Annotated in this window: 110 protein-coding genes, 1 tRNA gene and 1 pseudogene (1 of these 112 only partly in view); 65 read left to right on the top strand and 47 right to left on the bottom strand. The window is 66.6% G+C overall.

The genetic code is table 11. The annotated features are described in order from the left end of the window. The 5 genes in view from AC5P53_RS18050 to mmsB are tightly spaced (at most 14 nt apart) and all read left to right on the top strand, a layout consistent with a single transcriptional unit that may run on beyond the window. A protein-coding gene (locus tag AC5P53_RS18050) for a CoA-acylating methylmalonate-semialdehyde dehydrogenase (RefSeq protein WP_014645591.1) crosses the window boundary here: on the top strand, nt 1–1,266 show its 3' portion. Its footprint begins 240 nt before the window's first position; the window shows 1,266 of its 1,506 coding nt (coding positions 241–1,506); its start codon lies beyond the left edge, outside the window; it ends in the stop codon at nt 1,264–1,266. A 14-nt stretch (nt 1,267–1,280) separates the two neighbouring features. Next, nucleotides 1,281–2,447 (top strand): acyl-CoA dehydrogenase family protein, encoded by a 1,167-nt coding sequence (locus tag AC5P53_RS18045; protein ID WP_014645592.1) that lies wholly within the window; start codon nt 1,281–1,283, stop codon nt 2,445–2,447. After that, nucleotides 2,444–3,241, top strand: a complete 798-nt coding sequence (locus tag AC5P53_RS18040) for an enoyl-CoA hydratase (RefSeq protein WP_005407685.1) — start codon at nt 2,444–2,446, stop codon at nt 3,239–3,241. Before AC5P53_RS18045 ends, AC5P53_RS18040 begins: the two co-directional genes overlap by 4 nt. Beyond that, nucleotides 3,238–4,413, top strand: coding sequence for an enoyl-CoA hydratase/isomerase family protein (locus AC5P53_RS18035; protein ID WP_197605541.1), 1,176 nt, complete (start codon nt 3,238–3,240; stop codon nt 4,411–4,413). The genes AC5P53_RS18040 and AC5P53_RS18035 overlap by 4 nt, the downstream gene beginning before the upstream one ends. Then, nucleotides 4,410–5,300: a 3-hydroxyisobutyrate dehydrogenase gene (gene mmsB / locus AC5P53_RS18030; protein WP_032962101.1), complete on the top strand. Its 891-nt coding sequence runs from the start codon at nt 4,410–4,412 to the stop codon at nt 5,298–5,300. Before AC5P53_RS18035 ends, mmsB begins: the two co-directional genes overlap by 4 nt. Before the next feature lie 231 nt (nt 5,301–5,531). On the opposite strand, the gene AC5P53_RS18025 is transcribed toward mmsB, so the two are convergent. Together AC5P53_RS18025 and AC5P53_RS18020 are read right to left on the bottom strand one after the other, a co-directional pair. Continuing rightward, on the bottom strand, nt 5,532–5,957 hold the full coding sequence (locus tag AC5P53_RS18025; RefSeq protein WP_004153735.1) for an organic hydroperoxide resistance protein: 426 nt from the start codon (nt 5,955–5,957) through the stop codon (nt 5,532–5,534). A 111-nt stretch (nt 5,958–6,068) separates the two neighbouring features. Beyond that, complete coding sequence (locus AC5P53_RS18020) at nt 6,069–7,025, bottom strand: cation diffusion facilitator family transporter (RefSeq protein WP_032956286.1); 957 nt, start codon at nt 7,023–7,025, stop codon at nt 6,069–6,071. A gap of 378 nt (nt 7,026–7,403) precedes the next feature. On the opposite strand from AC5P53_RS18020, the gene AC5P53_RS18015 reads away from it, so the two are divergent. The 26 genes from AC5P53_RS18015 (at nt 7,404) to AC5P53_RS17890 (ending at nt 31,927) form a co-directional block, all read left to right on the top strand. Beyond that, nucleotides 7,404–7,916 carry a head-tail connector protein gene (locus tag AC5P53_RS18015; RefSeq protein WP_014645595.1) on the top strand — a complete coding sequence of 171 codons (513 nt, stop codon included), beginning with the start codon at nt 7,404–7,406 and terminating at the stop codon, nt 7,914–7,916. Continuing rightward, nucleotides 7,913–8,263 carry a head-tail adaptor protein gene (locus AC5P53_RS18010; protein ID WP_049441813.1) on the top strand — a complete coding sequence of 117 codons (351 nt, stop codon included), beginning with the start codon at nt 7,913–7,915 and terminating at the stop codon, nt 8,261–8,263. Before AC5P53_RS18015 ends, AC5P53_RS18010 begins: the two co-directional genes overlap by 4 nt. 23 nt (nt 8,264–8,286) lie before the next feature. Beyond that, nucleotides 8,287–8,643, top strand: a complete 357-nt coding sequence (gene gp17 / locus AC5P53_RS18005) for a tail completion protein gp17 (protein WP_014645597.1) — start codon at nt 8,287–8,289, stop codon at nt 8,641–8,643. A 71-nt stretch (nt 8,644–8,714) separates the two neighbouring features. Further along, complete coding sequence (locus AC5P53_RS18000) at nt 8,715–9,374, top strand: phage tail protein (RefSeq protein ID WP_014645598.1); 660 nt, start codon at nt 8,715–8,717, stop codon at nt 9,372–9,374. Further along, nucleotides 9,374–9,682, top strand: coding sequence for a phage tail assembly chaperone (locus tag AC5P53_RS17995; RefSeq protein WP_014645599.1), 309 nt, complete (start codon nt 9,374–9,376; stop codon nt 9,680–9,682). Before AC5P53_RS18000 ends, AC5P53_RS17995 begins: the two co-directional genes overlap by 1 nt. A 50-nt stretch (nt 9,683–9,732) precedes the next feature. Further along, nucleotides 9,733–9,990 (top strand): DUF1799 domain-containing protein, encoded by a 258-nt coding sequence (locus tag AC5P53_RS17990; protein WP_014645600.1) that lies wholly within the window; start codon nt 9,733–9,735, stop codon nt 9,988–9,990. A 222-nt stretch (nt 9,991–10,212) separates the two neighbouring features. Further along, complete coding sequence (locus AC5P53_RS17985; RefSeq protein WP_241887686.1) at nt 10,213–11,430, top strand: phage tail tape measure C-terminal domain-containing protein; 1,218 nt, start codon at nt 10,213–10,215, stop codon at nt 11,428–11,430. After that, on the top strand, nt 11,427–11,756 hold the full coding sequence (locus AC5P53_RS17980; RefSeq protein ID WP_049441818.1) for a phage tail protein: 330 nt from the start codon (nt 11,427–11,429) through the stop codon (nt 11,754–11,756). Before AC5P53_RS17985 ends, AC5P53_RS17980 begins: the two co-directional genes overlap by 4 nt. Nucleotides 11,757–11,758: 2 nt before the next feature. Next, the gene (locus AC5P53_RS17975) at nt 11,759–12,925 is read left to right on the top strand and encodes a hypothetical protein (RefSeq protein ID WP_069118138.1); all 1,167 of its coding nucleotides are present in this window, start codon (nt 11,759–11,761) and stop codon (nt 12,923–12,925) included. A gap of 61 nt (nt 12,926–12,986) precedes the next feature. Next, nucleotides 12,987–14,138, top strand: coding sequence for a hypothetical protein (locus tag AC5P53_RS17970; RefSeq protein WP_241887684.1), 1,152 nt, complete (start codon nt 12,987–12,989; stop codon nt 14,136–14,138). 31 nt (nt 14,139–14,169) lie between these two features. After that, on the top strand, nt 14,170–15,291 hold the full coding sequence (locus tag AC5P53_RS17965) for a hypothetical protein (RefSeq protein ID WP_140222781.1): 1,122 nt from the start codon (nt 14,170–14,172) through the stop codon (nt 15,289–15,291). A gap of 1 nt (nt 15,292) precedes the next feature. Continuing rightward, a complete protein-coding gene (locus AC5P53_RS17960; RefSeq protein WP_111206525.1) occupies nt 15,293–15,745 on the top strand; it encodes a hypothetical protein in 453 nt (150 codons plus the stop codon). Nucleotides 15,746–15,757: 12 nt separating this feature from the next. Continuing rightward, a complete protein-coding gene (locus tag AC5P53_RS17955) occupies nt 15,758–16,897 on the top strand; it encodes a hypothetical protein (protein ID WP_053494634.1) in 1,140 nt (379 codons plus the stop codon). Nucleotides 16,898–16,937: 40 nt separating this feature from the next. Next, the gene (locus tag AC5P53_RS17950; RefSeq protein WP_049441826.1) at nt 16,938–18,074 is read left to right on the top strand and encodes a hypothetical protein; all 1,137 of its coding nucleotides are present in this window, start codon (nt 16,938–16,940) and stop codon (nt 18,072–18,074) included. A 152-nt stretch (nt 18,075–18,226) separates the two neighbouring features. Further along, on the top strand, nt 18,227–18,922 hold the full coding sequence (locus tag AC5P53_RS17945; RefSeq protein WP_014645608.1) for a phage minor tail protein L: 696 nt from the start codon (nt 18,227–18,229) through the stop codon (nt 18,920–18,922). Nucleotides 18,923–18,984: 62 nt separating this feature from the next. Further along, nucleotides 18,985–19,725: a C40 family peptidase gene (locus AC5P53_RS17940; protein WP_014645609.1), complete on the top strand. Its 741-nt coding sequence runs from the start codon at nt 18,985–18,987 to the stop codon at nt 19,723–19,725. Further along, nucleotides 19,718–20,311 (top strand): tail assembly protein, encoded by a 594-nt coding sequence (locus AC5P53_RS17935; protein ID WP_049405454.1) that lies wholly within the window; start codon nt 19,718–19,720, stop codon nt 20,309–20,311. The genes AC5P53_RS17940 and AC5P53_RS17935 overlap by 8 nt, the downstream gene beginning before the upstream one ends. After that, complete coding sequence (locus AC5P53_RS17930) at nt 20,308–23,796, top strand: TipJ family phage tail tip protein (RefSeq protein WP_495227478.1); 3,489 nt, start codon at nt 20,308–20,310, stop codon at nt 23,794–23,796. The genes AC5P53_RS17935 and AC5P53_RS17930 overlap by 4 nt, the downstream gene beginning before the upstream one ends. After that, on the top strand, nt 23,796–24,074 hold the full coding sequence (locus AC5P53_RS17925; RefSeq protein WP_049405458.1) for a hypothetical protein: 279 nt from the start codon (nt 23,796–23,798) through the stop codon (nt 24,072–24,074). The genes AC5P53_RS17930 and AC5P53_RS17925 overlap by 1 nt, the downstream gene beginning before the upstream one ends. A 1-nt stretch (nt 24,075) precedes the next feature. Then, a complete protein-coding gene (locus AC5P53_RS17920) occupies nt 24,076–24,753 on the top strand; it encodes a hypothetical protein (protein WP_032956264.1) in 678 nt (225 codons plus the stop codon). A 465-nt stretch (nt 24,754–25,218) separates the two neighbouring features. Then, a complete protein-coding gene (locus tag AC5P53_RS17915; protein WP_065428057.1) occupies nt 25,219–25,575 on the top strand; it encodes a lysozyme inhibitor LprI family protein in 357 nt (118 codons plus the stop codon). A 25-nt stretch (nt 25,576–25,600) separates the two neighbouring features. Beyond that, on the top strand, nt 25,601–28,006 hold the full coding sequence (locus tag AC5P53_RS17910) for a VgrG-related protein (RefSeq protein ID WP_241887682.1): 2,406 nt from the start codon (nt 25,601–25,603) through the stop codon (nt 28,004–28,006). 94 nt (nt 28,007–28,100) lie between these two features. Then, nucleotides 28,101–29,132 (top strand): tRNA dihydrouridine(20/20a) synthase DusA, encoded by a 1,032-nt coding sequence (dusA, locus tag AC5P53_RS17905; RefSeq protein ID WP_168708234.1) that lies wholly within the window; start codon nt 28,101–28,103, stop codon nt 29,130–29,132. 213 nt (nt 29,133–29,345) lie between these two features. Beyond that, entirely contained in the window at nt 29,346–29,720 is a 375-nt protein-coding gene (locus AC5P53_RS17900) for a hypothetical protein (protein WP_014645619.1), read from the top strand. A gap of 73 nt (nt 29,721–29,793) precedes the next feature. After that, entirely contained in the window at nt 29,794–30,477 is a 684-nt protein-coding gene (locus AC5P53_RS17895) for a response regulator transcription factor (protein ID WP_004136763.1), read from the top strand. Nucleotides 30,478–30,502: 25 nt separating this feature from the next. Then, nucleotides 30,503–31,927: an ATP-binding protein gene (locus tag AC5P53_RS17890; RefSeq protein WP_014645620.1), complete on the top strand. Its 1,425-nt coding sequence runs from the start codon at nt 30,503–30,505 to the stop codon at nt 31,925–31,927. Nucleotides 31,928–32,012: 85 nt separating this feature from the next. Here the strand turns inward: AC5P53_RS17890 and AC5P53_RS17885 are convergent, their stop codons facing one another. Continuing rightward, a complete protein-coding gene (locus AC5P53_RS17885; RefSeq protein ID WP_241887681.1) occupies nt 32,013–32,804 on the bottom strand; it encodes a M90 family metallopeptidase in 792 nt (263 codons plus the stop codon). Continuing rightward, entirely contained in the window at nt 32,771–33,055 is a 285-nt protein-coding gene (locus AC5P53_RS17880) for a hypothetical protein (protein WP_046428091.1), read from the bottom strand. The genes AC5P53_RS17885 and AC5P53_RS17880 overlap by 34 nt, the downstream gene beginning before the upstream one ends. Before the next feature lie 144 nt (nt 33,056–33,199). Between AC5P53_RS17880 and birA the strand changes: the two genes are divergently transcribed. The 4 genes from birA to AC5P53_RS17860 all read left to right on the top strand — a co-directional run bounded on the left by birA (nt 33,200) and on the right by AC5P53_RS17860 (nt 35,876). Further along, nucleotides 33,200–34,168 (top strand): bifunctional biotin--[acetyl-CoA-carboxylase] ligase/biotin operon repressor BirA, encoded by a 969-nt coding sequence (gene birA, locus AC5P53_RS17875; RefSeq protein WP_241887680.1) that lies wholly within the window; start codon nt 33,200–33,202, stop codon nt 34,166–34,168. Continuing rightward, nucleotides 34,165–34,896: a type III pantothenate kinase gene (locus tag AC5P53_RS17870; protein WP_142235556.1), complete on the top strand. Its 732-nt coding sequence runs from the start codon at nt 34,165–34,167 to the stop codon at nt 34,894–34,896. The genes birA and AC5P53_RS17870 overlap by 4 nt, the downstream gene beginning before the upstream one ends. A 9-nt stretch (nt 34,897–34,905) precedes the next feature. Further along, the gene (locus AC5P53_RS17865) at nt 34,906–35,760 is read left to right on the top strand and encodes an SPOR domain-containing protein (RefSeq protein ID WP_241887679.1); all 855 of its coding nucleotides are present in this window, start codon (nt 34,906–34,908) and stop codon (nt 35,758–35,760) included. A gap of 40 nt (nt 35,761–35,800) precedes the next feature. Next, nucleotides 35,801–35,876: transfer RNA gene (locus AC5P53_RS17860), tRNA-Thr, on the top strand. Nucleotides 35,877–35,898: 22 nt separating this feature from the next. Here AC5P53_RS17860 and AC5P53_RS17855 read toward each other — a convergent pair. Continuing rightward, complete coding sequence (locus AC5P53_RS17855; protein WP_241887678.1) at nt 35,899–36,399, bottom strand: site-specific integrase; 501 nt, start codon at nt 36,397–36,399, stop codon at nt 35,899–35,901. On the opposite strand from AC5P53_RS17855, the gene AC5P53_RS17850 reads away from it, so the two are divergent. After that, a complete protein-coding gene (locus AC5P53_RS17850; protein WP_495227477.1) occupies nt 36,400–37,002 on the top strand; it encodes a hypothetical protein in 603 nt (200 codons plus the stop codon). Here AC5P53_RS17850 and AC5P53_RS17845 read toward each other — a convergent pair. Next, on the bottom strand, nt 36,997–38,358 hold the full coding sequence (locus tag AC5P53_RS17845; protein ID WP_241887677.1) for a PIN-like domain-containing protein: 1,362 nt from the start codon (nt 38,356–38,358) through the stop codon (nt 36,997–36,999). The genes AC5P53_RS17850 and AC5P53_RS17845 overlap by 6 nt on opposite strands. Nucleotides 38,359–38,394: 36 nt before the next feature. Between AC5P53_RS17845 and AC5P53_RS17840 the strand changes: the two are divergent. Then, nucleotides 38,395–38,574, top strand: a pseudogene (locus AC5P53_RS17840) (phage portal protein); the annotation flags it as partial. 162 nt (nt 38,575–38,736) lie between these two features. On the opposite strand, the gene AC5P53_RS17835 reads toward AC5P53_RS17840, so the two are convergent. Together AC5P53_RS17835 and AC5P53_RS17830 are read right to left on the bottom strand one after the other, a co-directional pair. After that, nucleotides 38,737–40,275, bottom strand: coding sequence for a hypothetical protein (locus AC5P53_RS17835; RefSeq protein WP_241887676.1), 1,539 nt, complete (start codon nt 40,273–40,275; stop codon nt 38,737–38,739). Between the two features lie 509 nt (nt 40,276–40,784). Then, on the bottom strand, nt 40,785–41,189 hold the full coding sequence (locus AC5P53_RS17830; protein WP_241887675.1) for a hypothetical protein: 405 nt from the start codon (nt 41,187–41,189) through the stop codon (nt 40,785–40,787). Nucleotides 41,190–41,782: 593 nt separating this feature from the next. Here AC5P53_RS17830 and AC5P53_RS17825 point away from each other — a divergent pair. After that, complete coding sequence (locus AC5P53_RS17825) at nt 41,783–42,553, top strand: DUF3011 domain-containing protein (protein ID WP_241887674.1); 771 nt, start codon at nt 41,783–41,785, stop codon at nt 42,551–42,553. A gap of 24 nt (nt 42,554–42,577) precedes the next feature. On the opposite strand, the gene AC5P53_RS17820 is transcribed toward AC5P53_RS17825, so the two are convergent. The 3 genes from AC5P53_RS17820 to AC5P53_RS17810 form a co-directional block, all read right to left on the bottom strand. Next, the gene (locus AC5P53_RS17820) at nt 42,578–42,925 is read right to left on the bottom strand and encodes a hypothetical protein (RefSeq protein ID WP_111206489.1); all 348 of its coding nucleotides are present in this window, start codon (nt 42,923–42,925) and stop codon (nt 42,578–42,580) included. A 480-nt stretch (nt 42,926–43,405) separates the two neighbouring features. Further along, the gene (locus AC5P53_RS17815; protein ID WP_134967398.1) at nt 43,406–44,161 is read right to left on the bottom strand and encodes an SGNH/GDSL hydrolase family protein; all 756 of its coding nucleotides are present in this window, start codon (nt 44,159–44,161) and stop codon (nt 43,406–43,408) included. A 179-nt stretch (nt 44,162–44,340) separates the two neighbouring features. Further along, a complete protein-coding gene (locus tag AC5P53_RS17810; RefSeq protein WP_241887673.1) occupies nt 44,341–44,856 on the bottom strand; it encodes a hypothetical protein in 516 nt (171 codons plus the stop codon). Between the two features lie 208 nt (nt 44,857–45,064). Here AC5P53_RS17810 and rocF point away from each other — a divergent pair, with 208 nt between their 5' ends. The 3 genes from rocF to AC5P53_RS17795 all read left to right on the top strand — a co-directional run bounded on the left by rocF (nt 45,065) and on the right by AC5P53_RS17795 (nt 46,708). Further along, nucleotides 45,065–45,985 (top strand): arginase, encoded by a 921-nt coding sequence (gene rocF, locus AC5P53_RS17805; protein ID WP_032956249.1) that lies wholly within the window; start codon nt 45,065–45,067, stop codon nt 45,983–45,985. 160 nt (nt 45,986–46,145) lie between these two features. Beyond that, complete coding sequence (locus AC5P53_RS17800) at nt 46,146–46,283, top strand: entericidin A/B family lipoprotein (protein WP_014035659.1); 138 nt, start codon at nt 46,146–46,148, stop codon at nt 46,281–46,283. A 203-nt stretch (nt 46,284–46,486) separates the two neighbouring features. Beyond that, nucleotides 46,487–46,708: a CsbD family protein gene (locus AC5P53_RS17795; protein ID WP_004153772.1), complete on the top strand. Its 222-nt coding sequence runs from the start codon at nt 46,487–46,489 to the stop codon at nt 46,706–46,708. A gap of 73 nt (nt 46,709–46,781) precedes the next feature. Here the strand turns inward: AC5P53_RS17795 and AC5P53_RS17790 are convergent, their stop codons facing one another. Continuing rightward, on the bottom strand, nt 46,782–47,588 hold the full coding sequence (locus AC5P53_RS17790) for a hypothetical protein (protein WP_046428114.1): 807 nt from the start codon (nt 47,586–47,588) through the stop codon (nt 46,782–46,784). Between the two features lie 108 nt (nt 47,589–47,696). Here AC5P53_RS17790 and AC5P53_RS17785 point away from each other — a divergent pair, with 108 nt between their 5' ends. The 4 genes from AC5P53_RS17785 (at nt 47,697) to AC5P53_RS17770 (ending at nt 52,387) form a co-directional block, all read left to right on the top strand. Continuing rightward, entirely contained in the window at nt 47,697–48,992 is a 1,296-nt protein-coding gene (locus AC5P53_RS17785; RefSeq protein WP_032956245.1) for a tryptophan--tRNA ligase, read from the top strand. Between the two features lie 203 nt (nt 48,993–49,195). Next, nucleotides 49,196–49,492, top strand: a complete 297-nt coding sequence (locus AC5P53_RS17780) for a hypothetical protein (RefSeq protein ID WP_032956243.1) — start codon at nt 49,196–49,198, stop codon at nt 49,490–49,492. Nucleotides 49,493–49,696: 204 nt separating this feature from the next. Next, entirely contained in the window at nt 49,697–50,629 is a 933-nt protein-coding gene (locus AC5P53_RS17775; RefSeq protein WP_241887672.1) for an MBL fold metallo-hydrolase, read from the top strand. A 105-nt stretch (nt 50,630–50,734) separates the two neighbouring features. Further along, entirely contained in the window at nt 50,735–52,387 is a 1,653-nt protein-coding gene (locus tag AC5P53_RS17770) for a M28 family metallopeptidase (RefSeq protein ID WP_014645634.1), read from the top strand. A gap of 166 nt (nt 52,388–52,553) precedes the next feature. Here AC5P53_RS17770 and AC5P53_RS17765 read toward each other — a convergent pair whose 3' ends face one another. Then, a complete protein-coding gene (locus AC5P53_RS17765) occupies nt 52,554–52,850 on the bottom strand; it encodes a hypothetical protein (protein WP_014645635.1) in 297 nt (98 codons plus the stop codon). Nucleotides 52,851–52,917: 67 nt separating this feature from the next. Continuing rightward, nucleotides 52,918–54,252 (bottom strand): MFS transporter, encoded by a 1,335-nt coding sequence (locus AC5P53_RS17760; RefSeq protein ID WP_014645636.1) that lies wholly within the window; start codon nt 54,250–54,252, stop codon nt 52,918–52,920. 223 nt (nt 54,253–54,475) lie between these two features. Here AC5P53_RS17760 and yedA point away from each other — a divergent pair, with 223 nt between their 5' ends. After that, nucleotides 54,476–55,381 carry a drug/metabolite exporter YedA gene (yedA, locus tag AC5P53_RS17755; protein WP_049404006.1) on the top strand — a complete coding sequence of 302 codons (906 nt, stop codon included), beginning with the start codon at nt 54,476–54,478 and terminating at the stop codon, nt 55,379–55,381. Beyond that, complete coding sequence (gene rarD, locus AC5P53_RS17750; protein ID WP_014645638.1) at nt 55,378–56,274, top strand: EamA family transporter RarD; 897 nt, start codon at nt 55,378–55,380, stop codon at nt 56,272–56,274. The genes yedA and rarD overlap by 4 nt, the downstream gene beginning before the upstream one ends. A 207-nt stretch (nt 56,275–56,481) precedes the next feature. On the opposite strand, the gene AC5P53_RS17745 is transcribed toward rarD, so the two are convergent. Beyond that, nucleotides 56,482–59,307 (bottom strand): TonB-dependent receptor, encoded by a 2,826-nt coding sequence (locus AC5P53_RS17745; protein ID WP_241887748.1) that lies wholly within the window; start codon nt 59,305–59,307, stop codon nt 56,482–56,484. A 358-nt stretch (nt 59,308–59,665) separates the two neighbouring features. Here AC5P53_RS17745 and AC5P53_RS17740 point away from each other — a divergent pair, with 358 nt between their 5' ends. Then, nucleotides 59,666–59,944 (top strand): YrhB domain-containing protein, encoded by a 279-nt coding sequence (locus AC5P53_RS17740; RefSeq protein ID WP_019661820.1) that lies wholly within the window; start codon nt 59,666–59,668, stop codon nt 59,942–59,944. 96 nt (nt 59,945–60,040) lie between these two features. Here the strand turns inward: AC5P53_RS17740 and AC5P53_RS17735 are convergent, their stop codons facing one another. The 4 genes from AC5P53_RS17735 to AC5P53_RS17720 form a co-directional block, all read right to left on the bottom strand. Continuing rightward, the gene (locus AC5P53_RS17735; protein WP_032956233.1) at nt 60,041–61,363 is read right to left on the bottom strand and encodes an ABC transporter permease; all 1,323 of its coding nucleotides are present in this window, start codon (nt 61,361–61,363) and stop codon (nt 60,041–60,043) included. A 13-nt stretch (nt 61,364–61,376) separates the two neighbouring features. After that, entirely contained in the window at nt 61,377–62,534 is a 1,158-nt protein-coding gene (locus tag AC5P53_RS17730) for an ABC transporter permease (RefSeq protein ID WP_014035671.1), read from the bottom strand. Between the two features lie 14 nt (nt 62,535–62,548). Then, entirely contained in the window at nt 62,549–63,238 is a 690-nt protein-coding gene (locus tag AC5P53_RS17725) for an ABC transporter ATP-binding protein (RefSeq protein WP_004137569.1), read from the bottom strand. A gap of 102 nt (nt 63,239–63,340) precedes the next feature. Continuing rightward, nucleotides 63,341–64,588: an efflux RND transporter periplasmic adaptor subunit gene (locus tag AC5P53_RS17720; RefSeq protein ID WP_014645641.1), complete on the bottom strand. Its 1,248-nt coding sequence runs from the start codon at nt 64,586–64,588 to the stop codon at nt 63,341–63,343. Nucleotides 64,589–64,790: 202 nt separating this feature from the next. On the opposite strand from AC5P53_RS17720, the gene AC5P53_RS17715 reads away from it, so the two are divergent. The 3 genes from AC5P53_RS17715 to AC5P53_RS17705 are packed head-to-tail and all read left to right on the top strand — an operon-like array spanning nt 64,791 to nt 66,738. Continuing rightward, a complete protein-coding gene (locus AC5P53_RS17715; RefSeq protein ID WP_257473236.1) occupies nt 64,791–64,919 on the top strand; it encodes a hypothetical protein in 129 nt (42 codons plus the stop codon). Then, nucleotides 64,916–66,139: a sensor histidine kinase gene (locus tag AC5P53_RS17710; RefSeq protein ID WP_032956229.1), complete on the top strand. Its 1,224-nt coding sequence runs from the start codon at nt 64,916–64,918 to the stop codon at nt 66,137–66,139. Before AC5P53_RS17715 ends, AC5P53_RS17710 begins: the two co-directional genes overlap by 4 nt. Further along, entirely contained in the window at nt 66,136–66,738 is a 603-nt protein-coding gene (locus AC5P53_RS17705; RefSeq protein WP_014645643.1) for a response regulator transcription factor, read from the top strand. Before AC5P53_RS17710 ends, AC5P53_RS17705 begins: the two co-directional genes overlap by 4 nt. A 546-nt stretch (nt 66,739–67,284) precedes the next feature. On the opposite strand, the gene AC5P53_RS17700 is transcribed toward AC5P53_RS17705, so the two are convergent. The 10 genes from AC5P53_RS17700 to AC5P53_RS17655 all read right to left on the bottom strand — a co-directional run bounded on the left by AC5P53_RS17700 (nt 67,285) and on the right by AC5P53_RS17655 (nt 75,790). Continuing rightward, nucleotides 67,285–67,821: a cytochrome b gene (locus tag AC5P53_RS17700; RefSeq protein ID WP_075076380.1), complete on the bottom strand. Its 537-nt coding sequence runs from the start codon at nt 67,819–67,821 to the stop codon at nt 67,285–67,287. Next, on the bottom strand, nt 67,818–68,921 hold the full coding sequence (locus AC5P53_RS17695) for a catalase family peroxidase (RefSeq protein WP_075076379.1): 1,104 nt from the start codon (nt 68,919–68,921) through the stop codon (nt 67,818–67,820). Before AC5P53_RS17695 ends, AC5P53_RS17700 begins: the two co-directional genes overlap by 4 nt. Nucleotides 68,922–69,057: 136 nt before the next feature. Next, nucleotides 69,058–70,425, bottom strand: a complete 1,368-nt coding sequence (locus AC5P53_RS17690; RefSeq protein WP_005411979.1) for a leucyl aminopeptidase family protein — start codon at nt 70,423–70,425, stop codon at nt 69,058–69,060. 3 nt (nt 70,426–70,428) lie between these two features. Beyond that, nucleotides 70,429–71,148, bottom strand: coding sequence for an HAD family hydrolase (locus tag AC5P53_RS17685; RefSeq protein WP_049441851.1), 720 nt, complete (start codon nt 71,146–71,148; stop codon nt 70,429–70,431). A gap of 74 nt (nt 71,149–71,222) precedes the next feature. Continuing rightward, nucleotides 71,223–71,690 carry a hypothetical protein gene (locus AC5P53_RS17680; protein ID WP_227863879.1) on the bottom strand — a complete coding sequence of 156 codons (468 nt, stop codon included), beginning with the start codon at nt 71,688–71,690 and terminating at the stop codon, nt 71,223–71,225. A 91-nt stretch (nt 71,691–71,781) separates the two neighbouring features. Further along, nucleotides 71,782–72,891 carry an AI-2E family transporter gene (locus AC5P53_RS17675; protein ID WP_032961455.1) on the bottom strand — a complete coding sequence of 370 codons (1,110 nt, stop codon included), beginning with the start codon at nt 72,889–72,891 and terminating at the stop codon, nt 71,782–71,784. A gap of 67 nt (nt 72,892–72,958) precedes the next feature. Beyond that, complete coding sequence (locus tag AC5P53_RS17670) at nt 72,959–73,414, bottom strand: hypothetical protein (protein WP_014645650.1); 456 nt, start codon at nt 73,412–73,414, stop codon at nt 72,959–72,961. Then, the gene (locus tag AC5P53_RS17665) at nt 73,411–73,881 is read right to left on the bottom strand and encodes a phage holin family protein (RefSeq protein ID WP_014645651.1); all 471 of its coding nucleotides are present in this window, start codon (nt 73,879–73,881) and stop codon (nt 73,411–73,413) included. Before AC5P53_RS17665 ends, AC5P53_RS17670 begins: the two co-directional genes overlap by 4 nt. 8 nt (nt 73,882–73,889) lie before the next feature. Then, nucleotides 73,890–74,255 (bottom strand): hypothetical protein, encoded by a 366-nt coding sequence (locus tag AC5P53_RS17660; RefSeq protein WP_004153835.1) that lies wholly within the window; start codon nt 74,253–74,255, stop codon nt 73,890–73,892. A 101-nt stretch (nt 74,256–74,356) separates the two neighbouring features. Continuing rightward, the gene (locus AC5P53_RS17655; RefSeq protein ID WP_014645652.1) at nt 74,357–75,790 is read right to left on the bottom strand and encodes a Do family serine endopeptidase; all 1,434 of its coding nucleotides are present in this window, start codon (nt 75,788–75,790) and stop codon (nt 74,357–74,359) included. A gap of 490 nt (nt 75,791–76,280) precedes the next feature. Between AC5P53_RS17655 and AC5P53_RS17650 the strand changes: the two genes are divergently transcribed. Both AC5P53_RS17650 and AC5P53_RS17645 read left to right on the top strand, forming a co-directional pair. Continuing rightward, nucleotides 76,281–77,162 (top strand): histone, encoded by an 882-nt coding sequence (locus tag AC5P53_RS17650; protein ID WP_241887745.1) that lies wholly within the window; start codon nt 76,281–76,283, stop codon nt 77,160–77,162. A 107-nt stretch (nt 77,163–77,269) separates the two neighbouring features. Continuing rightward, complete coding sequence (locus tag AC5P53_RS17645) at nt 77,270–77,950, top strand: hypothetical protein (RefSeq protein WP_241887744.1); 681 nt, start codon at nt 77,270–77,272, stop codon at nt 77,948–77,950. Between the two features lie 15 nt (nt 77,951–77,965). On the opposite strand, the gene AC5P53_RS17640 is transcribed toward AC5P53_RS17645, so the two are convergent. Next, nucleotides 77,966–78,325, bottom strand: coding sequence for a DUF1428 domain-containing protein (locus tag AC5P53_RS17640; RefSeq protein WP_014645655.1), 360 nt, complete (start codon nt 78,323–78,325; stop codon nt 77,966–77,968). 277 nt (nt 78,326–78,602) lie between these two features. Between AC5P53_RS17640 and AC5P53_RS17635 the strand changes: the two genes are divergently transcribed. Together AC5P53_RS17635 and AC5P53_RS17630 are read left to right on the top strand one after the other, a co-directional pair. After that, nucleotides 78,603–79,175 (top strand): OmpO family porin, encoded by a 573-nt coding sequence (locus AC5P53_RS17635; RefSeq protein WP_014645657.1) that lies wholly within the window; start codon nt 78,603–78,605, stop codon nt 79,173–79,175. Nucleotides 79,176–79,373: 198 nt separating this feature from the next. Then, nucleotides 79,374–80,057: a response regulator transcription factor gene (locus AC5P53_RS17630; RefSeq protein WP_032961444.1), complete on the top strand. Its 684-nt coding sequence runs from the start codon at nt 79,374–79,376 to the stop codon at nt 80,055–80,057. 6 nt (nt 80,058–80,063) lie between these two features. Here the strand turns inward: AC5P53_RS17630 and AC5P53_RS17625 are convergent, their stop codons facing one another. Beyond that, the gene (locus tag AC5P53_RS17625) at nt 80,064–80,453 is read right to left on the bottom strand and encodes a DUF6165 family protein (RefSeq protein WP_164077655.1); all 390 of its coding nucleotides are present in this window, start codon (nt 80,451–80,453) and stop codon (nt 80,064–80,066) included. A 148-nt stretch (nt 80,454–80,601) separates the two neighbouring features. On the opposite strand from AC5P53_RS17625, the gene AC5P53_RS17620 reads away from it, so the two are divergent. After that, the gene (locus AC5P53_RS17620) at nt 80,602–81,330 is read left to right on the top strand and encodes a TorF family putative porin (RefSeq protein ID WP_241887743.1); all 729 of its coding nucleotides are present in this window, start codon (nt 80,602–80,604) and stop codon (nt 81,328–81,330) included. Here AC5P53_RS17620 and AC5P53_RS17615 read toward each other — a convergent pair. Continuing rightward, nucleotides 81,327–82,475, bottom strand: a complete 1,149-nt coding sequence (locus tag AC5P53_RS17615) for an MFS transporter (protein WP_414612074.1) — start codon at nt 82,473–82,475, stop codon at nt 81,327–81,329. The two genes, AC5P53_RS17620 and AC5P53_RS17615, sit on opposite strands and share 4 nt — an antisense overlap. A gap of 143 nt (nt 82,476–82,618) precedes the next feature. On the opposite strand from AC5P53_RS17615, the gene AC5P53_RS17610 reads away from it, so the two are divergent. Next, on the top strand, nt 82,619–83,506 hold the full coding sequence (locus tag AC5P53_RS17610; protein WP_241887742.1) for a LysR family transcriptional regulator: 888 nt from the start codon (nt 82,619–82,621) through the stop codon (nt 83,504–83,506). On the opposite strand, the gene AC5P53_RS17605 is transcribed toward AC5P53_RS17610, so the two are convergent. Continuing rightward, the gene (locus AC5P53_RS17605) at nt 83,475–83,942 is read right to left on the bottom strand and encodes a YehS family protein (RefSeq protein WP_014645662.1); all 468 of its coding nucleotides are present in this window, start codon (nt 83,940–83,942) and stop codon (nt 83,475–83,477) included. The two genes, AC5P53_RS17610 and AC5P53_RS17605, sit on opposite strands and share 32 nt — an antisense overlap. A gap of 160 nt (nt 83,943–84,102) precedes the next feature. Between AC5P53_RS17605 and AC5P53_RS17600 the strand changes: the two genes are divergently transcribed. Beyond that, a complete protein-coding gene (locus tag AC5P53_RS17600; RefSeq protein WP_014035694.1) occupies nt 84,103–84,855 on the top strand; it encodes an SDR family NAD(P)-dependent oxidoreductase in 753 nt (250 codons plus the stop codon). 89 nt (nt 84,856–84,944) lie between these two features. On the opposite strand, the gene AC5P53_RS17595 is transcribed toward AC5P53_RS17600, so the two are convergent. The 4 genes from AC5P53_RS17595 to AC5P53_RS17580 all read right to left on the bottom strand — a co-directional run bounded on the left by AC5P53_RS17595 (nt 84,945) and on the right by AC5P53_RS17580 (nt 89,065). Continuing rightward, entirely contained in the window at nt 84,945–85,841 is an 897-nt protein-coding gene (locus AC5P53_RS17595) for an SPOR domain-containing protein (RefSeq protein ID WP_032961433.1), read from the bottom strand. Between the two features lie 21 nt (nt 85,842–85,862). Beyond that, nucleotides 85,863–87,551, bottom strand: coding sequence for an arginine--tRNA ligase (argS, locus tag AC5P53_RS17590; protein ID WP_032961431.1), 1,689 nt, complete (start codon nt 87,549–87,551; stop codon nt 85,863–85,865). A gap of 112 nt (nt 87,552–87,663) precedes the next feature. Further along, the gene (gene radC / locus AC5P53_RS17585; RefSeq protein WP_014035697.1) at nt 87,664–88,368 is read right to left on the bottom strand and encodes a RadC family protein; all 705 of its coding nucleotides are present in this window, start codon (nt 88,366–88,368) and stop codon (nt 87,664–87,666) included. A 70-nt stretch (nt 88,369–88,438) separates the two neighbouring features. Continuing rightward, nucleotides 88,439–89,065, bottom strand: a complete 627-nt coding sequence (locus AC5P53_RS17580) for a response regulator (RefSeq protein WP_014645666.1) — start codon at nt 89,063–89,065, stop codon at nt 88,439–88,441. A gap of 199 nt (nt 89,066–89,264) precedes the next feature. On the opposite strand from AC5P53_RS17580, the gene coaBC reads away from it, so the two are divergent. The 3 genes from coaBC to AC5P53_RS17565 are packed head-to-tail and all read left to right on the top strand — an operon-like array spanning nt 89,265 to nt 93,385. Then, nucleotides 89,265–90,554 carry a bifunctional phosphopantothenoylcysteine decarboxylase/phosphopantothenate--cysteine ligase CoaBC gene (gene coaBC / locus AC5P53_RS17575; RefSeq protein WP_241887741.1) on the top strand — a complete coding sequence of 430 codons (1,290 nt, stop codon included), beginning with the start codon at nt 89,265–89,267 and terminating at the stop codon, nt 90,552–90,554. After that, on the top strand, nt 90,551–91,024 hold the full coding sequence (gene dut, locus AC5P53_RS17570; protein WP_014035700.1) for a dUTP diphosphatase: 474 nt from the start codon (nt 90,551–90,553) through the stop codon (nt 91,022–91,024). Before coaBC ends, dut begins: the two co-directional genes overlap by 4 nt. A gap of 12 nt (nt 91,025–91,036) precedes the next feature. Next, nucleotides 91,037–93,385: a phosphomannomutase/phosphoglucomutase gene (locus AC5P53_RS17565; RefSeq protein ID WP_241887740.1), complete on the top strand. Its 2,349-nt coding sequence runs from the start codon at nt 91,037–91,039 to the stop codon at nt 93,383–93,385. Between the two features lie 401 nt (nt 93,386–93,786). On the opposite strand, the gene AC5P53_RS17560 is transcribed toward AC5P53_RS17565, so the two are convergent. From AC5P53_RS17560 to pyrE, 8 genes are all read right to left on the bottom strand, one after another. After that, nucleotides 93,787–94,500, bottom strand: a complete 714-nt coding sequence (locus AC5P53_RS17560; protein WP_032961423.1) for a response regulator transcription factor — start codon at nt 94,498–94,500, stop codon at nt 93,787–93,789. Further along, nucleotides 94,481–97,141, bottom strand: coding sequence for an ATP-binding protein (locus AC5P53_RS17555; RefSeq protein WP_014645670.1), 2,661 nt, complete (start codon nt 97,139–97,141; stop codon nt 94,481–94,483). The genes AC5P53_RS17560 and AC5P53_RS17555 overlap by 20 nt, the downstream gene beginning before the upstream one ends. A 51-nt stretch (nt 97,142–97,192) precedes the next feature. Continuing rightward, nucleotides 97,193–97,843 (bottom strand): potassium-transporting ATPase subunit KdpC, encoded by a 651-nt coding sequence (gene kdpC / locus AC5P53_RS17550; RefSeq protein ID WP_075076360.1) that lies wholly within the window; start codon nt 97,841–97,843, stop codon nt 97,193–97,195. Beyond that, a complete protein-coding gene (gene kdpB, locus AC5P53_RS17545) occupies nt 97,840–99,897 on the bottom strand; it encodes a potassium-transporting ATPase subunit KdpB (RefSeq protein WP_241887739.1) in 2,058 nt (685 codons plus the stop codon). The genes kdpC and kdpB overlap by 4 nt, the downstream gene beginning before the upstream one ends. Before the next feature lie 10 nt (nt 99,898–99,907). Continuing rightward, complete coding sequence (kdpA, locus tag AC5P53_RS17540) at nt 99,908–101,617, bottom strand: potassium-transporting ATPase subunit KdpA (RefSeq protein ID WP_495227476.1); 1,710 nt, start codon at nt 101,615–101,617, stop codon at nt 99,908–99,910. Between the two features lie 11 nt (nt 101,618–101,628). Continuing rightward, entirely contained in the window at nt 101,629–101,721 is a 93-nt protein-coding gene (locus AC5P53_RS17535; protein WP_005407770.1) for a potassium-transporting ATPase subunit F, read from the bottom strand. Nucleotides 101,722–101,942: 221 nt separating this feature from the next. Continuing rightward, on the bottom strand, nt 101,943–102,605 hold the full coding sequence (locus AC5P53_RS17530; protein WP_014645674.1) for a hypothetical protein: 663 nt from the start codon (nt 102,603–102,605) through the stop codon (nt 101,943–101,945). Nucleotides 102,606–102,623: 18 nt separating this feature from the next. Beyond that, the gene (gene pyrE / locus AC5P53_RS17525) at nt 102,624–103,283 is read right to left on the bottom strand and encodes an orotate phosphoribosyltransferase (RefSeq protein WP_032961411.1); all 660 of its coding nucleotides are present in this window, start codon (nt 103,281–103,283) and stop codon (nt 102,624–102,626) included. 162 nt (nt 103,284–103,445) lie between these two features. Here pyrE and AC5P53_RS17520 point away from each other — a divergent pair, with 162 nt between their 5' ends. The 3 genes from AC5P53_RS17520 (at nt 103,446) to AC5P53_RS17510 (ending at nt 105,856) form a co-directional block, all read left to right on the top strand. After that, on the top strand, nt 103,446–104,246 hold the full coding sequence (locus AC5P53_RS17520; RefSeq protein WP_041862998.1) for an exodeoxyribonuclease III: 801 nt from the start codon (nt 103,446–103,448) through the stop codon (nt 104,244–104,246). Then, the gene (locus AC5P53_RS17515) at nt 104,243–105,547 is read left to right on the top strand and encodes an AmpG family muropeptide MFS transporter (RefSeq protein WP_126411634.1); all 1,305 of its coding nucleotides are present in this window, start codon (nt 104,243–104,245) and stop codon (nt 105,545–105,547) included. Before AC5P53_RS17520 ends, AC5P53_RS17515 begins: the two co-directional genes overlap by 4 nt. 78 nt (nt 105,548–105,625) lie before the next feature. Continuing rightward, nucleotides 105,626–105,856, top strand: a complete 231-nt coding sequence (locus AC5P53_RS17510; protein WP_014645678.1) for a hypothetical protein — start codon at nt 105,626–105,628, stop codon at nt 105,854–105,856. Nucleotides 105,857–105,962: 106 nt separating this feature from the next. On the opposite strand, the gene AC5P53_RS17505 is transcribed toward AC5P53_RS17510, so the two are convergent. Continuing rightward, nucleotides 105,963–107,090, bottom strand: coding sequence for an anhydro-N-acetylmuramic acid kinase (locus tag AC5P53_RS17505; RefSeq protein WP_080281908.1), 1,128 nt, complete (start codon nt 107,088–107,090; stop codon nt 105,963–105,965). Nucleotides 107,091–107,156: 66 nt separating this feature from the next. After that, a complete protein-coding gene (locus AC5P53_RS17500; RefSeq protein WP_032961400.1) occupies nt 107,157–108,629 on the bottom strand; it encodes a M23 family metallopeptidase in 1,473 nt (490 codons plus the stop codon). Between the two features lie 167 nt (nt 108,630–108,796). Between AC5P53_RS17500 and tyrS the strand changes: the two genes are divergently transcribed. Next, on the top strand, nt 108,797–110,008 hold the full coding sequence (gene tyrS / locus AC5P53_RS17495) for a tyrosine--tRNA ligase (RefSeq protein ID WP_478441260.1): 1,212 nt from the start codon (nt 108,797–108,799) through the stop codon (nt 110,006–110,008). The last annotated feature ends 485 nt before the right edge of the window (nt 110,009–110,493 follow it).

The following is a 110,493-nucleotide window of genomic DNA, read 5'->3' as shown; positions in this document are numbered from 1 at the left end:
CGCGAAAACATGAGTGAGCTGGCCCACATCCTCACCGCCGAACAGGGCAAGACCCTGCCGGACGCCGAAGGTGATGTGTTCCGCGGCCTGGAAGTGGTCGAGCACGCCGCCGCCATCGGCAACCTGCAGTTGGGCGAGCTGGCCAACAACGTGGCCAATGGCGTGGACACCTACACGATCATGCAGCCGCTGGGCGTGTGCGCTGGCATCACCCCGTTCAACTTCCCGGCGATGATCCCGCTGTGGATGTTCCCGATGGCGATTGCAACGGGCAACACCTTCATCCTCAAGCCGTCCGAGCAGGACCCGATGGTCACCATGCGCCTGGTCGAGCTTGCCCTGGAAGCCGGCATTCCGAAGGGCGTGCTGAACGTCGTCCACGGCGGCGAGGAAGTGGTCAACGCGATCTGCGACCACCCGGACATCAAGGCCGTGTCGTTCGTCGGGTCCACCCGCGTCGGCACACACGTCTACAACCGCGCCTCGCTGGCCGGCAAGCGCGTGCAGTGCATGATGGGCGCCAAGAACCACGCCGTGGTGCTGCCGGACGCCAACAAGGAACAGACCCTCAACGCAATGGTCGGTGCCGCCTTCGGTGCCGCTGGCCAGCGCTGCATGGCGGCTTCCACGCTGGTGCTGGTCGGTGAAGCGCGCAACTGGGTGCAGGACCTGGTGGCCAAGGCCCAGACCCTGAAGGTCAGCGCCGGCACCGTGTCCGGTACCGACGTCGGCCCGGTCATCTCCTGCAGCGCCCGCGAGCGCGTGGAAGGCCTGATCGCCTCGGGCGTGGAGCAGGGCGCCAAGCTGGTGCTCGATGGCCGCAAGCCGCAGGTCGATGGCTTCGAGAAGGGCAACTTCGTTGGCCCGACCATCTTTGCCGGTGTCACCACCGACATGCGCATCTACCAGGAAGAGATCTTCGGGCCGGTGCTGGTCATCCTCGAAGCGGAAACGCTGGAAGAGGCCATCGCGATGGTCAACAGCAACCCGAACGGCAACGGCACCGCACTGTTCACCCAGTCCGGCGCTGCCGCGCGCAAGTTCCAGGAGGACATCGACGTCGGCCAGGTCGGCATCAACGTGCCGATCCCGGTGCCGGTGCCGCTGTTCTCGTTCACCGGTTCGCGCGCCTCCAAGCTGGGTGACCTGGGCCCGTATGGCAAGCAGGTGGTGCTGTTCTACACCCAGACCAAGACGGTCACCGCGCGCTGGTTCGATGACGAGACGCTGAGCCACGGCGTCAACACCACGATCAGCCTGAAGTAACGGCAGGAGCAGCCATGAGCCACTCGATGACGACGGAACTGGAAGAAGCGCAGCAGGCGTACCGCGAGGCGGCGCGCGACTTCGCACAGGCCGAACTGGCGCCGCACGCCGCGCGATGGGATGCGGAGGGCATCTTTCCGCGCGAGGCGATCGCCAAGGCCGGTGAACTGGGCTTCTGCGGTCTGTACATGGACCCGGAAGTGGGCGGCAGCGGCCTGAGCCGACTGGACGCCGCCGTCGTCATCGAGGAGCTCGCCAACGTCGATCCGTCGACCGCTGCGTACATCAGCATCCACAACATGGCCTCGTGGATGGTGTCCAGGTGGGGCCAGCCGGCCCTGCGCGATGCGTGGGGCACCGACCTGTCCTCGGGCAGCAAGCTGGCCTCGTACTGCCTGACCGAACCGGGTGCGGGTTCCGATGCGGCGTCGCTGAAGACCACCGCCGTGCGCGATGGCGACTTCTACGTGCTGAACGGCTCCAAGGCCTTCATTTCCGGCGCCGGTGCCACCGAGCTGCTGGTGGTGATGGCGCGTACCGGCGGTGCCGGTGCCGGCGGTGTCAGCGCCATTGCGGTGCCGGCGGACCTGCCGGGCATCAGCTTCGGCCGCAAGGAAGAGAAGATGGGCTGGAACAGCCAGCCCACCCGTGGCATCACCTTCGAGAACGTCCGCGTGCCGGTCAGCCACCTTCTGGGAGAGGAAGGCGGCGGCTTCAAGCTGGCCATGAAGGGGCTGGACGGCGGCCGCATCAACATCGCCGCCTGCTCGCTGGGTGCCGCACAGGGTGCACTGGATGCTGCGCGCCGCTACATGGGCGAGCGCCGCCAGTTCGGCAAGGCGCTGGCCGAGTTCCAGGCGCTGCAGTTCAAGCTGGCCGACATGGTCACCCAGCTGGTGGCTGCACGGCAGATGGTGCACACCGCGGCACGCAAGCTCGATGCCGGTGCCAGCGATGCCAACGTGTGGTGCGCGATGGCCAAGCGCTTCGCCACCGATGCCGGTTTCAACGTCTGCAATGAAGCGCTGCAGATCCACGGGGGCTACGGCTACATCCGCGAATACCCGATCGAGCGCCTGCTGCGTGACTGCCGCGTGCACCAGATCCTGGAAGGCACCAACGAGATCATGCGGGTGATCGTTGCCCGTCACCTGCTCAACACCGAAGAGGAACTGCGATGAAGGATTGGCGTACCCAGGAGCACGTGGGCCTGAAGGTGGAGGTGGATGGCCACACCGCCGTGGTCACCCTGAACAACCCGCCGGCGCATACCTGGACCGTGCACAGCCTGTCGGCGCTGCGCGACCTGGTCGGCGCGCTCAACGCAGACCGCGACATCTACGCGCTGGTGATCACCGGTGACGGCGAGAAATTCTTCTCCGCCGGTGCCGACCTCAACCAGTTCGCCTCCGGCGACAAGGCCGCTGCACGTGAGGCCGCGCGCCGCTTCGGTGAAGCCTTCGAAGCGCTGTCCGGTTTCCGTGGCGTGTCGATCGCCGCGATCAACGGCTACGCCATGGGCGGTGGCCTGGAGTGCGCGCTGGCCTGCGACCTGCGCATCATTGAAGACCATGCCCAGGTCGCGCTGCCGGAGGCCACCGTCGGCCTGCTGCCGTGTGCCGGCGGTACCCAGAACCTGCCGCGCCTGGTCGGCGAGGGCTGGGCCAAGCGCATGATCCTGCTGGGTGAGCGCATCAATGCCGAGACCGCGCTGCGCATTGGCCTGGCCGAAGAAAAGGTCGGCAAGGGCGAAGCCAAGGCGCTGGCGCTGGAATGGGCGAAGAAGGCCGGCAAGCAGAGCCCGACCAGCATCGCCGCCTGCAAGACCCTGGTGCAGTCCACCCGCACCGGCACCCACGCCTCGGCGCTGGTGGCCGAGCGCGAAGCCTTCGTCGACCTGTTCGACACCGCCGACCAGGTCGAGGGCGTGACTGCCTTCCTGGAAAAGCGCGCCGCGCAGTGGAAGAACGCATGAGCACGGATACCGCTGCCGACGACGCACCGGTGCTGTTCGAAGAGCGCGTGGCTGGCAACGGCACGCGCATCGGCATCGCCACGCTCAATGCGCCGCGTACGCTCAACGGTTTCTCGCTGCCGATGGCGCACCTGCTGCTGAAGCAGCTCGACGCCTGGGCCGACGACGATGGCATCGCCATGGTGGTGCTGCAGGGCGCCGGCGAAAAGGCGTTCTGTGCTGGTGGCGACCTGCACAGCCTGTACAAGGCCATGGTCGCCTTCCGTGAGGCCGGCCACAGCGACATCCGCCAGAACGCCTATGCCGCCGAGTTCTTCGACGTCGAATACCGCGTCGATTACCTCATCCACACCTACACCAAGCCGATCCTGTGCTGGGGCCACGGCATCGTGATGGGCGGCGGCATCGGCCTGATGTCCGGCGCCAGCCACCGTGTGGTCAGCGAACGCTCCAAGCTGGCCTTCCCGGAAATCACCGTCGGCCTGTTCCCCGATGTCGGTGGCAGTTGGCTGCTGTCGCGCGTGCCGGGCAACGGTGGCCTGTTCCTGGCCCTGACCGGCGCACTGCTCAACCCGGGCGATGCCATCTACGCCGGCCTGGCCGACGTGCACGTGGCCGAAGAACGCCGCAGCGCGGTGTTCGATGCGCTGCTGCAGGTGGCCTGGTCCAATGACACCGCACACAACCACGAACGCCTGACCCATCTGCTGCAGTCGCATGCCAGCGATGCCGCCACCGGTCCACTGCTGGCCCACGCGGCGCAGGTCGATGCGTTGTGCGAAGGCGATGACCTTGAAGCCATCGTGGCGCGCATTGCCGGCCTGCAGACCGACGACGCCTGGTTGCAGGCGGCTCAGAAGACCCTTGCTGCCGGTGCACCGGGTTCGGCACGGTTGGCGTACGAACTGCAGCGCCGCAGTGCCGGCCAGGACCTGGCCGCGATCTATCGCCTGGAGTACATCGTCGCCCTGCATTGCGCCGCCCATGGTGATTTCGCCGAAGGCATCCGCGCGCTGCTGGTCGACAAGGACCGCAATCCGCAGTGGAACCCGGCCACCCTGGCCGAGGCCACTGGCGCGTGGGCAGACACCTTCTTCGCTTCCCCCTGGGCCGACGCCGCGCATCCGCTGGCCGACCTGGGCACTCCCCTTGTTGAAAGGAGCCTTGCATGAGCCGCATTGCATTCATCGGGTTGGGCAACATGGGTGGCCCGATGGCCGCCAATCTGGTCAAGAACGGCCACAGCGTGCGCGTGTTCGATCTGGTTCCGGCCGCGGTGCAGGCCGCTGTCGACGCCGGCGCCAGCGCTGCATCGTCGGCGCGCGACACCCTGGCCGATGCCGAAGTGGTGATCTCGATGCTGCCGGCCAGCCGTCATGTCGAAGGCGTGTACCTGGGCGACGACGGCATTCTTGCCGCGATCCCGGCCGGTGCACTGGTCATCGACTGCAGCACGATCGCCCCGGCCAGTGCCCGCAAGGTCTCGGAAGCGGCCGCCGCGCGTGGCCTGCAGATGATCGACGCGCCGGTGTCCGGCGGTACCGCCGGCGCCCAGGCCGGCACCCTGACCTTCATCGTCGGCGGCGAGGAAGACGCGCTGGAACGCGCACGCCCGGTGCTGCAGGCGATGGGCAAGAACATCTTCCACGTCGGCGCCAGCGGCGCTGGCCAGGTCGCCAAGCTGTGCAACAACATGGCGCTGGGCGTGATCATGGCGGTGACCGGTGAAGCCATCGCACTGGGCGTGGCGCACGGGCTGGACCCCAAGGTGCTGTCGCAGATGATGGCGGTCAGCACCGGCCGCAGCTGGGCCACCGAAGTGTGCAACCCGTGGCCGGGCGTGCTGGAGAATGCGCCGGCCTCGCGTGGCTACAGCGGCGGTTTCGGCAGTGATCTGATGCTGAAGGACATGGGCCTGGCGGTGGAAGCGGCGATGAGTGTCGGCGCTTCGATTCCGCTGGGCGAAGTGGCCCGCAATCTCTACTCGATGAACCACCAGGCCGGCCGCGGCAAGCTGGATTTCTCCAGCGTCGTGCAGCTCATCACCAGCGACCAGTAACTGGTCGCTGGTCCGCGCATTCCACCTTATCCCCGCGCCGTTGGCGCGCCCCCTTGAACAACAAGGGGGCTCTTCTCCAGAAGGATGGATGCGCGCCGCAGCGAATGCGTCCCCGGCCACGTGCTGGGGCCCACCCGAGGTGGGATGGGCGGATGCCCGGTTTCGACCGGCATCCGCCCATTTTTTTGCACCGCGCGCGGGTAGTGCCGGCCGCTGGCCGGCAGCACCGCATCAGGCAACAATCAGCGTCACGTCGATGTTGCCGCGGGTGGCGTTGGAGTACGGGCACACGATGTGCGCCTTCTGCACCAGTTCTTCCACCTGCTCGCGCGGCACGCCCGGCACGTTGATGGTCAGCTCGGCCTCGATGCCGAAGCCGGTCGGGATCTGGCCGATGCCGACCTTGCCGGTGACGGTGGTGTCGGCCGGCAGCGCGACCTTGGCCTGGCCGGCCACGAACTTCAGCGCGCCCAAGAAGCAGGCCGAGTAGCCAGCGGCGAACAGCTGTTCCGGGTTGGTGCCCGGGCCGCCGGCACCACCCAGCTCGCGCGGGGTCGACAGCTGGATGTCCAGCACGTTGTCGGACGAGACGGAACGGCCTTCACGGCCGCCGGTGGAGGTGGCCTGGGCGGTATACAGAACCTTTTCGATGGACATCGGGATGCTCCTGGTCAGTGGGTGGGTACTGCTATGGAGCCTACTTTGCCCGGTTTCTGCGTACGTTGGGTTGCAGTCCGTACGAAAAACTTGATTGATCGTCCTGTTGGCCTAGATCGTCCACTCGCGGTCGGTGGTGAACATGATGGTCAGCCAGCGGTCCGGCGAGGCCTCGCCCAGCGCATCGCCGATCTCGTCGCGCAGCTGGTCCCATTCCAGCAGGGGCCGCGGCGGGTCGTCCTCGCGTACCACGAAGAACAACTCGATCTGCTCGCCACGCCCCACCTGGGCGACGTAGCTGCGATGCTCGACGAAGCCATGCTTGGCCACGATCGCGCGTGCCACCGCGTCCACGTGCGCCTGCAGTTCCGGCGGGGTGACCAGCAGGATGCCGGCCAGCGCCCGGCGCACCGTCCCGAGCGGGGCGATCATCACCAGCACGCAGACGAAGGCAAGGATGGCCGGGTCGATGTACGGCCCGACCCAGGCCAGCGAGGTGCCGCGCACCAGTACGCCGCCAAGGAAGGCCAGCAGGTAGCAGGCCGACATGCTGGCGGCGATCACCCAGTTCTTCGCGTCCAGCGCGATGAACTCCGAACCGATGCGGCGGTTGGCGCGCAGCACGAACCAGGCCAGCGCACCTTCGCCGATGATCGACAACCCGGCGAAGGCGATGGCTGGGCCGAGTGCGATGTGGCGGCCGCCGGACATCAGCGCATCCACCGCATTGACCAGCGCATACAGTGCCGCGCCGATCATCAGCGTGCCGCTCACCCCCAGCACGATGGGCTCCAGGTGCCAGAAGCCCATGGTGAAGCGCTGGTTGAGCCGCGACTGCAGCGCGTCGGTGCTGGTGGACAGTGCGATCAGACGCGCGACCAGCAGTGACAGCCACGTCATCACCACATCGATCAGGCCGTAGATGCCATCGAAGATGATAAGCGAGGAATTGGCCAGAAGACCAAATACCACCGCAGCGGCAGCCAGCAGCAATGAGCCTGCGATGGACAGGCGCAGCACGCCTTGTTCGGTACGCGCATCGAAGAAGCGTTCGGGGGTGGCAGGCATGCGGGAATCCAGCGGGAAATGGGCTGCGGAAGCAGCGCGTTGCCATTCTATCCAGCCTGCGGCACGTCGCCATGACCACGCCCGCACAGCGCCAGGAAAAGTCACCAGACTGGTAACCGTTTGCGGATTGACGGGTGCACACCCGAAGCGTATCGTTTGTACCACGATGACATAGAAGCCTCCGGTGACCCCGGGGGCTTCTTTCGTTTGCGCCGTCGCGCGCTGCGAGGTCACCGCCACCGGCCCTGACGTCCCCGTCGCAGCCGTTCTGTTTTCCGCCCCGATCCTGCCTTTCCCGCGCCGTCCTGGTGATCGCGTGGGGCGCCGCCGTGCGCGCAGGATCGGGGCACTCCACATCCATCAACGAAGGAGGATTCGATGCCCCTGCTGACCCTTGAGCAGTGCCGCGCGCACTGCCGTATCGACGGCGATTTTGACGACGCCATCCTGGGTGACCTGCTGGCCGCAGCCAGCGACGCAGCCGCGGCCTACCTGGGCCGCGAGCTGTACGCCGACCAGGCCGCGCTGGACCAGGCGCTGGACCAGCTGCCGCAGGACATGGCGGCGGCGGTGACCGGGCATGAAGCCGCGGTTGCCGCCGCCAATGCCGAGACCAACGCGGCCAAGGCCAAGGCCATGCGTGATGTGGCCGATCGCCGCCTGGCCGTGGCGACCGCGCGCAGTGCGCGCCTGCTGCAGGGTATGCCGGTCAACGACAGCATCCGTGCAGCGGTGCGCCTGTTGCTGGGCCACCTGTACGCCCATCGCGAAGCCGTGGTCGTCTCTGCGCAGACGTTCGATGCACCGGCAGGCGCCGCTGCCATCGCAATGGAGCTGCCGTTCGGCGTGGCCGCGCTGCTTGATCCGTACCGATCGGCAGCAACGCCATGAACGCCGGCCACTTCAATCGCCGCATCCGCATCGAGCGCCAGGACGGCCAGCTCGATGCGTGGGGGCAGCCGCTGGACGCCTGGCAGCCGGTGGCAGAACTGTGGGCCGCCATCATCGCCGACCGCGCAGACAGCGTGCAGCGGCTGACGCTGGAAAGCCGCCTGCCGGCAACGATCCGGCGCCAGCGCTTCCATGTCCGATTGGCAGCCGCACGACAGGCAGGCATCCAGGCCGGCATGCGCATCGTGCATGACGGTCGTGTTTTCAACATCACCGGCGTTGCGCCCGACTTCAGCCGGCGCCAGACCACGGTGCTGCTCACCGAACAGTCTTCAGGCATCGCCTGAGCGACGCCAACCAGGACACCGCGATGAGTTACGAAGCACAGCTGCACGCGCTGCTGGCCCCGCTGCTGCAGGGCCGGCTGTATCCCGACCTTCCGCCGGAACCGGTCATCTATCCGTGTGCCGTCTACCAGCAGATGGGTGGACAGTCCGTGTGGTTCAACGAAGGTTCCATTCCCGAACAGAAGCACGCTCGCGTGCAGCTGACCGTCTGGGCAGACAGCCGCGCCCAGGCCAACACCCTGATCCGCAACATCGAGGATCAGGTATGCGCAGGATTGCCGACCGCCGAATCGTTCGGCGCTGCAATTGCCGTGCATGAGCCGATGCTGCACAAGTACGGCGCGCGGCTCGATTTCGGCCTGTGGTACGTCGACCCGTAAACCGCATCACCCGTGCAACACCCCAGCCCGGCATTCGCCGGGCTTTTTTTTATCCAACGAGGAAATACACCATGGCACTCAAGCTTCCCAAGGGCACCCAGTTCGGCTTCGCACCGGTCGTCTCCACCGCGATCGCTACCAGCGCGATCTCCAAGGCTGCGCCGGCGCTGGCCAGCGTTGCCGCCAACAGCGTCGACACCGGCGATGTGGTGGTCATTGAACTGCCGGGCTGGCCGGCCCTGAACAACCGCGCCACCCGCGCCGGTGCTGAAGCCACCGGCAGCGTTGAACTGCTGGGCATCGACACCACCGATACCGTGCTGTTCCCCGGTACCAGCGGTGCCGGTGTACTGCGCAAGGCGGGCGCCTTCGTCGACCTGGACCAGCAGGGCGACCCGACCACCGCCGGTGGCGAGCAGCAGTACTGGAGCGGCACGCTGCTCGAAGACCCGACCGGTCGCCAGGTGCAGATGCCGACCTTCAAGAACGCCAAGACCATCACCCTGCCGCTGTTCTACGATCCGAAGAAGCCGTGGTATTCGGCACTGAAGAACGCTGACGCCAAGGGCGAGCCGGTGATCCTGCGGGCCAAGCTGGTCGGCGGCGACGTGCTGTACTGGTACGGCTACCTGAGCTACAACGGCGACCCGACCATGGCCGCCAACACCCCGATGGGCACCACCGCGACCTTCACCGCGCTGGCAGACTCCATCCTGGTCGAGGGCGCCTGATGTTCCAGGTCAAGGCGCCGGAGAGCTTCAAGAGCACCCTGACCATCGTCGGTCACGGCCGCGAGCAGAAGCTCAACCTGACCTACCGGCACCTGTCGGTAGCCGACTACGCCAGCCTGCTGGAGCGTCTGGGCGATGACACGTTGAGCGTGGCCCAGGCCATCCTGGACATCGTGGTGGACTGGGATGCCGATGTGGCGCTGGACACCGCCGGCGTCGAGCTGGCGCTGCAGCAGCAGGCCGGCCTGGATGGCGCCATCATCGGTGGCTACACCCAGGCCCTGCAGGTCGCACGCAAGGGAAACTGATCGAGGCGGTGGGGGCCCTGTACTGGCGGGCCCCCACCGAGTCCGAGCTGATGAAGCTTGGATTGAAGGCAAAGCACTTTCCACCACCGCAGGTCGAGCTGTGGCCGGAGTGCGTGCTTCCCATCGAACTTTTTTCGCGGGTTGCCACCCAGTGGCGCGTCGGCGCAGGTGGCCCGATCGGGCTGGATTACAACGTGGTCTACCGGGAGCTGGAGCGCGAAGCGCTCGACGGCGACCAGCATGACGAGGTGATGGCGGCCATCCGCATCATCGAACGCGCTGCCTTGGAGCAGATGCAACAGGAATGAGCCGGCCATCGCGGCAATGCCGATGGCCGATCCCGGCTCCGCCGAAGCGGAGCCGACTCTCCCGAGGAACACTCAATGAGCACTACATCGCCTGGCAGCACACGGACCACCGTGGAGGCCAGCAACGCATTGGAAACGGCCATGCAGGCAGCAAGGCGCGGCATGACCGAGATGACCGGCACCACACAGGAGTTCCAGCGGCAGCTGGAGAAGATCAACACGGTGCAGCAGGCCTTCAATGCCGTGCTGACCACCAGCGCATCATTGGTCACCGCACTGTCCACGCAGCTGACCGCCCTGAACACGCAGCTGCAGGCGGCGGCGAAGGCAGGAACAACCGCAGCGGGCGCGGACGCCGGCAAGGCTGCAAAGAAGGAAGAGAAGGCCCAACAGGACGACAAGGGCTTGGCAGGCATCCGCAAGGGCCTGGGCGGCGCGCTCGGCGACTATATCGGCAAGACCGAAAACACCGCCACGGCTGCCAAGAAAGCCTTCGACAAAGCATTCACCGGCGCCGACGAAGCGTTGAGGAGCTTCGTGACCACCGGCAAGTCCAAGTACAAGGAACTGGCCCAGTCCATCCTGTCCGACCTCAAGATGATCGCCGCACAGCAGGCACTGGTCTGGGGGGCGAGGAAGATCGCCGGCTTGATGGGGGTCGACCTGACGCCCAAGGATGCAGCGACGGACGCGGCGGCGGTGGCTGCAGGCGTGGCGACTGCCAAGGACGCCAAGGCCGGTGATGCCAAGGCGGGCGAAACCAAGGACGCCAAGGACACCAAGGGCACCACAGGACTTTCGGGGTTCCGCAAGGGCTTCGGCAGCGCGCTCGGCGAGTACATGGAAAAGACCGAGAACTCCGCCAAGTCCACCCAGGATGCCTTTTCCAAGGCGTTCACCGGCGCAGAGGCGGCACTGCAGAGCTTCGTGAAGACGGGCAAGTCCAACTACAAGGATCTGGCCAAGTCGATCATCGCCGATCTAAAGATGATCGCCATCCAACAGGCAATCGTCTGGGGCGTCAAAAAGATCGCGGGCCTGTTCGGATATGGCACGGGGGTGGAGGCCAACGCCAACGGTGGCGTCTACCAGTCGCCGAGCCTGTCGGCCTATTCCGGCGGTGTCTACAACACTCCGCAGCTGTTCGCCTTCGCCAAGGGCGCCGGCGTGTTCGGCGAAGCGGGACCGGAAGCGATCATGCCGCTGCGGCGCGGGCCGGACGGCCGCCTGGGTGTGGCCGCGCACGGTGGCGGGGGTGGTGGCGGAGTGGGAGTCAGCATCCGCATCGACAACAACGGTGGCAAGGAAGTCACCACCAACGAAAGCATGCTGCAGCAGTTCGGCAACGAAATCGGCCAGTTCGTGGAACGCAAGTACCGCGAGCTGCAGAGTCGTGACCTGAAGGCAGGTGGTGTGCTCAGCAGGAGTGCCATGCAATGACCGACACCTTCACCTGGCCGGCAACCAGCCAGAGTACTGGAACCACCACCGCCGCAGTGAAGCGCGCGAAGTTCGGAGATGGCTATGCGCAGGCCGCTGCCGATGGCCTGAACGCCACTTCACGCAGTTACCAGCTGCAGTTCGTCGGCAACCGCAAAACGATCAACGAGATCGTGACCTTCCTGGATGGTCATGCCGGCCGCAGCTTCCTGTGGAAAGGGCCACTGGGGCAGGGGCTGTACATGTGTGATTCCTACACCGACAGCCATCTCGGCGGCCAGGTATCGACCATCACCGCCACCTTCGAGCAGACCTTCCACGCGTAGGCATGAGCATGGATCTTCAACGGATCGACCTGGATACCATCCAGCCCAACGGAAAGCGTGGGGAGACCCAGCGGCCGGCCTTCACCAAGATCAACCAGAACTTCCAGCAGGTTGGCCAGGCAGTCGACGGCCTGCCCGGGCAGCTCGCCGATACCATGATGCGCGCGCCGGCACGGCGCAATCGCCTGATCAATGGCAATTTCGACATCTGGCAGCGCGGCAGCAGCTTCGGCATCTCCGGGAACTACACAGCCGACCGATGGTTCCTGCAGATGGGCAACGTCGAAGACGCCGTGTTCAAGCGCAATCCCGCAGCGGCAGGCGACAACAACTTCCCGTTCAGCACCTTCACGTTGTCGGTCAGTTCGAGTGGCAATACGGATGGCACAAACCACTTCTTTGTCTTCGAGCAGCGCGTGGAAGACGTCCGCAACTTCGCGGGCGTGGAGAGCACCGTTTCGTTCCTGGTGTTCAACGCCGGCGCCGCCGGGCGGAAGATCGCCCTTGAATTCGCCCAGACCTTTGGCGCGGGGGGAAGCACGCCTGTGCTGGGAATCGCGCCGGAGGTGGTCGAGCTGGCCTCCGGCCTGAACCGGATCCGCAGGACGGTGACCCTGCCTTCCATCTCAGGGAAGGCACTGTCCGGTGACGGTGCGGCCGTGGTCTGCATATGGGTAACGGCGGGCACGCAGTTCGCCAGCCGCACCGCAGGACTGGGCGCGCAACAGGGCCAGCTGTACTTCGGAGAGTTCCAGTGGGAGGCGGGCCCGCTCGCGACGCCGTTCGAGTGGAGGCCGAAGGGGGAAGAGCTGCGGCTGTGCCAACGCTACTACCAGGTGGATGCCACTGGCGTGCCGTTCGACGGTGGATCGCGCTTCAACGCTGGCGTGGGCCTGATTCGGGGCGACAACGCGGTGTACCTCACCTACCGATTCAATCAGCGAATGCGGTCGGTACCCGCGGTCGCCTTCTCGAACCCATCGCAATGGCGGCTGCTCACGGGAGACGGTGCAACCAGCCTGACAGCGCTCAGTGCGGCGGAAGTTACGTCGACCCGCATGACCATCATCGGTGCGCTGAACACTGCCGCAGCGGGTCAGGCCGGCATCCTGCAGAGCGGAGATTCGGCAGCGGAGGGCACTGGATTGACCATGGATGCCGAAATCTGAGGTCCGCGGGAGGGCTGGAGAGCGTTCCTTCGCAACCGAAACCATCAAGGAAACAGCACAAATGCCACGAAAGATCATCGACCTCGATTCCGTTCAACCGAACGGAAAGCGGGGTGAAACACAGCGCCCGGCGTTTACCAAGATCAACGAGAATTTCGCCGAGGTCTACGACGCGTTGACCGAGGTCGCGAAGATCCCGGAAACCGTGGCGAATGCCATCACCGAGCGCGTTCCAGGCAGGAATCTGCTCATCAATGGCGCCCTGCAGTTCTGGCAACGCCGTACATCTGGTCGTGTCGGCACTGGGTCGGGGACGCTGGGCGCGGAAGTGTTCTTCGCCGACCGTTTCACGAACTCGGCGCTGGTCTGCAACCACGACGTGCAGCGCGTGGCGTACGACGGGCAGGCCGGATTTCCGGAAGACACACGGTCGATTCTGGTCTGCACCGTATCCGATGCCATCGCCAGAAGTGGCGCCTGGATGGGGCAGAAGATCGAGGGTGTCCGCAGTGCAAGTGGAGACATCACGATCTCGGTATGGGCGAACTCTGATGCGCCCGGTCGCAGTGTGGGCGTGCGTGTCATCCAGGATTTCGGAACCGGAGGCTCACCCTCGCCGCAGGTGGTGCTGGAAGCCGGTGTGCTCACACTGGGCACCACCGCCAAACGTCACAGCATCACGGTGACGTTGCCGAGTACCCGGGGAAAGGTGCTCGGCAGCAACGGCAACGACCACCTCTACGTAGTGTTCGACCTGTGCGGTGCTGGTCAGAAGGGCGAGCTGGTGGCACAGAACGGCTCGTTCGGCTTTACCCAGTTCCAGGTCGAATCGGGCCGCGCAGCGACATGCTTCGACTGGCGGCCGCCAGGTGTGGAACTGGCGTTGTGCCAGCGCTACTACGAGAAGAGCTACAACCTCGACATCGTACCCAACACGGCGCACAACGAAGGGCGCGAGGCATTCTCGATCAACTCACCGGGAATGGCGCATTACCAGAGCGTGCGATTCCAGACGGCAAAGCGTGCCCATCCCTACGTGATGATCATCTCGGCCGACAACATCCAGCAGGATGGACACATCGCGGAAGACAACATCTCCCGCGTGCCCTGCCTGGTCAACTACGCCTCGCCTTCCGGGTACGAAGTCAGCTGGACCAACAATCCAGGCCGCTGGGGCGGCTGGTGGCATTGGTGGGCCGACGCCGAGCTTTGATGGGGCGCCCGCAGGGAACAGGACGACAGCAATGACGAGAAAAATCATCGACCTCGATTCCGTTCAGCCGAACGGAATGCGGGGCGAAACCCAGCGCCCGGCGTTTACCAAGATCAACGACAACTTCGCCGAAGTGTATGGCGCGCTGGATTCGCTGGAAAGCGCATTGCAGAGCGCGGCTCCAGGCAGGAACCGCCTGATCAACGGCAACTTCGATTTCTGGCAGCGGGCCACCACTGGCACCACCCAAGGCGGCGAGATCTATGTGGCCGATCGTTGGACCGTGGCAGCGCTGAGCTGCACGCATACCGCAAATCGCGGGGCCAATCTTCCTGCCGGCGGAGCCGCGCCGGAATCGCGCCGTTTCCTCAACAGCGTTGTCTCCAAGGTCAGTGCTGGCAGCAGCGCCTATGTCGCACAGAAGGTCGAAGGGGTCGCCACGCTGTCCGACGGCGAAGTGGTGGTTTCCGGCTTCGCCTATGGCCCGCCAGGGAAACGCATCGGTGTTCGTCTCATCCAGCACTTTGGCACCGGTGGTTCGCCGTCCGCCGCGGTCAGCGTAGAGCTGGGAACCGTGGCGGTCACCGCCGCATCCTGGACCTATTTCCAGCTCAGTGCGCGACTGCCATCGGTGAAGGGGAAGACGCTGGGCAGCAATGCCGACAGCGATTTCCTGTGGCTGGTGGTGGATCTGTGCGCCGATGCCTATGGCGGTGTCATCTCCGGTCAGAGCGGAGAGTTCGGCCTTGCGATGATGCAGCTGGAGCGCGGCGACAGGGCAACGGCATTCGACCTGCGCCCGCTGGCCCACGAGCTGCAGCTGTGCCAGCGCTACTACGAGAAGAGCTACAACCTGGATGTGCCGCCTGGCACGGCCGATGGCATCGGACGCGACAACCAGTTCTACGACCGCAGTGTCGGCGTTGGCAGCACCTCGCAAATCCGGTGTCGCGTCCCCAAGCGGGCCATCCCAGCCTACACGGTCTACAGCGATGTGAACGGGCAGGCAGGGCGCATATCCGGCGCAAGCGGCGGCATCGGCACGGTGACATCCATCGTATATGCCGGCCAGTCCGGCGCACAGGTCAATTACCAATCCGCCGCAGGCAACTGGGGCTCCTCCTTCCATTGGACCGCCGACGCGGAGCTATGACATGTATCAACTGACCGAAGAGATCGACACCATCAAGTGCCTGCAGACCGGCGCCTTCATTCCACGTGGCCACCGTCTGTGGAATGACTATGAAGCCTGGTGTACGGCAGGCAATGAGCCGGAGCCGGTACCGCCGCTGTTCGTACCCGGCTCGGCGCAGTTCCATCGCTTCATCCGCGGAAAGGCGTGGGAGTGGATGGCCCAGTGTGCCCGCGATCGCGGCTATGACAGCATCGAGAGTTGCTGCAGCTACGCGGGCAGTGCGGTGCCGCGCTATGCGCAGGACGCCATCGCCATGATTGCCTGGCGCGACGGGGTCAACCTCGCATTGGAGACTATTGAGTCCACCGCCGAGGAGACCGCGCCGGACTGGCGGCAGGTCCAGGCGCAACTGCCGCAGCCGGATGCATTCGGCTGGCCTGCCGAGCAGGCGCCGGAAATCATCGGCGGCTGAGGAGGACGACGCATGGCACGACGCACAATCGACCTTGATACCGTGCAGCCGAACGGAAAGCGGGGTGAGACGCAACGGCCGGCCTTCACCAAGGTCAATGAGAACTTCGCCGATCTCTACACGGATCTGGATGAACTCGAAACCACGGTGCAGGATCTCCGGCGCAGGCAGAACGGCCGGAACCGGCTGATCAACGGTGACTTCAGGTTCTGGCAACGGGGCAGCAGCCGCACTGTGGTGTCGCCTCTGGCGGTGTATGTTCCCGATCGCTTCCAGGTGGTATGCACCGGGGCGGGGCAGGTCGCGGTGTCACGCCGCAGCTTCGATGCCCCGGCATTCGGGGTCACGGGATTCATGAACTGCGATCTCACCGGATCGACGGCCGCGACCGAGGCGTTCGTCACCCAGCCGGTGGAAGGCGTGCAGACGCTGGCGGGAAGTACCGTGACGCTGAGCATGCAGGCATGGGCCGCGACGCCGGGCTGCCGCATCGGCGTTCGCTTCATCCAGACGTTTGGTACCAATGGGTCTCCGGATGTGACGGTCCGGGCAGGCGTCCAGGAGATCGGCACCGCGGCCGCGCTCAGGTACTTCACCGTCGAGTTGCCATCCATTGCTGGCAAGACCGTGGGAGCCAACAGCAAGCTGCACGTCATCGTCGACTTTGCGACACCCGGTGGTTATGGCGGACAGCTTGTCGGCCAGTCTGGGTCCTTCTCGCTGACCTGCATGCAGTTGGAGAAGGGGGCGACACCTACCGACTACGACATGCGTGATGACGCAACCGAGTTGATGCTGTGCCAGCGGTACTACGAGAAGAGCTTCCCGCTGGAACAGGCACCGCAGCTTGGCATGCCGTCACCGCAGGGCGTCGCCGCCGCGTTCCAGGCAGGCCTGGCGCGCAGTGAGCAGATCTCCTTCAAGGTCGCCAAACGCACTGTGCCCGCACTCACGCTCTACTCCAATAGTGAAGTGGCGCCGGCCCTCGGCTACTGGTCGTTGTTCAACGGCAACGGGTGGTCACGCGGAATGGCTGTCCCGCTGTTCCTTCGTCCCGATGGATTCACGCTTCAGCTTGATTTCGGTTCTGGCCTGACGCCGTTCTATGCCTATCTGGTGGGCGGCAACTGGGCGGCTGACGCCGAGATCTGACCTTGGCCGTCAACACCGGCGCACGCAGCGAGGACTGCACATGACACGAAGAATCATCGACCTGGACACCGTCCAGCCCAACGGCAAACGAGGTGAGACCCAGCGGCCGGCATTCACCAAGATCAACGACAACTTCGCCGAGATCTACGCTGGTCTGGACGACGCGCAATCGGCGCTCATGCATCTGGAAGGCCGCATGGCCGGAAGGAACCCGCTCATCAACGGCGACTTCCGGTTCTGGCAGCGCGGTGCAGTGTTCCCTGCATCCACGGGCTCTCGCTACATCGCTGACCGCTGGGCGGTCAATGCCATCGGCACCAGGGTGGCTGCCTCACGCGAGGATGTGCCTCCAGGCGGCGGCCAGGGAGGGCGCCTGCTGGCTGGGTCGCGCCACCTGCTTCGGCTGGAGGTGCAGAGCGTTGCCGGTGCCGGCAACATGGCGCTGGTCCAACAGCGCATCGAGGATGTCCGGACACTGGCCGGGCGCACCGTCACGATCAGTTTCAAGGCGCGCGCCTCGGTGGACGACTTCCGCATCGGCGTGGAGTTGCAGCAGTCCTACGGAACGGGTGGGTCTACCGCGCGCGACAGCATCGGCGCCTCGGTCGTGCTCGATACGCTGTGGCGATGGCACCAGGTCACCGTGGAAGTTCCCGGTCTTGCCGGCAAGACGCTGGGCCCGGACAGCTACCTGCAACTGAGCTTCTGGCTGGACGCAGGTGCCGATTTCGGCGGCCGCGCGTTCGCCGCCGGGCAGAAGAGCGGCAGCGTGCAAGTGGCCGAAGTGCAGATCGAAGAAGGCGATACCGCCACCGACTTCGACCGCCGGTCCGAAGCACTGGAGCTGCTGTTGTGCCAGCGCTACTACGAGACGGTGGATGTAAACCGGATCATCGGCATCACCTACACCGCCAACGGCGACACGCGAGCGTGCATCCCGTTCAAGGTGCGCAAACGCTCAGCACCCAGAATCTCCTCGCCGTCCACCGCGCTGAACCTGGTGGGCTTCGGCAATGCCGGCAACCTGGTCAACTTCGACGGCGGAGCGCCCAGCTGGCAGTCCACGGTTGACGCGGCAGTCATCGCCTCGATGCCGAACAACATGCAGCTCTGGGGCGCGGTGGTGGTGTGGTCGACCACCTCGCAGGTGCTGGTCCAGGCCGATGCGGAGCTCTGAGCCATGACAACCCCCGCTCCGCAGGCGCCAAAGCACGCCTGCTTCACCACCACTGCCTCGCTGCGCCCAGGCCACCACGTCATCGTGCCGTGCGGCCAGGAACGGTACCCCGTACCACCCCCTCTTCCCAATGCCGCACAGGAGAACACCCCATGATCACCGCCGATGCCCAGCAGCTTGAGCCGGGTGGCCGCATCACCGTCTATGAACTTGACGCCAGCAGTTTCGGCGCCGACAAGCTCTTCTTCCACGCGCACCTGCAGAGTGGCCTCATCTGGTGGCAGGGCCAGGAATATGGCCCCTGGCCGATCGAGGCCAGCGGCTTCGAGCGCACCAGCGACCAGCCGCCGAACCCGCGCCTGCGCGTGAGCAACATCGATGGCCGCATCACCGCCATGTGCCTGTTGTTCGATGACCTGGTCGGTGCACGCATCATCCGCCGGCAGACGCTGGCCAAGTACCTGGATGCCGCCAACTTCGAGGAAGGCAATCCCAGCGCGGATCCTGGCGAGCACTTCCCTGATGAAGTCTGGTTCATCGAGCGCAAGATCGGTGAGGACAAGCAGATGGTCGAGTTCGAGCTGACCACCGCGATCGATCTCAATGGGCAGCAGCTGCCGGGCAGGCAGATCATCGCCGGCATGTGTGGCTGGCTGGTGCGTGGCGGCTATCGCGGCGCGTACTGCGGCTACAACGGTCCAGCGGTGGCCGACAGCGACGACGTCGCCACCGATGATCCGGCGCGTGACCAGTGCGGCGGTCGGGTACGCAGCTGCAAGCTGCGCTTCGGCCAGGACAAGCCGCTGCCCTATGGCGGCTTCCCCGCCGCGGGCCTGTTGCGCTCCTGATCGATCCCCTCCCGATTCCACTTTCCAGGCCCGCCCGCGCGGGCCTTTTTCATGGGTGAAACATGCAACCGACAACCCTGCAGGCCATCCAGGCGCACGCCGTGGCCGAGTACCCGCGCGAATGCTGCGGGCTGATCGTGGCCATTGAAGGCCACGAACGCTATCTTCCCTGCCGCAACGTGGCCGCCACGCCCAGCGAGCATTTCCGCCTGCCCGCTGAGGACTATGCCGTGGCCGAGGACAAGGGCGAGGTGCTGGCTCTGGTGCACAGCCATCCCGATGCCGCCGCAACGCCGTCCGACGCCGATCGGGTCATGTGCGAGCGCAGCGGGCTGACCTGGCACATCGTCAGCGTCGGCCAGGTAACAGGCGAGGCACCGCTGTGCGGTGATCTGCAGACCCTGCATCCCACGGGCTACATGGCACCGTTGGTCGGTCGCCAGTTCGCCCACGGTGTGCTGGACTGCTACAGCCTGGTCCGCGATTTCCACGCACGCGAACTGGGCATCCCGCTGTCCGAGTACGAACGCCAGGACGACTGGTGGAGCCACGGCCAGGACCTGTACAGCCTTGAACGGCTGCACGCCGAGGGCTTCGACCTGATCGAGGGCGAGCCGCAGCGGGGCGACATGATCCTGATGCAGATCCGCTCGCCGGTCACCAACCACGCGGGCATCTACCTCGGCGACGGGCAGATGCTGCATCACCTGCATGGCCGCCTGTCCGAGACCGTACCGTACGGCGGCATGTGGGCCGAGCGCACCCGTTGCATCGTCCGCCATCGCGAGGTGCGCCATGACTGACCGTCTTCGTACGATCCGCCTGTACGGCAAGCTGGGTGCGCGCTTTGGGCGCAGGTTCCGGCTGGCGGTGAACAGCCCGGCCGAGGCGGTGCATGCGCTGTGCACGATGTTGCCGGGATTCCAGCAGTACCTGATGGGCGCAAAGGCCAAGGGCATGGAGTTTGCCGTGTTCAACGGGCGGCAGAACCTGTCGCGGGATCAGCTGCACGACCCGCCGGGACAGGATGACATCCGCATCGCGCCGGTGCTGGTGGGCAGCAAGCGGGGCGGTGTACTGCAAACCATCATTGGCATCGTGCTGATCGTTGTGGGGAGCTACACATCTTGGGCTGGCGGAGCTGCACTGGTATCAACCGGCGTCAGCATGGTGGTTGGCGGGATCACCCAGATGCTCTCCCCCCAGCCGAAAGGCCTGGGCGCCAAAGACACACCCGAAAACGCACCCAGCTACAGCATGAACGGCACCGTCAACACGCAGGCGCAAGGCAACCCCGTGCCGGTCGCCTATGGCGGCCATGACACCAAGGGCATGTTCATCGGCTCGGCCGTGATCAGCGGCGGCATCCTGGCGGAGGACCAGTTTTGAATCAGACCACTCATCCCACGCCGCGCACGCGTGGCGCAGCCACGCCAGTGCTGGCGGGTGCCAAGAAGGGCGCGAGCAACGCCCGAACCCCGGTCGAAACCGCCGACAGCCTGCACTCGATGGCGGTGGCCCGCATCATCGACCTCGCCAGCGAGGGCGAGATCCGTGGCCTGGTCGCCGGCAAGCAGTCGATCTACCTGGACCAGGTGCCGATCGAGAATCCGGACGGCACGCTGAACTTCTCCGGCGTGGACGTGCAGACGCGTTCCGGCACCCAGGACCAGGACCACATCAGCGGCTTCCCCTCCATCGAGAACGAAGTCGGGGTCAACGTCGAGCTGCGCAGCGATGCGCCGGTGGTGCGCACCGTATCGGGTGCCGATCTGTCAGCCGTCCGTATCCGCTTTGCGGTGCCGGCGTTGCAGAAGACCAACACCGAGAACGGTGATACCGAAGGCTACCGGATCATGTACGCGGTGGATCTGTCCACCGACGGCGGCCCGTTCAGCACGGTGCTGACCGATGCCTTCAGCGGCAAGACCACCAGCCAGTACGAGCGCAGCCGCCGCATCGATCTGCCTGCCGGCAGCCAGTGGCAGGTGCGCATCCGCCGGCTGACCGCCAACGCCAACAGCAGCACCATCGCCGATACCATCAACGTGCTGTCGATGACCGAGATCATCGATGCCAAGCTGCGCTATCCGAACTGTGCGCTGGCGGCGGTGCAGGTTGATGCCAGCCAGTTCCAGAACATTCCCACCCGGTCCTACCAGCTGTGGGGCCGCATCGTACGCATCCCCTCCAACTACGATCCGCTCAGCCGTCTCTACAGCGGTGTGTGGGACGGTACCTTCAAGAGTGGCTGGACCAACAATCCGGCCTGGGTGTTCTTCGACATCGTCACCAACGATCGCTTCGGCCTGGGCCATCGTGTTCCGCTGGACTGGGTGGACAAGTGGCGGCTGTACCAGATCGCGCGCTACTGCGATGAACTGGTCAGCGATGGCCAGGGCGGCAAGGAGCCGCGCTTCACCTGCAGCCTGTATCTGCAGACTCGCGCCGAGGCCTACCGCGTGCTGCAGGACATCGCCACCATGTTCCGCGGCATCAGCTTCTATGCGGCGGGGCAGGTGATGGCCTCGGCCGACATGCCCAAGGACCCGGTGCTGACCTACAGCCAGGCCAACGTCATCGAAGGGCGCTTCCACTATGCCGGCAGCAGCCGAACGGCGCGGCACACGGTGGCCCTGGTGTCGTGGATCGATCCGGACGACTTCGGCCGGCAGAAGGTCGAAGTGGTGCAGCACCTGCCTGGCGTGGCCCGCTACGGCATCAACCAGACCGAAGTGACGGCGGTGGGCTGCCACTCACGTTCGCAGGCGCAGCGCGTGGGCAACCACATCCTGCATACCGAGATGCTGGAAACCGAGACGATCAGCTTCTCGGTGGGCCTGGATGCGCTGGGCTGCATGCCCGGTGATGTGATCCAGGTGGCCGACCCGAACCGCGCCGGCCGCCGCAATGCGGGCCGCATCCGTAGTGCGGGCACGCGCAGCCTGGTGCTGGACCGCATGCCGGAACAGATCGCGGCCGGTGACACCCTGCGTGCCACCCTGCCCAGCGGGCAGACCGAAGCACGCACGGTGCAGTCGGTGGACGGCGAGACGGTGACCGTCAGCGCGCCCTGGTCGGCGGTGCCGGTGGCGCAGTCGGTCTGGGCATTGGAATCGCCGGAGCTGGCCCTGCAGCACTATCGCGTGCTGTCGATCAGCGAAGGCGAGGACCTGACCTATCAGATCACCGCGCTCAAGCACGTGCCGGGCAAGTACGCCGCCATCGACGACGGCACGCGCCTGGAGCAGCCGCCGATCAGCATCATCCCGCCCAGCGTGCAGCCGGCACCGGCCAACGTGCGGATGGCCTCGCATGTGGTGGTCGACCAGGGCATCGCTACCTCCGTGCTCACGATCGAGTGGGATGCTGCGGACAAGGCGATCGGTTATGACGTGGAATGGCGCCGTGGCGATCTCAACTGGGTCCGCGCTGGTCGCGTCGGGACGCAAAGCCTGGAAGTGCGGGGCGTCTACGCAGGCGAGTATCTGGCCCGCGTACGCGCGGTCAATGCGCTGGGCGCGGTGTCGCAGCCGACGCTCAGCGCGCTCACCACCATTGAAGGCAAGACGACGCCGCCCCCCTCGCTGGCATCGTTGACCAGCACTGCCCGCCCCTTCGGCATCGCACTGTCCTGGGGCTTCCCCGCAGGTGCAACCGATACCGAACGGACCGAACTCTGGTACAGCACTGGCCCCAATCGCGAGAGCGCGATCAAGCTGGGCGACTTCGCCTACCCGCAGGCCCAGCACCAGATGAACGGCCTGGCCGCTGGCGCGCGCTTCTGGTTCTGGGGACGGCTGGTGGATCGAAGTGGCAACATCGGCCCGTGGTATCCGGCGCAAGCCGGGGTGATGGGTGAGTCCAGCAGCAACCCGGATGACTACGACGCCTACTTCGCCGGCCGCATCAACGAAAGCGCGCTGGGTCAACAGCTGAAGGGCAAGATCGAGCGCGTCACCGAAGTGCTGCCGCTGGTCTGGGATGCCTCGGCAATCTACACCCCGGGCCAGACCGTCATCCACGACGGCCGGATCTGGAGCTGGCAGGGCGCCGCTGCAGGCAACGAGACGCCGCCGGGCAGCCACTGGAAGAGCATCGGCGACGCGATCGCCGAGGCGGGCGCCATCGTCGGCCGTGTCGACCAGCTGGAAATGGACGTGACCGACGTCGATGGCAAGGTGGCTGCGCAGGGGCAGAAGGTCGATGGCCTGTTCGCCCAGGTCAGCGACCACAGTGCCGGCGAGGAGGACTACAACGTCGGCGAGAACGATGTCAGCGCCGGCGCCATCACCGTCTACAGCGTGATGGCCGAGAAGGACGCGGCACTGGCCAAGCGCGTGGACACGGTCGAAGCGTCCATCGAAGGTGTTCCAGGCAAGATCGAGGGCGTCAGCGCCGCGGTCCAGCAGGTCTCGCAGGCCGTGGTCAACCTGGATGGCAAGGTCAGCGCGACCTATACGGTCAAGGCGCAGATCACCAGCGCCGGGCAGATCTACATGGCCGGCATGGGTCTGGGCGTGGAGCAGCAGCCAGATGGCAGCTACCAGAGCCAGATCCTGATGCAGGCCGATCGCTTCGCGCTGATCAACGAGAGAAATGGACAGATCACCACGCCCTTCGTGGTCGAGAACGGCCAGACCTTCATCAGTCAGGCATTGATCGGGAACGGCAGGATCCAGAACGCGATGATCGGTGATTTCATCCAGTCCAACGCGGTGGGTGCGAGAGGGCAGCCACGCTGGCGGTTGGACAAGAGCGGCGCGATGACGATGACCGGCCCCGACAATGGTGGCTATCTGACCATCGTCAACAACGTGATCCAGGTATTTGATGCAGCAGGAACGCTGCGCGTGCAGATGGGGGTGTGGTAATGCCAGTCGGAATCCAGGTTTTCAATGCGGATGGCAGTCTAGGCTATGACCCGCAAGGCAGGTTGTTCCGCGTGCTTGCAAGCATCCAGTACAGCACGGTCGACGGCAGCGCAGCCTTCTCCCGGCAACCGGAAGATACCGATCTGACGGCGGTTGCTCGCGGCAGGTATGCCCCGGACTTCTCCATCGACGTGGCCTCCGGCATCGTCAGCTGGCGTCACGTCAATGTTCCCGCCAAGGACCGCTATCCCGGCATCGTCGAAATATGGGCCCGCTGATATGACTGCAGGAATCAAGATCATCAATGACTGGGGCACCGTACTGATCGACGATGCCTTCCCGACACTCGCCATGCTGGCTCAAGGCACTACCACGCTGGATGGCGAAGGAAGCAGGTACATCGGCAACCATGCCGGCATGGTTGCCGTGCGTTCGACCTCGGTGGTTGGAAGCCAGTACTACAATCAGATCGACGGCTATTCGGCTGGGCTGTATCTGTTTGGTCCGCCCGGCGCAGTGGTGCAGTGGTATGTGTACGCGCCACCGCAGGAGCCACCAAGCAATTTTGGACTGATCATCCGTGACGGTGCCGGCCGCCTGATGTTCGACGCAGGCCGGAAAGCCGCGCGGGTGGCTGGCCTTCGTTCTGCGTCGACACGGCCTGGCTGGCAGGGGAGCGCCCAGTTTGATCCTGGACGTGCCTGGGCAGTGATGCCCCTGGTTCACGCGTACGATTCGGCGAACACGTTCCAGCGATGGGGCGATCCGCAGGAATACCTGCAACACGAGGACGTAAGTGTTTCCGGAGGGGCGGTCAACGGTGGAACCATCACGTTCGGGATGACGCAGACGGCGCGGCGTACCTACGGCCCCTACTACGGACTACCTCTACCCACCCGGTTCACCTATACCGGGAACAATGCAGCCCTCGCGGTGCTTGATGTAACCGGCTACTAGTGTCGGCCATGCTGGCCGAGATCGGCCTGCTCGAGTTGATCGAACAGGTGGGCGGGGGCGGCGGCGGGCACTGACGCTTCCGCGTTCGCGTCTGAGACGACGCGCACGCATTCTGAAGCCGGTCAGGCACCTGAAACCGTCGCTGTCGTAGCATTGCCCGCGTGATGGGGCCGATGGACGGCCCCGCGTTGACGGGCCACGTGCCTGGATGCCAAGGAGATGCAAGCAATGCAGGGAACAAACCACCTTCCAGCGGCCCCCCGCGAAACGTTCGGCAGGGCCGGGGCCACCGCGCTTGCGCTGGCCCTGGGCCTCAGCCTGGCAGCATGCCAGGCCAAGAGCCCGGAGGCGGATACGGCAGTTGCCCCCGCCGCCGCCGCGCCCGCCACCGCATCGCCGCCCGCCACTGCAGAGCCTGCACGCGCCGCACCTGCCACGACAGCGGCCGATGCCGATGATCAGGACATGCCGCCGCAGCGCCCGGATGATTCCTACAACAAAGCCACGCTGCGGCCGCAGTACGCCACGTGCGTGAACTCCAGCGGCGGCGAGACCCCCGCACTGCAGGCGTGTGGCGATGAGGAGCTTGCCTGGCAGGAGCAGCGACTCGAGCAGGCCTTCATGAAGATCGTCGACGGTCCCGATGGCAAGGACAAGGATAGGCTGATGGACGAGCAGGCCGCCTACATGTCCGATACCAATCGCTACTGCAGCTGGAACCCTGCCGAAGACGGGCAGGGGCAGATGCTGGACGCGCAGTCCTGCCGGATCAATCGCACCGCCAACCGTGCCGACGTGCTGCAGGCACTGACCTCGAAGTAATTCCCCCGCAAAGGAGTGCAGGAAAATGGATGTTGTGACCCAGGCAAAGCAGGCAATGGACAACTGGCATCGCGGCCAGACGTCGGCGCATTTCGAAACCGGAGGTCGCGGCCCCGGCCACGTTTCCACCGGCAGGGGCGACCATGGCGGCGTGTCGTATGGCAGTTACCAGTACGCCACCAACGTTGGCGGCGTGGATGAGTACGTCGCCGCCTCGCGCTATGGCAACCGCTTCAACGGCCTGCAGGCAGGAACCCCGGCCTTCACCGAACGCTGGAAGGAAGTGGCGGCCGCCGATCCGGCAGGGTTTGCCAGGGACCAGCACGACTTCATCCAGCACAAGTACTACGACGTGCAGATGGGCCGCCTGAAGGATGTGGGCATCGATCTCTCCGGCCGTGGTGCGGCCGTGCAGGATGCGCTGTGGAGCACCTCGGTGCAGTACCGCGGCATGACCCGGTCGGTGTTCCAGAAGGGCCTGCAGCAGGCCTATGGCGAAGACTTCAAGCTGACTGAGCTGAGTGACGAGCAGATCGTCCGCGCGGTGCAGGACTACAAGCACGCCAATGTGCAGGTGCACTTCCAGAGCTCGCCCACCCTGTGGGATTCGCTGCGTGATCGTGCGCTCACCGAGAAGACCGCACTGGTCGGGCTGGCGCGCTACGACCAGGTCAACCACAACCCCGAGGCTTACCGGGGCAAGGATTACCAGCAGGTGTTCGGTGAACCTGAGCCCGGCCAGCGCGGCCAGCGTGCGGCGGCATCGGCGATGGCCGACGGCGTGCTGGCACCCGGCGAGCGTGGTACCGAGGTCCAGACCCTGCAGGCCAAGCTGATCCAGGCCGGCCATAGCGGTCGCAACGGGCAACCGCTGACAGCCGATAGCCACTACGGTGCCAATACCGAGCATGCAGTGCGCGAGTTCCAGCAGGCGCATGGACTGACCGTCGATGGCAAGGCCGGCCGGCAGACCCTGCAGGCCCTGGATACGGCGGTACGCGAGCACACGCCGGCGCAGCCTGTGGCACCGGCCACGCCTGCACCGGTCACTCCTGCTGCGGCACCCGCACCCGCGACTGCGCGGGAAGCCGATGCCGCCGCCGCGCCCGGTGGCCAGCGCATCGTCGTGGTCGAACCCTTTGGCAACGGCAGCAGCAACCGCACACTGCGCCATGGCACCAGTGGCGAGGATGCCTATCGCGAACTGAAGATCCATCACCCCAACACCAATGCCGAGGCCGTGCGCACCGGCAATGCCGCCAAGGCTGACCGCCCGTCGGCCATGGTCGAGGGCGAACTGGAAACGGTACGGACCCGCGGTGATCGCAACGGCATCCCGCTGGTGCACAAGGATCTGATCCTGAGCAATGCGCGCGGCGATCGGGAGGTGATGATTCCCAATCCGGTCGCCGGGTATGTCCAGGTCAACAATGACAAGTGGAATTCGATCAGCATCTGGAGCCATCCGGCCGGGCATCCGCAGCGCGAACTGGTCGGGCAGGTGCTGCACGGTGCGCGTGGAACCACCCCTTACAAGACCGGTGATTTCGTCGAGTACGGTGCGCCGTTGATCCGCCAGTCCGATGCCGGTACCCCGGGTGCCGTGCACGCTCATATCGAGCTCGAGCCCGATCAGTACCGCAGGTTCCTGGGTGACATGCTCAACGACCGCATCACCCTGGGCGGCAAGGTCCACGCGCAGGGCCCTGAGGCCGCGCAGGCCGCACGCAGTGCACAGCAGGCGCCGATGGCCGATGGCGTGCTGAAGCAGGGCGAGCGCGGCGATGAGGTCAAGGCCCTGCAGGGCAAGCTGGCGGCGCTGGGCTACGCCGGGGCCGACGGCAAGCCGCTGCACGCCGATGGCGTGTATGGCAAGGACACCTTTGCAGCGGTCAAGCAGTTCCAGGCCAACAATGGCCTGGACGACGATGGCAAGGCCGGCCGCAGGACCCTGGCGCAGGTCGATGCCCCCAACGCGGTGAAGGCCGGTATCGCGCCGGCGGCACCGGCCCAGGCCGAACCTGCAGCGCCGGCCAGCATGCGCGACGCCGGGCATGCCGACAACGCGCGCTTCGGCCAGGCTTTGGAGAAGCTGCAGGCGCTCGAACAGCAGCGCGCCCAGGCCGGCCTGAAGCCGCTGTTCGCCAACCCGCAGGAAGCCGAACGAGCGGCTGGCCAGCTGGCCTACGAAAGCAAGGTGTCCGGCATGCGCCAGATCGACCATGTCGTGGCCCGCCCGGACGGCACCGGCCTGTTCGCGGTGCAGGGCGAGCTGGGTGACCCGGCAGCGCAGCGGACCTTTGTCGACCGCCAGCAGGCGGTGTCGCACTCGGTCGAGGCCAGCAGCCGGCAGAGCGAAGCGCTGGACAGTCAGTTCAACCAGCGTGCGCAGGAACAGCAGCAGGAACACGTTCGCAACCGCGGGTTGTAAGCCACGCGGTGTCCCCGGGGCCGGTCGAGCGGCCAGCCCCGGAGCCACCCGCCGCCATTCAGCCGTCCGGTGTAAACTATTGATCTCACTGGCAATGCCAGTCTTCGCGATCAACACCCCGATGCCGTCCGCCACCGCCCGTTACGCCGATTCCCTGCGCCTGTCCGTTGCCCCCATGATGGACTGGACCGATCGCCATTGCCGCGTGTTCCATCGCGTGCTGGCACCGGGTGTGCGCCTGTACACGGAAATGGTGCACGCCAACGCGGTCATCCACGGCGATCGCGAGCGCCTGCTCGGCTTCGACCGCAGCGAACAGCCGCTGGCGCTGCAGCTGGGGGGCAGCGATCCCGCGCTGCTGGCGCAGGCTGCGCGCATCGCTGCCGACTGGGGCTACGACGAGGTCAACCTCAACTGCGGCTGCCCGTCCGACCGCGTGCAGGCCGGGCGCTTCGGCGCCTGCCTGATGCGCGAGCCGATGCTCGTGGCCGAGTGCGTGGCGGCGATGGTCGATGCCGTCGAGATCCCGGTGACGGTGAAGTGCCGCCTGGGCGTGGACGAGGACAACGACTACGACGTGTTCGCCGCCTTCGTCGACCGCCAGGTCGCCGCAGGTGCCGCGATGGTGGTGGTGCACGCGCGCAACGCGTGGCTGAAGGGCCTGTCGCCGAAGGAGAACCGCGAGGTTCCGCCGCTGAAGTACGACTGGGCCTACCGCCTGAAGCAGGAGCGCCCGGCGCTGCCGGTGGTGCTCAACGGCGGCCTGGCCAGCGTCGAGGTGGTGCAGGCGCAGGCCGCGCACGTCGATGGCGTGATGCTGGGCCGCGCGGCCTACCACGATCCCTACCTGCTGCATCAGCTGGAGGCGCTGCAGACCGGCGCCCCGCTGCAGGCCCGCGGCGACCTGCTGCGCGCGCTGCGCCCCTACGTGGAAGCGCGCTTGGGCGAAGGCCTGGCGCTGAAGCACATCACCCGCCACCTGCTCGGCCTGTTCCATGGCCAGCCCGGTGGCCGCGCATTCCGCCAGGTGCTGAGCGAGGGCGCACACCGCCCGGGCGCCGATTGGAGCCTGGTCGAGCAGGCGCTTGCCGCGACCGAACGCGACGCTGATCGCGCCGCAGCGTGACCGCTGTCACATTCCTGACTTGACAAGGCGCGGCGATTCGTTCCGAATGTTCACCTAGCTGAACATCGCGAGGTCGCGGCCGGAAAAGTTCAGACCGGATTCACTGCCCCAAACCAAGAATTTGCAAAGGATTTGTAAAGCGCCGGGCCCCGAACCCGGCATCCGGATTTACGACTTTTGAACGAATCGCCGTGCTCGGCTAGGATCGCATCGATGTCTTCCGCTCCCTTCCATCGCCGCATTGCCCTGGCCACCTGCGTGGTCCTGTCGGCCGTGCCGCTGTCGTCGGCGCTGGCACAGCAGCCGCCGCGGGGTGAGCAGGGGCGTGCGGAGATGATGGAGCGGGGCGAGCGCGGCAACCGTGGCGACGAGCGTTCGCTGTCCGATGCCGTGCGCCGCGTGCAGCGCACCACGGGTGGTCACATCCTCGGTGCCGAGCGCGTGCCGTTCGATGGTCGTGATATCAACCGGGTGAAGTACATGGACGACCGGGGCCGGGTCCGCTACATGGACGACCCCGCCCCGTCGCGTTCACAGCCGCGCACGCCGCGGTCGGATATGTCATCACTACGCGGCGATAACCCCTGAACAGGGATAGTTGTCGCTATCAACCCGTACCCCACAGGCCTCCGGGCCACACCCAGGACACTAGGGAGAGTTCATGCGTATCCTTCTGGTCGAAGACGAAGCCCCGCTGCGTGAGACCCTGGCAGCCCGGCTCAAGCGCGAAGGCTTTGCCGTCGATGCTGCGCAGGACGGCGAGGAAGGCCTCTACATGGGGCGCGAAGTTCCGTTCGATGTCGGCATCATCGACCTCGGCCTGCCCAAGATGTCGGGCATGGAGCTGATCAAGGCCCTGCGTGATGAAGGCAAGAAGTTCCCGGTGCTGATCCTGACCGCGCGTTCGAGCTGGCAGGACAAGGTCGAGGGCCTGAAGCAGGGTGCCGACGATTACCTGGTCAAGCCGTTCCACGTCGAAGAGCTGCTGGCCCGCGTCAACGCGTTGCTGCGCCGCGCCGCTGGCTGGAGCAAGCCGACCCTGGAATGCGGCCCGGTCGCATTGGACCTCGCCGCCCAGACCGTCAGCGTGGCCGGCAGCAATGTCGACCTGACCAGCTACGAGTACAAGGTGCTGGAGTACCTGATGATGCATGCCGGTGAACTGGTCTCCAAGGCCGACCTCACCGAGCACATCTACCAGCAGGACTTCGACCGCGACTCGAACGTGCTGGAGGTGTTCATCGGTCGCCTGCGCAAGAAGCTGGACCCGGATGGCGAACTGAAGCCGATCGAGACCGTACGCGGTCGCGGCTACCGTTTCGCGATCCCGCGCAACGAGGGCTGAGCTGGCTCACCCTGGCGATAACACGATGTCCGGCCGTCTGTGGTTCTTCCGACGCTGGCGGCCGCGCTCACTGCAGGCGCGCCAGATGCTCGCCGCGTCCGTGGGCCTGGTGGCGTTCCTGGCCCTGGCCGGTTACGCGCTCGACGCCGCCTTCGCCGACACGGCGAAGGCGAACCTGCGTGAGCGCCTGAAGAACTACGCCACCTCCTACGCGGCCGGCATCGACTTCACCCGCGACCGCTCGCTGTACATCCGCGAGCAGCCGCCGGATTCCCGCTTCGACGTGCCCGGCAGTGGCCTGTACCTGCAGGTAGTGATGCCGCACGGCAAGGGCAATTCGATGTCCGCTGAAGGCCCGATGCTGCCCACCGTCGGCGGCGGCCTGCTGGCACCGCGTCAGGAGGTGTTCGAAGGCCCGCTGCCGATGATCCAGATCGACGGCAGCCAAGGCTCGGTGTACCGCTACGGCCTCGGCCTGGTCTGGGGCGCCGACGCCGATCCTGCCACCGAATTCCCGTACACCATCTATGTGATGGAAGACTCGCGCGCGCTGGGTGCCCAGCTGCGCGTGTTCCGTGGCCGCGTCTGGTTCTACCTGGGCGGCATCGGCCTGATCCTGCTGCTGCTGCAGACCGTCATCCTGCAGTGGAGCCTGCGCCCGTTGCGCCGGGTGATCACCGAGCTGACCAAGGTGCAGCGCGGCGAGACCGAGCGCATGAGCGAGCGCCACCCACGAGAGCTGGAACCGCTGACCGACAGCATCAATGCCTTCATCGAAAGCGAGCGCGAGAACCTCGAGCGCCAGCGCAACACCCTGGCCGACCTGGCGCACAGCCTGAAAACGCCGATTGCGGTGTTGCGCACGCAGATGGACAGCGGTGCCGGCGACGGCGCGCTGCGCGAGGAACTGGACGTGCAGCTGCAGCGCATGAACAACCTGGTTTCGTACCAGCTGGCACGCGCGGCCTCGTCGGGCCACAAGCTGTTCTCCGCGCCGCTGCCGATCGAGTCCAATGCCGAGGAAATCGTGCGTGGCCTGGAAAAGGTCTACGCTTCCAAGGGCGTGCTGTGCGAATTCGATATCGATCCGGCCGCACGCTTCCACGGCGAACCGGGCGACCTGCAGGAACTGCTCGGCAACCTGCTGGAGAACGCCTTCAAGTGGGCCAACCGCCGCGTGCTGCTGACCGCGCAGCCGCTGCCGGCCCCGAACGCGCGCCGCGCCGGCCTGCTGCTGGCGGTGGATGACGACGGCCCGGGCATTGCCCCGGACGACATCGGCAAGGTGCTGCAGCGTGGCGTACGTGGCGACGAGCGCGTGCAGGGCCACGGCATCGGCCTGTCGATCGTGCAGGACCTGATCAAGGATTACCGCGGCGAACTGACCGTGGGCCGTTCGGCCGAACTGGGCGGCGCCCGCTTCGAAGTGCGCCTGCCGCCAGGGCCGTAAGCCTCGTTGATCGGTAGTGCTGGCCGCTGGCCGGCAACCAAGCAATGCCATCGAAGATCATGGGGTTGCCGGCCAGCGGCCGGCACTACCGCATTGCGATCCTGGGCGGCTCGCCGTAGAACCGTCGCAGCTGCGCCGCCACCTCCGGCAACGCCTGCTGCAGCAGATCCGGTGCCGAGAAGTGGTACTCGCTGGCCACCGCGAATAATTCTTCCGGCGCCTCGGCCGCATACGGATCGATCAGCGTCTCTTCGCCTGCGTCCACCTGCGCACAGAACGCGTCGTAGGCGCGCTGGAACGTGCCCGCCCACTCGCGCTGCCATTCGCGCGGCAGCGGCGGCGTACCGTCCATCGCACCATCGAGCGCATCCAGCTTGTGCACCATCTCGTGCACCGCCACGCAGTAGCCCTCGTGCGGCGCCGCCAGGTCGGCCTGCACATCGGCCCAGGACAGGATCAACGGACCGCTGTCCCACGACTCGCCGATCAGCTCGTCATCCCACTCGTGCAGCACGCCAGCCGCATCCATGTGGCTGCGGTGCACGCGGAAGGCATCGGGGTAGACGATCAGCTGCGACCAGCCCTCCAGCCCCACCTCACCGAACGCCAGCAGCGGCAGGCAGCACAGCGCGGCCAGCAGCACGCCGTCACCGGCCTGCAGCTGCAGCTCACCGATCGGGGTGATGGTCTTCTCGTGCAGGAAGCGCGTGGCCAGTACGCGCAGGCGCGCGCGGCGTTCGTCGTCCAGTCCGTGCAGCCAGGCCGCGCGGCGGCAGGCGTGTTCCCACAGTGCATCGTCGATCGGCCGCGGCGTAGGCCGCAGCCACTGCAGCAACGACTTGATCAGCGGAACATTCCCGGCAGGTAGCTGTGCCACTTCGGCGCACGGATGCGCTGCAGCACGTCATCGTCGCTGCCGCCGCCCCCGGTGCTGGTGGCACTGCTGGCCGCAGGGCGTACCGGTGTCGGCTTGGTGGTCGCAGCCGAGGCAGTCGCGGTCGGCGCGCGCTGCGAGGCGGCATCACCGTTGGAGGACACGCAGGCGCCGCGGCTGTCGTCCAGCGCTGCCGTCGCAGACGCCGCGAAGGGCATCATCAGCAGGATCAGGCAATGGGCATAACGGCGCATTGACGACATCCACGTTAAGGGAGGGTGAGTTCCCGATTCTAGCCCGAACCCGGCGCCCCGTTGGAAGCCCCCGCGGAACCCAGCGTGGCGGGCGTCGCTGGCGGCTTTCCCGCATAATTCCTGCCTGACTTCGTGGAAGCTGCCGTGGACGATCGCCAATTGCTGGCCAAACTCGCTGCCGGTCGCCTGTCCGGCGACGCCCTGGCCCGTGAGCTGGGCCAGACCCGTGCGGCTATTTGGAAGCGTATTCAAGGGCTTAGGGCCGCCGGTGTGGATGTCGAGGGCCGTGCCGGCGAGGGCTATGGCCTGACCCGCCCGGTTGACCTGCTGGACCCGGCAGCGATCTGTGCTGGCCTGCCGGCCGGGGTTCTGCCGCTGCTGCACGACCTGCAGGTGGCCTGGACGGTGGACTCCACCAACGCTGAATTGCTGCGGTGCAGCGCGCCCCAGCGCGGGGTCAGCGTGCTGCTGGCCGAACGCCAGACCGGTGGCCGTGGCCGTCGTGGCCGCACCTGGGCCTCGCCGCTGGCCGCGCATATCTACCTGTCGGTGCTGCGCCTGTACTCCGGTGGCCTCGGCCGCCTGGCCGGGCTGAGCCTGGTGGCCGGCATCGCCGTGGCTGAAGCGCTGCACGACCTGGGCTATGCCCAGGCACAGCTGAAGTGGCCGAACGACCTGATCGTCGATGGCAAGCGCAAGCTGGTCGGCCTGCTCGCAGAAGGCGGTGGCGAATACGCCGGCCCGGCGCGCGCGGTGATCGGCATCGGCATCAACACGCACATGCCGCCGTCGTTCGCCGAGCAGATCAGCCAGCCGTGGGTGGACCTGGACACCCTGGCCGGCAAGCCGGTGGACCGCAACGTGGTCGTTGCCGCCGTGCTGGCCCGTCTGCTGCCGGCGCTGGAGGAATTCGATCGCGAAGGCCTCGCTCCGTTCCTGCCGCGCTACGCCGCCTTCGACATGCTGGCCGGCCGCGAAGTACGCGTGGAACTGGACGGGCAGTGGCAGCACGGTACCGCGCTTGGCCTGGCCGATGACGGCGCATTGCGCGTGCGCATCGATGGCCAGGAGCGCCTGCTGCACGCCGGCGAAGTCAGCGTGAGGGCAGCATGAGCGATTGGTTGTTCGACCTCGGCAACTCGCGCTTCAAGTTCGCGCCGTTGCAGGGTGACCGTGCCGGTGACGTGCAGGCTTGGGCGCATGGCGCCGAAGGGATGGCCAGGCAGCCGCCGCACAGCCTGCCCAGCGGTACCACCGCGTTCGTGGCCAGCGTGGCCGCACCCTCGCTGACCAGCGCCATGCTGGACCAGCTGCAACGCCGCTTCGAAAACGTGCACGTGGTGCGCACCAGCGCCGAATGCGCCGGTGTGCGCATTGCCTACGCCAAGCCGGAAAAGTTCGGCGTCGACCGCTTCCTGGCCCTGCTGGCTGCCGCAAAGGCACAGCGCCCGGTGCTGGTGGTCGGCGTGGGCACCGCGCTGACGATTGACCTGCTCGACGCCGACGGCCAGCACCACGGTGGCCGCATTTCCGCGTCGCCCACGACCATGCGCGAAGCGCTGCACGCCCGCGCCGTGCAGCTGCCGGCTGCCGGCGGCGACTACAGCGAGTTCGCCAACGACACCGCCGATGCGCTGGCCTCCGGTTGCGATGGCGCTGCGGTGGCGCTGATTGAACGCAGTGCGCAGCAGGCGCAAGCGCTGCTGGGCGTAGCGCCCTCGCTGCTGGTGCACGGTGGCGGCGCACCGGCACTGATGCCGTTGCTGCCGGGTGCCGACTACCACCCCTCGCTGGTGCTGGATGGCCTCGCCCGCTGGGCGGTGCACCAGCCCGCAGGCTAGTATCCGCGCATGCTGACCCGTGCCCTGATCGTCGTACTGGCCGTTCTCAATCTTGGCGTCGCCTGCTGGTGGCTGCTGCGCGATGCACCGCAGCCGCCTGCGCCTGCACCGCAACCGGCTGGTGTCGCCGAGCTGCGCTGGGTGCCCGGTGGCGCGGATGCCAATGCCGCAGCCGAGGCCACCGCCGCCGCCCCGACCGCACCGCTGATGGAGCGCGAACCGGCCGCGAAGACCGCAGTGGCTGCGACGCCCGCACCCGCGCCGGCCGTGCCGGCCAAGCCGGAAATTCCCAAGCCGCAGACGGCTGACGCTACGCCGGTTGCTGCCGCCGCCAAGCCGGCAACACCGCCTGCACCCGTTCCGGCACCGGAAAAGCCCGTAACCCCGCCCGCGGCCGCCGAGCCGCCGCGCTGCGTCGCGCTGGGTCCGTTCGCCGACCGCGCCGCCGCGACCACTGCGCAAGGCAAGGCCGGCCCGCTGCTCAGCCAGGCGCGCCTGCGCGAACAGCCCGCTGCCAGCGGCAGCGCCCGTTACCGGGTGATGCTGGCGGCCGCCGCCAACCGTGATGAAGCGCAGGCCACCGTGAAACGTATCGTCGCCGCCGGCCTGAGCGACTACTACATCATCAGCCAGGGGGAGGAGGCCAACGCCGTGGCGCTGGGCCAGTACCGCAATCGCGAAGGCGCCGAGCGCCGCATGGCAGCGGTGCAGGCCGCCGGCTTCCAGCCGCGCCTGGTGGCCAGCGGCGACGCCGGCCAATGGTGGCTGGAAGGACAACTGGCGGCGGGTACGCAGCCGGCCCAGGCCCAGCAGCGCAGCGGGGCGGCACAGAGCCGGTCGCTGGAATGCACGCGGTTGCGCTAGAATCCCCGGACCGCGGCGCTGCCGCCGGTGCACCACCCATGCCGCTTTAGCTCAGTTGGTAGAGCAACTGTCTTGTAAACAGTAGGTCATCCGTTCGATTCGGATAAGCGGCACCACTCGGGAAGTGCCGAAACGCCTTTAAATCAGGGGTTTCAACGAAAAAGGCCAGCGCGGTGCGCTGGCCTTTTTGCGTCTACCGGGAAAATTACCGGGAAAATTAGCGGCTTTTTTTGGTTTCACGGCCGCTTTTACCACCGGTACGGAATGGTCGTACAGCTGACGCATGGCCTCGGTCACGTGGCCGCCAGCGGCCTTGTCCTCGCTGTCCGTGATTCCTCGATGTTTCAGGCCGTGGAGCGCGAAACGCCGGTCCTTCTCGATCACGTCCCCCGCAATCGCGCGGCGGACCAGGCGTTGCCAGGCGCTGTCGAGGGCTGATTTCGTGAGCGGAGTGCCGGACTCCGAAACGAGAAGTCGTCGCTGCTCCGGTTTGATCGGTACCGGCCGCCCATGCGCCTTCATCCGTTCGTCCCGGTAGGACTGTAGCCACTTCACGGCCGCGCGCAGATCCTTGGTCCTTGCCATAAGAGGCACGCGCGTCCCCTGGACGACATTCTCGGCACAATCGCCGCTGAGCATTTGCTGCGTCCGTCTATTGGTACAAACCTTGCGTCCGTCCGCATCCCGCAGCTCGACCAGGCCAACGAGAACGATATCAACCTCCTAACGCGCTTGGAGAAGCGCTTCGATGCGGCGGTCACGGTGAAGGCCGGCGCGCTGATCTTCGCGCCCATCGGCGCCTGCACTACCGCCAGCGGCCAGCCGCTTGCCGGTGTCCAGATCACTCGCGCATCCGGCGCCAACACCGCTACACCGTGGCCGACCGCGAGAAGTACACGGCGTGCGGGCGTACTGTGGCGACCGCAAGGCCGCGCGTCGCGCCAGCGTTCTGGCGGGCACGTCAGAGAACGAGAAGAAGCCGCAGCCCACGTACGCCATTGTGGACGAAGCGCGCCAGCATGCAGACGCAGAGTTCAAACGACTGGGGCGCGCACGGCCCGGCTCGGTTGCCGCCTCGCGCTCGGCCGCGCCGATATCTATCCAGAGCAGGTGGTGGCGGTGAGCGGGTTCAAATCCAAAATCGATGGAACCGATTGGCTGGTGTCTAAAGCCACCCACAACATTGCCGGTGGTGGGGAGTTTATAAGTAGCTTGGAGCTTGAACGCGGCGGCATTTCATAGTGGCTGCACCGCAAACAGCGAATGGCCTGAATCAATGGCATGGCACGTGTAGATTTCCACATCGCCACGATTAGTGAAGAGTTGTCTCACTCGCCGTTCCACCTGCTTCTTTAGACGCAGCCCCATCTCAAAATGATTCATATCTTGAGCCGCAACTACGAACACTGCATACGCTGAGATCTCAGGTTCAGTGTCGAAGGTTTCTATCAGGCGTTCGAATAGCTCCCTATCACTCGCACTGAAGAATGCTCTTAGATGGACAGCAATCGCTCCCGTAACCGTGCCATCAGATTGATGGATTACGGCGGTTGCCCCTGCATCGTCAACGCTCAGTATCCTGTCGGCGTGCCGCTCCAAAAGAAAGTGGAAACCCTTGGCCTCAATTGGGTTTGCAAGCAATTTGGTGGCTGCATTAAGGCGCGTCAAACGCTCCTTTCGCCAGCGCTTTTCTTCTGTTTTCTCCGCGTCTTCAATGGTTCGTTTAGTTAGTGTTGCGCCTAGGTGTGACCGTGCATTCCTGGCGAAGGTTGCGAGGGTGTACATACCAAAGTTCTTTACGCCCGCGACCCGTCTCATCTCCATAACCAGCTCAGGCTGGGGCTTCTTACCGCCTGAGCTTCTGGTCTCTAACCACCAATCCTCCTTAACATCAGAGGTCACGAAGATCAGATTATCCACGCCCTGCGATTTGCAGTGACCGAGCAGCTGCGACCACACCATATAGTCTCCGTACTGCCGCTGGTACTGCAGTCCGTCAACGTAGTGCGATCCTGTCTTGGCCGTGTCGAGCGTCCCAGGCCCAAGGCCCTTTTCATAGCGCGCCTTAGCGTTCTCTTCCGCTGTATCCACCGCATCCTGATTGGCAGGTCGAAGTCCGACTCGGTCTTGCAAAAGGCTCTGAAGGAACGTCCTGACCGTGTCCTCTTCTCGCGGCGCGATATAGCTCTCCCGCTCCGCCTTCGCGAGGTTCTTCATCTTGGTCACCTGCTGCCCTAGCTCCTCGATGTGCGTTGACATCTCCGCCCAGCAGGCACGCTCGCCGTACTTCTCCTTGCTGATACTATTCTTGAATTCGCCCCAAGCCCTTCCAACGTGGTCGGCCATTTCCCCCGCCGCCGCGTACTCCGACTGAAGAACCTTCAGTCGATTGGAGTGGTACTCGACCATCACATGGTAGGGCACCCATAATCTGGGCTGCACCATCTTCAACACGTCGATGATCTCCTCTCGAGATGACCTCGGCATGCGGTAGAGACCCAGCAGTACGTTTGTGTCAAGCGCGATAACTGCGTTTGCCCAAAGCCGTTGGGTTTCCTCCGCAGTAGGCTCGAAATAGCCGATGAACTCCGTTCTCACGTACCCTCCTTATTTCCCTGTGCGCCCTCGAGAGGGCAGCTGCTGGGCATCGTGCCACAGAACAGCGGTGGCTTTGGCCCGATCCGGGACGCGGCGACGGTGTGGGCTGCGATGGAGCTTGCCCCGCTGCAGACACGCATGACAGCGATGAACCAATAGTGAGGCCAAGAGGTGATCCGCTTCGACGCATTCGAGCTGGCAGCGGCGGCGTCATAGATGCAGCGCTACTGTGTCTATATTCGCTTGCCGTCCAAGGCAAATGGCGCTTATTTGGTGACAGGCCGCCGATTCCAGAGAGGGAAGGCCGCCGTAGTTGCGGCCCTTTATGGAGCAAGTCAAATAAAACACCGGAGGCCCGAAACCATCACCACTGGCCAATTACTCGTCGGCCTTTGCCTTCTCTGCGCGTTTCTGCCGCACTTCACCAACTTTCCTGGCCAGCAACTCGGCGACGTCTTTTGCTTGTTGCTGAATCGGCTTGGATTTGTCCCAGGTTAGGTGGCCGATGTTTCGGGCGCTGTCAAACAAGCCTAGCGTTGTAGTGCTCAGCACAATTGGGACAACTTCGCCATTTTTGAAACGGCTCCTGAACTGATCACCTTCAAACTTCGTCCAGATTCTTTGCGGATAGCTGTCGCTAAGTACGCAAACAATCATCAGTGAATCTGATCTGTAGATCGGACCAAGGTACTCTTCAACATCCTCGGCGATGATTCTGTGCTGTTCGTTGAGGTCGTAGAAGACCTCCATTTCCAGTTCGGTAAGTGCTTCAAAGATCGCTTCCGCAACGTCGCGTTCTTGACCCGAAAAAGATAGGGCGAAATCGTAGCGATCAGGGAACTCGATGCTGACGTAGCCAGCCTCTTCAGCAAGGGAACTCCACGATAGATTGCGCAGATAGAACACGAACTGGGGGTCTTGGGCAACCAGGGTGCTGTTCGATTCGTCGAAATGCAGCGCGGTCTGAAGGGCTGGCGATTGCTTCAGTAGCGACGCAAGGAACCCCTTTGTCACGACCTGAGAGACCGAGCCGCGCTGAGTAGGGTGGCGATCGATCTCACGAGTCAGATTTACGGACCATGTGGGGCTCTGACTAAGCCAGCGAAGGATATGCAAGTAGGGCGCCCGCCCTTCGCGCCTGAGCTTCGTGCCCCGGGAGAAAGTGACTGCCAAGTCGTGGAACTGAGCCGCAAGCTCCTTCATTACCCGGTTCTTGACGCCTTCGAAGCTTTCGCGGGTTTCCGTTAGTTGCTCGCAACGGGCCTTGATTCCACTTCTCAGGCAGGTCACGTGGGCGAGAATCTGCGCGATGTAGAAACTGCCTTGTGCAGCCTTAATGATCTCTCCGCGGACGTTCAACTTGACGTTGAGTGCTTCTTCTCCCTTTTGCAGAAGCTCAGAAACTTTATGCTCAGGGTTGGCTTCGAATTTGATCACTTCGATGCGATTTGCCAAGTCTCTTCCGAACGCGATGAGTGACTGTCCCACGTTCGGAATGCCGATGACGATCAGCTTACTGTGCTCTGCGCCTTCATCAGCTAGCGCCTTCATGAGATCCGCTATCTCACGGCGAACCGAATCGCTGAGACGGTGAAAGTCGTCAATAACAACAGTACCGAAAGGTACTCTGGTCGGCAGTGAACCAATCTTCTTCTTGTCCATCGGGAGTCTGCCGGACAGTCTTTCGACTTCAGCTTCCTGGATCCCGACCTGCGCCAGGGCCCTTTCAATCGATGTGGTCTTCCCAATCCCTGATGGCCCTTCAATGACGATACTGCGGCCCGGAGTGTCAAGCGCTACGAGTAGCTCATCGAACTCCACAGGCTCCACGAAGGTGTAGGTTACCCGTCCCGATCTGACAAAGACCTCTTGCAACTTAGGTCCAGCAATGGGTTCCTGAGCGGTAGGCTGGTTCATTCTTCTTCCTTGAGTCAGAGGAAGCGATTGTATGGCTAGGGGCGAGCAAAGGAGAAGAGAGTAGCGGCACTGTTCGGTCATCTAGTTTGAGTTGAAGAACCCGCCTCGCCCGTACCGTCACGGGCACTCATCTCCCCGCCTCGCCTGCGCACTTCAGGAGGTACTTTTCCCGCGCTGTCTGCACCAAGTCTCAGCCGAGACCCTGTACGGCGTTCTACAGGGTTCCCGAGCACCGGCCGTCCCCTGCCGGTTCCCTGTGCGAGAGGGGTGGCTGAGAGGCTGTCCGCAGGCGTTCCAGGGCCACCTCTGGACAGTCCCAATTTTTAACGTTCAGTAGATTCGCATGGGTACAGTCAATTCGAGCAAGATTCTGGCCTATAGGCTTCTCTCTGGTGCCTTGGCATTATTTGGGGCAAGGGTCACGTAGGCCATCGACGTGGCCTCACACTACACGGCAATGGCAATCCTGTTGTTCACCGGATAAGACGCACGAGCGGCAATGCAGGGGCTCACTCTACTCGTGACTGCAACGCCAGATACTCCGCCAGCCCCCGGCAGGCCAGCATCAGCCCCTCGCGCACACCGTCGCCGATATCGTCTTTCTCTTCCCCGTGCACGCGCACGCGTTCGGCGGCGTGGTACAGCTCCAACAGCGACACCAGGCCAGCCGCGGCGCGATCCCGGCGTGCGGCGGCCACGGCCTGGCCGGGTGTGCTGGCGGGCCCCGTCCACGGCTGTCCATCGGCGGCATCACCGGCGCGGATGCGCTGCAGGCAGCTGGGAAGATTGATCGGCGCGGCTGCCTCGTTCGCAGCGGCAAAAGCGGCTTCCAACGGCTGCGCCAGTTCGGGTGACAGGAGCAGGGCGGCCTCGCCCAAGGTGGCGGTCAGGTAGGGGTGGTGGGTTCTGGACATGCGGGCATCCTCGTCAGGAACAGAGGTGCCGCCACGATAGGGTGGCGGGCGATGCGTGGCTTCCAAGACCGGGTCAACGAATCGGCGGGCACGAGGCCCCCACGCACCGCCCGCCGTCGATCGGCTAACGGATTGCCAGCCGGCGCCGCCCCTGAAAGGACGACGCCGGCTGGCAAGCGTATACATCGTTGACAACACGGGCTTGGAAGTCCCGACCACCTTTTGCAGGTGGCGATTCATCATGCGCACGCGAAATCCCCGCCTGCCAGTCGTTTGTTTTGATGGCATCGGGTGATCTGAAAGGAAAAATGAATTATCGCGTTTGGCCTGTTTCGAGCATCGCAATGCCAGAAGCGACATATCGCGCAGTGCCGTCATCATCGGCCATCCGGGCCGCGCCACTGTTGCCGCACGGCTTACAGTAGCGTGCGACGTAAAGCTGGCTTAACAGCCTCGGTAAGGCACCAAGGCAACGATACCAGGCGTGAATCCCCACGCGCGCTACCCGGATCTTGATATTCCTCACGGACCGCCCGCAGCGCCCACCGCATACTGCGGCTACACGCCCACCTGGGCCCCTTCGGGATCCGCACATGCGTCGCCATGCCCTGTCGCTCACCGTCGCACTGGTGTCCACCGCTTTCGTGGCCCCGGCCATGGCCGCGGTGCCATTCTTCAACGCCAGCTGCCCGGGCGGTATCGATGTGCACGCCGACGAAGGCGGCCCCGTCTACGTGCAGGGCCGCGAGGCGGCGCTCAAGCGCTTCAACGACCGCTACGTCGAAGCACGCGATGCCAATAGCGGCATCACGTTGTCGATCAGCAGCAGCGAGGATGGCACGCCGCAGATCAGCTACACCGGCCGTGGCGGCGCCAATGGCATCTGCCAGGTCAGTGCCAGCGGAACGCCGGCGCGGGAAGAGCATCGCGATCGCCATCGCCACGATGACGACAGCGATGCGGCGCTGCCGCGCGAGGTGACCTGCGAATCCACCGACCAGCAGCAGGTGTCGTGCGACATGGATACGCGCGGCAACGTGGAGGTGGTGCGCCAGCTGAGCCACACCCACTGCGAACAAGGGCAGAACTGGGGCCTGTCGCGGCACTCGGTATGGGTGAACGGCGGGTGCCGGGCGGTGTTCCGCAATGTGTCCAAGGTGGCGTACAGCGCGCCGGCGGGTGATACCGCGCTGGGCTCCTGCAATTTGCGCAAGGGCGCGCAGGGCACGCTGGTGACCCGGATGCCGGTGGGTAGCGACTACCAGGAACTGATCATCGATTACCCCGATGGCCGCTTCTTGTGCATGATGCGCAACAACGGCCAGGTGCAGAGCCTGACGCCGGTTCGTCGCCGCGGCGGTTGAGTTCGCCGTGGGCGGGGGCCTCCGTCAGCCGCCTGGTGTTCGCAGTAGCACCCATGCCAGTATCAGGGTGAACACACCAATGACGGTCAGGCCGAACCACGCCGCGGCCACCTTAACGTTGCCGATCAACGCCGCCAACATGCGGTCCAGTTCGCTTGTCAGAATCGGATACTCAGCGTGCGCCTTGCGCAGACGCTGCCAACCGAACGCCAAGAACAGCAGAAGCGAGAATGGCGTCAGCAGCAGCGCCGCCTGCATCAGCCAGCCGTTCGGCGACGCATCGATCAAGCTGTTCAACAGAACCGCAAAAAAAGCGATGGGCAGCGCGACGATGAAGAAGCGTGGCCAGGCGGTGTTGATAAAGGGCGACATCACAATCTTCCATGGAAGGCGGCAGGTCAGTGCGGCATCATGCCATGCCGTTTCACTGCTGCACCGCTGCGGCACGCCAGGACGGAGGTCAGCGCGGGTTTACCGGGTCATTTCCCTTCTTGTAGGTGTACCCGGTGACATCCCAGCCGCCGCCATGGCCGGACGAGGGTTCCGCCCAGGTGAATTCCCACGTCTACAGGGAGCCGTCGGGAAGCGGGTTCTCCACCCGGTAGATCTCACCGGGAATGCCCTGCTCCGGCAACTTGCCGGGAATCGATTCATCCGAGCGTGCAGACGCGCGCCCTACGGAGAACGCGCGCCGTTCCACCTGTACGTCGTCGTAACCCCCAACACGTTCCCGGTCGGCGGCGTAACGATGGGGCCGCGAACCACCGCTATCTTCATTGTGGACTTGACGGAGGTTGCGCTCAGGTTCGGTTGAAACCTGGGACTTACAGCATTCTCCGATTGCACAGGATGTCAGCTGGCGTCGATGATCTGCTTCACGATTGGTCGAAGCACCTTGTACGCGTTCTCACCTTTCAGCTGGTAGAGCTCGGGAGTAGGGTGTGTACAGTCAGACAGCAGCTCTCGCCAATTGGGCGTGGCAAGCAATGCCCAGAATTGGGAAGCCATTGGTATGTTCATCTCGTGGCCCAACTGATCGAGATGCATCACGTAGTACGGCATCCCTGTTTCTCGGGCGGGGTGGCACGATGGATTGGGCTCGTAGATCACCACGGTTTTGCCATGTTCTCTTGCAATACGAACCAGCTCGCCCATCACGCGCTTGTATTCCTGTGGTGATGCGGAGATCTTCCCAGACTCTGGACGGGAGAACAGATAGGCATCGCCAAGCCCAAAGTTCAGAGTCACGATCTGGGCATGGGATTTCGCCATGACAGACTCCCACGACTGGTGAATTCCGTCGGTCCCGTTCAGCGCATCTGAGGATTGAATTCCGCCAATCCCTTCGTTCTTCACAACGACACGATCACCGTACTCTGTCCGCAGCAAACGCTGCAGTGTGTTGGGCTGATTCATCGCGGCGATGATCGTTCCGGAAGGAGTGGCGGTATAGCCTACGGTCGTGGAGTCGCCATATTCCTCGATGAGGATCTGCTTCGTTGTCGCATCAACCGGAGCCGCAGCATCTGCAGTAGTGACGGGCGCAGAGCAGGCGACAAGGAGGGGCGAAACGGCGGCCAGTCGTGCTAGTCGGAGTATGAAGATCATGGACGGATTCTACCCCTCCCGAATGCCGCTATCGGTACCGATTCGTTCCTGATCGGTCGTCAAGCCACAGGCTGCAGCAGGTCCTCGCGATTGTTCGGGGGCCTGCTTGCCGCGCGCCTGACGCCGATTTGCCGAGATTCCGCGGCGTCGTGCCTGGGGCGGGGCAGGGCAGCGTCCCGCTACTGCTGGTTTACCGGGTCATTTCCCTTCTTGTAGGTGTACCCGGTGACATCCCAGCCGCCGCCATGGCCGGACGAGGGTTCCACCCAGGTGAATTCCCACGTCTGCAGGGAGCCGTCGGGAAGCAGGTTTTCCACCCGGTAGATTTCACCGGGAATGCCCTGCTCCGGCAGCTTTCCCGGAATCGATTCATCCGCGCGTGCAGACCCGCGCCCCACCGAGAATGCACGCCGTTCCACCTGTACGTTGCCGTAGCCCTGCGGGGCGAACGACGGCTTTACCCGCTGCGCCACCCAGTCGAGCACCTGGCGTGCGCTCGCCGTCTGCATGGGATACGCGTCGGTGGTCACCGTATGCGTGATGCGTTGCGAGGAGGCATTGGCAGCTGCCGGAAACAGTCCGCCCAGGGCAATTGCCAGTACCGCAAATCCATTGAGTGCATGTTTCATGTGCGTCGTTCTCCAGGGTTGGGGAAATGAAGCCGCACCGTCCGGGTGCCGACGCAGGGTGGACACAAGGACCGCCGTGGGTAAGAGGCGATGCCGACTCGGGTGTGAAGTGGATCAAGGAAGGGCGGGTTCCTGACCGCTCAGCGCTGGAATCCCTGACGGGGGCGCCTTTGTGCTCGCGGCGATCCGGGTATTGCCCTGCTGCACCGCCGCGAGTGGTGTCACACAGCTCTGGCTAGACTGTGCTTCTTTTTTCCCACCGCAGGAGGCACCCATGGCCCATCCCATCTCCGTATCCCTGATTGGCGTTCCCACCGATGTCGGTGCGGGCCATCGCGGTGCACGGCTGGGGCCGGAGGCGCTGCGCGTGGCGGGCCTGCCGGAGGCGCTGGAAGCACGTGGTGTGGACGTCCGTGACGTGGGCAATCTGGATGGCCCGCGCAACCCGTGGACCGCGCCGGTGGAAGGCTACCGCCATCTGGATGAAGTGGTGGCGTGGAACCATGCACTGATGGAAGCCAGCTACGCCGAGCTGCAGGCCGGCCGCATGCCCATCATGCTCGGCGGCGACCACTGCCTGGGGATCGGTTCGATCACCGCCGTCGCGCGCTGGTGCCGCGAGCAGGGCAAGACCCTGCGCGTGCTGTGGCTGGATGCGCACTCGGATTTCAACACCAGCGATGTCACCCCGTCGGGCAACATCCACGGCATGCCGGTGGCCTGCCTGTGCGGCCTCGGCCCGGAGGCGCTGACCCACCTGGGCGGCAGCGCACCGGCGATCACCCCGGCGCAGATGCACCAGATCGGCATCCGCTCGGTGGACCCGGAGGAGAAGCGCCTGATCAAGACCCACAAGGTCGATGTGTACGACATGCGCTACATCGATGAGAACGGCATGAAGCGCGCGGTGGAAGCGGCGCTGGCCGGCATCGATGAGAACACCCACCTGCATGTCAGCTTCGATGTGGACTTCCTCGACCCGAGCATCGCGCCGGGCGTGGGCACCACGGTGCCGGGTGGGGTGAACTACCGCGAGGCGCAGCTGGTGATGGAGATGATCGCCGACACCGGGCGCATGGGATCGCTGGACATCGTCGAGCTCAACCCCTTGCTGGACAAGCAGAATGCCACCGCCGAACTGGCCGTGGACCTGGTCGAAAGCCTGTTCGGCAAGTCCACCCTGATGCGCGACTGAGGGCCTGGCCTGAACGGATCGCCGATCCGTTCACACCCGCTCCACGCCGCTGCCGCCAGATTGCACTTCACGCGGCGGCGGTGGCAGTGTGCCCTCCCGCCGAGCGACAGAACCCCATCCGCGAATGAAGCGGTGTAGCGGCGAACCCAAGGAGAAGCCCATGAAGCGCGTAGTTGCCCTGATGCTGTTGTCGATGTTCTCGGTGGCCCTGCTGGCCGGTTGCAATACCGTTGCCGGTGCCGGCAAGGACGTGCAGAAGGCCGGTGAAAAAGTTGAGGACGCCGCCAAGGGCAAGTGAGCCCGGCGCGGATTGGAAAGCGAAAAGGCCGGGAATCTTCCCGGCCTTTTTTGTGCGCGCTGTTTGCCGCGTGGCCGTCGAAGCGGAGTGAACCATTCAAGCAGGTGAGCATGTATTTCATTGCCGGTTGACCGGTACTCAACAGCCGCTGCGCGAAGCTGGAGCCACGGTAAGAACGCCGTTGCAACCAAGGACTCCCAGCAATGAACAAAGACATCATTTCCGGCAAGTGGTCGCAGCTGAAGGGCAAGGCCCAGGCCAAGTGGGGCGATCTGACCAACGACGACTTCGATGTGGCCGAAGGTAACGCCGAGTATCTGGCCGGCCGCCTGCAGGAACGTTATGGCTGGGCCAAGGACCGCGCGGAGAAGGAAGTGCGCGAGTTCCAGGACGCGGTGAGCAAGGACTATCCGGACTACAAGTAAGCGCTTCGGTTTCCCCCGCAACACGACGCCCGCACCGTGAGGTTGCGGGCGTCGTGTTGTCTGCGCCGGACGATCAGCGCGCCGGCGGGTCCGGCACGTAGCGGTTGGGGAACGCCTGCGGTTCGCGCGGCAGGCGCGAGGGCGAATCCACCAGGATGCCGCGCGCACGCAGGTTGCGGGCGCTGTCGTAGCGCAGCTGCAATACCTGTGCGGGGCTGCGGCTGGCGCGCTCGAAGTCGGTATCGCGCACCGAGGACTGCTCGCGCGCACCGTGGCCGGTACCCAGCGCTGGGGCCTGCGACTTGCTGGCGTAGCCTTCGATGCGGCTGGCATTGGCACTGGCACTGGCATCGGCCGCCGCTTCGGCCGCCGGGGCCGGCAGCGGCAGGCCACGGCGCAGGATCGGCTCGGGGCGCCAGCGACGTGCCTCTTCGAACACCGCCACGCCCACAACGCCGATGTTGTCCGGGCGGCCGGTGCGGCTGGCATAGCTGCCGCTGGGACTGCTGAACACGAACTGCGCCACTTCGTCCTGGCTCTTGCGCCAGCCGGTGATGTCGGCGCGCTGGCCGGGGTTGAGCACGTAGCCGGTCTGCGAGGGATCGGCATCCTCGCCGGAGATGGCGTTGACGCCGTCCACCGACAGCACCACCAGCACCCGGCGCGGGCTGTCGTTGTACAGGCGCACGGCGTAGCGGTGGCCGCGCTCGCCGGCCACCCAGCGCTGGCCGTCGGCGGGGTAGCTGCGCAGTTCGGTGCCACGGTCGCGGTCGACCAGGGTCATGCGCACCGGGCCGCCTTCGTAGGCCGGTGGCGGAGGTGGCGCCGGGCGGAAGCCGGCCAGGGGCAGGATCAGCAGCAGGGGCAGCAGGCGTTTCATCGGGCGTCTCCAGCGGGGTTGGGTGAATGAACGCGCCGCAGGCCCTGACGGGGTTGGTGGCGTGCAAGGTAAACTGGCCCCGTTCATCGAAGGTTACCCCACGCAGTCATGACGACCCGAGTCCTTACCGGCATCACCCCCTCCGGCACGCCCCACCTGGGCAACTACGTTGGCGCCATCCGTCCGGCCATCGCCGCCAGCCGCGCGCCGGGGATCGAGAGCTTCTTCTTCCTGGCCGACCTGCACAGCCTGATCAAGTCGCAGGACCCGCAGCGCACCCAGCGCGCGACCCTGGAGATCGCGGCCAGCTGGCTGGCCTGCGGCCTGGACCCGGAACACGTGTGGTTCTACCGCCAGAGCGACATCCGCGAGACCACCGAGCTGATGTGGTTCCTGACCGCCATCGCCAGCAAGGGCATCCTCAACCGGGCGCACGCCTACAAGGCGGCAGTGGACAAGAACCGCGAGGAAGGCGTGGACGAGGACGCAGGCGTCAGCGCCGGCCTGTTCATGTACCCGGTGCTGATGGCCGCCGACATCCTGATCTTCAAGGCCAACCAGGTGCCGGTGGGCCGTGACCAGATCCAGCACATCGAGATGGCGCGCGATTTCGCCCAGCGCTTCAACCACGTGTACGGCAAGGAGTACTTCCCGCTGCCGGACGTGGTGATCGATGAGCAGGTGGCGACGCTGGCCGGCCTGGATGGCCGCAAGATGAGCAAGAGCTACCACAACACCATTCCGCTGTTCGTGCCGCGCGAGGAGCTGAAGAAGCTGGTGTTCTCGATCCTGACCGACTCGCGCGCACCGGGTGAGCCGAAGGACACCGAAGGCTCGGCGCTGTTCCAGATGTACCAGGCGTTCGCCACGCCGGAACAGACCGCAGAGTTCGCCAAGGCGTTCGCTGCCGGCATCAGCTGGGGTGACGCCAAGCAGCAGCTGTTCGAGCGCATCGACAGCGAACTGTCGCCGCTGCGCGAGCGCTACAACGCGCTGATGGCCGAGCCGGAGAAGATCGAAGCGCTGCTCAAGCGCCGTGGGCAGCAGCTGCGCGAGCAGTTGGCGGCACCGCTGCTGGAAGAACTGCGCCACGCCGTGGGTCTGCGCGACCTGTCCACGGCGGGCGACATCGCCAGCGAAGATGCCGGCGTGGCCCGCGTGGCGCCGCCGCAATTCAAGCAGTACCGCGAGAAGGACGGCCGGTTCTACTTCAAGCTGACCGCCGGCGACGGCACGCTGCTGATCCAGAGCGAAGGCTTCGATTCGCCGCGTGATGCCGGCCAGCTGATTGCCGTGATCAAGCAGGCCGAGCAGGGCGACCAGCTGCAGAGCGAGCTGTTCAAGCTGGACGCCGAGGTGGACGCCGTGCTGGCCGCACTGGCCGTGCTGCGCGAAGCGGCCTGATCGCCGGGCCTGCCTGCCCTTTGTAGAGTCGAGCCATGCTCGACTTTGCTCCGCCCCTGTAGAGCCGAGCCCGTGCTCGGCTGGGTAGCAACGCAGCCGAGCATGGGCTCGGCTCTACAGGGACGCCCCCGCCGGCACGACCGTGGCACAGCACCCATGGCATGATGTCCGCGCGCCGCCGGCGCGATGACATGGAGTCTGCGATGGCCTGGTTGTCGCTGCTGCTGTTCCTGCCCTGGTTCCTGCTGCTGGGCAGCCTGTACTGGCTGTTCCCGCGCCAGCCGCGTACCGCGCGGCGGCGCCTGTTCGATGGCACCACCCTGGTATTGGCGTTCGCGCTGAGCATTGTGTCGATGCTGTGGGGCTACCGCATCGGCGTGGTGCAACCCGGCGCCGGCCCGATCTGGCCGCAGGTGCTGGCGGTGCTGTACGCCTACGGCGCGTTCCTGGCGGTGCTGGTGCTGGCGTTGCTGCTGCGACCGCGCTGGCTGGACCGGTAACCCCGCCTTTGTAGAGTCGAGCCATGCTCGACTGCACGCGCCCTCTGTAGAGCCGAGCCCATGCTCGGCTGATGTCTGGCAGAAAGGCAGCCGAGCATGGGCTCGGCTCTACGGAATCTGGACTCCGACCAAAGCCGCATCGAACCCGGGCCGCCTGCGCGCCTACCATGGGCGTCTGTTCCCGATCCTGCCAGGTGCGTGCCGATGACCGCCGACCCCAGCATCCACACCATCGATACCGGCTTCCAGCGCCCGGACTTCGACGCGGCTTACCTGATCGTTGAAAACGGCCGCGCCGCGTTTGTCGACTGCGGCACCGGCCTGTCGGTGCCGGCGATGCTGCAGGCGCTGGCGGATGCCGGCCTGGGCGTGGAAGCGGTGGACTGGTTGCTGCTCACGCACGTGCACCTGGACCACGCCGGCGGCGCCGGCCTGCTGATGCAGCAGCTGTCCAACGCAAAGGCGGTGCTGCACCCGCGCGGTGCGCCGCACATGATCGACCCGACCCGGCTGATCGCCGGTGCCACGGCGGTGTATGGCGCCGAAGAGATCGCGCGCAGCTATGGCCGCATCGAGGCGATTCCGGAGTCGCGCGTGGTGGTGGCCGAAGACGGCCACCGCATCGATCTGGCCGGCCGCGAGCTGGTGCTGCTGCACACGCCGGGTCACGCGCTGCACCACTATTGCGTATGGGATGCGCGCAGCCGCAGCTGGTTCACCGGCGATACCTTCGGTATCTCTTACCGCGAGCTGGACAGCGCGCAGGGCGCTTTCATCTTCCCGACCTCCTCGCCGGTGCAGTTCGACCCGGAGGCGATGAAGGCCTCGATCCAGCGCATGCTGGGCTACGGCCCGCAGGCGATGTACCTGACCCACTACGGTCGTGTGGAACAGGTGGAGAAACTGGCCGGCGACCTGTTCGAGCAGATCGATGCGATGGCCGCCATTGGCCGCCAGTGCGACGGTCGACCGGACCGCCATCGTTGCCTGTTGGCCGCGTTGCAGGCGCTGTATCTGGAACGTGCACAGCTGCATGGCTGTGCGCTGGACGATGCGGCAGTGACCACCGTGCTGGCGATGGATATCGAGCTCAACGCACAGGGCCTGGCCTGCTGGCTGGATCGCATCAGCAGGTAGATCCACGCCCTGCGTGGATGACGCAGGCCCAAGCCGCGCCGTGATGTCACGACCACGTTACACTCTGGTGACTTCCAAGCTAGCCGTGGTACTGCCGTGAATCCGATGCGCGTGTTGCTGCTGTCGTCCTGCCTGTTCGTCGGTGGCCTTGCCCATGCGGCCAACGACCTGCCGGGTGGCGGCATCGATCCGCAGGCGCTGTCGCGCCATGTGCGCGTTCTGGCGTCGGATGAATTCGAGGGCCGCGCGCCGGCCACCGAGGGTGAAGAGCGCACGGTGCAGTACCTGATCGAGCAGTTCCGCAGCTACGGCCTGCAGCCCGGCGGCGTGGATGGCAGCTGGGTGCAGCCGGTCCCGTTGGTGCGCGCGCAGCTGGACGGCCCGGCCAAGGCCAGCCTGTCGCTGAAGCAGGGCAAGCGTGCGCTGGCCAATGGCGTGGACGTGACCCTGCAGAGCCTGCAGCCGCGCAAGCGCGTGCAGATCAGGAATGCACCGCTGGTGTTCGTCGGCTATGGCATCGATGCGCCGGAACGCCAGTGGAACGACTACAAGGACGTGGACCTGCACGGCAAGATCGCCGTGGTACTGATCAACGATGCCGATTTCGAAGCCGATGCACCGGGCGCATTCGACGGCAAGGCGGTGACCTACTACGGCCGCTGGACCTACAAGTTCGAGGAAGCCGCACGCCGTGGCGCCGAAGGCGTGCTGATCGTGCACGAGACCGCGCCGGCCGCCTACGGCTGGGCCACGGTGAAGAGCTCGGGCACATCGCCGCTGTTCGACATCGAGCGCGGCCAGGACGAGGCGATGGCGCAGCACACGCCGCTGCGTGGCTGGATGCAGCGCGAGCTGGCCGAGGCGATTTTCGCCGACGCCGGCCTCGACTTCGATGCCGAGAAGCGCAAGGCGATGCGCGCCGACTTCCGTCCTGTGGCACTGGACAACGCCAAGCTGAGCGTGGACTTCGCGCTGAAGCGCGAGCAGGTGGTGACCCGCAACGTGGTGGCCAAGCTGCCCGGTGGCGAGCATGGCGACGAGGCGGTGATCTTCTCTGCGCACTGGGATGCCTTCGGTATCGGCCAGCCCGACGCCAAGGGCGACCGCATCCGCCGCGGTGCGATCGACAACGCCACCGGCGTGGCCACGGTGCTGGAACTGGGCCGGGTGTTCGCCGCCGGCCCGCAGCCGCAGCGCACGCTGTACTTCGTGGCGCTGACCGCCGAAGAGAAGGGCCTGCTGGGCGCCAGCTACTACGCCGCGCACCCGCTGGCGCCGCTGGACAAGACCGCCGCGGTGCTGAACATCGAGATGTTCAGCCCGGATGGCCCGACCCGCGACATCGCGTCGTGGGGCAAGGGCCGGGTCTCGCTGGAAGGCGACCTGGAACGCGTGGCCAAGGCCCGCGGCCGCAGCTACAGCCCGGACCCGAACCTGGAAGCGGGCTTCTTCTACCGCGCTGACCACTTCGCCTTCGCCCGCCTGGGCGTGCCGGCAATCACCATCGGCCCGGGCCTGGACAAGCTGGACGGTGGGGTTGAAGCCGGCCGCGCGCTGCGCGAGAAGTACTTCGCCGATTGCTACCACCAGGCCTGCGATGCCTGGACGCCGCGCTGGGACCCGAGCGGCCACGCTGCCGATACCCTGCTGGTCTACGATCTGGGCGCGGAGCTGGCCAACAGCCGCCGCTGGCCGACGTGGGAAAAGGAATCGGAGTTCCGCGGCGCGCGCGACAAGAGCGAAGCGGCCCGCCGCTGAGGTAGTGCCGGCCGCTGGCCGGCAACTGCCTGCTCTTTCCGGAGGTTCATGAGGTTGCCGGCCAGCGGCCGGCACTACCAAAGGAATGTTGAGTTGCCGGCCAGCGGCCGGCACGACCGAAAGAATGTGGAGGTGTCGGCCAGCCGGCGGCACGACCGGGTGTTCGTCAGCGCCGGCGCAGCAGCTTCCACGCGCCCCAGCCGCTGGCGGCGAGCGCTGCCAGATAGCACGCCACCATCGTGCGCAGGCCGACCAGCGATCCGCCGTTGACGCCGCGATGCAGGCGCAGTTGCAGCGAGCTGTGGCCGCTGCCCAGGTCCACTGCCAGCTGCAGCGCCAGTGCGGCGCAGAACAGCAGCAGGGCGATCCCGAAACCGATGCGTGGCCATGCGGCCTGTGCGCTGGGGCGGCGCAGCAGCCAGGCCAGTGCCGTGGCTGCGGCCAGCGTCACCGCGATCCACATCAGTGGAGGAGCGGGAGACGCAGCGGCCACCGGCATTGCACCGGTGGCCGCGATCAGGGCAACGCGCTTACTTGCGGGTGCCGTCGAGCCAGTTCGGGCCCTTGTTGGTGAGGAAGAACACATAGACCACCAACGATACCGCGATCGTGGCAGTCACGTAGAGGGCGAACCAATCGACGTGGCCGGTCTTCAGCGCGCCCTGGTACAGCAGCGGGGCGGTGCCGCCGAACAGCGAGTTGGCCAGCGCATAGCCCAGGCCCACGCCCAGTGCACGCACATGGGTGGGGAACAGTTCGGCCTTTACCACCGCGTTGATGGAGGTGTAGCCGGTGAGGATGACGAAGGCCAGCGCCAGGGTCAGGAAGGCCAGGGTGGCGTCATGCTGGTGCGGCAGCTGGGTGATCAGGTACCAGCTGTACAGCACGCCGCCGACGCCGAAGAACACCAGCAGGGTCTTGCGGCCAATGATGTCCGACAGCCAGCCACCGACCGGCTGCAGCACCATCAGGAAGGCCAGCACGCCCAGGTTGATCAGGGTGCCGGTCATCGGATCGTTGCCAGCGAAGGCGCTCTGGATCATCTTCGGGCCGTTCACCGAGTAGGTGTAGAAGGCCACGGTGCCGCCGGCGGTGATCAGGAAGCACAGCAGCAGCGGTCGCCACTGGTGCACGAACAGCTCGTACATCGAACCGGACTTCTGCGCCTTGCCCTCGCGCGCGGCCTCGATGGACGACTCCGACAGCGACTCGTCCATGCCACGGCGCAGCCAGAACACCACCACCGCGGCGATGCCGCCGATGCCGAAGGCGATGCGCCAGCCCCACTCGGAGATTTCCGGCTTGCCCCAGAAGGTCAGCATCAGCAGCAGGGTCAGCTGGGCCAGCACGTGGCCGCCAACCAGGGTGACGTAGTGGAAGGACGACAGGAAGCCGCGGCGGCCGGGAATGGCGGCTTCGGACATGTAGGTGGCGCTGGCGCCGTACTCGCCACCGGTGGCGAAGCCCTGCAGCAGCCGTGCGAACAGCAGGATGACCGCGGCCCAGATGCCGATGCTGGCGGCGGTGGGGGTGATGGCGATCAGGAACGAGCACAGCGCCATCAACGTGACCGAGACGGTCAGCGCCAGGCGGCGGCCATGGCGGTCGGCGAAGCGGCCGAAGAACCAGGCGCCGATCGGGCGCATCAGGAAGGTCGCGGCGAAGATCGCCCACACGTACATCGTGGAGTTCTTGTCGTCGGGCGAGAAGAACTGCGATTCGAAGTACACGGCGAACACCGAGTACACGTAGACGTCGTACCACTCCACCAGGTTGCCGGCGGAGCCTTTGAGGGTGTTGGAGATCGACCGCCGCAGGGCGGCGCGGTCGTTCGCGGGGACAGCAGGTTGGGGCGTGGTGCTCATCTGGGTGGGAATCCTCGATGCGGCGCGTCCGTGCGCAGGGAAAACGGCGCCCGGCCTTGGGGCGGCGCGGCCGGGCAGCCCTCTTGGTACTGCATCGACCGTCAACACGGGGTAGCAGACCAGAGCAGGGTGCATGGATGGATGACAGCGTGCCACCGCATGGGGTCCCGGACCATACTCAAAACGTCCTAGAATCCGCCTTCCCCCGGCTCCCTGGTGTGTCATGTCGGCTCCCCCCTCTTCGTCTGCGGCTGCCCCCCGGGGTGGCCTTGTCGCGCTGGCACTGCTGCTGGTCTACGTGGTCTGGGGCTCGACCTACCTGGGCATCGCCAAGGCCCTGCACGGCGGCGCACTGCCGCTCACGATGGTCTCCGGCAGCCGCTTCATCATTGCCGGCGGCCTGATGTTCCTGGCGCTGCGCCTGTTCTGGAAGCTGCCGAACCCGACCCTGCGGCAATGGCGCAACCTGGTCATCATGGGCGTGACCATGCTGGTGCTGGGCAACGGCATGGTGGTGCTGGCCGAGCGTGAGGTGTCCTCGGGCCTGGCCGCCACCGCGGTGGCCTCGGTGCCGCTGTGGATGGCGCTGTTCTCGGCGCTGCGCGGGCAGCATGCCAGCCGCGGTGAGTGGCTGGGCATCGCCATCGGCTTCCTCGGTGTGGTCTGGCTCAATGCCGGCAGCAGCCTGACCGCCTCGCCGACCGGGCTGGTGCTGCTGCTGATCGCGCCGATCGGCTGGGCCTTCGGTTCGGTGTGGGCACGCGGGCTGGACCTGCCGGGCCCGTTCATGACCGCGGCCGGGCAGATGATCTGCGGTGGCGTGCTGCTGGTGCTGATCGGCCTGGCGGTCGGCGAGCGCCCGAGCACGCTGCCCGATACCGGTGGCCTGCTGGCGATGGCGTACCTGTGCGTGTTCGGCTCCATCGTCGCGTTCACTGCCTACGTGTGGCTGCTGCAGAACGTGCGTCCGGCGCTGGCCGGCAGCTATGCGTACGTCAACCCGGTGATCGCGGTGCTGCTCGGCGCGCTGCTCAACGGTGAACGCTTCGGCTGGCGCGACCTGCTGGCGATGGCGGTGATTCTCCTGGGTGTGGTGGTACTGACGATGGCAAGGACGCGAAAGAGATGAGCATGGACGAGAAAGAACAACGCCGGGGCCTGCTGGTCACCGCGTCCACCTTCGTGATCTGGGGCCTGGTGCCGGTGTACTGGCACCTGCTCAACGAGGTGCCTTCGTTCCAGATCATCGCCCACCGCATCATCTGGAGCACCGTGCTGGTGCTGGGCTGGCTGCTGATCAGCTCGCGCCTGGGCTGGTGGCAGAAGATCGCCGCGCAGCCGCGCGCGCTGCCGATCCTGCTGGTGTCGAGCCTGACCATCGCCTTCAACTGGGGCCTGTACATCTGGGCGGTCAACGCCGGTCATGTCATCGAGACCAGCCTGGGCTACTTCATCAACCCGCTGGTGAACGTGCTGCTGGGCGTGCTGGTGCTGAAGGAACGCCTGCGCCGCCTGCAATGGGTGGCGGTGGCGATGGCGGCGGTGGGCGTGGCCTGGCTGACCATCGACGCCGGCACACCGCCGTGGATCGCGCTCGGCCTGGCTTGTTCGTTCGGCCTGTATGGGCTGTTGCGCAAGCTGGTCTCGGTCGACCCGGTGGCCGGCCTGGGCGTGGAAAGCATGTACCTGTTCCTGCCGGCGCTGGCCTTCGCGATCTGGGCGGAAAACGGCCATGGCGGTGCGTTCTTCCATGGCTGGGGCTGGCGCAACGACCTGCTGCTGATCTTCGGTGGCGCAGTCACCGCCGTACCGCTGATCGGCTTTGCCTACGGCGTGAAGCGCATTCCGCTGTCGCTGGTCGGCATCCTGCAGTACATCGCACCGAGCCTGCAGCTGCTGCTGGGCGTGTTCTTCTTCCACGAAGCGTTCGATACCGCCAAGGCGATCGGTTTTGCCGCGATCTGGGCCGGCCTGATCCTGTTCGTCGGCGACAACATCCGCACGATGCGCGCCAAGCGCTAGCGCCGGCGGGGCTGCGGGGTCGGATCCCTCCGCAACGCGGAGGGCTCTGACCCTGTTCTATCCGTCGCGTGGGGTCAGAGCCCTTCGCAGGGCGAAGGGATCCGACCCGCTTCCACCCAAAAAAGAACGGCGCCCCGAGGGGCGCCGTTCTGCTTCCATCCACGGCCAGGAGAGAGGGATGGCCGTGGCGGGAACGCGGTTGCAGGCTTAGAAGCGCTGCTGGTACTTCATGTACATGAAGCGGCCGATGTCGAAGCCACCGTAGTAGGTGAAGCTGCTGTTCGGCTGGCTGTACATGATCGGACCCTGGTGGTTGAACACGTTGTTCACGCCCAGCGACACGGTGCCATCCCACGGCAGGCTGTAACGCACCTGCAGGTCGTGGAAGGTGTTGGAGCCCACCTTGTTGGTCGGCGACGCGCTGGTGTACGACGAGTTGAAGCCCGGCATGTTGCACTCATCCATGTACGAGCACTTCTCCTTCATGCTGGAGTAGTAGCGCGCGGTCCAGCCGATGCCGAGGTCGCCGTACTGCCAATCCAGGTTGAAGGTGGAGCGCACGCGGAAGTCGCCGGCCCAACCGGTACGCTGTTCCACCGGGGTGGTGGCGGCGCTGTCGTTGCGCTGCTCCAGGTAGTCGGTGTAGGTGGTGTTCCAGTTGACGGCGAACTTGCCGAACGCGGTTTCCGGCAGGCGGTAGCGCACGTTGATGTCATAGCCGGCGGTTTCGCGGTAGCCCGCGTTGACCAGCGAGCGGTCCAGCGAGTTGACCTGGCCGTTGCTGCCACGGGTGAAGCGGCCGCAGGCGGCATCCGAACCCTGCACGTAGCACTGTTCCAGGATGTTGGTGGCCGACTCACCGACGATGGCGTTGTCGATGCGGATCTTCCACCAGTCCAGGCTGACGTCCAGGCCCTGCACGAAGTCCGGGCTGTAGACCAGGCCGACGGTCCAGGTCTTGGCGGTTTCCGGCTTCAGGCCCGGGTTGGAGCCCGAGCTGAAATCGGTGGTGGCCTGCTGGCCGGGCTTGGTGGCCACGCTGCCATCGCTGTTGAGCTGGCGGAAGTTGGCCGGCACCTTCAGCGCCTGGCAGCGGGCAGCGACGGTCGGGCTGGTGGCGGCGGTACCGAAGGAGGTATCGCACGGATCGGTGAACGAGTCGCGGCTGCTGACGGTGCCGCCGTACAGGTCATCCACGGTCGGCGCACGGAAGCCGGTGCCGTAGGTGGCGCGCACCAGCAGGCTGTCGATCGGCTTCCACTTCAGGCCGAACTTGCTGTTGGTGGTCGAACCGAAGTTGTTGTAGTCCGAGTAGCGGCCGGCCATGTCCAGCGACAGTTCGCGGGCGAACGGCAGGTCGGCCAGCAGCGGCACCTGCAGCTCCAGGTAGACCTCGTTGAGCGAGTAGTTGCCGCGGGTCGGCTGGCCGCTGGTGCCGGCGATCTCGCCCTTCTGCACCATCGTGTCCGGAGTGTAGCTGGCTTCTTCGCTGCGGTGCTCGAAGCCCATCGCGGCCAGGATGTCGCCGGCCGGCAGGGTGAACAGCGAGCCGGAGATGTTGCCGCTGGCGACCTTGGTGGTGCTCTGCATCTTGTCGACGAAGCGGGTGAACAGGTAGTCCTGCACGTCCTGGTTGCTCAGCGAGCCGGGTCCGGTGTAACCCATCGGGGCGGCCGGGTTCCACGGCACGCAGCCGGCGATCACCGCGCCCGGCGCACCGCAGCGGGCCACGTTGCCGTCCATGAAGGACGGGCCGACGGCCAGGTTGACGTGCGGCTGGTACATGCTGCCGGTACCGATGCGCTCGCCTTCGTTGCGGTTGTACATGTAGTTGACGTTCCAGTCCCAGTACCGCGAACCGGTTTCGAAGCTGCCTTCCAGACCAATGCTGGCGCGCTTGGTTTCCAGGTTGTTCTCGGTGCCGCGCGGCAGTTCCTCGGTACGGTGCGCGAACAGCGCATCCTGGCCCCACAGGTTGAACGCGCTGTCCTTGGACAGGGCGGCACGGCTGCCATTGCGGGCCTGCGCGGCGCTGACCGAGTACGGGTAACCGGCCAGGTGCTTGGTCGACTCGCGCTTGCTGTACAACGCGTCGGCGACGATGCGCAGGTTGTCGGTGATCGAGAAGCCACCGTTGGCGAACACCGAGGTGCGTTCCAGGCCTGTCAGCAGGCTCATGTTCGACTTGGTGTTGGCACCATCAGCCGGGTCCGGCGCATGGAAGTTGCCGGCCTTGCCCGGGTCGCCGCCCGGGCCCACCGTCAGGTTCTTGCCACCGACGGTGACGTAGCCCCACGGGGTGTTGCCATTGAGGCCATCGTTGGGGTGGCGCGGGCCGTTGGTGTAACGGCTGAACTCGCGGTCCTTGCCCAGCACCTCATCTTCCTTGGTGCGCTCGGCGCCCACGCTGAACCAGCCGCGCTCGAAGGTCTTGCCGAAGGTCGCGCTGTAGGCGCGCTTCTGGCCGTCACCCTGGCCGTACTGGCCGACATAGACGCTGGCTTCGCTACCATCGAAATTCTTGCGGGTGATGATGTTGACCACGCCGGCGATGGCATCGGAGCCGTACAGCGCGGAGGCGCCGTCGGTCAGCACTTCCACGCGCTCGACGATGGACGACGGGATCGAGGCCAGGTCGGAGTAACCGCCGGCGCTGACGCCCATGCGGCGGCCGTCGATCAGCACCAGGCTGCGTTCCGGGCCCAGGTTGCGCAGGCTGACGTACATGCCGCCGAAGTCGCGCGAGGAGGTCAGCGACGAGGCGCGGCTCATGCTCGGCGCACCGGCGGCAGGAATGTCCTGCAGGATGTCAGCGACGTTGACGTAGCCCTTCTTCTCGATCTCGGCGCGGTTGAGCGCGACCACCGGCTGTGCGGTTTCGACACTGGCCTGGCGGATGCGCGAGCCGGTGATTTCGATGCGGTCGAGGTTGGTCGGGGTATCGCTGGTGCTCTGTGCGAAGGCGGGGGTGGTGCAGCTGGCGGCCAGCGCGATGACGATCGCGTTGCGCAGCGGATTGGTTTTCAGGGACATCCGTGAAATCTCGTGTTTCGGTAAAAACAAGCGCCCGTTCTATGGGCGCGTGGGGTGCTGCAAACCAACGTGGGGGGCGCGATTCTAGAATGTTTCCATTCGTAACTGTTTGTCTCGGCGCTGCTGGAAGTGCGCGAAAATGAATCGCAACCAACAATCCACAGATGCGCTGTGCGCAGCGTCACGCGCGCTGCGTTTGCGATGGGCAGAGGCATCGATAGCGGCACGAAGCTGGCACGCTTGAGTGGTTGCGACAACGCGTCGCAGTACGCGCTTGTATGCAGGCGCGCAGGCGTTGTGATGCACCTGCCCGCATGAAATGCTCTTCGCCTTGTCATCGAAGGCAGGAGACGAAGGAATGATCCAGCTTGAAGAAGCACGCCGTCGCGTGGAGGCTGCACTTGCCAGCGACGATGAGCCGGTTGCCATCACGCATGAGCACGAAGTGGTCGAAGGCTGGCTGTTCTGCTTCCAGTCGCTGCGCTACCTGCAATCCGGCGAAATCTCGGATGCACTGGCCGGCAATGGGCCGATCTTCGTCGACCGGCACACAGGCGAGCAGCACGCGCTGGGCACGGCGTATCCGCCCGAGGAGGTCCTTCGCCAGCATCTGGCCGCGCGCGGCCCCGCCGTCTGATGCTGCGGCGGCGGATTTCTGAGTTCGGCAACGTGAAAGGGACGGAGCCTTCGCTCCGTCCCCTTGCGTGATGCGCAGTCCACCGCTGCGCGATGCTCAGGTTTCGCGCAGCGCCGTGGTGATCGGCAGACGTGCCGCGCGCAGTGCCGGGAACAGGCCGCCGACCAGGCCGATGCCCAGTGCCCATTTCAGGCCGGTCCACAGCAGTTCCGGCGACACATGGAACTTGAACACCACTGCGCTGAAGTTGCTGCCGATGGTGGACACGCTGTAGCCGTTGAACAGCAGCCACGCCACCGCACAGCCGAGCAGGCCACCGAGCAGCGCCAGCAGCATCGTCTCCAGCATCACTGCCGTCACCACCGGCAGGCCGCGGAAGCCGATCGCACGCATGGTGGCGATTTCGCGGGCGCGCGTGGCGACGGCCGCATACATGGTGTTGAGCGCGCCAAACACCGCACCGACCGCCATGATCGTGCCGATCACCTTGCCAAGGATGTCGATCAACTTGGTCAGCCCGCCGCCCTGCTTGCTGTAGTACACGCGGGTGGTTTCCACGTCCAGTTTCAGGCGCGGGTCGGCGGCGACGGCGGCCTTGAACTGATCGAAGCCTGCCTTGCCCTCGGTGCGCACGCTGATCGACTGCCAGGCGCTGCGCTGGTAGGTGGTGGCCAGCGTATCGGCGTCGGTCCACAGTTCCGAATCATGCGCATCGCCGGTGGCGAACACACCCACTACGGTCCAGGTCTGGTTGCCCAGGGTCAGTGTCCTGCCCACCTCCATGTCGCGGAACTGGCCCTTGGCGCCCTGGCCGACCACGATCTCGCGCAGGCCAGTGGCGAACTTGCGCCCCTCGACGATCCTGACCTTGTCATGCACCGCCCATGCCTGCGGGCCCACGCCGCGGAACTGCGCGTTGACGTCGGTGCCATCGGACTTCGACACCAGGTTGACCACCTGCGACAGCTCCGGCGACAGCAGCGGCCGGCCCTGCGCATCGCGGCTGATGCCGGGCAGGGTGGACAGCATCGGTACCTGCTCGCGGGTGATCACTGAGTTGGTCTCGGCCTGCGAGCCACCGCGCAGCACGATGGCAGTGGTGTCATCGCCGGTGTTGTTGAGCGTGGCCTGGAAGCCTTCGCCCATCGCCAGCATTGCCACCAGCACGCCGACCACGCCGGCGATGCCGACCACGATCACCGAGGACGCGCCCCAGCGCTGCGGCAGGCTGGCCACGCCGATACGGGTGGCGGCCAGCGCCAGTCGCCCCCCGCGGGTCAGCAGAAGCCACAGGGCCACCAGCACGGTCACGGCCAGCACGCCGGTCCACGGCAGGCTGATCCACAGCACCAGGCCGACCGCCAGCAGCAGCACCGTCACGCCGTTGCCCAGCCACTTCTTGAGTTTGCTCTTGAACATGTCTGTGTTCTCCTCAGCGACCGGCCAGTGCGTCGACGATCTTCAGGCGCTTGGCACGCAGCGCCGGCAACAGGCCGACGATGATGCCGATCACCACGATCAGGCCCAGCCCCATCAGCCAGGTTGGCGTCGGCACGTGCGGCGGCAGCATGCCCATGCTCTTCGGGCCGATGGCCGGCAGGATCAGGGCGGCCAGGCCCATGCCGATCAGGCCGCCCAGGCCGATCAGCAGCACCGATTCCACCATCACCAGGGTCAGCACGGTGCTGTCCTTGAAGCCCAGCGTCTTCAGCGTGGCCAGCTCCGGCACGCGCTCGCGCACGGCCTGCGCCATGGTGTTGCCTGTCAACAGCAGCAGGGTGAAGAACACCGCGCCCATGATCGAGGTGACGATCATGCCGATATCCGCGAACTGCTTGACGAAGGCCTGCTGGAACGCCGATTCGGTCTGGGTCTTGGTCTCGTGGTCGGAGTTGGCCGAGATCGCGTCGATCGCCTGCGCCACCCGCGAAGAGTGGTCCGGGTTGTCCAGCGTTACCGTGTACCAGCTCACCTGGTTCTTGATGTAGTCGTTGGATTCATCGAAGTACTTCCAGTTCATCATCAACTGGCGTTCTTCGTTGGCGGCCAGCGCACGGTCCTTGGAACGGTAGATGCCCTTGAGCACCAGCGGCCAGTCGTTGCTGCCGCCACGCGGGAAGATCGTGGCCTGCAGCGGGATGGTGTCGCCGATCTTCCAGCCGAACTGCTTGGCCAGGGTTTCGCCGACGATGGCGCCGGTACGGGTCTGCTTCCAGTCTTCCAGCTGTGCCGGGTCGATCTGCAGCTCGCGGTAGACATCGAAGTAGTTGGGGGACACCGAGAAGTTCGGGAAGAAGTTCTTCGGGTCCTGGTAGATGCCGCCGAACCACATGCCATAGGCCACGTCGCGCACGCCGGCCACCTGCCGCACCTGGGCCTCCAGGCGGATCGGCAGCGACTGGGTGATCGACAGCCGCGATGCGACCACCAGGCGGTTGGCGCCTTCCACGCTGCCGCCGGAGGTGAATGCCACGCGCACCGAATCGAGCATGCCGAACAGCAGGAACGCGGCCACCACGGAGAGCAGGGTCAGCAACGTGCGGGTACGGCTGCGGAACAGCTGCGCCCACACCAACGAGAAGTATTTCATCGCCGTGGCCTCCGTCAGTGGGCCAGCGGCGCGTCGGCCAGCTCGCCCTTGTCCAGGTGCACCGTGTGCGTGGCGTACTCGGCGGCCTTCGGGTCATGGGTGACCATGATGATGGTCTTGCCATGCTCCCGGTTGAGCTGCTGCAGCAGGCCGAGGATCTCCTCGGCGGACTGGCGGTCGAGGTCGCCGGTCGGTTCGTCGCAGATCAGGAAGGTCGGGTCGGAGACGATCGCCCGGGCGATTGCCACGCGCTGCTGCTGGCCGCCGGACAGTTCATTCGGGCGGTGGCTGCGGCGGTCGGCCAGGCCGACCAGGGTCAGCGCGATCTCGGCGTTGCGGCGGCGCTGCGCCGCATTGAGGTGGGTCAGCAGCAGCGGCAGTTCCACGTTCTTCTGCGCGGTCAGCATCGGCATCAGGTTGTAGAACTGGAACACGAAGCCGACGTGGTGGCTGCGCCAGGTCGACAGCTGGCCGCCGCTCATCTGGTCGATGCGCTCGCCCTCGATGCTGATCTCGCCGCCGCTGGGGTTGTCCAGGCCGCCGATCAGGTTGAGCAGGGTGGTCTTGCCCGAGCCGGACGGGCCCATCAGCGCGACGAAGTCGCCGCTGGCGATGTCCAGGTCGATGCCGTGCAGCACCTGCACTTTCTCGGGGCCACGCTGGTAGGTCTTGGTGATGTTGCGCAGTGAAACCAGGGTCGACATGGGTGGTTCTCCACGGAAGGCGGGAAACGGGGAAGCGCCACGGCAGGGGCCGCAGGCGTGCGTCGAGCGGTGCTGCCGGCGGCGCCCGTGGGCGCCAGGCCGCTACTGCGCTTGTTTCTGTTGCACCTTGGCGCCATCGCGCAGGGTGTCCGGCGGGTTCAGCACCACCGATTCACCTGCGCTCACGCCCTTGAGGATCTGGCGGTCCTTGCCCATCGCCTGGCCGGCCTCGACCGTGCGCTGCTGCACGCGGCTTTCGTCACCCAGCACGAAGGCAACCGAGGCGCCCTCGCGCTGGACCACGGCGCCCGCCGGCACGCGCACGCCCTGCGGTTTGGCGGCCGCCTGCGGCTGCGCCTGCTCCAGGAAGCTGACGCGCACGCCCATCTCCGGCACGATGCGCGGGTCCTTCACCTTCAGCGCCACGCGCACCTTCACCGTGGCCTTGCCGCGGTCGGCGGTGGGGATGATGGCGATCACCTCGCCCGGAATCTTCCACTCCGGATAGGCGTTGAGCGTGGCTTCGACCGGCATCTTCGGCTGCACGCGGCCGATGAAGGCCTCGCCGACCTCGACTTCGATCTCCAGCGAGTCCATGTCGACGATGGTGCCGATGCCGGTACGGGTGAACCCACCGCCCGCCGACAGCGGCGAGACGATTTCGCCGGGCTGCGCGGCCTTGGCAGTGACCACGCCGGAGAACGGCGCGCGCACGATGTTGTTGTCCACGCCCAGATCGGCGATGGCCAGCTGGTCGTTGGCCACCTTGACGTTGCGCTGTGCGGTGTCCAGCTGTGCACGCAGGCTGTCACGCTGGGCCACCGCCTGGTCGTACTGCGAGCGCGACACCAGCTGCTGGCCGACCAGTGCCTGCAGGCGGCTGGCTTCAGCGGCCGCCTGCCTCTGCTGCGCTTCCAGCCCGGCCACCTGGCTGCGTGCGGCCTGCAGCTGCGAGGCATACAGGCTGCGCTGCGCGTCGGCATCGATCGGGTCCAGGGTGGCCATGATCTGGCCCTGTTCCACGCGCATGCCTTCCTCGATCATCACCTCGCGCACCTTGCCGGTGATCTTGGCCGATACCGTGGCCATGCGCCGGGCGACCACGTAGCCACTGGCATCGAGCACCGAACTGCTGGCGCTGCCCTGCTGGATGGCCACGGCGGGGGCGGTTTCCACGTCCACTGCCGGCGTACGCCCGAACAGGGCGAAGCCGACAGCGGCCAGCAACAACACGACCACGATGATCGCGATCCACAGCCAGCGGCGGCCACCGCCACTGCCGCCGGAGGCGGGCGGCGGCGATTTGCGGTCGATACGGAGTTCCTTCAACAGCTCGGCAGAAGCGTTCATTCGTTCCATCACAGGCGTTTGGGCGGGTGTGGCCGGAAGGGCGGACGGCGGCGGTTCCGGCGGTGGAGCGTGCGGCACAGCATGCAGGCAGGCACAGCGATGACGGCAGTGACAGCTGTCACCCGATGACACTGACGGCGGCAACTGCGAAACGTGACCACGGCGGCACAGGATGGCAACGTCCCCGCTACCGGTACCGCCCATGGATCCGATCACCCCGTCGCTGGCCCGCCACAGCCGCGCCGCCAAGCGTACCGTGATCCGCGCTCGGTTGCGCCGGTGCCGCCCGGCCGGTGGTGGCGCCTGCGCGCAGGCGGCTGAACTGGCATGATCGGCGGCGATCGTCCCCGCCTGGAACCGCCCGTGCCGTCGACATGGCTTGCCTCGCTGCTGCGCCCCGCGCCGGACTCGGCGGTGGCCGATACGCTGCGCCGGGGAAAATCGCCCTGGAGCGAGGCAGTCCACCTGCTGTGGTCGGTGTGGATCTTCCTGACGCCCTTGCTTGGCCACGGCTTCACCCTGCGCTGGCTGCTGCTGACGCTGGCCAGCTATCCGGTGTTCCTGCTGCTGTACGCCAAGGTGATGGTGGCGCCGCGCCATCACGCTCCGCGCTATGCGCTGGGCCTGATCGCGATGTCGCTGGTGCTGCTGCCCTGGTATCCGTCCGGGCTGACCTACTTCGTGTTCGGCTGCGTGCTGCTGCGGGTGAGCGGACGCGGTGGCTGGTGGCAGTATCTGCTGCAGCTCACTGGCCTGAACCTTCTGTTCTGCAGCCTCGCGCTGCTGTTCCAGTACCCGTGGCAGAGCCTGGTCTGGATCCCGGCCGTGTCCTACATCGTGGGGCTGGTCGTGAACGTGGAAGCGCTCAACCAGCAGAAGGATGCGGCACTGCAGCTGTCGCAGGACGAGGTGCGGCGGCTGGCGGCCACTGCCGAGCGCGAACGCATCGGCCGCGACCTGCATGACCTGCTCGGCCACACCCTGTCGCTGATCACATTGAAGCTGGAGCTGGCGCGCAAGCTGCACGACCGCGGCGACGCGCGCGCGCGGCTGGAGATCGGCGAGGCCGAGGCCATCGCCCGCGAAGCGCTGGCACAGGTGCGCAGCGCGGTTACCGGCATCCGCGCCAGCGACCTGGCCGGTGAGCTGGCATCGGCGCGGCTGCTGCTGGAATGCCAGCAGGTCCACCTTCAATACGCACCACCACCGGCGATGCCGGTGGATGTCGAACGCGGGCTGGCGCTGGTGCTGCGCGAGGCCGCAACCAATATCGTGCGCCATGCACAGGCGACACAGGCACGGGTGGAGTTCATGCTGGAGGGACGCATGCTGGCGATGCAGATCCGCGACGATGGCCGTGGCGGCGTGCAGGCCGAGGGCAACGGGCTGAGCGGCATGCGCGAACGCGTGGCCGCCCTGGGGGGCAGCCTGCAGGTACAGTCCGCAAAGGGCGAGGGCACGCGACTGACCGTGCGCGTGCCACTGGCTGCCGCGACCACACCGTTGCCGCCGGGAGCGCCGCCGTCGCTGGCACAGGACGGTGCCGCATGATCCGCATCCTGCTGGCCGAGGATCAGGCGATGGTGCGCGGTGCACTGTCGGCGTTGCTGGGCCTGGAGCCGGATATCGAGGTGCTGGGCAGCGCCGCCGATGGCGAAACCGCGTGGCGGATGCTGCAGCAGCTGCAACCGGACATCCTGGTCACCGACATCGAGATGCCCGGCCTGTCCGGGCTCGAGCTTGCCCAGCGCATCGCGCGCCACGAGCTGCCGATCAAGGTGGTGATCGTGACCACCTTCGCCCGCGCCGGTTTCCTGCGCCGCGCGCTGGAAGCCGGCGTGCTGGGCTACCTGCTGAAGGATGCACCGGCCGAGAACCTGGCCGATGCCCTGCGCAAGGTGAAACAGGGCATCCGTGCGATCGACCCGCAGCTGGCACTGGATGCGTGGTCGCAGGCCGATCCGCTGACCGACCGCGAGCGCCGCGTACTGCGGCTGGCGGGCGAGGGCCGCACCGCCAGCGAGATCGCCGAGCAGCTGGGGTTGTCGCACGGTACGGTGCGCAATTACCTGTCCGAGTGCATCGGCAAGCTGGGTGTGGCCAACCGGATCGAGGCGTACCGGCTGGCGCGGCAGAAGGGGTGGTTGTAGCGGATCATTTCCGCGCCTGCGGAGAGGTGTCACTTTCTTTGCTCGTGCAAAGAAAGTAACCAAAGAAACACGCCGCCAGAGCGCGAGCCGTCGCTACGCGACGGTTCCCTGCGCTTCTCGGCGAATCAGGGGACGGCGCCGAACTCGCTGCGCTCAGACACCGGCGCCTCTTCGCCCCTGATTCCCCTGCGATGCTCGGCTCGCTCAAGGCGGACCCAAGGTCAAGAACCACAGCTGCACGACGATATTTGGTAGCGCCGGGCCGTGTCCGACGAGTGAAGCGGCCGCTTTCGCCTTTGATCTTGAGTCCGCCTTCAAGCGAGCCGAGCACCGCAGGACCGGCGAGGGCGAAGAGGCGCGGGTGTCTGAGCGCAGCGAGTTCCCGCGCCGTCCCTCGACGGACCGAGGAGCGCAGGGCACCGGCGTGCGAAGCACGCCGGCTCGCGGCCGGCGGAGCGTTTCTTTGGTTACTTTCTTTGCGCGCAAAGAAAGTGACACCCCCCGCGGTCGCGGAAACAATCCGCCGGGAACGCCCGGCGAATCCTTTCAATCCTTCCCGCGCGCCATCGCCTGGAACACCCCGTCACGCCGCACCCACAGGTGGAACAGCGCCGCACCCACATGCATCAGCACCGTGGCAAACAACACATAGGCCAGCAGGCTGTGCGCATTGCGCAACGCGGCATACAGCGCCGGGGTATGCGGCACGATCGGCGGCAGGTGCAGGCCACCCCACAGCACGATCGGGTAACCGCCGGCCGACAGCATCGCCCAGCCGATCAGCGGCATCGCCAGCATCAGTGCGTACAGCATCCAGTGCGAGGCCTTGGCCGCCATCACCTGCCACACAGGAAGATCCGCCGGCAGCGGCGGTGGGCGATGACGCAGCCGGTTGTACAGGCGCAGCAACACCAGTACGCCGATAGTGATGCCCAATGGGCGGTGCAGGTCGATCAGCATCGGCCGCAAGTGCAGCGAGGCGACCATGGTCACGCCAATGAACAGCATGGCGATGATCATCAGCGCCATGGACCAGTGCAGCACCCGCGCCAGCAGGTTGAAGTGGCCGTTGCCGGTGCTCATCGTACGGCCTCCTTCCGTTGCTCGACGTTGCCGGTGGCGCGCTCGCGTTCGCGGCGGTTGAAGGACTGCGAATACACGGCCGAGCGGGCCGCCAGGATCGGATCGTCACTGCCACGCACGCCGCTGGGCAGGATCAGCGGATCGAAATTGATCTGCCCGCAGGCGCCCTGTTCCTGCGACTGCATGCGGTCCAGGCTGAGTACGCCGGCCACTACCTGGTCACGCGATTCGGGCCACGGTACCGACGGATCATCGATGGCATCGCCCGGCTCGGCGGTGGTCACGACCAGGTTCCAGCGCACCGGGCCGCTGGCCAGGCGCTGCTGCAGTTCCTGGCTGAGGAAATCGACGCTGGCCTGCTTGCGGGTTTCCGCATCCATCTCCACCACCGGCGCCTGCGGCTGCCAGCGCCAGCGCACCGCGCGCTTCTGGCCCTGCGCATTGGTGAACCAGAAGCTGTTGACGCTGTTGAAGGTGGTGTCGGCCCAGCTGCTGGTCCACGGCGCGGTCTTGGCCCACTGCTGGAAAGCCTGCGCACTGGGGTATTTGGCCAGCACCGCGGCCATCTTCTGCGGATCGGGCTTGCCGGTGGCCGGGTCGGGAATGGAGGCGCGGGTCTGCTCGTAGAACGCCTCTGCGCTGGGCACGGCGAAGAACGGGAAGCTGTTCATCGCCATGCGCCATTCCTGGCCATCATCGCTGACCATCTGCACCGCGAGGCTGCGCACGCGTGCGGTGTTGTCGGCGCCGTAGGGGTCGCCGCCGCCGATCGACAGGCGGCCCATCACTGGCACGCGGCGTTGCGAGAACACCCGTGCGCTGGACAGGGTGGGGGCCTGCGCGCTGGGTTCGAACCAGCCGCTCACGCAGATGCCCTTGCTGTGCGCGCGGCGGAAGCCCGGGTGGGCCGGGCCGGTGGCCTCGATGGTGTCGGTGAAGCGCTGCGCGGTCAGGCGGTTTCCAATCCAGCCGGCCAGCCAGGCGAAGGCCAGCGCGACCGCACCCAGAATGAGTGCGATCAGTGCGATCCAGAGCAGGGGTGAATGCTTGCGTGGCGCGCCCGGCGTCTGGCCAGCGCGGGTGTAGCGGAAGAGCGACATGGTCGGAGTCCTGCCTTCACGGAGCGTGTGGGTGGTCGACCCACACATCCTCGCAGAACCCGGCCGGGGCCGAAATTCAATTTTTCGTCAGATTTTCCGGGGACGGGGTGCCGACCAACGGTCGGCACCCACCCGATCAGCTGTAGCGCTGCTTCAGCATCGCCCACGCCGAGCGCAGCGCCAGCGCTTCGCCACCGGCCGGACGGCCCGGGCGCTCGCCGTCGTTCCAGGCATACACATCCAGGTGCGCCCAGCGCTGGCCGTCTTCCAGGAAGCGCTCCAGGTACAGCGCGGCGGTCACCGAGCCGGCCATGCGCGAACCGGCGTTGGCCAGGTCGGCGATGCCGCTGCTCAGGTAGCGCAGGTAGGGGCGCCACAGCGGCATGCGCCAGACCGGGTCGCGGGTCGCGTCACCGGCCTGCAGCCACTGCTGGGCCACCGTGTCGTCGTTGCTGAACAGTGCCGGCAGGTCCGGGCCCAGTGCGATGCGCGCGGCACCGGTGAGGGTGGCGAAGTCCAGCACCAGGTCCGGCTTCTGCTCACCGGCGAAGGTCAGCGCATCGCACAGGATCACGCGGCCTTCGGCATCGGTGTTGTCGATCTCCACGCTCAGGCCCTTGCGGGTGGCGATCACTTCGCCCGGGCGGAAGGCATCCGGACCGATCGCGTTTTCCACCGCCGGCACCAGCAGGGTCAGCCGCACCGGCAGCCCGCGCGCCATCACCAGGCCGGCCAGGGCCAGTGCGTGCGCGGCGCCGCCCATGTCCTTCTTCATGTTGCGCATGCCGTCGGCTGGCTTGATGTCCAGCCCGCCGGTATCGAAGCACACGCCCTTGCCCACCAGCACCAATGCCGGATCGGTTTCCCTGCCCCAGCGCAGCACGACCAGGCGCGGCGCACGATGCGAAGCGCGGCCCACGGCGTGGATGGCCGGGAAATTCTGCTTCAGCAGTTCGTCGCCGGTAATCGCCTCGACCTGCGCACCATGTGCATCGGCCAGCGCGCGCGCGGCGTCTTCCAGCTGCTGCGGGCCCATGTCTTCGGTCGGGGTGTTGACCCAGTCGCGCACGCGCAGGCTGGCGGCGATCAGGTCGGCCACTTCGCCGGTCGGCGAGGCCACCAGCTGCGCCGGTGCGCGATTGCGCTTGCGATAGCGGTCAAAGCGGTAGCTGCCCAGGCCCCAGCCCAGCTGCAGCAGCGCCAGTTCGGCGGCCGGCAGTTCATTGGCCAGCTGCCAGACGCTGCCTTCCGGCAGCGCGTGCGGCGCATGCGCATAGCTGTAGGCATCGGCACGATCACCCACGCCCATCACGGCACCGGCCAGGCCATCGGCGCCCGGCAGCAGTGCCACGCTGTGGGCGCCGGCGTTGAAGCCCTGCGATGCCAGCCACGCCTGCGTGGCAGCCGGCTGGCTGTCCTTCCAGGCGGCGAACTGCTCGCGGTCCAGCACGTACAACGGCAGCGCCGCAGCGGTGTCGGCGGTGAAACCAGTGATCTCGCTCATGCGTCAGGTACTCCGGGGTGCGGCGGCGTCGAGGTTGGCATCCAACCAGTCGGCCAGGCCGGTAAGGGTGTCGAACTGCAGGTCCGGCTGCAGCTGCGGATGGGTCCAGGTGGCTGCGTCGCGGTTGATCCAGCAGCCGCGCAGGCCGGCGGCAATCGCCCCGGCCACGTCCATGTCGGCATGGTCGCCGACGTGCAGCACCTGTGCCGGTGCCACACCCAGGCGGGTGCACGCGGCATGGAAGATGCTGGCTTCGGGCTTGGCCGCGCCGTGTTCGCGCGAACCCAGCTGGAAGGCGAAATGATGGGCCAGGCCGATCCGCTCCAGATCGGCATTGCCGTTGCTCAGCGCCGCCACCGGTACCCGTGCGGCAATGCGCGCCAGCGCGTCGATCGCATCGGGATAGCACTCCACCTGGTTGCGCGCGGCGTAGAACACTTCATACGCAGGCTCCAGCAGATCGAGGCTGGCACCGCTGGTGTGCAGTGCTTCGTGCAGGGTCAGCCGGCGCAGCGCACTCAGGTCGTGGTGGAGGTGCGGATGGGCGTGGTACAGCCGCTCGCGCAGTTCGCGCATCGCCTCCACCGGATACATCGCGGCGGTAGCGGGGCTGTGTTCGCACATCCAGGCGTGCAGGACCTGTTCGATGCGGGCGCCGATCGGAGCGAACGGCCACAGCGTGTCGTCAAGGTCGAGGGTGATGGCTTGGACGGGGAAATTCACCTCGCCATTCTACCCCTGCCCGCGCGGGCTTTCATGCGGCGCGGCGGGCGGGTGGGCACTGTGGCTGGGCCGGGTCAGCGCAGGTTGTACGAGCAGGCGATGGTGGTCTGGCCGTCGAACTGCTGCACGTCCAGGTTGTGCCGCCCAACTTCCTTCGTGTAGGTGCCTGCTACCGGGTCGGACAGCTTCGCCAGTGCCGCGACCTGTTCCACACTGGCCGAGCTGAAGTACGCGGTGAAACTGTCGATGCCATCCTCGCCGCTGTCGCCGTCATAGGACTGCAGCCGGTTCACGGGCTGGCCCAGCACCATCAAGGGCGTGGTCAGCCGGAACTCGCCGCTGGATTCGCCGTCCTGCGCCCTTGCCGGGGCCGGTGCCAGCATCCGGGCCATGGCGTCGAACTGCATGGGCGTGAGGTGCCGCTTGCAGGTAACCGCCTCAGCAAGCTGGGTGCGCGCCTGATCGGCAGTCGGCGGTGTCGCGGCGAACGCGGGAGCGGCAATGCAGGCCAAGGCAAGGCAACGCGTGGCGAGAGAGTTCATACGAGCGGATCCATCCGGGTAGGGCGCCATAGTCTGCCACTTCGTCCCTGTTTCTGGTTCCGCCACCTGCGTCCATCCGTTGTTGATGCCGTCACTCCAGCAGGCGTGCCCAGCCCTGCATGCCATCCAGGCGTGCCAGCACCAGCTTGATGCACACCAGCAGCGGCACTGCCAGCAGCAGCCCGATCATGCCCCAGGCCCAGCCGAACACCATCAGCGCCAGGATCAGCACCAGCGGCGACAGCTTCATGCGCCGGCCCAGCACGATCGGGGTCACCATCTGCCCTTCCAGGGTGTGCAGGCCCAGGTAGGCGGCGGCCGGCAGCAGGGCCTGCAGCGGGTCGCGGAACTCGACGAAGCCCATCAACAGCATCAATGCCACGCCGATCAGCGGGCCCACGTACGGGGCGAAGTTCAGTAGTGCAGCCACCGTGCCCCACAGCAGTGCTTCCTGCAGGCCGATGCCGAGCAGCATCAGCACGCCGGCGAACACCAGCCCGACCAGGGTGTTGATGACGCTGATGGTCAGCACGTAACGCGAGACCTCCCGTTCGATCGAACGCAGGATGTCGGTGGTGAACCGCTGCTGCTGGCGGTTCGGGAACAGGGCGATCGCTGCGCGCTGCAGGCTCTGCCCGTAGATCATGAAGAACAGGGTCAGCAGCACCACCGCCAGCACCGACGCGGCCAGGCGCGGTGCACGGGTCAGCATGCGGTATGGATCGTCCAGCTGGGTGCGGATCACCTGCACCTTGTGGTTGCTGTCACCGCCGGCCACGCGGGCGAAGTTTTCCGCCGCCTGGTTGGCCTGCTGCACCGGCTTGGTCAGGTCCTGCACCTGCCGGGCCACCTTGCGCAGCTGCTGCGGTGCTTCCTGCGCCCATTCCATCGCCGGACCGATCAACTGCACCGCCAGCGAACCGGTCACGCCCAGCCCGGCGCCGAGGATCAGCAGTGCGCCCAGCGCGCGCGGAATCCACAGCTTCTGCAGCAGGCGCAGGATCGGGTTGCCGACCAGTGCGAAGAACATCGCCAGCAGCACCGGCAGGATGATGTCCTGCGCGGCCCACAGCGTGTAGCCCACCGCCAGGGTGGCCAGGACCACCAGCGACATCGGCCCGCGTGGACGCGACGGGGGCGGCAGCGGCGCCTCCGCACCCTGCGGATCGGCTGGTGACGGGGACAGGAGGGACTCGCTCATCGACGCACCAACCGGGAAGGGGAGCGCATTATCCGCCGGCCGCGATCGGCGCGGCGGAGTGCCTGGATCAACGTTCGGACAGCTCGGTGGCGGCTTCGGCCGGGCGCGGTTCGCGCGGTTCCGGTTCGGGTTCCGGGCGGGGGGCAGGTGCCGGCCGTGCGTTGGCGGCGGAGGCCGCCGCCTGTGCCTGTTCGCTGGCATCGTCGGCTTCTTCGGCCGCGTCGTCGGCGGTCGCTGCAGCCTGTGCCGCCATCGCCGTGGCAAACGCCGCCTGGGCACTGGCGAACAGGTTCGAGACCGAACCGACCATCTGCAGCCAGCGCGCACCGTTGACCTTGCCGGGCACTTCCAGCTTGCCGGCGATGAAGCCACCGGCCAGGCCGACCACCACGATGCGCAACGGCGACCAGCCCTTTCGCCAGACGTCGCTGAGCGTGGACCAGTGGTCCTGGGTCTCGCCCAGGCGCACGGTCACCACCTGTTCGCAGCGTTTCACCCGCCGCTGCAGCGCGCCGAACTTCATGGCTTGCCCTCGGGCAGCTGCACGCCGGCATCGGGGTCGTCTTCGCTGGGCTCGTCGAACAGGCCCAGGCGTGACAGCTGGCGCCGGGTGGCATGCATGCCGGTGTGGTGGAAGAAGTAGGACACCCGCCAGATCGCGTAGCCGGTGACGGCCAGGCTCAGCAGCGAGGTGATCAGCAGCGCCTGCAGCCAGCTAAGGCCCCAGCTCTGCAGCAGGGCGATGAGGGTGGCCGCCATCAGCAGCCAGGCCGAGGCACCAAATACGATCGCCACGCCGGCCCAGGCCAGCGCACGGCCGAAGGCACTGCGGGCCAGGGCGAAGTCGGCCGAGGCCAGCCGGCGCAGCGAGCGCACGGTGTGCTTGGCCGAATCGGCAGCGGCACGACCGGCCGCGCCGACCTGGCGGATGCTCTCATCCAGCGGCGGGGTGGCCGCCGGATCAGGGGCTTGCGCGTTGTCTTCGCTCACGCCGCGGCTTACTTGTCGCTGCTGCCGCGGGCCAGCTTGGCGATGATCCAGCCGGCAGCGAAGGCGACGCCGAACGATGCCAGCGGACGCTCACGGATCAACTCGGCGGCGCTGTCGATCAGGTCCTTGCCCTTGTCCATCAACGCGTCAACCTGTTCCTTGGCAGCGGCACCACCGAATTCGGCGGCGGCCAGGCCAGACAGTGCGCTGTCGGACAGTTCGGCCTTGACGTTGGCCTTGCCAATGCGCAGCTCGTCGGTCGCGGCACCGGTTGCGCCCTTGATCGCACCGCCGGCGGCCGTGGCGGCCTGCTTCAGGTGGGAACCGGCTTCACCCAGGTGTTCCTTCAGGTTCTCGGTATTGGTGGGGCTCATCGAATCACTCCTGTTGCGATGGGGGAACGGGTGTCGGCGGTGCCGACCTGGACTGACAGCAATAGCATTGCCGGGGTATAGGGGGTGTTACGGCAGGGCGATCAGCGCATCACGAGCTGGCCCTGCTGCTGGCCATTGTTGCGCAGCACGCGCACCACCAGGGTCGGCGGGCGCTGCTGGAAGTTGGCGCGCCAGCTGGCCAGGTCGGCGAATTCACCCACGGTGGCGTCGGTGATGATGTCGCCCTGCTGCAGGCCGTTGCTGGCCGCGCGGCTGCCACGCTTGACCTCGCTGACCAGCACGCCGCCGACACCCGACTGTCGCAGCGACTCGGGCAGGTCGACGAAGGTGGCACCGGTCAACCGCGGGTCCAGGCTCTCGCCGGTGACCGCACGCGCCTGTTCCTTCAGCGTGGCCTTGATCTGCACGGGCTTGCCTTCGCGGCGTACATCCAGCGTCATCGGGCTGCCGACCGCAGCCAGGCCTTCCACGTTGTGCAGGGCTTCGGCGCTGTCCACGCGTTGGCCGTTGGCCGAGACCACCACGTCGCCCGGCTTCAACCCGGCCGCGGCGGCCGCCGAACCGGCCAGCACGCGGGTGATCAGCGCACCGCGCGTTTCGCCCAGGCCCAGCCCCTGCGCGATCTGCGCGGTCAGGTTCTGGCTCTCCACGCCCAGCGTGCCGCGTACCACCACGCCGTGCTTGACCAGCTGGTCGACCACGCTGCGCGCCAGGTTGGACGGAATCGCCAGGCCCAGGCCGATGTTGCCGGCCATGCTGCCCTGCGGGTTGAAGCTGGCGGTATTGATGCCGACCAGCTGGCCCTGCAGGTCGACCAGGGCGCCACCGGAATTGCCCGGGTTGATCGACGCATCGGTCTGGATGAAGTTCTGGTAGCCCAGGCCACGGATGCCGCTGCGGCCCACCGCCGAGACGATGCCCGAGGTGACCGTCTGGCTGAAGCCGAACGGGTTGCCGATGGCCACCACGAAGTCACCGACCCGCAGCTGGTCGCTGTTGCCGAGCTTGATGTCGGTCAGGTTCTGCGCCGGGATGCGGATCAGCGCGATGTCGGTATCGCGGTCCGAACCGAGGAACTCGGCCTTCACCGTGCGCCCGTCGGCCAGTGTCACCTGCACGTCATCGGCGTTGTCGATGACATGGTGGTTGGTCAGCACCAGGCCTTCCTTGGCGTCGATGATCACGCCCGAGCCCAGCGATTCGTTGATGCGCTCCTGCGGGATATCCGGGAACAGGCGGCGGAAGAACGGGTCGTTGAAGAACGGGTTGCGCACGCGCACCACCTGCTTGGTGTTGACGCTGACCACGGCCGGCATCGCCTTTTCCAGCATCGGCGCCAGCGAAGGCACCGCCTGTCCGGCCACCGCGGCCGGCAACGCGGCGGTGGTCGGCAGCACCGCTGGCAGCGGTGCTGCATCGGCACGGTTGTCCAGGTGGGCATTGATGCCGGTGGCAACGAAGCCACCGAAGGCGGCGGCGATTGCGAGCGTGAGCAGGGTGGGAAGCGGTCGCATGGTTGTCGGTTCGCTGGCGTGGGTGGGGGCGGTTCGGCCCTACGGTAAAACAAGCTGAATGAGTGTGTCGCGATCTGGATAAATGCGCCATGAAAACCGCAGGCCGCGAAAGGCGAGTGAGGAGGCTGACAGCATGGCTGTGGCGACACCGCACAGGCGACGCCTGCACCACCGAAGACGATCGCCGGGGGCGCCGACACAGACCGATACCTGCGCAGTTCCGCGCAACCGGGTGCCGCAATGCGCCACAGCACGCATCGGATGCCGCGTCCGTGCAACGGCACGCAACGGCCATCTTCGACCACGCGCTTGCTGTGGCGTAGTCCTTAAAAAAAGGCGTTTCCTGTGAACCCGCCGCTTCCGCGGCAGTGGTGGGCTACACCATGGCCGTCGCATCAGATGCGATTGCGGGCGCGTGCCCCGTTCCACGATCGTCAATGTCGGTATAGCATCGCCCCGTTTTGATACTTAAGGCCCCCAGGAGGGCAACATGAGCAACGGTAATGGTGTGTCGGTCGTGACCGACGCCGTCGAGAACGTCAAAGAAGCCGCCACCAACGTTGGCGAGACCATCGCCCACGCCGCCGAAGACGCCGTGAAGTCGGTCAAGAAGACCGTCAAGCGCGCCACCAAGGCGGCCGGTACCCGCGTTGCCAAGGCCAAGAAGGCCGTGGCCAAGGTCGAGAAGACCGTTGCCAAGAAGGCCGACAAGGCCGCCAAGTCGGTCGGCAAGACCGTTGCCAATGCCAAGAAGAAGCTGGAAGCGGCCAAGAAGAACGCCAAGGCCGAAGCCGCTGCCCTGAAGAAGGAAGTGGCCAAGAAGAAGGCCGCTGCAGGCAAGGCTGTGACCAAGAAGGCCGCTGCCGCCAAGAAGGCCACCAAGGCTGCCGGCAAGAAGGTCGCCACCGTGAAGAAGGCCGCCACCAAGAAGGCCGCCGTCGCGAAGAAGACCGTTGCCAAGAAGACCGCGGCCGCCAAGAAGGTGGTCGGCAAGAAGGTCGCCACCGCCAAGAAGGCTGTGGCCAAGAAGACCGTCGCCGCCAAGAAGGTCGCCGGCAAGAAGGCCGTGGCTGCGAAGAAGGTTGTCGGCAAGAAGGTTGCCGCCACCAAGAAGGTCGCCACCAAGAAGACCGCGGCCGCCAAGAAGGTTGTCGGCAAGAAGGCTGCCGTCGCCAAGAAGGCCGTCGGCAAGAAGACCGCCGCTGCCAAGAAGGTGGTCGGCAAGAAGACCGCCGTCGCCAAGAAGGCGGTGGGCAGGAAGGTTGCTGCCACCCGCAAGACGGTCGCCAAGAAGGCTGCGCCGCTGAAGAAGGTCGCCGCCAAGAAGGCTCCGGCCAAGAAGGCCGTGCGCAAGGTCGCCAAGCGCAAGTAATCGCGCCGTGACCGAAGGCCCTGCCACCCACCGGGTGGTAGGGCCTTTCGCGTTTCTGGGGCGCTACCTGGGGCAAGATGCAGGTTCTTCCCGCCGGAGCCCCGACCATGCGCGGTATCGACTTCAGTTCCTGGCAGGGCGTGCTGTCCACGTTGGCCGGCCTGGTCCTGATCACCCTGCTCGGCGTCGGCATCCGCCTGCTGGTGATGCAGACCCTGCAGCAGCGCCGCGAGCGCGAGAACCGGCAGATCAACGAACGGCTGCGCACGCTGATGGCCGCCTACAAGACCCTGGGCGGTTCGTTCACCGGCGAGCTGGGCGTGGATCCCAGCCATCGTCGCGACCTGCGCCAGCGCGAAGATGCCGACGGCATCGCCGAGCCGCGCTCGGACCGTGCGCGGCGCATCCGCGATGCGGTCGAGGCCGCGCTGTCGGACATCCTGCTGCTGGGCACCGACGAACAGGTGCGGCTGGCCACGCGTGCCGCCAACGAACTGGCACAGGGGCGGCCGGTGCATACCCACGAACTGGTGGTCTCGCTGCGCGACTTCGTGCGCGAAGCGCTGGATCTGGCCCCGATTCCGGCCGATCTGCAGATTCCACCGCAGGGGCCGACCCGGCCCGTTGCCAGTGGTGGCGGCAAGGGCCGTAACGACGGCGATGCCAAGGGCGGCCGTGCAGGCGGTGGCGGTGGAATGGGCGCCGGCATGGGCGGCATGGGCCTCGGTGCCGGCGCCGCACTGGGCGCCGGCCATGCTGCTGCCAGCGATGAAACGGACGCGCGCTGAGCACGTCCGCCGGGTTCAGCGCGTCAGCTCGTAGAGCGGCACGAAGCCGCCGTAGATCATCCGCGCGCCGTCGAACGGCATCGGATTCTTCGTTGGATCAAACCGCGGGTCCTCCATCATCTTCTTCATGCCGGCGTCGCGGGTCGGCTTGTCCGGCCATTCGATCCAGGAAAACACCACCGTCTCATCCGGCGTGGCTTTCACCGCGCCGAAGAAGTCGGTGGTCTTGCCGTGCGGCACGTCATCGCCCCAGCACTCGACCACGCGCAGCGCGCCGTACTCGATGAAAACGGGATCCCCTGTGCGTGCATGGGCGAGGAACTTCTCCTTGTTGGCGGTGGGCACCGCCAGGACGAAACCGTCGATGTAGCTCATTGCCTGCCTCCGGATGGACCGTGCCACATGCACGGCCTTCAGGTACACAACGAACCAGGGGATCGGGGATCGACAACGGTGGACGGTGAAGAAACCTGAAAAATGCACGCGCGCCGCGCGCGTATGCCAGACGCAGCCTGAATCAAGCCAAAAAATTCAGCAATGCGAAGACCGCTGTTTTCAGGGAGCGTTGTGGCGAATAACGGAGAATTTACATTCCCGATGCGATGGCGCCTTGGCGCTGCTGCACACCATAAGAAAGTAAAGGTGTACCCCCATGAAGAATTCGCTGATTGCTCTGGCCCTGGCCGCTGCCCTGCCGTTCACCGCTTCGGCTGCTGAGAACCTGTCCTACAACTACGCCGAAGCCGACTACGCCAAGACCGACGTTGAAGGCATCAAGGCCGACGGCTGGGGCGTGAAGGGTTCCTACGGCTTCCTGCCGAACTTCCACGCCTTCGGCGAATACAGCCGCCAGGAAATCGACCACACCAACCTGAAGGTTGACCAGTGGAAGGTCGGTGCCGGCTACAACGTTGAAATCGCTCCGAGCACCGACTTCGTTGCCCGCGTTGCCTACCAGAAGTTCGACCGCAAGCACGGTCTGGACTTCAACGGCTACAGCGCTGAAGCCGGTATCCGCACTGCCTTCGGCGCCCACGCCGAGGTCTACGGCATGGTCGGTTACGAAGACTACGCCAAGAAGCACGGCGTCAATCCGGATGGCCAGTGGTACGGCCGCCTGGGTGGTCAGGTCAAGCTGAACCAGAACTGGGGCCTGAACGGCGAGCTGAAGATGAACCGCCACGGCGACAAGGAATACACCGTCGGCCCGCGCTTCAGCTGGTAATTGCTGCCTCGGCGCGATTGCGCGCTGGAGACGCCCCAACAGGCCCGGCATTTGCCGGGCCTGTTGCGTTTGCGCCGTGGCAAACCGGAATGCTGTCTGACTGGCGGAATGCGCGGGCCAGCCATTGCAAGGAATTGGATTCCGCCGCTGCGGGCACCGACCTACGTTGGATGTCCCATGTTGCCTGGACATGCCGCAATGCCGCTGACCCTCCCGCCTCTGCTGCCTGATCGGCCACGACGCCTGGCGCTGCTGGACCCGCACCCGGTACTGCGGTTGGGCGTGGAAGTGCTGCTGCGCCAGCACGCGGGTGTGCAGGTACGGGTGAGCCTGTCCAGCGAGGCGCACCTGCTGCACCTGCTGGAGCGCAGCCCGACGTGTGTCGACCTGCTGCTGATCGATGCGTTGCCCATGGGCGACCTGGGCGATGGGCTGGCCCTGTTGCACGTGCTGTCGCAGCGCTGGCCGGCACTGCCGGTGCTGGTGCTCTCGGCACACTGCAATGCCAGCACGGTGGCCACCGCGATGCGTGCCGGTGCGCGCGGCTTCCTGTCCAAGTCGACGCCACCGGACGTGCTGCTGCGTGCCATTGATGTGGTCGCCCGGGGAGGGCGCTTCGTGCCACCGGAGCTGCGCGCGGAACTGAACCTGCCGGGCACGCGTGCACGCAGAATGCCGGCCCCGGCACTGGTGCCGTTGAGCCAGCGCGAACGGGAAGTGCTCGGGCTGGTGCTGAAAGGGGTCAGCACCAGCGAAATGGCCCTGCGATCGGGGCGTTCAGCCAGCACGATCAGCTCGCAGAAAACCTCGGCCTACCGCAAGCTCGGCATCCGCGGGGACGGTGACCTGTTCCGCTTCCGCCACCTGCTGGAATGCGGATGAGCGGCGTTACTCGCCCTGGTACTGCTTCTCTTCCACCAGTGCAGAACCGGCCACGCGGTTGATCTCGTTCTTCACCTGCACGCGCTCGCCATTGGTGCCATAGACACCGCGTGCCAGCTGGATGAATGCATCATCGAACACCTGGGCCGCTTCCTTGTCGCGCAGCTGGTCCTGGATGTCCCACATACGCTCGTTGATCGCCTTCAACTGCTGCTGCAGCGCGGCCAGGGCCGGCTGTGCCTGCAGCTGCTGCTGCAACAGGGGCAGCAGGCCGTCCAGCTCGGTGCGCACGTTGGTCAGCTTGGCGGCATCGTCGATGCGCTCGGCCTTGATCTGGAGAATGGTGATCTTGTCGATCAGCTCGCCGATCGATACCGGGGTCAGGATGGCGTCCACGCGGTTGGTTCCTGGAAACAGGGCGCCATGATACCGCGCCGCTGGCGCATGGCCCCGATCCACGGGATTTACGCCGAATTTGCGCCGCGGCCCGGGCCGCACCCTCGATCCGTTACGGCCACGCGCTGGACACTGCCGTCCCGGCGGCATGACCGCCTTCGACGAGGAACACAGTGCAGTGAACAGCAAGGGGATGATGGCGGCGGTGGTGGCCGCCCTGGCAGGGCTGCTTGGCATGGGCAGCGCGCAGGCACAGGTGCAGGTCAGTGGCAGTGCGGCCTTGACCAGTGACTACGTGTGGCGCGGCAGCTCGCAGAGCGATGGTGACCCGGCGGTGCAGGCCGGCGCGAAGATCTCGATCCCATCGGGCTGGTACGCCAGCGTGTGGGGGTCCAACGTCTCGTTCAAGCCGGACAATGGCGCGCGCAGCGAGTTCGACCTGGTGGCGGGCTGGTCCGGCGCGCTGGCACCGGACTGGACGCTGGATGCGAACCTGACCCGCTATGTGTATCCGGGTACCGGTCGTGCGCTGGACTGGACCGAACTCAACACCAACGTGACCTGGAAGCAGCGCGCCTGGCTGCAGGTCGCGCATTCCAACGATGCGTTGGCCGGTGGCCATCGCGGAACCTATGCCCAGCTGGGCGTGCGTGTGCCGCTGCACGAACGCGTCCGCCTGGAAGCAGCGATGGGCCAGTACTGGCTGGCCACCGCGCAGGGCCCGGATTACCTGCATGGCCAGCTCAGTGCCATTGCCACGCTGACTCCGGCATGGGAGCTGCGCGCCACCGTGCATGACACCGACAGCGCGGCCAAGCGACTGTTCCCGGGCAATGCCGGTGGACGCTGGGAGCTGGCGCTGCAGGGCAGCTTCTAGTTCGACGATGCCGCCTGGCGCGCGCGCAGCGCGCCGGGCAGCCACAGCAGCAGGGCCAGCACGGCCACGGCGGCACCGGCCACGCAGACGCCGGTCCAACCGTAGCGCTGGTAGACCTGCGCCGACAGCAGCGAACCCAGCGAGCCGCCGATGAAGTAGCCGGTCATGTAGCCGGCATTGAGGCGGTTGCGCGCCGCGGGCTGCAGCGCATAGATCAGGTTCTGGTTGCTGACGTGCAGCAGCTGTGCGGCCAGGTCCAGCACCACCACGCCGATCAGCAGCGCCAGCAGCGAGTGGGCCGACAGCCCCAGTGGCAGCCACGACAGCAGCAACAGCACCAGCGCGATGGCAGTGGCGCGTCCGGTCTGGCCGCGGTCGGACATGCGCCCGGCCAGGCCGGCCGCCAGCGTGCCGGCTGCACCGACCAGCCCGAACAGGCCGATGGTGGCATCGCTGTAGGCGTAAGGTGGCTGCGCCAGCAGGAACGCGAGCGGGGTCCAGAAAATCGCGAACATGGCAAAGCTGCAGGCACCCAGCAGGGTGCGCTGGCGCAGCACCGGCTCCTGCACGAACAGCACGCAGATCGAGCGCAGCAAGGCGAAATAGCCCAGGCCGGCGCTGTGGTGGAATCGCGGCAGGCCGCGCTGCAATGCCAGTGCGGTCAGCACCAGGGTGCCGGCAGCGATGGCATACACCAGGCGCCAGTCACCCAGGCTGGAAAGCAGGCCGGCCACGGTACGCGCCAGCAGGATGCCCAGCAGCAGGCCACTCATCAGCGTGCCGACCACGCGGCCACGATGTTCCGGCGCGGCCAGCGTGGCCGCGAACGGCACCAGCACCTGTGCCACCACCGAAAACAGTCCGGTGATCGCGGTCCCGACCAGCAGCCAGGCCAGCGACGGCGCGCAGGCACTGATCACCAGGCCACCGGCCGACAGCAGGCTCATCACCACGATCAAGCGGCGGCGCTCGAACAGGTCACCCAGTGGCACCAGCAGGATCAGTCCGGCGGCATAGCTCAGCTGTGCTGCGGTAACCACCATGCCGACCTGGCCGAACGGCACGCCGAAGGCATCTGCGATGGTGTGCAGCAGCGGTTGCGCATAGTAGTTGCTGGCCACGGCCACGCCGGTGGCGACCGACATCAGCAGCACCTGCCAGCGGTGCAGAGGGGGAAGGGAGGGGCTCACGCGGTGTTCCAGGAAGCGGGGTGCACAGTGTCCGCCTGCTGCGGTCATGATGGAAATGAATCATCATCATCCTTGTCATCTGAAAACAAGATAGCTGGATGAACCTCAAGCAGCTCGAGTTTGCCGTCGCCCTGGCCGAGGAGGGCAATTTCACCCGTGCCGCCGAGCGCTGCCACGTGGTGCAGTCCGCGCTCAGCCACCAGATCGCCCACCTGGAACAGGAACTGGGTGCCACACTGTTCGAGCGCCTGCCACGCCAGGTGCGGGCTACCGCCGCCGGCGAGGCGTTGCTGGTGCACGCACGCCAGGTGCTGGCCAGCCTGCGCCACCTGCGCGCCGACGTGGCCGCCGTCAGTGGCGAAGTGCGTGGCCTGCTGGCCATCGGGCAGATTTCTTCGCTGACCGACATCGACGTCGTGGCGATGCTGGCGGCCTTCCAGCGGGTGCACCCACAGGTGGAGTTCCAGCTGCGCGTGGACAAGAGCGAAGACCTGATCGCACAGGTGCAGTCGCGCGCGCTGGATGTGGCACTGGTCGGCCTGGCGCCGTCGGCAGCGCTGGATGGCGTCTGCCACCAGGTGCTGCAGGAGGAGGATCTGGTAGCGGTACTGGCGCCGTCGCACCGGCTCGCCGGGCGCACGCGGTTGCCATTGACCGCACTGCAGGATGAAGCGCTGGTCGACTTCCCGCGCGGTACCGGTGCGCGCCGGCAGACCGACGATGCCTTCGCCGCCGCTGGCCTGCCGCACACGGTGCGTTTCGAGGTCAACCTGATGGAACTGGTCGAGCGCTTCGTCCGCCACGGATTGGCGGTCGGCATCGTGCCGGCGTTGACCGCCGAAGGTTTCCAGGGCGTGGTTCAGATTCCACTGCAGCCGACCCCGACCCGGCGCGTACACCTGGTCTGGCAGCGGCTGCCGACGCCGGCCGCGCGCGCCTTCGTCGAGGCCGTGCTCAGCCGCGCAGGCGCAGGCTCAGGCCCTTGAGGAAGTTGCGCAGCATCTGGTCCAGGCAGCGCCGGTAGTTGGTGTGCCCGGGCTGGCGGAACAACGCACCGACTTCCGACTTGGACACGTTGAAGCCGGCGCTGGCGAAGATCTCCATCAGGTCCACGTCGCGCAGCTGGAAGGCCACGCGCAGCTTCTTCAGCACCAGGTTGTTGTCGATGCGGGTTTCCACCGCACGCTGCGGCTGGCTCTCGTCGCGACCGCGCAGGTGCACGATCAGGCCATCGAGGAAGTGCGCCAGTGCGCTGTCGTTCATCGCCTCGAAACCGGCTTCGTCCTCGCGGCGCAGCCAGGCCTTCACCTGCTCGGTATCCACGGCGAAGGCCGGGTCGGCCATCTGGCACAGGGTGACCACGTGCTGGTCACCCAGGTCCAGGGAGTAGCGCACGCTGCGCAGGACATCATTGTTGATCATGGCGCAATTGTACCGGTCACCCCGACACGTGGGGTCGCCGCCGGGGTCAGATCCCTTTGCTCCGCAAAGGGATCTGACCCCGGATCCGGCCGATCCGGCAACACGGGTGCTGCCGGACGGTGCCAGAATGGAGATCTGGTTTTCCCCCTGGAGTTGCCTGATGACCCGCACTGTCCTGATTACCGGCGCCACATCCGGCTTCGGCGCCGCCGCCGTCCACCGCTTCGCCCAGGCCGGCTGGAAAGTGATCGCCACCGGCCGCCGCGGCGAACGCCTGCAACCGCTGGTCGAGCGCTATGGCAAGGACGTGGTGCACGCCGCCGCCTTCGACATCCGCGATCCGGTGGCGATGGAGGCGGCCCTGCTGGCGCTGCCGCCGGCCTTCGGCGAGATCGACCTGCTGGTCAACAACGCCGGTCTGGCGCAGGGCACCGCACCGGCACAGAGCGCCAGGCTGTCGGACTGGACCACGATGATCGACACCAACATCACCGCGCTGGTGACCCTGACCCACCGCCTGCTGCCGCAGCTGGTGGAGCGCAAGGGCGCGATCATCAACATCTCGTCGGTGGCCGGCGTCTACCCGTACCCGGGTGGCAACGCCTACGGAGGCACCAAGGCCTTCGTCAGCCAGTTCTCGCTGGGCCTGCGTTCGGACCTGCACGGCACCGGCGTGCGCGTGACCACGATCGAGCCGGGCATGGCCGAGACCGAGTTCACCGTGGTCCGCACCCATGGCGACCAGAATGCATCGGACAAGCTGTACAGCGGTGCCAATCCGATGACCGCCGAAGACATCGCCGAACAGATCTTCTGGGTGGCCACGCTGCCACCGCACCTGAACATCAATCGCCTGGAGCTGATGCCGGTCAGCCAGTCCTTCGCCGGGTTCCAGGTCGCCCGCGAGGGCTGACGCCGTGTGTGGAGTCGAGCCATGCTCGACTCGGCAGAAACAAAAAAGCCGGGCAATGCCCGGCTTTCTTCATGCAGTCCCGCAGAACGTCACTGCGCCTTGATGGCCATCGCCTGCAGGCCGGTGCCATCCAGCTTCTGCTTCGCTTCAGACAGTTCGCCGGCGCTGCCGTACGGCCCCATGCGCACGCGATACACGGTCTTGCCGTTGATCTGCGCCGACTCCACGCGTGCCGCCAGGCCCATCATGGCCAGCTTGGCCTTGGTGGCTTCGGCGTCGCCGGACGCACCGAAGGCACCTGCCTGCAGGATGTAGCGCGCGTTGTCGGCGGGCGCCGGTGCGGCAGTGGTCGCCGGCGCGGTGGGCGCGGCTTCCGCGCGCGGCGCGGGGGCGGCGGCCGTGCTGGTCGACGCCGGTGCGGTGCTGGCCGGCGGCGTTGCCGCGGCCGGGCGCTCGCTCAGCGGTGCCGGCAGCGGACGGTTGCTCGCGGTCACCGGTGCGGTGCTGGCGACGCTGGCCGTTGCGGTCGGTGCCGGCGTGGCCGTGCTCGCCGGCGGCACCGGCTTGCCCTCCAGCGCGGCCTGCGCGCGCGACGCTTCGGCCTTGGCCCGGCGCTGGTCCTCGGCACGCGCGCTGGCGGCCAGTTCGGCGTCGGACATTTCCACTTCCTTGCCCGGCAGCAGGGTGTAGAAGTCGTACTGCGTCGCCGCGGGCTTCTCCGGTTCGGCCGGCTTCGGCGTGGCCGGCTGCGCGGCTGGCTGGCTGCCGACATCGCTGTCTGCATCAGCAACCGGGGCCGGCTGCGCGTTCGGGTTCGGCTGCGGACCGGCGCGCAGGAAGCCGTCGCCTTCGCCCTTGAACAGGTTCGGCGCCGCCAGGAACACCACGGCGGCGATCGCCACACCGGCCACCAGCCACACCCATCCGGGTGTGCCCTGGCTGCTGCTGTTGCGTCGTGCCTGGGTTTTGCCGCGTCGTGCTGCCATGTGTACTGCGTCTCCTGATGCTTACATTTTTTCCGGGGCGCTCACGCCCAGGAGTTCAAGGCCGTTGGCCAGCACCTGGCGCGCCGCGCAGGCCAGGGTCAGCTTGGCGTTGCGATCGGCGGCGTCTTCCACCAGCACCGGCGTCCCGTGATACCACGTGTGGAAGGCATGCGCCAATTCACGCAGGTACTGCGCCACCAGGTGCGGCTCCAGCGCCACGCCGGCCGCTTCCACCACTTCCGGATAGCGCGAGATCTCGTTCATCAACAGCAGCGAGGCATCGTCGGCCAGGTGGCCAAGGTTGGCCAGGCCATTGCCCTGCTCGTACACCAGGCCCTTTTCCTGCGCCTGGCGCAGCAGGCTGCAGACACGGGCGTGCGCGTACTGCACGTAGAACACCGGATTGTCGTTGCTCTGCTGGCGCGCCAGGTCGATGTCGAAGGTCAGCTGCGAATCGGGCTTGCGCGCGATCAGGAACCAGCGGGTCGCATCGCGGCCGGCTTCTTCGATCAGGTCGCGCAGGGTGAAGTAGCTGCCGGCACGCTTGGACAGCTTCACTTCCTCGCCGCCGCGCATGACCGTGACCATCTGGTGCAGCACGTATTCCGGCCAGCCCTGCGGGATGCCCACTTCCATCGCCTGCAGGCCGGCGCGCACGCGCGCCAGCGAGCCGTGATGGTCGGCGCCCAGTTCGGTGATCGCGCGCTCGTAGCCGCGCTGCCACTTGGACAGGTGGTAGGCCACGTCCGGCACGAAGTAGGTGAAGGTGCCGTCGGACTTGCGCATCACGCGGTCCTTGTCGTCACCGAAGTCGGTGCTGCGCAGCCACAGCGCGCCGCCTTCCTCATAGGTGTGGCCGGACGCCTGCAGCTTGGCCACCGCTTCGGCAACCTTGCCGTCGGCGTACAGCGAGCTTTCCAGGAAGTAGATGTCGAAGTCGACACCGAACGCGGCCAGGTCCAGGTTCTGCTCGTTGCGCAGGTAGGCCACGGCGAAGCGGCGGATTGCCTGCATATCGTCCGGATCCTTGGCGCCGACCACGGTGCTGCCTTCCAGGTCGACGCTGGCACCGGCCATGTAGGCGCGGGCGACATCGGCGATGTACTCACCGCGGTAGCCGCCTTCCGGCCAGCCGTCCTGATCGGGTGCGATGCCCTTGATCCGCGCCTGGGTGGACAGCGCCAGGTTCTCGATCTGCACGCCAGCGTCGTTGTAGTAGAACTCGCGCTTGGCGTTCCAGCCGTTGGCATCGAGCACGCGGGCCACGCAGTCGCCGATCGCCGCTGCGCGGCCATGGCCGACATGCAGCGGGCCGGTCGGGTTGGCCGACACATACTCCACGCCCACCGTGCGGCCATTGCCGGACAGGTTGCGGCCGTAGTCGTGGGCTTCCTTGATGACCGAGGCGGTTTCGCGCTGGTACGCGGCCGGGGCCAGATGGAAGTTGATGAAGCCGGGGCCGGCGATCTCGACCTTGCTGACGTCCTCGCTGCGCGGCAGCGCCTCGACCAGCGCCTGTGCCAGTGCGCGCGGATTGCTGCGCGCGGCCTTGGCCAGCAGCATCGCGGCGTTGGTGGCGAAGTCGCCGTGGTCACGGGTCTTCGGGCGCTCGACCACGAAGTCCGGCGGCAGGGAGTCGGCGGGCAGGGTGCCATTGGCGCGCAAGGCTTCGATGCCTTGGCTGATCAGGGCGCGGAGGAGATTTTTCACGAGGCCTGCTGTGAGAATGAGCGGCGGAATCGCCCATTTTAGCGCAGATGCCCGCGCCCACGCTGACCAGGACATGCCTGCGGGGCGCCCGCCCGGCCCTGACCAGGGCCGTTCAGCCGAACAGGCGCGGCTGGGGCGGGGACAGCAGGCCCCGTTCAGCAAATGAAACGGGGCGGCCCTCGCCGACGACGAAGTGGTCGAGCAGGCGCACGTCCACCAGTGCCAGCGCCTGCTGCAGTTCATCGGTGATGCGGGTGTCGGCGCCGGAGGGCTCGGGGTCGCCGGAAGGATGATTGTGGCTGAGGATCACCGCTGCCGCATTGTGCAGCAGGGCTCGACGCACCACCTCGCGGGGATAGACCGGGGCGGCATTGATGGTGCCCTGGAACAGTTCTTCGCAGGCGATCAGGCGGTGGCGGTTGTCCAGGAACAGCGCCATGAAGATCTCGCGGGCCTGGCCGCGCAGGCGGTGCTGCAGATAGCGGCCGACCGCAGCCGGGTTGTTGCCGACGGCCTCGCCCTGCTGAAGTTCGGCCGCCAGATAGCGGTGGGCCAGTTCCAGCCCGGCGGCCAGTGCACAGCTTCGAGCAGGGCCCAGCCCCGGCAACCGGGCCAGCTCGCGGGCCGGGCGGTCCAGCAGCACACGCAGGGGACCGTGCGCCTGCAGCAGGTCGCGCGCGGTCTGCACCGCATCGCGTCCACCGAAGCCGGAGCCGAGGAACAGTGCCAGCAGTTCTGCGTCGGACAGCGTGGCGGGGCCGCGTGCGATCAGCTTCTCGCGGGGACGTTCCTGTTCGGGCCAGTCGTGGATGGGCATGCCTGCATCATCGCCAGTGGGGGCGATGCGGCCCATCAGGGCAGGACGCATGCCCGGGTCGGCCGTTGCCTCAGTCGCGTCGCGACTGCAGGTAGGCGAACAGCTCCTGGTTGTTCTGCAGCCCCAGCTTGCGCTTGGCCTCGGCCTTCTGCCGGCTGATCGTCTTGGGGCTGCGGCCGCAGTGGACGGCGATGGCGTTCACTTTCAGCCCGGCGGCCAACAGGTCCAGCACTTCCTGTTCGCGGGCGGACAGCGCCGCCGGTTCGCGCGCGAACATCAGGTCGCGCGCCTGCAGGTGGTGGCGCAGCTGCTGCGAGACGAACACCTGCCCTGCCATGGCCGCGTTCAGGGCCTGCGGCAACTCGCCGAAATCGGCGCACTTGTCGACCAGGCCGCTGACACCCTCACGCAGCAGGCCATCGAGCAGGCCGGGGTGGCGGGCGCCGGTAAGCACCACCACGGGCATGCGCGGGTGGCGTGCGCGCAGTTCAGCGATCAGTTCCGGGCCATCCGGGCCGGTGCCCGGCATGGAGAGGTCGGTCAGCACCGCGTCGCAGCCGTGGTGCTCGACCAGCTGCAGCAGCTCGGCGCCGTCACGCGCGCTGCCGACGACCTCCATCAGGTGGGTCTGCAGCACGATGCGGATGCCATGCAGGACGACGGGATGGTCGTCGGCGATGATGATGCGCGGGTGCACGCGGAATCCTCGAAAAGCGAAGCGGCACACCTGCGGCGGCCACTGACGATTCTGCAAACGTGGCCGGCCTACAGGTATAGGAAAGTTCCGAATCGCAGTGTCTTGAACCCCGGAAGCGCTGTGGTGCAAGTCCCATCTGCTGATAGCTGCCCGCTATGTGCGCTGTGCACCGGGACATTACCGACCATCGGGTAAGCTAATGCCCTCGTTTGCACAGGAATTCCAGGTGGCTGACTCCCCCAACGCTTCCCCCGCGCCCGGCCGCGCGCTGGAAGGCCAGAAACTGCTGTTGTGCGTCGGAGGCGGGATCGCGGCCTACAAGGCCCTGGAACTGGTGCGACGCCTGCGTGATGCGGGCGCCCAGGTGCAGGTGGCGATGACCGCCGGCGCCCAGCAGTTCGTCACCCCCCTCAGTTTCCAGGCCCTGTCCGGGCAGCCGACCCGCACCACGCTGTGGGACAGCGCCGCCGAACAGGCCATGGGCCACATCGAGCTGGCCCGCTGGGCGGACCGCATCGTGGTCGCGCCGGGAACCGCCGATCTGCTGGCCCGGCTGGCCCAGGGCCATGCCGATGACCTGGTCAGCACCCTGTGCCTGGCCAGCACCGCACCGCTGACGATCTGCCCGGCGATGAACCATCGCATGTGGCTGCATCCGGCCACCCAGGCCAACATCGCCCTGCTGCGCCAGCGTGGTGCGCAGGTGATCGGCCCGGTCGATGGCCCGCTGGCCGAAGGTGAATCCGGTCCCGGCCGGCTGGCCGAACCCGGCGACATCGTGGCCGCGCTGGCCGCCAATGGCGGCGCCGCTGCGACGGTTGCCGCGGCGGAAACCCGTGCCCTGCAGGGGCTGCGCCTGCTGATCAGTGCCGGCCCGACCTACGAAGACATCGATCCGGTGCGTTACGTCGGCAACCGCAGCAGCGGCAAGATGGGCTTTGCCCTGGCCGCCGCTGCTGCCGCGCTGGGCGCGCAGGTGGTGCTGGTCAGCGGTCCGGTACAGCTGCCGACGCCGCCGGGCGTGCAGCGTATCGACGTGCGCTCGGCCGCGCAGATGCGCGATGCCGTACTGAAGTCGCTGCCCGCCGACATCTATATCGGTGCCGCCGCGGTGTCCGACTACACGCCGCGCCAGGTCGCCGCGCAGAAGCTGAAGAAGACCGCCGACAGCCAGTCGCTGGTGATCGAACTGGTGCGCACGCCGGACATCCTCGCCGAAGTCGCTGCACAGACGCAGTCGCTGAAGCTGGTGGTCGGCTTCGCCGCCGAGACCCACGACGTGGAGAAATACGCGCGCGGCAAACTGGTCGACAAGCGCCTGGACCTGGTGATCGCCAACCAGGTCGGCATCAGTGGCGGCGGTTTCGAGAGCGACAACAATGCCGCCACGGCCTTCTGGCAGGACGGTGAACAGGTATTCCCGGCCACTTCCAAGCGCGAACTGGCCGAACAACTGCTGGCGCTGATCGCGCGGAGACTCCAGGCATGACCCAGGCATCCACTTCCCACCCGCTGCAGGTCAAGCTGCTCGATCCGCGCTTCGGCGACAGCTGGCCGCTGCCGGCCTATGCCACCGAGGCCAGTGCCGGCATGGACCTGCGCGCGGCGCTGGATACCGCGCTGACCCTGCAGCCGGGCGACACCGCGCTGGTGCCCAGCGGCCTGGCCATCCATATTGCCGACCCGAACCTGTGCGCGGTGATCCTGCCGCGTTCCGGGCTGGGCCATCGGCATGGCATCGTGCTGGGCAACGGCACCGGCCTGATCGATGCCGACTACCAGGGGCCGCTGCTGATCAGCGTCTGGAACCGTGGCCGCGAGGCCTTCACCATCGAGCCGGGCGATCGCATCGCGCAGCTGGTGGTGGTTCCGATCGCCCGCGTCAGCCTGCAGGTAGTGGATACTTTCACCGACAGCGTGCGGGGCGCGGGTGGATTCGGCCATACCGGGGTGCGTTGACAGGGGACATCGATGAGCGGCATCGGGGAAGGACAGCGGGGACGGTCGTTGGGTCGCAGTGCACCTCTACTGGGGGTGCTGTTGATCCTGTTGGCCGGCTGGTTCGGATGGAGCGCGGTGCAGCAATGGCGGCAGGAGGCCAACGGGCAGGCGCTGGAAGAGGCGCGTGACCAGGCCGTGCAGGGCCTGCAGCAGGCTGCTGCGGGCCAGTTGCAGCAGCTGCAGCAGCAGTTGAAGAACGATCGCGTGCAGCAGGCGCTGCAGGCCGGCGACGCCGCTGCGGCGGCGCTGGCCGTTCGCGAGAGCTGGACCGGAGTCGAGCAGGTCGAGGTGCTGGCGGCCGATCTGGCCAACGCCTATGCCGATCCGGCCACCTTCGGGTATTCCCGCCTGGCGCTGCTGGAAGCGGCGCTGGCCGAGGCCAGGCCAAGCCTGCGCGTGGTCCGCGACGGCGGCGGCAACCGCCTGGGCCTGGCCGCGCCGGTGCAGCTGGGCAGCCTGGGGCCGGCCGTCATCTATGTCCGCCAACCGCTGCTGCGGCTGACGTCGCCGCTCGACCAGGTCAGCGCGCCGTCCGCCGGCTTCCTCGGCCTGCGCCAGGGAGCATTCGATCTGGTCACCCAGGGCGACCCGAGCCTGGCCGAAAGCGCGGAAGCGCTGGCGCGCCCGGTTGCAGGCACGCCGTTGCGGCTGGTCGCGTCGGTGCCGAATGTCGAGGCCGGTCCGCTCGGCCTGGGCGCGCTGGCCAGCGCCATTGTGGCGTTGCTGCTGGCGTTCATTGCCGTGTTGCTGGTGGTGGGGCGCGACCGGCTGCCGAAGTCGCTGCCGTTGCCGCGCCGCGCCGCCGCGTCCGAGGCCGACCATGGCCCGACCCTGAGCGAGAGCCTGCAGCAGGCGCCGCCACCGGTGGCCGCCGTGACCGGCAGTGGCGATGCCACGCCACCGCCGCCACCGCCGGTGCCTGCCGAAGAGCTGGCCGCCGGCATCTTCCGCGCCTATGACATCCGCGGCATGGTGGGCAGCGAACTGACACCGAAGACCGCGGCGCTGATCGGCCAGGCCATCGGCACCGTGGCACTGGAGCAGGGCCTGCGCGAGGTGGTGATCGGGCGCGATGGCCGCCTGTCCGGACCCGAGCTGACGGCCGGGCTGGCCGAGGGCCTGCGCCGTGCCGGCTGCGCGGTGATCGACATCGGCCTGGCGCCGACCCCGCTCGTGTACTACGCCGCCTTCCATCTGCGTACCGGCACCTGCGTGGCGGTCACCGGCAGCCACAACCCGCCCGAGTACAACGGCTTCAAGGTGGTGATCGGCGGCGAGACGCTGTCCGGCGATGCGATCACCGACCTCAACCAGCGCATCGTCGAGGGCCGCCTGGTGCAGTCCGCCGAGCCGGGTGACTACCAGCAGCGCGATGTCAGTGCCGACTACATCCAGCGCATCGCCGATGACGTGCAGCTGGACCGTCCGCTGAAGGTCGTGGCCGATGCCGGCAATGGCGTGGCCGGCGCACTGGCCCCGCAGCTGCTGGAAGCAATCGGCGCCGACGTCATTCCGCTGTACTGCGATGTCGATGGCACCTTCCCCAACCATCATCCCGACCCGAGCGAGCCGGCCAACCTGGAAGACCTGGTGCAGACGGTCAAGCGCTTCGGCGCGGACCTCGGCGTAGCCTTCGATGGCGACGGCGACCGGTTGGGCGTGGTCACCGGCGAAGGCAGGATCATCTATGCCGACCGCCTGCTGATGCTGTTCGCTGCCGACGTGCTGATGCGCAATCCGGGCGCGATGGTGATCTACGACGTCAAGTGCACCGGCAAGCTGTCCGACCATGTGCTGCGCAACGGTGGCAGCCCGCTGATGTGGAAGACCGGGCATTCGCTGATGAAGGCGAAGATGCGCGAGACCGATGCCGAGCTGGCCGGTGAGATGAGCGGCCACTTCTTCTTCAAGGAACGCTGGTTCGGTTTCGACGACGGCCTGTACGCCGCTGCGCGCCTGCTGGAGATCCTGGCCCAGCGCGAGGAGACCCCGGACGAAGTGCTGGGCGAACTGCCGGAAATGGTCGCCACGCCGGAGCTGAAGGTAGCGGTGGCCGACGGGACGCCGCATGCGCTGGTGGCGATGCTGGTGGCGGCGGCGCAGTCGCCGGACAACCCGTATGTGGGGGGCCGCCTGTCGACCATCGATGGCCTGCGCGTGGACTTCGCCGATGGCTGGGGCCTGGTGCGCGCCTCCAACACCACGCCGGTGCTGGTGCTGCGCTTCGAAGGCAACGACGATGCCGCACTGGAGCGCATCAAGGCCTTGTTCCGCAGCCAGCTGCAGCCGGTGCTGGGCGACACCCCGCTGGGGTTCTGAGGTGGGGCCGGGCGGCGCCCGGCACCCGCCGAATCAACGTCAACGTCAACGTCAAAGGCCGGCTATCCGTGGGATGCGGGGTGGGTCCGGTTACGGGGGACGCTGCAAGTCCCCCTCCGGGGCCCGGCCCAGCCGCTGGCGGCTGGGCGTTCGGGCGCTTGCGAAGCAGTGCTTCGCAAGCAAAGCGCCCTCACCCATGTAAGCTCGGTCGCCGCATCCATGCGGCTCACGCCCCCGCAACCGGACCCACCCCGCCTTCGACAGATTTCCGCGATCTGTCCGAACCGCATGAACTGCTCTTGGTAGGTGTCGACCTTGGTCGACACAGCAGAGATCCACGCTATGCGTGGATGCTCTTCCGAATTTGCTTTGGTGGGTGCCGACCGTTGTTCGGCATACCCTCACCCCTTGAATCGCAAGCCCACGCCCGGTTCGGTGAACAGGTAGCGTGAATCCAGCGCCGAATCGCCCAGCTTGTGCCGCAGCTTGCCGACCAGGATGCGCAGGTAATGGGTATCGTGCTGGTGGGTCGGCCCCCAGATCTCCTGCAGGATCTGCGGCTGTGTCACTACCCGCCCGGCATTGCGCAGCAGCAGCGACAGCAACGCGTATTCCTTGCGGGTCAACGCCACCGGTTCACCCTGCAGGGCGACTTCGCGGCGCACCAGGTCCACGCGCAGGTGGCCGTCGTCGAACACCGGTGGCGTGCCATCACTGGGTACGCTGCGCGTGCGCAGCAGCGCCCGCACCCGTGCCATCAGTTCCTGCGTGCCGAACGGCTTGGTCACGTAGTCGTTGGCGCCGGTATCCAGTGCGCGCACCTTCTCGGCTTCGCCGGCGCGCACGGTCAGCATGATCACCGGCACCTGGCTCCACTGCCGCAGCTGTTCCAGCACCTCGTGGCCTTCCATGTCCGGCAGGCCGATATCCAAGATCACCAGGTCCATGTCCTCGCTGGCGGCCAGCTGCAGGCCTTCCTGGCCGGTGGCGGCCTGTCGCACCTGGTAGCCCTGCGCGCGCAGGCTGATGTCCAGGAACCGGCGGATCTGGGTTTCATCATCGATCACCAGCACGCGCGCGGCCGGCACGCTGGCATCAATCGGGGTCGGGCTCATCGTGGGAGGCTGGCTTGAGCAGGGGCAGGGTGATGCGGATCAGGGTACCGCGACCGTCGCGTCCGGGCAGCGCCTGCACGCTGCCGCCATGTGCGCCGATCATGCCCTGGCAGATGGTCAGGCCCAGGCCGGTGCCGTGGCGGCCGCGGTCGCCGCGCTCGACGCTGTAGAACATGTCGAAGATGCGCGCGCGCTCGTCGTCGGGAATGCCGGGGCCGGCATCGATCACGTCGATGCGCAGCTGGCCGTCCAGTTCGCGCGCCTGCACCTGCACGGCGGCGTCGGGCGGCGAGAACTTGGCCGCGTTCTCCATCACGTTGAACACGGCCTGTTCGACCAGCGCCGGGTGTACCCAGATCGGCGCCAGCGTGGACGGAATGTCCAGCTCCAGCCGCACCTTGGGCTGGTAGCGCTGCAGGCGCCGTGCGGCCGAGCCGATCAGTTCGTCCACGCCGATCCAGTCACGGTTGATCTTCAGACCTTCGTGGCCAAGGCGGGTCATGTCCAGCAGGTTCTGGATGTAGCGGTCCAGCCGCTCGCCTTCGACCAGGATGGTGTCCAGCAGGGCACGGCGATCGGCCGTGTCCATCGCCGCGCCGTAACTGGCCAGGCTGTCGGCCGAACCGATCATCGCCGCCAGTGGAGAGCGCAGGTCGTGCGACACCGAAGAGAGCAGGGCCGAGCGCAACCGCTCGGTCTCGTTGCTGACATGCGCCTGTTCCAGTTCGGCCACCAGCCGGGTACGCAGTGCGGCCTGCGCGATGTCATCGACCATCGCTTCGGCAAGCTGCCGCTGTTCGGGCAGCAGGCGTGCCTGTGCGCCGGGCAGGTACAGGCCGGCCACGCCGATCGCGCGATCTTCGCCATCCAGCAATGGCAGGAACCACCACTGCGCACCGGCCAGGGTGTCGGTGAAGCGGCCGCTGGGCTGGCCGTGGCGCAGCGCCCAGTCGGCGGCAGCCAGGTCGGTATCGCCGGGTTGGCTGCGGCCACCGGCGGCAGTGTCCGCGCCGATCCGCAGCCACGCCGGCACATCCATCGCCTGCTCCAAGGCATGCCGACCTGCCTGTGCCACCTCGCCGTTGCCAGCGGCGCTGGCCAGCTGACGGCCCAGCTGCTGGCGTGCACGTGCATGGCGGTTGGCCGCACGCAGCGCAATGACCTGCATGCGCAGGCGCGAGGCCAGCCGTCCGGCCACCAAGGCGGCGGCCAGGAACAGGAACACGGTGATCACGCCTTGGCGCGCACCGATGGCGAAGGTGAAGCGGGGCGCGATGAACAGGAAGTTGTAGGCCAGGAAGCACAGGATCGCCGCCATCACCGCCACGCTGGCACGCGTGCGCGCCGCCACCAGCACCACTGCCACGATGAACACCATCGACAGGTCAGCCATGCCGACCCAGCGTTCGGCCAGCCAAGCCACCGCACAGGCCAGCGCGGTGGCGATCAGTGCCTGTACCGGCTCGTAGCTGATGCCGCGCATCGGTGGCAGCAGACCCTCGCGGCGCGAGCGCGCCCGGGCCTGCGGCGTGCTGATGATGGTGATCTCGTAGTGCGCCCCGCGCTGGATCAGCTGCTGGGTCAGGGTTCGGTTGAACATCCGCGCCAGCGGGCGCTCACGGGTGCGCCCCAGCACCAGGGTCGATACGCCGTTGTGCGCTGCATGGTCGAGCAGGGCATCGGCGATGCTCGATCCGTGCAGCAGTTCGGCGTCGCCGCCCAGGCGCCGTGCCAGGGCGAAGGCCGCATCGATCTCGCGCCGCGTGGCCTCGTCCTGGCGCCGGCCCTGCACGGTCACCACCGTCCACGGTGCGTCGCGGCGCTCGGCGATGCGGCGCGCCACCCGCACCAGGTACTCGCTCTGGCCGCCGCCATCGATGGCCACCAGCACGCCGCGCCGCAGCGGCAGGTTGCCTTCGCCCCGTGCGGCGCGGGTTTCACGCAGGCTGCTGTCGACGCGGTCGGCGGCTTCCTGCATCGCCAGCTCACGCAGGGCGGTCAGGTTGGCCGGCGAGAAGAACGCCTGCAGCGCCTGCGCGGCCTGTTCGGGCACATAGACCTTGCCCTGCTGCAGGCGCGCGATCAGTTCGCGCGGCGGCAGATCGACCAGCACGATGTCGTGCAGGCGATCGAGCACGCCATCGGGCACGGTCTCGCTGACCCGCACGCCGGTGATGCGCATCACCACGTCGTTGAGGCTTTCCAGATGCTGGATGTTGACCGTGGTCCAGACGTCGATGCCGGCGTCGAGCAGCTCCATCACATCCTGCCAGCGCCGCTCATGGCGGCTGCCGGGCGCATTGCGATGGGCCAGTTCGTCCACCAGCACCAGCGCTGGATGCCGTGCCAGCACGGCATCCAGGTCCATCTCCTGCAGGGCGTGGCCGTGATAGGCCACGTCCTTCAACGGCAGCTGCGGCAGGCCTTCCAGCAGGGCCTGGGTTTCGGCGCGGCCATGGGTTTCCACCAGCCCGACCACCAGGTCCACGCCGCGGCGCAGCTGCTCTTGGGCACGGGTCAGCATGGTGTAGGTCTTGCCCACACCCGGCGCAGCGCCGAGGAACACGGTCAGCTTGCCACCGGCTTCGCGTTGCAGGCCTTCCACCAGGGCATCGGCCTGGCGGGTACGCGCATCAGTCATGGGGGCCGCTGTCATGGCCGCCATTGTGCGCGCAGCCGATGCAGGCCGGCATCACGGCGCCTTGGCCGCATGGTCCAGCGCGAAGTTCAGCGTCACCACGTTCACCCGCGGCTGGCCGAACACGCCCCACTGGCGCCCTTCAGTATGTGCCTGCACCAAGGCCTGCACGCGCTCCACCGGCAGGCCGCGGGCACGTGCCACGCGTGCCACCTGCAGCTGCGCCGCCGCCGGCGACAGCTGCGGATCCAGCCCGCCGCCGGACTGGGTGACCAGGTCGGCCGGCACCTGCGCCGGGGCGACACCTTCGCGCGCGGCCACCGCCGCCGTGCTGGCGGCAACACGCTCGGCCAGCGCCGGGTTGCTGCGCGCCAGGTTGGAACCGGCCGCGGCCATCGGGTCGTAGTTGGCCGCCGACGGCCGTGCCTGGAAGTAGCCATCACCGGTGAACGGCTGCGACAACCATGCCGAGCCGCGCACCTGGCCGCTGCCATCGCGCAGCAGGCTGCCCTCGGCCTGGGTGGGGTAGGCCAGGCCGGCGAAACCGGTGGCGATGCCGGCGTAGACCGCGCCGGCCAGCAGCAGGGTGGCCAGGCCCAGGCCGATCGCCGGGCGCCAGCCGGCGCCGTCCTGCAGGCTGGCCACGCGGGCTTCGGCCTTCGGTTCGCGGGGCAGGGAGGTGGAGGTGGAAGCAGAACGGTTCATGCGCCGAATACCAGGACAAGGAAGAGGTCGATCAGCTTGATCGCCGCGAACGGCAACAGCACGCCGCCGAGGCCGTACACCAGCATGTTCCGGCGCAGCAGCGCGGTGGCCGTGGCCGGACGGAAGCGCACGCCACGCAGGGCGAGCGGGATCAGCGCGGGAATCACCAGCGCGTTGAAGATCAGCGCCGCCAGCACCGCGTTGCGTGGGCTCGACAGCTGCATCACGTTCAGTGCGGCCATGGCCGGAACCGCAGCGGCAAACAGCGCCGGCAGGATCGCGAAGTACTTGGACACGTCGTTGGCCAGCGAGAAGGTGGTCAGCGCACCGCGGGTGATCAGCTGCTGCTTGCCCACTTCCACGACCGCCAGCAGCTTGGCCGGGTCTGAATCGAGGTCGACCATGTTGCCGGCCTCCTTCGCCGCCTGCGTGCCGGAGTTCATCGCCAGGCCGATGTCGGCCTGGGCCAGCGCGGGAGCATCGTTGGTGCCATCGCCCACCATCGCCACCAGGCGGCCACCGGCCTGTTCCTGGCGGATGCGTGCGAGCTTGTCTTCCGGACGGGCCTCGGCGATGTAGTCATCAACGCCCGCTTCGGCAGCGATGGCGGCGGCGGTCAGCGGGTTGTCGCCGGTGATCATCACCGTGCGGATACCCATCGCCCGCAGCTGTGCGAACTTCTCGCGCATGCCGTGCTTGACCACGTCCGACAGCTCGATCACGCCCAGCACGTGGCGGCCCTCGGCCACCACCAGCGGGGTGGCGCCATTGCGCGCGACCTGCTCGACGCGGCCGGCCAGTTCAGCCGGCACGCTGCCGCCGAGCGCCTGCACGTGGGTGCGGATCGCATCGGCAGCGCCCTTGCGGATCTGCCGCCCATGTTCCAGATCGACGCCGGACATCCGGGTCTGGGCACTGAAGGCCAGGTAGTCGGCACGGTCCGGCTCGGCGGTGGCGCAGCCCTGTTCGCGCGCCAGGCGCACGATCGACTTGCCTTCCGGGGTCGGGTCGGCCAGCGAGGACAGCAGTGCCGCCTCGCGCAGCTGGCTGGCGTCGATGCCGGCCAGCGGATGGAAGTGGCTGGCCTGGCGGTCGCCGTAGGTGATGGTGCCGGTCTTGTCCAGCAGCAGCACGTCGACGTCGCCGGCCACTTCCACTGCCTTGCCCGACTTGGCCAGTACGTTGGCGGCCAGCGCACGGTTCATGCCGGCGATGCCGATGGCCGGCAGCAGGCCGCCGATGGTGGTCGGGATCAGGCACACCAGCAGTGCGATCAGCAGCAGTGGATCGACCTGCACGCCCACGGCCGCGCCGATCGCCGGCAACGTGGCCACCACCACCAGGAAGGTCAGCGTCATCGCCGCCAGCAGCAGGGTCAGCGCGATCTCGTTGGGGGTCTTCTGGCGATTGGCACCTTCCACCAGCGCGATCATGCGGTCCAGGAAGCTGTGGCCCGGCTCGGCGGTCACCCGCACGATGATCTGGTCGGACAGCACCTTGGTGCCACCGATCACACCGGAACGGTCGGTACCGGCCTCGCGCAGCACCGGTGCCGATTCGCCGGTCACTGCCGCTTCGTTGATGGTGGCCAGGCCCTGCACGATCTCGCCATCGGCCGGCACCAGCTCACCGGCACTGACGATCACATGGTCGCCCGGGCGCAGCTCGGCGGCAGGCACCTGGGCATCGGCTGCGCCCGGCTGCGGCGCCGCCAGCCGGCGCGCCACCAGGTCCTGGCGGGCACGGCGCAGCGAGGCGGCCTGGCCACGGCCACGCGCTTCGGCCACTGCCTCGGCGAAATTGCCGAACAGCACGGTCACCAGCAGGATGGCGGTTACCGCCAGGCCGAAGCCCAGCGGTGCATTGCCGGTCAGGGTGACGATCGCGGCGACGATCGTGCCGGCCATCACCACCGCCATCACCGGGCTGCGCACCAGATGCATCGGCGCCAGCTTGCGCACTGCTTCGACCAGCGCACGGCGCAGGCCGGCGCCATCAAGCAGGGCAGGGCGCGGTGCATGGGTACTACGGGTTGAACTTGCTTGGGTACTCATCAGGGTGTCCTCAGCGCAGTCCCAGGCTCAGGTGATCGGCGATCGGGCCGAGTACCAGCGCCGGCATGAACTGCAGCACGGTCAGGATGACGATCACCGAGACCAGGGTCAGGGCGAAGGTCGGGGTTTCGATCTGCAGGCTGCCGGCAGACTCCGGCGCCTGGCGCTTGGCGGCCAGCTGTGCGGCCACCACCAGCGGAATGATCAGCAGCGGGAAGCGGCCCAGCAGCAGTACCAGCGAGCAGCTCAGGTTCCACCACAGCGTGGCGTCACCCAGTCCTTCGAAGCCCGAACCGTTGTTGGCGTAGGCCGAGACATACTCGTAGAACACCTGGCTGATGCCATGGAAGCCGGGGTTGGAGGTGCCGGCCAGGCCGGGCACGGCCAGGGTGATCGCAGTGAACACCAGCAGGGTGATCGGCTGCAGCAGCACCAGCAGGGCCAGCAGGCGCACCTGGGGCGTCTCCAGCTTGCGGCCGAACAGTTCCGGCGTGCGCCCGGTCATCAACCCGGCCAGGAACACACCCAGCAGCAGATAGACGATGAACTGCTGCAGGCCACAGCCGATGCCGCCCCAGATCGCGCTGACCAGCATGTTGACCATCGCGATGCCGCCGCTCAGCGGCGCCAGCGAATCGTGCATGCCGTTCACCGAGCCATTGGAGACCTGGGTAGTCACCGCCGCCCACAGCGCCGTGCCTTCGGCGCCGAAGCGCACCTCCTTACCTTCCATCAGCAGCGGGGTGGCGGCGCTGGCGCTATGCCTTTCGCTCCACATCATCGCGCCGGTGGAAAGCAGCGACATGCCCAGCATGCAGCTGAACACCAGGGCGCCGAAGCGACGCCGGCCGGTGAACGCGCCGATCATGAAGATCACCGCCATCGGCACCAGCAGGATGCCGACGATTTCCAGCGCGTTCGACAGCGGGGTCGGGTTCTCCAGCGGGAAGCTGCTGTTCGGGCCGTACCAGCCGCCACCGTTGGCGCCAAGCTGCTTGGCCGCGACCATCGCCGCCACCGGGCCCAGCGGCAGCTTCTGTCCGGTCATGCCGGCGCTGGCATCGATCGGCGTGGCCTGCGGGCCACCGGCCATCGTCGACGGCACACCCTGGCTGGTCAGCAGCAGGGTCCACACCAGGCACAGCGGCAACAGGAAACGCACGCACAGGCGCACCACGTCCACGTAGTAGTTGCCTACCGCCACCTGGCGGTCATCGCCGGCACCGGTGGCCGCCGCAGCCTGCGGCGCACGCGAGAACAACGCGCGCAGCGTCGCCACCGCCAGCGCCAGGCCCATCATCGGCGTCACCACCTGCAGGCCGGTGATGCCGGTCATCTGCGAGAGGTAGGACAGCTGCGCCTGGCCCGAATAGTGCTGCTGGTTGGTGTTGGTCAGGAACGAGATCATCGTGTGCAGCGCGGTGTCCCAGCGCATGTTCGGGATCTGGTCCGGGTTCAGTGGCAACCAGGCCTGGGTCATGAACACCGCCTGGGTCAACACAGCGACCACCACGTTGCTCAGCACGAAGGCCAGCACGTAGCCGCGCCAGGACATCGCGCGCGAGGGATCGACGCCGAACACCTTGTACAACGGCTTTTCGATCCAGTTGAACAGCACGTCGACCTTCATCGGCGTGCCGCGCATCACGCGGGCCAGGTACAGGCCCAGCGGCCACGCCAGCAGCAGGCTGGCGGCAAGAATGACAAGCATCTCAGTCATGGCCGGCTCCGTTAGAACGATTCGGGCCGCAGCACGACATAGAGAAGATAGGCGGCGGCGACCAGCACCAGCACGCCACACAACAAAGACAGCCAGGGGGACATTTCAATAGCGACCTGGTGGAACCCCTCCACCTCAGGCCGTCATCGTCGTCCTGCCGCCCATAAACGCACTACGCGCCGGACCGGGCCGACGCGTAAAGAGTGCATAAATTCCGTGGGCCAACCCGTAACCAGGCGCCGCCTGCTGTAGAGCCGAGCCCATGCTCGGCTGCCCTTTCCCAAGGTCACGCGGCGCCGAGCGTGGGCCCGACGCTACAGGCGAATCACGGCGCCTGGCTCGCCTGCGCCACGCCCTTCAGCTCGCGATAGCGCTGCAGCGTGCTGTCGATCTCGGCCTTCAGCGCCTGCTGCTGCTGCAGGAACCCGGCCTGCAGGCGTTGCTGCGACTGCAGTTGTATATGCCGCTGGCGGATCGCCTCGGCCTGCTTGTCGGCCACCTTGCCACCGGCCAGTTCGCGGTCACCGGCGGCCGACAGCAGCGCCACCAGCGATTCGCGCAGGCTGGTGACGTTGTACTCGGCGGTCTTCAGGTTGTTGTCCAGCACTTCCTGGCGTTCGGCGAACACCCGGCGCAGGTCGTCCTCGCTGCCATAGGTGGACAGCATCGCCTGCTCGGTGCGCTGGCGGGTCTGCTCGGCCATCAGGTCCAGCTGCTGCTGCTGTGCCACGGTGCTGGCTGCGGCGCGCTCCTCGTCGGTCAACGCGCGCTGGACCTGCGCATTGCGCAGGCCGCTCTTCGCGTTGAACTCCTCGCGGGCGTGATTTACCGCATCGGCCGGCAGCGAATCACTGCAGATCCGCTCCTTGCCCTCGTTCCAGCAGTACAGCTTCTTTTCCACCTTGCCGCCGTCGCGCGACTGCGCCGGCACGGTGAACGGCACGGCCAGCAGCAGGCCGGCAAAGAGAACAGCAGGAACTCGGGACATGACCTTTCCCCTGGTCGGTCAGCGGATCGAACGGACGCCGTACTGGGCCCGGTAGGCTTCCAGCGGCTGCCGGTAACCGACAAGTTCCGGGTTGCCGGAGGCGAAATCAAGCAGATCGGCCAGCGATGCCACGGCGATCACCGGAATGCCGGCTTCTTCGGCCACCGACTGTGCCGCCGAGCGACGGTCGGCTTCCGAGGCGATCTCCTGGCGGTCCAGTGCCACCACGATGCCGGCCGGGGTGCCGCCGGCAGCGCGGATGATGCCCAGCGCTTCGCGGATCGCGGTACCGGCGGTGATCACGTCATCGACGATCAGCACGCGCTTGCCATTCAGGTCGGCGCCGATCAGCTGGCCGCCTTCACCATGGTCCTTGGCTTCCTTGCGGTTGAACGACAGCGGCAGGTCGCGGCCACGCTGGGCCAGCTCGCAGGCCATCGCGGTGGCCAGCGGAATGCCCTTGTAGGCCGGGCCGAACACCACGTCGTACTTGATCCCGGTGGCATCGATGGCATCGGCGTAGCAGGCGCCGAGCTGCGACAGCAGCGAACCGGAGTCGAAACGACCTGCGTTGAAGAAATAGGGGCTCAGCCGGCCGGACTTGAGGGTGAACTGGCCGAAGCGCAGGGCGTCGGCAGTCAGGGCCAGCTGCAGGAAACGGTGGCGGTGGTCGCTCATCAAAACTCGATTCATCTTCATTTGGAGCACAAATCCTAATCCAGCTGGGCGTTTCGCGCTCGTCCAGCGCCATGTGAAAGCCGTCCAGGCCCGGCCTGGCGGACTGCGCAGCCCTGCGGGCAACCGGTATGCTTGCCCGGTTTCCCGCCGCAGGTCCCCCGCATGCGCATCATCAGTTTCAACGCCAATGGCATCCGTTCCGCCGCGACCAAGGGCTTCCTCGACTGGTTCCGTGCCCAGGACGCCGACGTCCTGTGCATCCAGGAAACCAAGGCCCAGGAAGACCAGCTGACCGACCCGATGTTCCGTCCGGACGGCCACCACTGCTTCTATCGCGATGCCATCACCAAGAAGGGCTACAGCGGCGTGGCGATCTACAGCAAGCGCGAACCGGACCAGGTCATCACCTCGCTGGGCTGGGCGCCGTTCGACGACGAAGGCCGCTACATCGAGGCGCGCTACGGCAATCTCAGCGTGGTTTCCTTCTATATCCCATCGGGCAGCTCGGGCGACCTGCGCCAGGGCTTCAAGTTCGAAGTGATGGAATGGCTGCGGCCGATCCTCGAAGCGTGGGCGCGCAGCGGCCGCGACTACGTGCTGTGCGGTGACTGGAACATCGTGCGTTCGGCGCTGGACATCAAGAACTGGAAGTCCAACCAGAAGAACTCCGGCTGCCTGCCGGAGGAGCGCGACTGGCTCAACGCGCTGTGCGCCGACCACGGCCAGGCCACCGATGTCGCCGGCGGCCGTGGGTGGGCCGATGCCTACCGCCTGCTCAACCCCACCGGAGAGGACTACACCTGGTGGAGCAACCGCGGCGCCGCCCGTGCCAACAATGTCGGTTGGCGCATCGACTACCAGTTCATCACCCCGGGCCTGCGTGACCGACTGCGCAGCTGCTCGATCTACCGCGACGAGCGCTTCTCCGACCACGCCCCGTTCACCGTGGACTACGACCTGTGACCGAGGCCGCCACGCCGGTCAGCTACAAGGGCTGGGCCGGCATCAAGCGCGCCTTCGGTACCCCGTCGGCGCTGACCATGGCCATGCTCGGCTTCGGCAGTGGCCTGCCGTTCCTGCTGATCGCCTCGCAGACCCTGTCCACGCGCCTGCGCGACGTCGGGCTGGATCTGGGCAGCATCGGCCTGATCAGCCTGGCCAGCTTCTTCTACCTGCTCAAGTTTCTGTGGGCACCGCTGCTGGACCGCTACGCCTTCCCGCTGCTGGGGCGGCTCGGCCGCCGCCGCTCCTGGCTGCTGGTGTCGCAGGTGCTGGTGCTGGTCGGGCTGGTCGCGCTGGCCTTCGTGCGGCCCGAACAGGGCGTGTGGCCGTTGGTGATGTGGGTGCTGGTGGCGTCGTTCGCCGGCGCCACCCAGGATTCGGCCGTCGATGCCTACCGCATCGAGATCGCGCCGCAGACCGCCCAGGCGGCGCTGGCCGCCACCTATACGCTGGGCTACCGGATCGGCCTGATCCTGGCCGGTGCCGGCGCGCTGTACCTGGCCCAGTTCGAAGGCTGGATCGTCGCCTACCTGGCGATGGCCGCGCTGATGCTGCTGCCGATCATCACCACCCTGCTGTGCGCCGAACCGCAGCGCCCGGCCACCGCCGTGCAGCGCCGCATCGATATTGCCGAAGCGTTCGTCCAGCCCATCTCCAGCTTCTTCAGCCGCAATGGCGTGGCACTGGCGCTGGTGCTGCTGGCCTTCGTCGGCCTGTTCAAGTTCCCCGACCAGGTGATCGGAGTGATGGCCGGGCCGTTCTATCTCGATTCGGGGTTCGACAAGGCCGACATCGCCACCGTCTCCAAGCTGTTCGGTGTGTGGATGGGCATCGGCGGCGCGTTCCTTGGCGGCATCGCGGTGGCTGCGTTCGGCTTCCGCCGCATGCTGCTGGTGGCCGCGCTGGGCGTGGCGCTGTCCAACCTGGCCTTCCTGCTGATGGCGCACAATCCGGGCAAGCTGTGGGCGTTCTACGCCGCGCTCAGTGCCGACAACCTGTTCCAGGGCTTTGCCGGCACCGTGCTGGTGGCCTTCATGTCGTCGCTGACCGACCGCAACTTCACCGCCACCCAGTACGCATTGCTGGTCTCGCTGGCCAACCTGCCGGGCAAGTTCGTCGGTGGCGTCTCCGGCTACATCGTCGAAGCCACGTCCTACAGCACGTTCTTCATCCTCAGCTCGATCACCGTGGTGCCAACCCTGCTGCTGCTGGCGTGGCTGTGGCCGCGGATCGCCGATCGCGGGCCGCCGCCGGTCGCCTGATTGCCTGCCCGCCCGGACTGCGGGATCATCGCCCCCGACGCGCCGAGGGGGCGGTGCCTTGCGAACGGGGAAGTGAGCATGGCCGACGTTGTGCTGCGGGACCTGGACCCGCTGCTGCTGGAACGCATCCGACGGGTCGCGGTCGCCCGCGGCTGGACCCACGAACAGACCTGCGCCGCCTTGCTGGAGCAGGGGCTGTTCAGCAGTGAACTGGAGGTCCGCTCCGGCTTCGGCGATCCCGAAGTGGACGCCCTCTCCGCCGCGATTGCCGCCCTGCAGGCCCTGCCGGCAGGGCAGGGCTTCGATTAGCGCCCTTGTAGAGCCGAGCCATGCTCGGCTGCTCTTGGCCCGGCCCGCGCTAAGCCGAGCAGGGCTCGGCTCTACAACGGCGCCTCACCTGCGCGGACGGCCTACCTCACGCCAGGTGGATCGCCCCCAGGATCCGCGGGCCCGTCGCCCCGGTCACGCTCGGCAGGTTGCCCGCCAGCCCGTCCATCGTCCGCTGCGCCAGCCAGGCGAAACCCATCGCCTCCACGTACTCCGGGTCCAGTCCATGCACCGCGCTGGACTCAACCTGCACCTCCGGCAGCCGCGCCGCCAGCCGCTTCATCAGCTGCCGGTTGCGCACACCGCCGCCACAGACCAGCAGGCGCCGGGTCTGCGGCTGCTGCGCCAGCAACGCATCGGCCACGGTCGCCACGGTCAGCTCCAGCAGGGTGGCCTGCACATCGGCAGCGGCGTACTCGCCTTCCCCCATGTGGGCTTCGGCCCAGGACAGGTGAAACTGTTCGCGCCCGGTGCTCTTCGGCGGCGGCAGCGCGAACCACGGGTCCGAGCGCCAGCCGGCCAGCAGGCCCTCGTCCAACGTGCCACTGGCAGCGTAAGCGCCATCGGCATCGAAGGTGCGGCCGGTATGGCGCTGGCACCAGGCGTCCATCAGCGCATTGGCCGGGCCGGTATCGAAGCCACGCACCGCGCCTTCGCGCGGGATCAGGGTCAGGTTGGCGATGCCGCCCAGGTTGAGCACCGCGCGGTCTTCGTCGGCGGTGCCCAGCATGCCCAGGTGGAAGGCCGGCATCAGCGGCGCACCGTGGCCCCCGGCCGCCACGTCGCGGCGGCGGAAGTCGGATACCGTCGTGATCCCGGTCAGTTCGGCAATGCGGTTGCCGTCGCCCAGCTGCACGGTGAACGCCGGGTCGGCCAGCGGGCGGTGGCGCACGGTCTGGCCGTGCGAGCCGATCGCGCGCACCTGGCTGCGGTCCACGCCGGCCTCGGCCAGCAGTTGATTGGCGGCCCCGGCGAAGTTGATCGCGATCCGCGCGTCCAGTTCGCCCAGTTCCTCCAGCGACTCCAGCGGGCCACCTTCGCCCAGCGCCACCAGCCGCGCGCGCAGCACCGGCTCCCAGCGGGCGGTCAGGCCGTGCACGAAGCGGCAGCCACCGCCGGCGGGGAACTGCACCAGCGCGGCATCGATGCCATCGGCGCTGGTGCCCGACATCAGGCCAAGGTACAGGGGGGCGTCAGCGTCGGCAGTCGTGTTCATGGCAGGCATAAAAAAAGGACGCGGCAAGCTTGGGCTGCCGCGTCCTTCTTCGTCAACGCAAGACGCTCAGCCGCGCTTGCGGCCGGTCGCCTGCTTGTCCTTGGCGCTGGCCACCTCGGGCGCAGCCTCGTCGCGGCTGGTCGGTGCCGGGCTGGCGTCGGCGTAGATCAGCTTCTCCATGCCCTGGATGCGCGCCATCGCCGGCGCGGTCTGCGCGCGGAAGGCGACCAGCTCGGCGCCCTTCAGCGGTTCCGGCGGCGGCATGGTCACGGTCAGCGGGTTGCGGTGCTCGCCGTTGACGCGGAATTCGTAGTGCAGGTGCGGCCCGGTCGCCAAGCCGGTCGAACCGACGTAGCCGATCACCGTGCCCTGGGCCACGCGCTGGCCGGTCCTGATGTTCGCAAAGCGCGACATGTGGCCGTACAGGGTGGTGTGGCCGCGGCCATGGTCGAGGATCACCACGTTGCCGTAGCCGCGCTGCACGCCGGCGAACTGCACGCGGGCATCGCCGGCGGCCATGATCGGAGTGCCGGTGCGCGCGGCGTAGTCCACGCCCTTGTGCATGCGCATCTTGCCCAGCACCGGGTGCTTGCGTGCGCCGAAGGTCGAACTCAGCCGCGCGAACGGGATCGGCATGCGGATGAAGCTCTTCTTCAGCGAACGGCCGTTGATGTCGTAGTACTCGGACTTGCCGTTGCGGTCGAAGCGGAAGCCGGAATAGGTCTTGCCACCGGTGGTGAAGGTCGCCGCCAGGATCTTGCTGGTGTCCACCTTCTCGCCTTCGCGCCAGGTTTCATCCATCACCACGCTGAAGCGGTCGCCCGGCTGCAGGTCCTTGGAGAAGTCGATGTCGTACTTGAAGATGTCGTCGGTCATCGTCGCGATCGCCGACGGCGACAGCCCGGCCCGTCGGGCCGCGGCATACAGCGAACTGGTGATCTCGCCGCTGGTGACCACGGTGCGCGTGGAGGACTCGCGCTTGGTCACTTTCTCCTTGATGTCATCGCCGGCCAGGCTCAGTTCCACGCGGTTGTCGGCATCGCGGTCGAAACGGATGCTGCGCAGGTCGCCGGACAGCGGCATGTCGAAGGCGATCTCGGCACCCGGGCGCAGCTTGGTCAACGCCTCACGCGCGCCGGGGTGGTCCAGCACCCGGTGCAGGGTGGTGGCCGGAATGCCAGCCTTGTCGAACAGGTCGCTCAGGGTCTGGCCACGCTGCACGCGCAGCACCTGCCAGCTGTCACCCGGCACCTGCTGCTGGCGGGCCATGGTCAGCGGCGGCAACGGCAGCGCCAGGCTGGTGTGGCTGTCGGCGTAAGGCGCATCGATGGTGTGCGAGAAACCGGGGACGATCGTCGCCACCAGGGCGCCGATGGTCGCAAACAGGCTGGCATGCATCCAATGGCGGCGGGTCCAGCGCTCATTGAAGGCGGCGGGAAGATGTTGCCTGAGCTTCCGATGCAGGGTGTTGTCGTGCAGGACGTGGAGGCGTTCCTGGAAGCGCTGCTTGCGTGCGCGCCCTTGTTCGGAATTGTGCATCGGCGGTTTTTTCCTGGCGGCCTGGGAGTGCGGGCCTGATCGCCGGTTACCATAGACACCTCAGAAAACCGCGTCAAACCCTTGTGCCCATTGGCTTTTGTGAAGCCAATCGGGTTAACTTCGCTTTAACACCCCACACAAGAATCGGCGTTGCCGGGAGTAGTCACGTGTCCTCGATTGAAGAAGCCCTTGCCCTGATCGGCCGTGGTGCCGACGAGATCCTCAAGCTCGAGGATCTGCGTGCGCGCCTGCAGGAAGGCCGTCCGCTGCGGATCAAGGCCGGCTTCGACCCCACCGCGCCCGACCTGCACCTGGGCCATACGGTGCTGCTGAACAAGATGCGCCAGTTCCAGGACCTCGGCCACCAGGTCATTTTCCTGATCGGCGACTTCACCGGCATGATCGGCGACCCGTCCGGCAAGAGCCTGACCCGCAAGCCGCTCAGCCGCGATGACGTGCTGGCCAACGCCCGTACCTACGAGGAACAGGTGTTCAAGGTGCTCGACCGCAGCCGTACCGAAGTCCGCTTCAACTCGGAGTGGTTCGGCAAGATGGGCGCGGCCGACATGATCCGCCTGGCCGGCCAGCACACCGTGGCGCGCATGCTCGAGCGCGACGACTTCGCCAAGCGCTATGCCGCCCAGCAGTCCATCGCCATCCACGAATTCCTGTACCCGCTGGTGCAGGGCTACGATTCGGTGGCCCTGAAGGCCGACGTCGAACTGGGCGGTACCGACCAGAAGTTCAACCTGCTGATGGGCCGTGGCCTGCAGGAACACCACGGCCAGAAGCCGCAGGTGGTGCTGACCATGCCGCTGCTGGAAGGCCTGGACGGCGTCAACAAGATGTCCAAGTCGCTGGGCAACTACATTGGCATCAGCGAGCCGGCCATCGACATCGTCACCAAGACCATGAAGGTGGACGACACCCTGATGTGGCGCTGGATCGAACTGCTGTCCTTCGACATCAGCCAGGCCGAAGCCGTGCAGCTGCGCGAGCAGGTGGCCAAAGGCGGCTTGAACCCGCGTGTGGTCAAGCTGCGCCTGGCGCGTGAACTGGCGACCCGTTTCCACGACGCCGCGGCGGCCGAGCAGGCCATTGCAGGCTGGGAAGCAGCGGTGACCGGGCAGGGTGACATTACCCAGCTGCCGCTGCAGGACGTGGCGATTCCGGCCGAAGGACTGCGTATCGCTGCGCTGCTGACGGCGGCCGGCCTGACCCCGAGCAACTCTGAAGCCAATCGCAAGCTCAAGGAGCGCGCGGTCAAGGTCGACGGTGAAGTGGTCGAAGATGGCCAGCAGGTGCTGCAGCCGGGCTTCGAAGGCCTGCTGCAGGTCGGCAAGCGTACTTTCGCCCGCGTGCGCCTGGTCACTGCCTGACAGCAGGGAAGGGCCGGCGCCAGCCGGCCCTTCCTTATGCTCTTGTAGAGCCAAGCCTACGCTTGGCTGCGCTTCGCGGGTTCCTACCGCAGCGCGACGGATGAACAGATGCAACATCCGGTGAAAAAAATCGCCACACCCCCTTCACAAATGATGTGGATGGGGCCATACTTCTCCTCCCCCGTCGCAGGGGTCGCCACCAAGGGGCTTCAGCGACATCAGGGTGCCCACCACCGCCGAACGAGATGATCGAACGAAGGTGTTGACGGACTGAAAAAGTCTGGCATAATGGGCGGCTCGCTACGAAGGAAACTTCGCAGCACACGGGAACGGCGCTGAGGCCGCTTCCCCGGATCTTTGAAAGTATGCGCAGGTATCTTGTGAAGGCGCCTGCAGGAAGGATGATTGTCCATCTTGCAGACGTTTGATCAAGCAACTATTAATTGTTTTAAAGCAAGCGATACGTTGCCAGAATCAATCATCTG

The organism is Stenotrophomonas sp. YJH_SMC_82 (assembly GCF_059368875.1).
This window is presented reverse-complemented; position numbering and strand designations above follow the sequence as displayed.

Excerpts from the sequence above, each read along its gene's own strand:
- AC5P53_RS18045 (WP_014645592.1), top strand. The coding sequence starts at position 1,281 with ATGAGCCACTCGATGACGACGGAACTGGAAGAAGCGCAGCAGGCGTAC.
- AC5P53_RS18040 (WP_005407685.1), top strand. The coding sequence starts at position 2,444 with ATGAAGGATTGGCGTACCCAGGAGCACGTGGGCCTGAAGGTGGAGGTG.
- AC5P53_RS18035 (WP_197605541.1), top strand. The coding sequence starts at position 3,238 with ATGAGCACGGATACCGCTGCCGACGACGCACCGGTGCTGTTCGAAGAG.
- mmsB (WP_032962101.1), top strand. The coding sequence starts at position 4,410 with ATGAGCCGCATTGCATTCATCGGGTTGGGCAACATGGGTGGCCCGATG.
- AC5P53_RS18025 (WP_004153735.1), bottom strand. The coding sequence starts at position 5,957 with ATGTCCATCGAAAAGGTTCTGTATACCGCCCAGGCCACCTCCACCGGC.
- AC5P53_RS18020 (WP_032956286.1), bottom strand. The coding sequence starts at position 7,025 with ATGCCTGCCACCCCCGAACGCTTCTTCGATGCGCGTACCGAACAAGGC.
- AC5P53_RS18015 (WP_014645595.1), top strand. The coding sequence starts at position 7,404 with ATGCCCCTGCTGACCCTTGAGCAGTGCCGCGCGCACTGCCGTATCGAC.
- AC5P53_RS18010 (WP_049441813.1), top strand. The coding sequence starts at position 7,913 with ATGAACGCCGGCCACTTCAATCGCCGCATCCGCATCGAGCGCCAGGAC.
- gp17 (WP_014645597.1), top strand. The coding sequence starts at position 8,287 with ATGAGTTACGAAGCACAGCTGCACGCGCTGCTGGCCCCGCTGCTGCAG.
- AC5P53_RS18000 (WP_014645598.1), top strand. The coding sequence starts at position 8,715 with ATGGCACTCAAGCTTCCCAAGGGCACCCAGTTCGGCTTCGCACCGGTC.
- AC5P53_RS17995 (WP_014645599.1), top strand. The coding sequence starts at position 9,374 with ATGTTCCAGGTCAAGGCGCCGGAGAGCTTCAAGAGCACCCTGACCATC.
- AC5P53_RS17990 (WP_014645600.1), top strand. The coding sequence starts at position 9,733 with ATGAAGCTTGGATTGAAGGCAAAGCACTTTCCACCACCGCAGGTCGAG.
- AC5P53_RS17980 (WP_049441818.1), top strand. The coding sequence starts at position 11,427 with ATGACCGACACCTTCACCTGGCCGGCAACCAGCCAGAGTACTGGAACC.
- AC5P53_RS17975 (WP_069118138.1), top strand. The coding sequence starts at position 11,759 with ATGAGCATGGATCTTCAACGGATCGACCTGGATACCATCCAGCCCAAC.
- AC5P53_RS17970 (WP_241887684.1), top strand. The coding sequence starts at position 12,987 with ATGCCACGAAAGATCATCGACCTCGATTCCGTTCAACCGAACGGAAAG.
- AC5P53_RS17965 (WP_140222781.1), top strand. The coding sequence starts at position 14,170 with ATGACGAGAAAAATCATCGACCTCGATTCCGTTCAGCCGAACGGAATG.
- AC5P53_RS17960 (WP_111206525.1), top strand. The coding sequence starts at position 15,293 with ATGTATCAACTGACCGAAGAGATCGACACCATCAAGTGCCTGCAGACC.
- AC5P53_RS17955 (WP_053494634.1), top strand. The coding sequence starts at position 15,758 with ATGGCACGACGCACAATCGACCTTGATACCGTGCAGCCGAACGGAAAG.
- AC5P53_RS17950 (WP_049441826.1), top strand. The coding sequence starts at position 16,938 with ATGACACGAAGAATCATCGACCTGGACACCGTCCAGCCCAACGGCAAA.
- AC5P53_RS17945 (WP_014645608.1), top strand. The coding sequence starts at position 18,227 with ATGATCACCGCCGATGCCCAGCAGCTTGAGCCGGGTGGCCGCATCACC.
- AC5P53_RS17940 (WP_014645609.1), top strand. The coding sequence starts at position 18,985 with ATGCAACCGACAACCCTGCAGGCCATCCAGGCGCACGCCGTGGCCGAG.
- AC5P53_RS17935 (WP_049405454.1), top strand. The coding sequence starts at position 19,718 with ATGACTGACCGTCTTCGTACGATCCGCCTGTACGGCAAGCTGGGTGCG.
- AC5P53_RS17925 (WP_049405458.1), top strand. The coding sequence starts at position 23,796 with ATGCCAGTCGGAATCCAGGTTTTCAATGCGGATGGCAGTCTAGGCTAT.
- AC5P53_RS17920 (WP_032956264.1), top strand. The coding sequence starts at position 24,076 with ATGACTGCAGGAATCAAGATCATCAATGACTGGGGCACCGTACTGATC.
- AC5P53_RS17915 (WP_065428057.1), top strand. The coding sequence starts at position 25,219 with ATGCCGCCGCAGCGCCCGGATGATTCCTACAACAAAGCCACGCTGCGG.
- AC5P53_RS17910 (WP_241887682.1), top strand. The coding sequence starts at position 25,601 with ATGGATGTTGTGACCCAGGCAAAGCAGGCAATGGACAACTGGCATCGC.
- dusA (WP_168708234.1), top strand. The coding sequence starts at position 28,101 with ATGCCAGTCTTCGCGATCAACACCCCGATGCCGTCCGCCACCGCCCGT.
- AC5P53_RS17900 (WP_014645619.1), top strand. The coding sequence starts at position 29,346 with ATGTCTTCCGCTCCCTTCCATCGCCGCATTGCCCTGGCCACCTGCGTG.
- AC5P53_RS17895 (WP_004136763.1), top strand. The coding sequence starts at position 29,794 with ATGCGTATCCTTCTGGTCGAAGACGAAGCCCCGCTGCGTGAGACCCTG.
- AC5P53_RS17890 (WP_014645620.1), top strand. The coding sequence starts at position 30,503 with ATGTCCGGCCGTCTGTGGTTCTTCCGACGCTGGCGGCCGCGCTCACTG.
- AC5P53_RS17880 (WP_046428091.1), bottom strand. The coding sequence starts at position 33,055 with ATGCGCCGTTATGCCCATTGCCTGATCCTGCTGATGATGCCCTTCGCG.
- AC5P53_RS17870 (WP_142235556.1), top strand. The coding sequence starts at position 34,165 with ATGAGCGATTGGTTGTTCGACCTCGGCAACTCGCGCTTCAAGTTCGCG.
- AC5P53_RS17865 (WP_241887679.1), top strand. The coding sequence starts at position 34,906 with ATGCTGACCCGTGCCCTGATCGTCGTACTGGCCGTTCTCAATCTTGGC.
- AC5P53_RS17855 (WP_241887678.1), bottom strand. The coding sequence starts at position 36,399 with ATGCTCAGCGGCGATTGTGCCGAGAATGTCGTCCAGGGGACGCGCGTG.
- AC5P53_RS17835 (WP_241887676.1), bottom strand. The coding sequence starts at position 40,275 with ATGAACCAGCCTACCGCTCAGGAACCCATTGCTGGACCTAAGTTGCAA.
- AC5P53_RS17830 (WP_241887675.1), bottom strand. The coding sequence starts at position 41,189 with ATGTCCAGAACCCACCACCCCTACCTGACCGCCACCTTGGGCGAGGCC.
- AC5P53_RS17825 (WP_241887674.1), top strand. The coding sequence starts at position 41,783 with ATGCGTCGCCATGCCCTGTCGCTCACCGTCGCACTGGTGTCCACCGCT.
- AC5P53_RS17820 (WP_111206489.1), bottom strand. The coding sequence starts at position 42,925 with ATGTCGCCCTTTATCAACACCGCCTGGCCACGCTTCTTCATCGTCGCG.
- AC5P53_RS17815 (WP_134967398.1), bottom strand. The coding sequence starts at position 44,161 with ATGATCTTCATACTCCGACTAGCACGACTGGCCGCCGTTTCGCCCCTC.
- rocF (WP_032956249.1), top strand. The coding sequence starts at position 45,065 with ATGGCCCATCCCATCTCCGTATCCCTGATTGGCGTTCCCACCGATGTC.
- AC5P53_RS17800 (WP_014035659.1), top strand. The coding sequence starts at position 46,146 with ATGAAGCGCGTAGTTGCCCTGATGCTGTTGTCGATGTTCTCGGTGGCC.
- AC5P53_RS17795 (WP_004153772.1), top strand. The coding sequence starts at position 46,487 with ATGAACAAAGACATCATTTCCGGCAAGTGGTCGCAGCTGAAGGGCAAG.
- AC5P53_RS17790 (WP_046428114.1), bottom strand. The coding sequence starts at position 47,588 with ATGAAACGCCTGCTGCCCCTGCTGCTGATCCTGCCCCTGGCCGGCTTC.
- AC5P53_RS17785 (WP_032956245.1), top strand. The coding sequence starts at position 47,697 with ATGACGACCCGAGTCCTTACCGGCATCACCCCCTCCGGCACGCCCCAC.
- AC5P53_RS17780 (WP_032956243.1), top strand. The coding sequence starts at position 49,196 with ATGGCCTGGTTGTCGCTGCTGCTGTTCCTGCCCTGGTTCCTGCTGCTG.
- AC5P53_RS17775 (WP_241887672.1), top strand. The coding sequence starts at position 49,697 with ATGACCGCCGACCCCAGCATCCACACCATCGATACCGGCTTCCAGCGC.
- AC5P53_RS17770 (WP_014645634.1), top strand. The coding sequence starts at position 50,735 with ATGCGCGTGTTGCTGCTGTCGTCCTGCCTGTTCGTCGGTGGCCTTGCC.
- AC5P53_RS17765 (WP_014645635.1), bottom strand. The coding sequence starts at position 52,850 with ATGTGGATCGCGGTGACGCTGGCCGCAGCCACGGCACTGGCCTGGCTG.
- AC5P53_RS17760 (WP_014645636.1), bottom strand. The coding sequence starts at position 54,252 with ATGAGCACCACGCCCCAACCTGCTGTCCCCGCGAACGACCGCGCCGCC.
- yedA (WP_049404006.1), top strand. The coding sequence starts at position 54,476 with ATGTCGGCTCCCCCCTCTTCGTCTGCGGCTGCCCCCCGGGGTGGCCTT.
- rarD (WP_014645638.1), top strand. The coding sequence starts at position 55,378 with ATGAGCATGGACGAGAAAGAACAACGCCGGGGCCTGCTGGTCACCGCG.
- AC5P53_RS17745 (WP_241887748.1), bottom strand. The coding sequence starts at position 59,307 with ATGTCCCTGAAAACCAATCCGCTGCGCAACGCGATCGTCATCGCGCTG.
- AC5P53_RS17740 (WP_019661820.1), top strand. The coding sequence starts at position 59,666 with ATGATCCAGCTTGAAGAAGCACGCCGTCGCGTGGAGGCTGCACTTGCC.
- AC5P53_RS17735 (WP_032956233.1), bottom strand. The coding sequence starts at position 61,363 with ATGTTCAAGAGCAAACTCAAGAAGTGGCTGGGCAACGGCGTGACGGTG.
- AC5P53_RS17730 (WP_014035671.1), bottom strand. The coding sequence starts at position 62,534 with ATGAAATACTTCTCGTTGGTGTGGGCGCAGCTGTTCCGCAGCCGTACC.
- AC5P53_RS17725 (WP_004137569.1), bottom strand. The coding sequence starts at position 63,238 with ATGTCGACCCTGGTTTCACTGCGCAACATCACCAAGACCTACCAGCGT.
- AC5P53_RS17720 (WP_014645641.1), bottom strand. The coding sequence starts at position 64,588 with ATGAACGCTTCTGCCGAGCTGTTGAAGGAACTCCGTATCGACCGCAAA.
- AC5P53_RS17715 (WP_257473236.1), top strand. The coding sequence starts at position 64,791 with ATGGATCCGATCACCCCGTCGCTGGCCCGCCACAGCCGCGCCGCCAAG.
- AC5P53_RS17710 (WP_032956229.1), top strand. The coding sequence starts at position 64,916 with ATGATCGGCGGCGATCGTCCCCGCCTGGAACCGCCCGTGCCGTCGACA.
- AC5P53_RS17705 (WP_014645643.1), top strand. The coding sequence starts at position 66,136 with ATGATCCGCATCCTGCTGGCCGAGGATCAGGCGATGGTGCGCGGTGCA.
- AC5P53_RS17700 (WP_075076380.1), bottom strand. The coding sequence starts at position 67,821 with ATGAGCACCGGCAACGGCCACTTCAACCTGCTGGCGCGGGTGCTGCAC.
- AC5P53_RS17695 (WP_075076379.1), bottom strand. The coding sequence starts at position 68,921 with ATGTCGCTCTTCCGCTACACCCGCGCTGGCCAGACGCCGGGCGCGCCA.
- AC5P53_RS17690 (WP_005411979.1), bottom strand. The coding sequence starts at position 70,425 with ATGAGCGAGATCACTGGTTTCACCGCCGACACCGCTGCGGCGCTGCCG.
- AC5P53_RS17680 (WP_227863879.1), bottom strand. The coding sequence starts at position 71,690 with ATGAACTCTCTCGCCACGCGTTGCCTTGCCTTGGCCTGCATTGCCGCT.
- AC5P53_RS17675 (WP_032961455.1), bottom strand. The coding sequence starts at position 72,891 with ATGAGCGAGTCCCTCCTGTCCCCGTCACCAGCCGATCCGCAGGGTGCG.
- AC5P53_RS17670 (WP_014645650.1), bottom strand. The coding sequence starts at position 73,414 with ATGAAGTTCGGCGCGCTGCAGCGGCGGGTGAAACGCTGCGAACAGGTG.
- AC5P53_RS17660 (WP_004153835.1), bottom strand. The coding sequence starts at position 74,255 with ATGAGCCCCACCAATACCGAGAACCTGAAGGAACACCTGGGTGAAGCC.
- AC5P53_RS17655 (WP_014645652.1), bottom strand. The coding sequence starts at position 75,790 with ATGCGACCGCTTCCCACCCTGCTCACGCTCGCAATCGCCGCCGCCTTC.
- AC5P53_RS17650 (WP_241887745.1), top strand. The coding sequence starts at position 76,281 with ATGAGCAACGGTAATGGTGTGTCGGTCGTGACCGACGCCGTCGAGAAC.
- AC5P53_RS17645 (WP_241887744.1), top strand. The coding sequence starts at position 77,270 with ATGCGCGGTATCGACTTCAGTTCCTGGCAGGGCGTGCTGTCCACGTTG.
- AC5P53_RS17640 (WP_014645655.1), bottom strand. The coding sequence starts at position 78,325 with ATGAGCTACATCGACGGTTTCGTCCTGGCGGTGCCCACCGCCAACAAG.
- AC5P53_RS17635 (WP_014645657.1), top strand. The coding sequence starts at position 78,603 with ATGAAGAATTCGCTGATTGCTCTGGCCCTGGCCGCTGCCCTGCCGTTC.
- AC5P53_RS17630 (WP_032961444.1), top strand. The coding sequence starts at position 79,374 with ATGCCGCTGACCCTCCCGCCTCTGCTGCCTGATCGGCCACGACGCCTG.
- AC5P53_RS17620 (WP_241887743.1), top strand. The coding sequence starts at position 80,602 with ATGACCGCCTTCGACGAGGAACACAGTGCAGTGAACAGCAAGGGGATG.
- AC5P53_RS17615 (WP_414612074.1), bottom strand. The coding sequence starts at position 82,475 with ATGTCGGTCGCCACCGGCGTGGCCGTGGCCAGCAACTACTATGCGCAA.
- AC5P53_RS17610 (WP_241887742.1), top strand. The coding sequence starts at position 82,619 with ATGAACCTCAAGCAGCTCGAGTTTGCCGTCGCCCTGGCCGAGGAGGGC.
- AC5P53_RS17605 (WP_014645662.1), bottom strand. The coding sequence starts at position 83,942 with ATGATCAACAATGATGTCCTGCGCAGCGTGCGCTACTCCCTGGACCTG.
- AC5P53_RS17600 (WP_014035694.1), top strand. The coding sequence starts at position 84,103 with ATGACCCGCACTGTCCTGATTACCGGCGCCACATCCGGCTTCGGCGCC.
- AC5P53_RS17595 (WP_032961433.1), bottom strand. The coding sequence starts at position 85,841 with ATGGCAGCACGACGCGGCAAAACCCAGGCACGACGCAACAGCAGCAGC.
- radC (WP_014035697.1), bottom strand. The coding sequence starts at position 88,368 with ATGCCCATCCACGACTGGCCCGAACAGGAACGTCCCCGCGAGAAGCTG.
- coaBC (WP_241887741.1), top strand. The coding sequence starts at position 89,265 with ATGCCCTCGTTTGCACAGGAATTCCAGGTGGCTGACTCCCCCAACGCT.
- dut (WP_014035700.1), top strand. The coding sequence starts at position 90,551 with ATGACCCAGGCATCCACTTCCCACCCGCTGCAGGTCAAGCTGCTCGAT.
- AC5P53_RS17565 (WP_241887740.1), top strand. The coding sequence starts at position 91,037 with ATGAGCGGCATCGGGGAAGGACAGCGGGGACGGTCGTTGGGTCGCAGT.
- AC5P53_RS17560 (WP_032961423.1), bottom strand. The coding sequence starts at position 94,500 with ATGAGCCCGACCCCGATTGATGCCAGCGTGCCGGCCGCGCGCGTGCTG.
- AC5P53_RS17555 (WP_014645670.1), bottom strand. The coding sequence starts at position 97,141 with ATGACTGATGCGCGTACCCGCCAGGCCGATGCCCTGGTGGAAGGCCTG.
- kdpC (WP_075076360.1), bottom strand. The coding sequence starts at position 97,843 with ATGAACCGTTCTGCTTCCACCTCCACCTCCCTGCCCCGCGAACCGAAG.
- kdpB (WP_241887739.1), bottom strand. The coding sequence starts at position 99,897 with ATGAGTACCCAAGCAAGTTCAACCCGTAGTACCCATGCACCGCGCCCT.
- kdpA (WP_495227476.1), bottom strand. The coding sequence starts at position 101,617 with ATGACTGAGATGCTTGTCATTCTTGCCGCCAGCCTGCTGCTGGCGTGG.
- AC5P53_RS17535 (WP_005407770.1), bottom strand. The coding sequence starts at position 101,721 with ATGTCCCCCTGGCTGTCTTTGTTGTGTGGCGTGCTGGTGCTGGTCGCC.
- AC5P53_RS17530 (WP_014645674.1), bottom strand. The coding sequence starts at position 102,605 with ATGTCCCGAGTTCCTGCTGTTCTCTTTGCCGGCCTGCTGCTGGCCGTG.
- pyrE (WP_032961411.1), bottom strand. The coding sequence starts at position 103,283 with ATGAGCGACCACCGCCACCGTTTCCTGCAGCTGGCCCTGACTGCCGAC.
- AC5P53_RS17520 (WP_041862998.1), top strand. The coding sequence starts at position 103,446 with ATGCGCATCATCAGTTTCAACGCCAATGGCATCCGTTCCGCCGCGACC.
- AC5P53_RS17510 (WP_014645678.1), top strand. The coding sequence starts at position 105,626 with ATGGCCGACGTTGTGCTGCGGGACCTGGACCCGCTGCTGCTGGAACGC.
- AC5P53_RS17505 (WP_080281908.1), bottom strand. The coding sequence starts at position 107,090 with ATGAACACGACTGCCGACGCTGACGCCCCCCTGTACCTTGGCCTGATG.
- AC5P53_RS17500 (WP_032961400.1), bottom strand. The coding sequence starts at position 108,629 with ATGCACAATTCCGAACAAGGGCGCGCACGCAAGCAGCGCTTCCAGGAA.